This is a genomic window from Bifidobacterium sp. ESL0728, from assembly GCF_029392015.1.
Classification (GTDB): domain Bacteria; phylum Actinomycetota; class Actinomycetes; order Actinomycetales; family Bifidobacteriaceae; genus Bifidobacterium.
In genome coordinates this window covers 922743-1038085 of record NZ_CP113925.1, presented here as the reverse complement: position 1 = coordinate 1038085, position 115343 = coordinate 922743, and the positions used below count along the sequence as shown (strand labels likewise).

The 115343-nt window shown below is 56.7% G+C and carries 97 protein-coding genes, 1 tRNA gene, 1 pseudogene and 1 riboswitch (2 of these 100 cut by a window edge); of the genes and pseudogenes, 38 read left to right on the top strand and 61 right to left on the bottom strand.

Translation table 11 applies throughout. The annotated features are described in order from the left end of the window. From OZX67_RS03845 to OZX67_RS03740, 22 genes are all read left to right on the top strand, one after another. Positions 1-431 carry the 3' end of an HK97 family phage prohead protease gene (locus tag OZX67_RS03845; protein WP_277144357.1) on the top strand. The gene continues 715 nt to the left of window position 1, outside the view, so only the last 431 of its 1146 coding nucleotides appear in the window; the start codon falls outside the window, past its left edge; its stop codon occupies positions 429-431. Next, the gene (locus OZX67_RS03840) at positions 428-1633 is read left to right on the top strand and encodes a phage major capsid protein (RefSeq protein ID WP_277144355.1); all 1206 of its coding nucleotides are present in this window, start codon (positions 428-430) and stop codon (positions 1631-1633) included. Before OZX67_RS03845 ends, OZX67_RS03840 begins: the two co-directional genes overlap by 4 nt. Positions 1634-1635: 2 nt before the next feature. Further along, entirely contained in the window at positions 1636-2019 is a 384-nt protein-coding gene (locus tag OZX67_RS03835; protein ID WP_277144353.1) for a hypothetical protein, read from the top strand. Positions 2020-2030: 11 nt separating this feature from the next. After that, positions 2031-2567 (top strand): hypothetical protein, encoded by a 537-nt coding sequence (locus OZX67_RS03830; RefSeq protein ID WP_277144351.1) that lies wholly within the window; start codon positions 2031-2033, stop codon positions 2565-2567. After that, a complete protein-coding gene (locus OZX67_RS03825; RefSeq protein ID WP_277144349.1) occupies positions 2564-2902 on the top strand; it encodes a hypothetical protein in 339 nt (112 codons plus the stop codon). Before OZX67_RS03830 ends, OZX67_RS03825 begins: the two co-directional genes overlap by 4 nt. Positions 2903-2906: 4 nt before the next feature. Further along, the gene (locus OZX67_RS03820) at positions 2907-3170 is read left to right on the top strand and encodes a hypothetical protein (protein WP_277144347.1); all 264 of its coding nucleotides are present in this window, start codon (positions 2907-2909) and stop codon (positions 3168-3170) included. A gap of 2 nt (positions 3171-3172) precedes the next feature. Then, on the top strand, positions 3173-3583 hold the full coding sequence (locus tag OZX67_RS03815; RefSeq protein WP_277144345.1) for a hypothetical protein: 411 nt from the start codon (positions 3173-3175) through the stop codon (positions 3581-3583). A gap of 12 nt (positions 3584-3595) precedes the next feature. Continuing rightward, positions 3596-4327 (top strand): hypothetical protein, encoded by a 732-nt coding sequence (locus tag OZX67_RS03810; RefSeq protein ID WP_277144343.1) that lies wholly within the window; start codon positions 3596-3598, stop codon positions 4325-4327. Further along, positions 4327-4665: a hypothetical protein gene (locus OZX67_RS03805; RefSeq protein WP_277144341.1), complete on the top strand. Its 339-nt coding sequence runs from the start codon at positions 4327-4329 to the stop codon at positions 4663-4665. The genes OZX67_RS03810 and OZX67_RS03805 overlap by 1 nt, the downstream gene beginning before the upstream one ends. Further along, positions 4587-5009, top strand: a complete 423-nt coding sequence (locus OZX67_RS03800; protein ID WP_277144339.1) for a hypothetical protein — start codon at positions 4587-4589, stop codon at positions 5007-5009. Before OZX67_RS03805 ends, OZX67_RS03800 begins: the two co-directional genes overlap by 79 nt. Before the next feature lie 16 nt (positions 5010-5025). Further along, positions 5026-7263 carry a phage tail tape measure protein gene (locus tag OZX67_RS03795; RefSeq protein ID WP_277144337.1) on the top strand — a complete coding sequence of 746 codons (2238 nt, stop codon included), beginning with the start codon at positions 5026-5028 and terminating at the stop codon, positions 7261-7263. A gap of 2 nt (positions 7264-7265) precedes the next feature. Next, a complete protein-coding gene (locus OZX67_RS03790) occupies positions 7266-8021 on the top strand; it encodes a 3-hydroxy-3-methylglutaryl CoA synthase (protein WP_277144335.1) in 756 nt (251 codons plus the stop codon). Positions 8022-8039: 18 nt separating this feature from the next. Further along, positions 8040-10100, top strand: a complete 2061-nt coding sequence (locus OZX67_RS03785) for a phage tail spike protein (protein WP_277144333.1) — start codon at positions 8040-8042, stop codon at positions 10098-10100. Continuing rightward, positions 10097-10525 (top strand): hypothetical protein, encoded by a 429-nt coding sequence (locus OZX67_RS03780; protein WP_277144330.1) that lies wholly within the window; start codon positions 10097-10099, stop codon positions 10523-10525. The genes OZX67_RS03785 and OZX67_RS03780 overlap by 4 nt, the downstream gene beginning before the upstream one ends. Beyond that, positions 10522-11496, top strand: coding sequence for a hypothetical protein (locus OZX67_RS03775; protein ID WP_277144328.1), 975 nt, complete (start codon positions 10522-10524; stop codon positions 11494-11496). Before OZX67_RS03780 ends, OZX67_RS03775 begins: the two co-directional genes overlap by 4 nt. Then, complete coding sequence (locus OZX67_RS03770; RefSeq protein ID WP_277144327.1) at positions 11493-11942, top strand: hypothetical protein; 450 nt, start codon at positions 11493-11495, stop codon at positions 11940-11942. The genes OZX67_RS03775 and OZX67_RS03770 overlap by 4 nt, the downstream gene beginning before the upstream one ends. A gap of 144 nt (positions 11943-12086) precedes the next feature. Continuing rightward, positions 12087-12299 carry a hypothetical protein gene (locus tag OZX67_RS03765; RefSeq protein ID WP_277144325.1) on the top strand — a complete coding sequence of 71 codons (213 nt, stop codon included), beginning with the start codon at positions 12087-12089 and terminating at the stop codon, positions 12297-12299. A gap of 88 nt (positions 12300-12387) precedes the next feature. Beyond that, entirely contained in the window at positions 12388-12711 is a 324-nt protein-coding gene (locus OZX67_RS03760; RefSeq protein WP_277144322.1) for a hypothetical protein, read from the top strand. Positions 12712-12822: 111 nt separating this feature from the next. After that, complete coding sequence (locus OZX67_RS03755; RefSeq protein ID WP_277144320.1) at positions 12823-13305, top strand: hypothetical protein; 483 nt, start codon at positions 12823-12825, stop codon at positions 13303-13305. Further along, positions 13302-13475, top strand: coding sequence for a hypothetical protein (locus tag OZX67_RS03750; RefSeq protein WP_277144318.1), 174 nt, complete (start codon positions 13302-13304; stop codon positions 13473-13475). The genes OZX67_RS03755 and OZX67_RS03750 overlap by 4 nt, the downstream gene beginning before the upstream one ends. A 209-nt stretch (positions 13476-13684) precedes the next feature. Next, a complete protein-coding gene (locus OZX67_RS03745) occupies positions 13685-14461 on the top strand; it encodes an NlpC/P60 family protein (RefSeq protein WP_277144316.1) in 777 nt (258 codons plus the stop codon). Between the two features lie 10 nt (positions 14462-14471). Continuing rightward, entirely contained in the window at positions 14472-14813 is a 342-nt protein-coding gene (locus OZX67_RS03740) for a holin (protein ID WP_277144314.1), read from the top strand. Positions 14814-15106: 293 nt separating this feature from the next. Here OZX67_RS03740 and OZX67_RS03735 read toward each other — a convergent pair whose 3' ends face one another. The 8 genes from OZX67_RS03735 to OZX67_RS03700 all read right to left on the bottom strand — a co-directional run bounded on the left by OZX67_RS03735 (position 15107) and on the right by OZX67_RS03700 (position 27947). Further along, complete coding sequence (locus OZX67_RS03735) at positions 15107-16120, bottom strand: Ppx/GppA family phosphatase (RefSeq protein WP_277144311.1); 1014 nt, start codon at positions 16118-16120, stop codon at positions 15107-15109. 250 nt (positions 16121-16370) lie between these two features. Beyond that, the gene (locus OZX67_RS03730; protein WP_277144905.1) at positions 16371-16892 is read right to left on the bottom strand and encodes a DUF501 domain-containing protein; all 522 of its coding nucleotides are present in this window, start codon (positions 16890-16892) and stop codon (positions 16371-16373) included. 311 nt (positions 16893-17203) lie between these two features. Next, on the bottom strand, positions 17204-17866 hold the full coding sequence (locus tag OZX67_RS03725) for a septum formation initiator family protein (RefSeq protein WP_277144309.1): 663 nt from the start codon (positions 17864-17866) through the stop codon (positions 17204-17206). A 94-nt stretch (positions 17867-17960) separates the two neighbouring features. Then, complete coding sequence (eno, locus tag OZX67_RS03720) at positions 17961-19256, bottom strand: phosphopyruvate hydratase (protein ID WP_277144307.1); 1296 nt, start codon at positions 19254-19256, stop codon at positions 17961-17963. Positions 19257-19517: 261 nt separating this feature from the next. After that, positions 19518-23042 carry a transcription-repair coupling factor gene (gene mfd / locus OZX67_RS03715; RefSeq protein WP_277144903.1) on the bottom strand — a complete coding sequence of 1175 codons (3525 nt, stop codon included), beginning with the start codon at positions 23040-23042 and terminating at the stop codon, positions 19518-19520. A 133-nt stretch (positions 23043-23175) separates the two neighbouring features. After that, positions 23176-23775, bottom strand: a complete 600-nt coding sequence (pth, locus tag OZX67_RS03710; protein ID WP_277144305.1) for an aminoacyl-tRNA hydrolase — start codon at positions 23773-23775, stop codon at positions 23176-23178. A gap of 193 nt (positions 23776-23968) precedes the next feature. Then, positions 23969-24460, bottom strand: a complete 492-nt coding sequence (locus OZX67_RS03705; RefSeq protein ID WP_277144303.1) for a GNAT family N-acetyltransferase — start codon at positions 24458-24460, stop codon at positions 23969-23971. Positions 24461-24680: 220 nt separating this feature from the next. Beyond that, the gene (locus OZX67_RS03700) at positions 24681-27947 is read right to left on the bottom strand and encodes a UPF0182 family protein (protein WP_277144301.1); all 3267 of its coding nucleotides are present in this window, start codon (positions 27945-27947) and stop codon (positions 24681-24683) included. A 439-nt stretch (positions 27948-28386) separates the two neighbouring features. On the opposite strand from OZX67_RS03700, the gene brnQ reads away from it, so the two are divergent. Beyond that, positions 28387-29736 carry a branched-chain amino acid transport system II carrier protein gene (gene brnQ, locus OZX67_RS03695; RefSeq protein WP_277144900.1) on the top strand — a complete coding sequence of 450 codons (1350 nt, stop codon included), beginning with the start codon at positions 28387-28389 and terminating at the stop codon, positions 29734-29736. 92 nt (positions 29737-29828) lie between these two features. Here the strand turns inward: brnQ and gnd are convergent, their stop codons facing one another. From gnd to OZX67_RS03640, 11 genes are all read right to left on the bottom strand, one after another. Further along, positions 29829-30704: a phosphogluconate dehydrogenase (NAD(+)-dependent, decarboxylating) gene (gene gnd / locus OZX67_RS03690; protein ID WP_277144298.1), complete on the bottom strand. Its 876-nt coding sequence runs from the start codon at positions 30702-30704 to the stop codon at positions 29829-29831. A 243-nt stretch (positions 30705-30947) separates the two neighbouring features. Continuing rightward, positions 30948-31460: a gluconokinase gene (locus tag OZX67_RS03685; protein ID WP_277144296.1), complete on the bottom strand. Its 513-nt coding sequence runs from the start codon at positions 31458-31460 to the stop codon at positions 30948-30950. A gap of 201 nt (positions 31461-31661) precedes the next feature. Continuing rightward, positions 31662-32945 (bottom strand): solute carrier family 23 protein, encoded by a 1284-nt coding sequence (locus OZX67_RS03680; RefSeq protein WP_277144294.1) that lies wholly within the window; start codon positions 32943-32945, stop codon positions 31662-31664. A 377-nt stretch (positions 32946-33322) separates the two neighbouring features. Then, on the bottom strand, positions 33323-34135 hold the full coding sequence (locus OZX67_RS03675) for a histidine phosphatase family protein (RefSeq protein WP_277144291.1): 813 nt from the start codon (positions 34133-34135) through the stop codon (positions 33323-33325). A 496-nt stretch (positions 34136-34631) separates the two neighbouring features. Beyond that, entirely contained in the window at positions 34632-35087 is a 456-nt protein-coding gene (locus OZX67_RS03670) for an Hsp20/alpha crystallin family protein (protein ID WP_277144289.1), read from the bottom strand. Positions 35088-35522: 435 nt separating this feature from the next. Next, on the bottom strand, positions 35523-35948 hold the full coding sequence (locus tag OZX67_RS03665) for a nuclear transport factor 2 family protein (RefSeq protein ID WP_277144288.1): 426 nt from the start codon (positions 35946-35948) through the stop codon (positions 35523-35525). Positions 35949-36105: 157 nt separating this feature from the next. Then, complete coding sequence (locus OZX67_RS03660) at positions 36106-36462, bottom strand: DUF488 domain-containing protein (RefSeq protein WP_277144286.1); 357 nt, start codon at positions 36460-36462, stop codon at positions 36106-36108. A 135-nt stretch (positions 36463-36597) separates the two neighbouring features. Continuing rightward, complete coding sequence (locus OZX67_RS03655; RefSeq protein ID WP_277144284.1) at positions 36598-36807, bottom strand: zinc ribbon domain-containing protein; 210 nt, start codon at positions 36805-36807, stop codon at positions 36598-36600. Positions 36808-37128: 321 nt separating this feature from the next. After that, complete coding sequence (locus OZX67_RS03650; protein ID WP_277144282.1) at positions 37129-37815, bottom strand: SDR family oxidoreductase; 687 nt, start codon at positions 37813-37815, stop codon at positions 37129-37131. A gap of 119 nt (positions 37816-37934) precedes the next feature. Further along, positions 37935-39155, bottom strand: coding sequence for a type II toxin-antitoxin system HipA family toxin (locus tag OZX67_RS03645; RefSeq protein WP_277144280.1), 1221 nt, complete (start codon positions 39153-39155; stop codon positions 37935-37937). A 301-nt stretch (positions 39156-39456) separates the two neighbouring features. Beyond that, positions 39457-39747: a helix-turn-helix transcriptional regulator gene (locus tag OZX67_RS03640; RefSeq protein WP_277144278.1), complete on the bottom strand. Its 291-nt coding sequence runs from the start codon at positions 39745-39747 to the stop codon at positions 39457-39459. Positions 39748-39932: 185 nt separating this feature from the next. Between OZX67_RS03640 and OZX67_RS03635 the strand changes: the two genes are divergently transcribed. Beyond that, positions 39933-40871 (top strand): GIY-YIG nuclease family protein, encoded by a 939-nt coding sequence (locus OZX67_RS03635; RefSeq protein ID WP_277144276.1) that lies wholly within the window; start codon positions 39933-39935, stop codon positions 40869-40871. Positions 40872-40956: 85 nt separating this feature from the next. On the opposite strand, the gene OZX67_RS03630 is transcribed toward OZX67_RS03635, so the two are convergent. Continuing rightward, positions 40957-41265 (bottom strand): DUF2442 domain-containing protein, encoded by a 309-nt coding sequence (locus OZX67_RS03630; RefSeq protein ID WP_277144273.1) that lies wholly within the window; start codon positions 41263-41265, stop codon positions 40957-40959. A gap of 118 nt (positions 41266-41383) precedes the next feature. Further along, the gene (gene ychF, locus OZX67_RS03625; RefSeq protein ID WP_277144271.1) at positions 41384-42472 is read right to left on the bottom strand and encodes a redox-regulated ATPase YchF; all 1089 of its coding nucleotides are present in this window, start codon (positions 42470-42472) and stop codon (positions 41384-41386) included. Between the two features lie 564 nt (positions 42473-43036). On the opposite strand from ychF, the gene OZX67_RS03620 reads away from it, so the two are divergent. Together OZX67_RS03620 and OZX67_RS03615 are read left to right on the top strand one after the other, a co-directional pair. Next, positions 43037-44362, top strand: coding sequence for a serpin family protein (locus OZX67_RS03620; RefSeq protein WP_277144269.1), 1326 nt, complete (start codon positions 43037-43039; stop codon positions 44360-44362). 114 nt (positions 44363-44476) lie between these two features. Continuing rightward, positions 44477-44662, top strand: a riboswitch (Lysine riboswitch). Between the two features lie 104 nt (positions 44663-44766). Continuing rightward, entirely contained in the window at positions 44767-46317 is a 1551-nt protein-coding gene (locus OZX67_RS03615) for an amino acid permease (protein ID WP_277144267.1), read from the top strand. Between the two features lie 280 nt (positions 46318-46597). Here the strand turns inward: OZX67_RS03615 and OZX67_RS03610 are convergent, their stop codons facing one another. The 6 genes from OZX67_RS03610 to OZX67_RS03585 form a co-directional block, all read right to left on the bottom strand. Next, a complete protein-coding gene (locus OZX67_RS03610) occupies positions 46598-47713 on the bottom strand; it encodes a glycerophosphodiester phosphodiesterase family protein (protein ID WP_277144265.1) in 1116 nt (371 codons plus the stop codon). A 163-nt stretch (positions 47714-47876) separates the two neighbouring features. Further along, positions 47877-48530, bottom strand: coding sequence for a Type 1 glutamine amidotransferase-like domain-containing protein (locus OZX67_RS03605; protein WP_277144263.1), 654 nt, complete (start codon positions 48528-48530; stop codon positions 47877-47879). Positions 48531-48809: 279 nt separating this feature from the next. Continuing rightward, on the bottom strand, positions 48810-49613 hold the full coding sequence (gene proC / locus OZX67_RS03600) for a pyrroline-5-carboxylate reductase (protein WP_277144260.1): 804 nt from the start codon (positions 49611-49613) through the stop codon (positions 48810-48812). A gap of 111 nt (positions 49614-49724) precedes the next feature. Further along, positions 49725-50669, bottom strand: coding sequence for a beta-galactosidase small subunit (locus OZX67_RS03595; protein WP_277144258.1), 945 nt, complete (start codon positions 50667-50669; stop codon positions 49725-49727). Then, complete coding sequence (locus OZX67_RS03590) at positions 50659-52602, bottom strand: glycoside hydrolase family 2 TIM barrel-domain containing protein (protein ID WP_277144257.1); 1944 nt, start codon at positions 52600-52602, stop codon at positions 50659-50661. The genes OZX67_RS03595 and OZX67_RS03590 overlap by 11 nt, the downstream gene beginning before the upstream one ends. Positions 52603-52720: 118 nt before the next feature. Next, on the bottom strand, positions 52721-54076 hold the full coding sequence (locus tag OZX67_RS03585; protein ID WP_277144254.1) for an alpha/beta fold hydrolase: 1356 nt from the start codon (positions 54074-54076) through the stop codon (positions 52721-52723). A gap of 309 nt (positions 54077-54385) precedes the next feature. Here OZX67_RS03585 and OZX67_RS03580 point away from each other — a divergent pair, with 309 nt between their 5' ends. Both OZX67_RS03580 and OZX67_RS03575 read left to right on the top strand, forming a co-directional pair. Then, positions 54386-57055, top strand: coding sequence for a histidine kinase (locus tag OZX67_RS03580; RefSeq protein ID WP_277144252.1), 2670 nt, complete (start codon positions 54386-54388; stop codon positions 57053-57055). 317 nt (positions 57056-57372) lie between these two features. Beyond that, entirely contained in the window at positions 57373-58410 is a 1038-nt protein-coding gene (locus OZX67_RS03575; protein WP_277144250.1) for a response regulator transcription factor, read from the top strand. Between the two features lie 345 nt (positions 58411-58755). Here the strand turns inward: OZX67_RS03575 and OZX67_RS03570 are convergent, their stop codons facing one another. The 3 genes from OZX67_RS03570 to OZX67_RS03560 form a co-directional block, all read right to left on the bottom strand. Then, on the bottom strand, positions 58756-61389 hold the full coding sequence (locus OZX67_RS03570; RefSeq protein ID WP_277144248.1) for an FtsX-like permease family protein: 2634 nt from the start codon (positions 61387-61389) through the stop codon (positions 58756-58758). Positions 61390-61587: 198 nt separating this feature from the next. Next, positions 61588-62370 (bottom strand): ABC transporter ATP-binding protein, encoded by a 783-nt coding sequence (locus OZX67_RS03565; protein ID WP_277144898.1) that lies wholly within the window; start codon positions 62368-62370, stop codon positions 61588-61590. 508 nt (positions 62371-62878) lie between these two features. After that, a complete protein-coding gene (locus OZX67_RS03560) occupies positions 62879-64201 on the bottom strand; it encodes an O-acetylhomoserine aminocarboxypropyltransferase/cysteine synthase family protein (protein WP_277144246.1) in 1323 nt (440 codons plus the stop codon). 316 nt (positions 64202-64517) lie between these two features. Between OZX67_RS03560 and OZX67_RS03555 the strand changes: the two genes are divergently transcribed. The 4 genes from OZX67_RS03555 (at position 64518) to OZX67_RS03540 (ending at position 69842) form a co-directional block, all read left to right on the top strand. Next, the gene (locus tag OZX67_RS03555; protein WP_277144244.1) at positions 64518-65393 is read left to right on the top strand and encodes a pyridoxamine kinase; all 876 of its coding nucleotides are present in this window, start codon (positions 64518-64520) and stop codon (positions 65391-65393) included. A 746-nt stretch (positions 65394-66139) separates the two neighbouring features. Continuing rightward, on the top strand, positions 66140-66661 hold the full coding sequence (locus OZX67_RS03550; RefSeq protein WP_277144242.1) for a YraN family protein: 522 nt from the start codon (positions 66140-66142) through the stop codon (positions 66659-66661). Then, complete coding sequence (locus tag OZX67_RS03545) at positions 66661-68196, top strand: YifB family Mg chelatase-like AAA ATPase (protein ID WP_277144239.1); 1536 nt, start codon at positions 66661-66663, stop codon at positions 68194-68196. The genes OZX67_RS03550 and OZX67_RS03545 overlap by 1 nt, the downstream gene beginning before the upstream one ends. Then, positions 68193-69842, top strand: a complete 1650-nt coding sequence (locus OZX67_RS03540; protein WP_277144236.1) for a DNA-processing protein DprA — start codon at positions 68193-68195, stop codon at positions 69840-69842. Before OZX67_RS03545 ends, OZX67_RS03540 begins: the two co-directional genes overlap by 4 nt. Positions 69843-70171: 329 nt before the next feature. Here OZX67_RS03540 and OZX67_RS03535 read toward each other — a convergent pair whose 3' ends face one another. Beyond that, the gene (locus tag OZX67_RS03535) at positions 70172-70516 is read right to left on the bottom strand and encodes an MGMT family protein (RefSeq protein WP_277144233.1); all 345 of its coding nucleotides are present in this window, start codon (positions 70514-70516) and stop codon (positions 70172-70174) included. Positions 70517-70610: 94 nt separating this feature from the next. Here OZX67_RS03535 and OZX67_RS03530 point away from each other — a divergent pair, with 94 nt between their 5' ends. From OZX67_RS03530 to OZX67_RS03520, 3 genes are all read left to right on the top strand, one after another. Beyond that, a complete protein-coding gene (locus OZX67_RS03530) occupies positions 70611-72698 on the top strand; it encodes an FAD-binding protein (protein ID WP_277144231.1) in 2088 nt (695 codons plus the stop codon). Positions 72699-72950: 252 nt separating this feature from the next. After that, a complete protein-coding gene (locus OZX67_RS03525) occupies positions 72951-74117 on the top strand; it encodes a 2Fe-2S iron-sulfur cluster-binding protein (protein WP_277144229.1) in 1167 nt (388 codons plus the stop codon). 217 nt (positions 74118-74334) lie between these two features. After that, positions 74335-74979, top strand: coding sequence for a methyltransferase (locus OZX67_RS03520; protein WP_277144226.1), 645 nt, complete (start codon positions 74335-74337; stop codon positions 74977-74979). A gap of 191 nt (positions 74980-75170) precedes the next feature. On the opposite strand, the gene OZX67_RS03515 is transcribed toward OZX67_RS03520, so the two are convergent. Continuing rightward, the gene (locus OZX67_RS03515; RefSeq protein WP_277144896.1) at positions 75171-75983 is read right to left on the bottom strand and encodes a TIGR00730 family Rossman fold protein; all 813 of its coding nucleotides are present in this window, start codon (positions 75981-75983) and stop codon (positions 75171-75173) included. 347 nt (positions 75984-76330) lie between these two features. On the opposite strand from OZX67_RS03515, the gene OZX67_RS03510 reads away from it, so the two are divergent. Continuing rightward, positions 76331-77806 carry a DUF6287 domain-containing protein gene (locus tag OZX67_RS03510; RefSeq protein ID WP_277144224.1) on the top strand — a complete coding sequence of 492 codons (1476 nt, stop codon included), beginning with the start codon at positions 76331-76333 and terminating at the stop codon, positions 77804-77806. Between the two features lie 287 nt (positions 77807-78093). Here the strand turns inward: OZX67_RS03510 and OZX67_RS03505 are convergent, their stop codons facing one another. From OZX67_RS03505 to OZX67_RS03405, 21 genes and pseudogenes are all read right to left on the bottom strand, one after another. Continuing rightward, a complete protein-coding gene (locus tag OZX67_RS03505) occupies positions 78094-79770 on the bottom strand; it encodes an ABC transporter permease (protein WP_277144222.1) in 1677 nt (558 codons plus the stop codon). Between the two features lie 334 nt (positions 79771-80104). Then, positions 80105-80908: pseudogene (locus tag OZX67_RS03500) on the bottom strand (ABC transporter ATP-binding protein); the annotation flags it as partial. 280 nt (positions 80909-81188) lie between these two features. Then, complete coding sequence (locus OZX67_RS03495) at positions 81189-82427, bottom strand: macrolide family glycosyltransferase (protein ID WP_277144220.1); 1239 nt, start codon at positions 82425-82427, stop codon at positions 81189-81191. 244 nt (positions 82428-82671) lie between these two features. Then, positions 82672-83352 (bottom strand): response regulator transcription factor, encoded by a 681-nt coding sequence (locus OZX67_RS03490; protein ID WP_277144218.1) that lies wholly within the window; start codon positions 83350-83352, stop codon positions 82672-82674. Then, on the bottom strand, positions 83349-85025 hold the full coding sequence (locus OZX67_RS03485) for a histidine kinase (protein WP_277144215.1): 1677 nt from the start codon (positions 85023-85025) through the stop codon (positions 83349-83351). The genes OZX67_RS03490 and OZX67_RS03485 overlap by 4 nt, the downstream gene beginning before the upstream one ends. 113 nt (positions 85026-85138) lie before the next feature. Then, positions 85139-85999, bottom strand: coding sequence for an ABC transporter permease (locus tag OZX67_RS03480; protein ID WP_277144213.1), 861 nt, complete (start codon positions 85997-85999; stop codon positions 85139-85141). Between the two features lie 173 nt (positions 86000-86172). Next, positions 86173-87051, bottom strand: coding sequence for an ABC transporter permease (locus OZX67_RS03475; protein ID WP_277144210.1), 879 nt, complete (start codon positions 87049-87051; stop codon positions 86173-86175). Positions 87052-87145: 94 nt separating this feature from the next. After that, the gene (locus tag OZX67_RS03470; protein WP_277144208.1) at positions 87146-88294 is read right to left on the bottom strand and encodes an ABC transporter ATP-binding protein; all 1149 of its coding nucleotides are present in this window, start codon (positions 88292-88294) and stop codon (positions 87146-87148) included. 372 nt (positions 88295-88666) lie between these two features. After that, a tRNA-Arg gene (locus OZX67_RS03465) sits at positions 88667-88740 on the bottom strand. A gap of 295 nt (positions 88741-89035) precedes the next feature. Continuing rightward, complete coding sequence (clpX, locus tag OZX67_RS03460) at positions 89036-90460, bottom strand: ATP-dependent Clp protease ATP-binding subunit ClpX (protein WP_277144206.1); 1425 nt, start codon at positions 90458-90460, stop codon at positions 89036-89038. Between the two features lie 204 nt (positions 90461-90664). After that, the gene (locus OZX67_RS03455; RefSeq protein WP_277144204.1) at positions 90665-91336 is read right to left on the bottom strand and encodes an ATP-dependent Clp protease proteolytic subunit; all 672 of its coding nucleotides are present in this window, start codon (positions 91334-91336) and stop codon (positions 90665-90667) included. A gap of 2 nt (positions 91337-91338) precedes the next feature. Then, positions 91339-91935 carry an ATP-dependent Clp protease proteolytic subunit gene (locus OZX67_RS03450; protein ID WP_277144894.1) on the bottom strand — a complete coding sequence of 199 codons (597 nt, stop codon included), beginning with the start codon at positions 91933-91935 and terminating at the stop codon, positions 91339-91341. Positions 91936-92016: 81 nt separating this feature from the next. After that, entirely contained in the window at positions 92017-93279 is a 1263-nt protein-coding gene (locus tag OZX67_RS03445) for a chloride channel protein (RefSeq protein ID WP_277144892.1), read from the bottom strand. 363 nt (positions 93280-93642) lie between these two features. After that, the gene (gene tig / locus OZX67_RS03440) at positions 93643-95022 is read right to left on the bottom strand and encodes a trigger factor (RefSeq protein WP_277144202.1); all 1380 of its coding nucleotides are present in this window, start codon (positions 95020-95022) and stop codon (positions 93643-93645) included. A gap of 49 nt (positions 95023-95071) precedes the next feature. Next, positions 95072-96352 (bottom strand): HRDC domain-containing protein, encoded by a 1281-nt coding sequence (locus OZX67_RS03435; protein WP_277144199.1) that lies wholly within the window; start codon positions 96350-96352, stop codon positions 95072-95074. A gap of 184 nt (positions 96353-96536) precedes the next feature. Beyond that, positions 96537-97007, bottom strand: a complete 471-nt coding sequence (locus OZX67_RS03430) for an ASCH domain-containing protein (RefSeq protein ID WP_277144198.1) — start codon at positions 97005-97007, stop codon at positions 96537-96539. 104 nt (positions 97008-97111) lie between these two features. Further along, the gene (locus OZX67_RS03425; RefSeq protein ID WP_277144196.1) at positions 97112-99205 is read right to left on the bottom strand and encodes a RecQ family ATP-dependent DNA helicase; all 2094 of its coding nucleotides are present in this window, start codon (positions 99203-99205) and stop codon (positions 97112-97114) included. Continuing rightward, complete coding sequence (locus OZX67_RS03420) at positions 99205-99828, bottom strand: isochorismatase family protein (protein ID WP_277144194.1); 624 nt, start codon at positions 99826-99828, stop codon at positions 99205-99207. The genes OZX67_RS03425 and OZX67_RS03420 overlap by 1 nt, the downstream gene beginning before the upstream one ends. A gap of 145 nt (positions 99829-99973) precedes the next feature. Next, positions 99974-100468: a PIN domain-containing protein gene (locus tag OZX67_RS03415; protein WP_277144192.1), complete on the bottom strand. Its 495-nt coding sequence runs from the start codon at positions 100466-100468 to the stop codon at positions 99974-99976. Continuing rightward, complete coding sequence (locus tag OZX67_RS03410; RefSeq protein ID WP_277144189.1) at positions 100468-100830, bottom strand: type II toxin-antitoxin system RelB/DinJ family antitoxin; 363 nt, start codon at positions 100828-100830, stop codon at positions 100468-100470. Before OZX67_RS03410 ends, OZX67_RS03415 begins: the two co-directional genes overlap by 1 nt. Before the next feature lie 136 nt (positions 100831-100966). Beyond that, the gene (locus OZX67_RS03405) at positions 100967-102775 is read right to left on the bottom strand and encodes an alpha-glucosidase (protein ID WP_277144187.1); all 1809 of its coding nucleotides are present in this window, start codon (positions 102773-102775) and stop codon (positions 100967-100969) included. 292 nt (positions 102776-103067) lie between these two features. Here OZX67_RS03405 and OZX67_RS03400 point away from each other — a divergent pair, with 292 nt between their 5' ends. Next, positions 103068-104060, top strand: coding sequence for an NAD(P)-dependent oxidoreductase (locus OZX67_RS03400; RefSeq protein WP_277144185.1), 993 nt, complete (start codon positions 103068-103070; stop codon positions 104058-104060). 180 nt (positions 104061-104240) lie between these two features. On the opposite strand, the gene OZX67_RS03395 is transcribed toward OZX67_RS03400, so the two are convergent. From OZX67_RS03395 to OZX67_RS03375, 5 genes are all read right to left on the bottom strand, one after another. Next, entirely contained in the window at positions 104241-105056 is an 816-nt protein-coding gene (locus OZX67_RS03395) for a dipeptide/oligopeptide/nickel ABC transporter ATP-binding protein (RefSeq protein WP_277144889.1), read from the bottom strand. A 93-nt stretch (positions 105057-105149) separates the two neighbouring features. After that, entirely contained in the window at positions 105150-105932 is a 783-nt protein-coding gene (locus OZX67_RS03390) for an ABC transporter ATP-binding protein (RefSeq protein ID WP_277144183.1), read from the bottom strand. Positions 105933-106193: 261 nt separating this feature from the next. After that, complete coding sequence (locus tag OZX67_RS03385) at positions 106194-107195, bottom strand: ABC transporter permease (RefSeq protein WP_277144181.1); 1002 nt, start codon at positions 107193-107195, stop codon at positions 106194-106196. Continuing rightward, a complete protein-coding gene (locus tag OZX67_RS03380) occupies positions 107192-108163 on the bottom strand; it encodes an ABC transporter permease (RefSeq protein WP_277144179.1) in 972 nt (323 codons plus the stop codon). Before OZX67_RS03380 ends, OZX67_RS03385 begins: the two co-directional genes overlap by 4 nt. Positions 108164-108468: 305 nt before the next feature. Beyond that, positions 108469-110484, bottom strand: a complete 2016-nt coding sequence (locus tag OZX67_RS03375; protein WP_348519613.1) for an ABC transporter substrate-binding protein — start codon at positions 110482-110484, stop codon at positions 108469-108471. A gap of 190 nt (positions 110485-110674) precedes the next feature. Between OZX67_RS03375 and OZX67_RS03370 the strand changes: the two genes are divergently transcribed. Continuing rightward, positions 110675-111451 (top strand): type III pantothenate kinase, encoded by a 777-nt coding sequence (locus OZX67_RS03370; protein WP_277144177.1) that lies wholly within the window; start codon positions 110675-110677, stop codon positions 111449-111451. Positions 111452-111497: 46 nt separating this feature from the next. Here OZX67_RS03370 and OZX67_RS03365 read toward each other — a convergent pair whose 3' ends face one another. The 3 genes from OZX67_RS03365 to OZX67_RS03355 form a co-directional block, all read right to left on the bottom strand. Next, positions 111498-112868, bottom strand: coding sequence for a sugar ABC transporter substrate-binding protein (locus OZX67_RS03365; protein WP_277144885.1), 1371 nt, complete (start codon positions 112866-112868; stop codon positions 111498-111500). A gap of 272 nt (positions 112869-113140) precedes the next feature. Then, a complete protein-coding gene (locus OZX67_RS03360; RefSeq protein WP_277144175.1) occupies positions 113141-114493 on the bottom strand; it encodes an extracellular solute-binding protein in 1353 nt (450 codons plus the stop codon). Between the two features lie 294 nt (positions 114494-114787). Then, positions 114788-115343, bottom strand: the end of a protein-coding gene (locus OZX67_RS03355; protein ID WP_277144173.1) for a beta-galactosidase. 1526 nt of this gene lie beyond the right edge of the window; only the last 556 of its 2082 coding nucleotides appear in the window; its start codon lies off the right edge, out of view — the gene reads right to left on this strand; it ends in the stop codon at positions 114788-114790.

Below are 115343 nucleotides of genomic sequence, written 5' to 3'. Positions count from 1 at the left end.
CCTACAGCCTGCTCAGCCAAGGCCGTGTCCATGAGTTTTCAATCGGCGGTTACGAGGATCCGTCGCAGATCGAGACCGACGATGACGGAACCGAGCACGTCAAGCAATTCGAGCTCGCCGAAGTCAGTATGACGCTCAAAGGGGCGAACCCCGATACCAAGCTCATTGATGTCAAGCATGATGACAAACCCGTGGAAAAGGAAGGGCGTGTCCTCGCCTCGAAGCACGTCGAAGCGCTCAAAACGACCAGGGCAAGCCTTGCTGAAGACATCAAGGCACTCGATGACGTGATTGAAGCGGTGTCACCTCCCGGCGGTGACGGGAAATCCAAGAATTTGGCCTCCGAACATTCGGAGGCCTTTTTAATGCGCCAGCGAAAGGCGTTGGCGCGAATCCATCTAGCTGCCCTGACGGGCGAGGAGGAATCATGAACAAAAAGGAACAACTCAAGGCCCTGCTCGCCGAGGCCAAGACGCTCGAGGCCAAGGGTGAAAACCTGACCGCCGAGGATATCGAAAAAGCCGAAAAGCTTGCCACCGATATCGATACTCTCAAAAAGGACATCGCCAAGACCGAGAAGACTACGACACTGCTGAAAGACGCACTCAAGTCCGAACCCACAAGCAAGGGCAACGACGGCACCGAGAAAGAGATGAAAGGCCTGACGCTCGGCCAGCGCTTCGTCAACTCCCCAGCCATGAAGTCATGGCGTAAGGATAATCCTCATGGCGGTGATGGCCGTCCGGTCAGTATCAAAGCGACCAATCTCGGAACTTACCACACCGTTCGTAAAGCTGATCCGAGCCCGCTTTCGACAGCTCTGCCAGGTGCGATTCAAGTCGGCCGCCTACCAGGAATTGATGATCTGACCTATCGGCCGCAGCCGGTTTTCCTTAACCTCATCACTCGCGGAACGACGAATCTAACTCATACCGAATATCGTCAGCTGATTGCTGTCACCAACAATGCAGGCGTTGTCGCCGAAGGCGGGAGGAAGCCGCTCTCCACCCTCCAGTTCTCAAAGAAGACCGCTGACGGGTACAAGTATTCCGATGGTTTCAAGGTAACCGATGAGGAGCTCAAGGATGATGGCATTATCACCACCCTCATCGATACGACTCTGAAAAACAACCTAGACGCGAAGATTGAGGATCTCCTGTTGAATGGCACAGGCGTTGAAGAGCCCGAGGGAATCCTGCACATGTCCGGGACGCTGTCTCAGGCGTTCGCCACGGACATGGTCACCACCATCCGCAAAGGCATCACTACTCTCCAGACCACCAGCAAGGCGAACGTGCAGGCCATCGTTCTCAATCCGGTTGATATCGAATCCATCGATTTGCTTAAGGATAATAACAACCGCTATCAAGGCCAAGGCCCGTTTGGTATGGGCCCGCGCACGCTGTGGGGCGTACCGGTAGTCGCCGCCCAGTCGGTTGCCCAGGGAACGGCAATTATGGGCGACTTCAGCGTCATCCAACTCCTTGACTACGAAGGCCTCAACGTGACTGCGTTCAACCAGAACGAGGACGATGCCCGCAATGGACTGATCTACATCCGTGCAGACCAGCGCAGCCTCATGCTCTGCCGCGAACCTTCCAAGCTGCTCGTAGCGACTGTTAAGGCGGCCTGACGATGGAAGACGAATACGGAATGGTCATCATCGGCGGGAAACGCTACCGCCCCGTAGATGCCAAGAAATTCGGTCTTGACTTCGAAGAATCGGAGAATTCGACTCAGACAGATGCAAAAGATAAATCTTCTGAGACTCCGACCGACAAGGCTCCTGCTAATCAACCCGCAGAAAACCCTAAGGATGAAGCCGCTGCAGCAGATAAGACAGACGAATCTTCGGACAAACCTTCCGACGATAAGGATGTCGACAATACCCGGGAGGCAGCGGCCGCCGACGATAAAGCAACGGACAACCCAAAGAAGGAAGACAAGGAAACGCCTTCTACGAAGGAAGTCCCCGCACCTGAGACCACAAAGGTGAAGTCCCCTAAGAGCACGAAGTAGAAGGTGAGCAAATGGCCGAAACGACCTACTTAGCCGATCCGAATGATCTGAAGACGCTGACCGGCGCTTCGGCCGACAACCCGAAACTCCTGCTTGCGCTCCGTCGGTCGACCGACCGTTTCGTCGGCGGCATCGGCTGGGACCCGCAGCTCAAAGAGCATGACAATATCACGCTCAACGGCAACGGAACCCAGACGCTACTGCTGCCCGCCCTACACATTACTGAAATCGACAAAGTAACGGCCAATGGCACCGATGTCGACGACTGGCAGGCCGATCGCGACGCTGGAATTCTGCGCCGCGAAGCCCGCTGGCCGGACGGCCTCGGCAATGTCACCGTTACATGCACACATGGGTGGGGCACAACTCCGGGAGATATAGCTGACGCTGTTCTCGAGCAGGCCGAAATCCAATACCGTGCGCTCGCCGGCATCCAGACCTATTCGCTTGGATCCAAGAGCATCGGCTTCGGAGCCTCGGCCACGGTCGGAGTCACACAGAAATGGACCGAGACCGTGCAGCGCTACTCGCTGGGAGGCCGCGTATGAACGGGCTCGGCATCTTCGGCGGCACCACCATCGAATACCGCAACCCCACTTACACGCGCGACCATGGCAGCCTCACGCTCACGTGGCCTGAAGAGTGGCAGACGCTCGACGGTTGTGACCTGCAGGATCCCGCCACCGCCGTCGACTCGAAAAATCGTGAAGGCACGTTGAACCAGTACACGCTCTACATGCCCGAAGGTTCCCCAGTCGCCGACAACGCACAGGTCAGGGTCAACAACCAGATGCTGCAGGTGGATGGCATGGTGCTTCGTTTCCCTGACCCTCTGGAGATCCTCGCATATTGCAAGGCGACCCTCAAAGCTTGGAAAGGATAGCGCCATGGCAGGGAAAGTCACCATCAAATTCCACTACGACGCTTTCGACGAAATGCGACGGGACGAGGCGGTCAACAAGGAGCTGAAGGACAAGGCCTACGAGATCGCAGAGCGAGCCAACGAACTCGCCGGCATCGAAAACGGTTACCAGGTGTTCGCAGTCCCCTCGAAATCCCGCTGCAGATACATCGTCTCAGCCGTCACCGAAGAGGCCAGACGGCTGGAAGCCACAAAGCGATGCCTGACCAGGGCTTTGACAGGAGGTTAGAAATGCAGCTTTCTGCCAGCCGAGACATCGAGCAGCAATGTATCGACCAAATAAGCAGTGTCCTGCACGAAATCACTGAAACGCAAACCGTCGAAGTTGGCACCCGCATATCTGTCGATAAAGACGGTAACACACTGCCGGAATTCATCCGTATCTTCGCCAGCAACAGCCAGTCAGAAACCATGAAAACCACATCGTGGAACATCACCGTGGAAGGCTGGGCACAAACCGAAACACGAGCCAGCGAACTCACACGGCTCGCAACCTCGGCATTGCTCGACTCGCATGGCCTGCTGTTCGGCTGCCAGCTCCTCGGCGGCGCAGGCAACGACCCCCACCCCGACTATCCGAAAATGAGCCGCTACGACTCCATCGTCGAAGTGCGCTCGCGAAACATCATCAAAAACATCTAAAAGGAGAAAACTATGAGCGACAAGAGCAACATCGTCGTCGGCTCCGACCTCGTCACTGGAGGCGTTTCACTCGCCCCACTTGGCACCAAGGAACCGAAATCAGCCACTGAAGAACTAGATAAAGCCTTCGGCCATGCGGGCTTCGTATCCTCGGACGGTCTCGACCGCGAGGAAAAGGTCGACACCGACAACATCACCGCCTGGGGCGGGCAGACTGTCCGAATCGTCAAGAAAAGCCAGTCGGTCACCGCAGGTTACACATTCCTCGAATACCTGAATGTCATCGTCCAGCGCGCCATCTATGGCGACGCCAACGTAACCACCACGGAAGCGACCGAGGAACACGGGAATCTAATGGAGATTGCCGGCAAGATTGACCTTGCACCGCACCGCGTCCAGGTCATCGACATGGTCGACGGAGACGTTCGCGGCCGCCTCGTCTTCCACGATTCACAGATTACCGAGCGTGACAAGTACACCGCCAAGGACACCACCAGCATCAACCGCAAAGTCACCTGGACGCTACTGCCGGACGATAAGGGCGAGTACTTCCACGAGTACTGGGACGACGGCAAGAAACGTATCCACGTCGAAGACGAAACCCAGAAGGAAGCAGCAGCCTCCGACGAATCCAGCCAAAATATCGAATCTGCAGCAGAACAGAAGTCCATTGAAAGCTCGAAGGATTCAGAACAACAGCAGGCTTCAGCTAAACAAGCCGGAGACACTGAGGAGAACGCCTGATGGTTTATAAGATTCAGCAATCCGCAGCCAAAAAGCCCGAGAACCAGTTCGAATTCCAGATGCCGGACTCCGACAAAGTCTATTCCGTGCCGCTGCTGCAGTTCATCAGCCCGAAACTGATTCTCAGCCTGGGCGATGTCTCCGACCCATCAAGCCAGATGACGTTCACCCAAAAGCTGCTCGAATACTACAGCACCGATGGCATGCCTCTACTTGACCTCTTCGATGACGGTCAGCAGATGATGGATTGGTTTGAGGCATGGCAGGAGGCCAGCACAATCAGCCTGGGGGAATCGAAAGCCTCGGAAACCTCCTCAAAGAGCACCGAGGCGCAATAAACCGCGATCTGCTCGAACACGGGCTCACGTTGACGATGTTCGGCGATGAGCCCTACACCTGGGCGGAGTTTTACGACTTCGTCAGTTACGAGTCACTTGACTCCGCCTTGGGCACTGAACTGATGGGATTGCCAGACGGGGTGCGGTTCGGCAATCTTCTCCAGTCCCGTATCGTCGACCAATTTTCGGCTTTTGTTGCCGGCCTGTCCGGAAGCAAACCGCATCTGCTCGATCTGGCCCATCTCGGACGACAAAACGAACCCAACAAGTTCAAACTTCGGCACACACCAGACCGACTTCCGGTCAAAGAAATGATGAAAAGAATCGGCTGGGACGAGCCGTAGAACGCAAGGAGACGTCATGGCAACCAAGAAACTCATGACCGCCTACTACGAACTGATAGCGGCCACACCCAACGCGGAAGCACAAATCGCCAGCGCCGTCGTACCGGCAGCGCAGAAAGCCGGAGAACAGGGCGGCTCTACTCTCGGTTCCAGCCTCGTCGCCAACCTCAAGAAGTTCGCCGCACCTGCGGCCGCTGCTCTGAGCGTCGCCGGCGTCGCCAAATTCGTCCAGGACTCAGTCAAGCAGTTCACCAATCTGACCGGCTCCATTGCCAGCCTCCAGCGCATCACCGGCGGCACCACAGCTCAGGTCAGCGCCTTGCAGGGAGCCATGCGACTTTCCGGCATGGACGCCAGCAAGGCCAACACTTCGCTCACCATCTTCGCAAAGAAACTACAGGGCGTGGAAGGCGACAGCAAGAAGACCGCAGCCATGCAGCAGCTGCTCGGCACCAGCATCAACGACGCCAACGGGCATCTCAAACCCATGAGCGAGCTGCTCCCACAGGTTGCCGACAAGTTCAAGAGCATGCCCGACGGCGTGGAGAAAACCGCTCTCGCCACCCAACTGTTCGGCAAAAGCGGCACCGCAATGCTGCCCTTCCTCAATCAAGGATCATCAGGTATCACCGCTTTGGAAGCGAAGGCGAAAAGCCTAGGCATCGTACTCGACGACAATTCCAAGAACAAATGGGCGGCATATCGTAGCGCGGTCCGCAATGTGAACCTCTCCATGGAGGGGATGAAAACCCAGATCGGTGAAGCTCTTATCCCTGTGTTCACGGGCTTCTCGAACTTCATCGCAAATTCCGTCACTCCGACGATTCAAAAGCTTATTCAATGGTTCCAAAGTCCTGCAGTACAGGACTTCGCCAACAAGGCCGGGGTTTCCCTCTCCCAACTGGGAACTGCCATAGGCAATCTCACCTCCCAGGGCATGCAGAAGCTCAAAGGACTGTTCAACTGGGTCAGCCAGAACAAGGACTGGCTCGCACCTATAGCTGTCTCAATAGGAACCGTCGCCACAGCGATAGGCGCGTACAGGACAGCGGTATCCGTCACTAAAACAGTAACAACACTATGGACGAAAGCCACCCAACTCGCCACCACGGCACAGAACCTCTTCAACAACGCCACCAAAGCCAACGTGCTGGGTCTGGTCGCCACGGCGCTCGCGGCCGTCGTGGCAGGCTTGGTCTATTTCTTCACCCAGACTGAGACGGGCCGCAAGGCATGGAAAACGTTCACCGACTGGCTGACCACGACTTCCGAATCGATTAAAGCCAAGTGGAATGAAATTTGGACTAGCATCGGCGATTTCTTCAAAAACGTATGGGAAGGAATGAAGACATACGGCAAGACGGCGGTGGAATTCATCGTCGGATTCATGACCGGCGGGATTGCCGGCGTGCTCGCAGTGTTCTTCACCCAGACCGATACAGGCAAGAGGATATGGGCGGAATTCACTCAGTTCTTCAATGAAAAGGTCACTGATATCAAGAATTGGTTCCACCAAGCTGGGGATTCCGTCACTGGCAAATGGCACGAGGTGACCTCTTACTTCGGAAGCATACCAGGGTCAATCTTGGGCTATTTCGCCGGCATCGGTAACATACTCTCCAACGAGTGGCTCGCGGCCGGCGACTGGGTCACCGGCAAATGGCGGAACCTGATGAACTGGTTCTCGTGGATCCGATCTTCTGTAAACGGCTATTTCGCAGGTATCGGTAACATACTCTCCAATGAGTGGCTCGCAGCCGGCGACTGGATTGACGGCAAATGGAATCCACTCATAAACTGGTTTATGAACATTCCGGGATGGATTGGTGGAGCGTTCAGCAATGTTGCTAACATCATCGCCAACCCCTTCATCAGCGCCTTCCAATCAATCCGAAACTGGTGGAATTCAACTATCGGAGGATTCGGCTTTAATGTTCCAGACTGGCTGCCAGGAGTCGGCGGGAAAAGCTTCCGCGTCCCCATGCTCGCCAACGGCGGAGTCCTTGCTGCGGCAGGAACCGTCATGGTGGGCGAACGAGGTCCCGAGCTGTTGACCCTCCCCGAAGGGGCACAGGTCACACCGCTCAGGCACAACGCCGCAGGATCACTGTCGAAGGCCGACCTTGTCGACGCTTTCGCACAAGCGCTACAGCAGGTGCCGATGGCCCGCCTCTACACGCCGGAACAGGCCGCGAAGGTCATGAGTCCGGCGATGCGACGCGAATTCGCCATCGGCGAGTACATGGGAGTATGAGCATGAGATTGGGACACGTCGACGGCCTGCTCTTCAACGGGCAGACCCTGGAATCGTTGATGCTCGGCCTCGAACAGAGCGGCGTCGAAATCGGAGGCACGACCCCCGTGACCAATCTCGCCACCGTACCCGGAATGTCAGGCGGTCTCGACCTTAGTCTTCACGACTCTATGGACGCCGCCTACACCGGTACGCGCACCATCACCATGCACATCTACACCGAAGGCGACGAGCAGGACGTAATCGCCGCAAAAATCAAGCTCGGTGACTATCAAGGCAAAACAGGCTCACTGACATGGCGCACACTCCCCGGAGAATACCGAGGCACCATCACCGTTGGAATGTGGAACGACAAATTTGACGGCAAGATTCTCGCCGGATCTCTCGTCGATGTGACGCTCACCTGTCAGCCGATGCTTTACGGGCGCAGGAGCGTACAGAAACTCGTCGAGGGAAACAATATGGTGCGTGTGCCGGGCAACCGGGAGACGTGGCCGGTGCTCACGCTCACTCCCGAGCCCGGCGCTCGCGGGCTGCAGGTGGAGTGCGGACAAAGATTTCTGCGTATCCCCGATAACCCTTTACCAATCGGCGGGACGGTGCTGCTTGATTGTGCGAACCGCCGGGCTTCGGCCAACGGAAACCTCATACAGGTGACGTTGGATTCTGACTGGTTCCCGCTGACGCCGAAGGCGACGGAGATTGTCTGCACGAATTGTTCCGGCTCGATTGCGTTCGAGCCGATGACCCTGATCTGATTTTCGGAAGGCGGACTCATGCGTTTCATGCTCTTCGACCGCGAGTCCAGGTACAAGGCGGACTTGTCGCCGATTTCGGCGGTGCGCACGCGCAATGTGGACGGCACCGACAAGCTGGAGCTCACCCTTGCCGACGAGGTGGTGAAGGGCGATCGCATCGTTTTCGAGGATTCGATGGGACGCTGGGTGGAGACGGAAATCCAGTCGGCGGACTGCACACGCGAGGACGGCAAACCGCTGGCAAGGGTCGTGGCCACATCCTCGGTGTCGGAGCTTTCCGACGTGGCCATCGTCGACAGACGCAACCGCGGTGCCAGCGCCTCCGACTGCCTGGCGAAGGCGCTGGAGGGCACGCGCTGGGAGGCGGGCACGGTGCAGGCGGGAGCGAACAACGTACGTGCCGACCTCGCGTTCTATCACACCGACACACTCTCCGCAATACAGTCGATTTGCGACACGTTCGGGCTGGAGATGGCCACCGGCATCATCCTCAACGACGACAAGACGAGCATCGACCGCCGGCGCATCAGCTTGCTCGCCCGACGCGGCCGCGAGTCGACCACTCGCCGTTTCGAATACGGCAAGGACCTGCTTTCCATCCGTCGCACAATCGGCGGGGAGCGGGTCAAGACCCGTCTCTACGGCTATGGTGCCGGCATCGAGGAGACCGACGCTGAGGGCGAGGCCACGGGCGGCTACACGCGCAAGATCAGCTTCGACACCGTCAACAACGGCCTGCCCTACGTGCAGGACGACGAGGCGGTGAAGGTATGGGGCATACCCGGCCCCGATGGTCGGCTCAGGCATACGGAGGGGTTCGTGGAGTTCCCCGACTGCAAGGACCCGACCGAGCTGCTGCGGCTCACCAGGGCGAAGCTCAGGGAGAGCGTCACCCCGCAAATCACCTACGAGGCCAGCGTGCAATCCCTCGCCGCGGCCGGTCTGGACGCGGACGGCATCGACCTCGGCGATTCGGTGCAGATCGTCGACACGAGCTTCCCCTCGCCGCTCCGGCTGGAGGGGCGGGTGCTGGAGCTGAAGGAGGACCTGCTGGGCGGGCCTTCCGGCACCACCATCACGCTGGGCAACATCATCGAATCGATCACCCAGCGTAACGCAAGAGTTGATCAGGCGATCCAGCAGCTCACGGGGCATGCGAGCTCGTGGGACGACGCGGCCACGCTCGGCAGCAACTGGCTCAACAGCGTCATCGCCGGCATGAACGAGGTACTGAACCGAACCGGCGGCTACGCCTACAATGACGTGCCCGGCGAGGGAATCATGATCTACAACAGGCCGAGAAACCAGAACCCCACGCAGGCCCTGCAGCTTTCCGGCGGCTTCTGGCGGTGTGCCGACGGCAAGAACTCGCAGGGCCAGTGGAACTGGCGCACGATGGCGAATGGACACGGGCTCATCGCCGACGCGCTCTACGCGGGCACCATCACGGGCGGCAAGGTGAAATGGGACCTCACCCAGGGCGTCCTGAAGGTTGAGGGGCCGGACGGCGTGGAGGTGAGGCTCGACGCGTCCACCGGCTTCTCGATCTGGCAGAACGGCAAGCGTATCGGCGGCATCGTCATCAAGGACGGGCAGGCCTTCCTACAGGCGGCTCGTGCCGGGACCACGGACGAGCTGTACCTGACCACCGGTCTGACCACGAGGAACAACCCCGGCACTAGCCTCATCAACAAGAACGGCGAGTACGCGGCCATCGAGGCACTCACGGCGGTCGACGGGCCCCAGGACGAGACGAACGGCGTGGGCATGGCCTGTTTCGCCAAACCGTTCCTGCAGGCGAGCACCTATTACCGCCAGGTCTGGCTCTACCCGCCGGAGAAGGAGAACACGTACCTGGAGCAGCCTGATGAGCAGGTATATCTGAACTCCGACACCCATACCGGCTGTATACAGATCAGCAAGGACTGCGGGCTGTTCATGGACCGTGGCCGTTTAGTGCTGCAGCTCGACGCCACGCATTGGGTCGGCGTCGAATCGAACGGCGTGCAGTGCCGGTGCGGGCCGAACGGGTTCGGCTGGGTCAACGGGAAGTTCAGCCCCAACCTCCAGTGGAAATGACAGGAAAGGAAACCATTATGAACAACGACAGCACTCAGTACGAGGCCGCCGGCAACGGGCGTGCGCCCGATACGCCGGCCGGGCACAAGATGCCCGAAGCGGCCACGGAAGGCGACACGCTCGCCGGCATGTTCGACGCCGGGTCGGGAGGCACCGACAGGATGCTCTCCCTGCTGGCGCAGGTCAGCGCGAGCACCTCGCAGGCGGTTGCCGAGACCAGCGTGCAGGTCAGCGCGCTCACCGCGTCCATGGCGGTCATGGAACGCTATCTGATGGCGCGCGACGGCACCGCCCCGCCCGACAATGCCGATGCCGCCGCCGGAACCGAGGGGCCTGCAACAACCCCCGGTACCAACACGGCAGACGGCACGGGCACCCAACCTGATCCGGCGCACGCTGGTGCAAAGGAAGGCGGTGACGCATGAGCCTGGACTCTTACCGCGCGGTCGACATCACGCTCGACCGCGCCAACGATTGGATCCCGCCGGTCCGTCTGAACGCGGGCGACGTTCAGGGGCGCGTGTTGCGGGTGGCGGTGACCGACGGCGGCGTTCCTGTAACCGATACCGGCATCAGCGCAAGAATCCTGTTCAACGCCTCGCCGTCGACGGATTCGGGCGGCTACGTGACGATGGAACGTGACACGGAGGCCGACGGGCTGGTGTTCACCTGCCCGATACCACGCCAGGCGCTCACGCCGCCATCGACCAAGATGGCCATAGAGCTGCAGGACGCGCAGGGCAATGTCACCGATTCGCGCGATTTCACCGCGACCATCGACCCCAGCCTGCTGAAGATGCAGGGCGAGGCACCCGACGCCTTGGCGGAGTGGAAGCAGGCAATCGGCGAGATGGGGCCGGCGACCGACCGCGCCAACCGGGCCGCGCAAAGCGCGGAGGACACGGTGCGCGACGCGTCGGTGGATATAGGCGACGTGGTCACGCTGGCACCGGGCAGCAAGGCCACCGCGACGTTGGAGGGCACCGGTCTGAGACGCACGCTGGATCTGGGCATCCCGCAGGGCCTGCAGGGGCAGAAGGACCCCGAGGCCGTGCAGGCAGCCAAGGAGGCGAAGGCCAGCGCGGACGCGGCCGCGAAGAGCATGGCCGGCGCGCAGGACGCGGTGTCGCAGGCCGCGGGCTCCGCCACCGCCGCCGCGCAGTCGGCGGCGCAGGCGGCGGCCATCGCGATACCGACCTACATCACCGACCAACCCAACGACACGTACACGCCGCCGAGCGTGCCGTGCATCATCCTGAGCACGTACCCCGACCCCGACCGTGGCGGCACGTTCGTCGACGACGGCAAGCCCGACACCACGCCACAGGCCGGGGCCACGCAAACGGGAGGCGCGCCGACGGATGCCGGAGCGGAAGGAAAGGGGCTGGAACCGTGAGCCAAAGACAGGTTTCCAAGGGCGTCATCCCCTCAGGGCAAGACCCCGAAAGCGAGTGGCACGGCACGGCATGTCCGGAGGACGGCACCATGCAATGGGTGCACGACGCCACAATACTGTCAGTCACACAGACCGGAGGCGCGCTCGACACCACGGTCGAAAACGACGCGATCCGCCTGCCGGAGGGGCTGTACATGGTCAGCATACAGGCCGCGTTCGCGGCGATCACAGGCGGTTGGGTGAGCGTATACGCGTCGCTATCGCAAGGCGCTCGCGAGGTATTGCCGGTGTCGGATGAGCTCAACGCGAACGGATACAACGGGCTGACCGCCATGGGCGTCATCCGCTGCGACGGCACCAGGCCGTCCGTGTCGGTGACGATCGGCGGCGGAAGCAGCGGTACCCTGCGCAAACCCATCACCATCGACATCGTCAAAATCGGATAGCAAAAGGAGCAGACATCATGAGCAGAATGCAAGTAAGCAAGGGATTCGCCCCCCCCTCAGCCCGATACCGGGGACCTGATCGACCTCACGGGTGTCGATGACAACCAGATCGACTACGCGCGGGCCACGCAGTTCGGAGGGCTCGTGGCGCTCCAGCTGCAGGTCACAATGCCCGAAAACGGGCACTGGAGCCTCGGCAGGCTCACCAGGTTGCGTCCCGCCGCGAAGACCGGCATCGTCATCGCCAACAACGACAAGGTGTTCCGAGGCATCATCGACACGGACGGCAACATCCAGTCCTTCCAACCGATGACCGCCACCTGCAGCGTCGACGCCGTCTACATCACCAACGAATAAAAAGGAGCAGACATCATGAGCAGAATACAGGTGAGCAAGGGCATCGCCCCCCCCCCCCCGGAAGGTCCTGACCGACCCGAGGGAGTTTTTGGACTACGCGCCCGGGTTCGTTGACTACGAGGGGAGCTTCGCCTACATGATCGTGCGGGGGCTGGCGGTCGTGAACATCACCGTGAAGGGCACCATCCCCAACAGCGCCAGGCCCGTGGTGGCCACGCTCAAGCCCGCATGGCGCAGCGCCCGCCCGGAGGACATGCCGTGCGCCCTGGGCGGCAGCCTTCCCGGCACCGCATGGACCGGCGGCGACCCGGACGGAGTCTCCGACGTCGGTGACGTGATCGTGGCCAACAACACCGGCATCACCGTCGGCTGGGCCGCGGTCACGTTCGTCTACCCCCTGAAAGAGTCGTAAACCGCCCGGTCATGTCAAGCCCATCACCCGAAGGACCACTCCGGTCGTACATATCCTCGACCGGAGGGGACAACAAAGAGTATCGCACAACACGGAAAGAAGGCAGGACCGATGGATTTCCCGGACGGGATGCCCTGGTGGGCGGTGATCGCGGTGGTGGCGGTGCAGGCGGCGGTGTCGGTGGCCGTGGCCGTCATCCAGTCGAACAGGCTCAACCTGCACGCCACGAACACGCTGAAAAGCGCGGACGAGAAGGACCGCGCCGACATCGAGGAGCAGATCAAGAACTCGCCCACCATCAAACGGATGGAGAAGAAGTTCGGCAACGATTACGAGCATTTCACGGAGCTTGACAAAATGGTCCGCGACATCAAGCTCCTGGTGCTGCGCGGCAGCCTGCTGCGCGACCCGCGCAGCCGGGCCGAGCACGAGGACATGCTCGCCAACGGGCGGGAATACATCGGGATGGGCGGCAACGGCGTGGGCCATATCCGCTACCGGATGCTCCAGCAGGAATACCGGTGGCGCGCGGAGCACGACGACTGGGACTATTCGCGCCCGGTGTCCGAGGAAGCCTACAAGGAGGAATCATGACACGGATCAAGGCATTCGCCAGAAAGCACAGGCTCGCCCTGGAGGTAGCGGGCGTCGTCCTGGCGCTGGCCCTGCTGGGCATCGTCATAGGTGTGACCGTGTGCGCGGTCGTGGAGGCCTGCGGGCTGACCATGCTGGCGGTCCTGCTGTGGCTGCTCTCCTGCGTCTGACCGAACGATTTTCCAAACAAAACAAAACCGAGGCCGTCCCAAACCGGGACGGCCTTTTTCATGCCCGGAAACGGGAGAAAGCGAGGCCATCATGGCCGACATCATCCAACCCACCCAACACCAGCCGCAGGGCAGCACCCCGCCGCCAGAAGGCGTGCAGGTGATCAGCGAGGAAGAGGCGCTCCAGGCGCTTGAGGGAGGCGAGTGACATGGGCAACATCAACACGCTGATCGCGCGCATGCGCTACTGGTGCGCCGTCGCCAACCTCGGCTACTCGCAGGGCGACCGGTGGGACTTCCGCAACGGCGGCAACTGCGACTGCAGCTCGCTGGTCATCCACTGCCTGCAGGAGGCCGGCTTCGACACCGGCGGGGCGACCTATACCGGCAACATGAGCGCCAACCTCACCGCGCGCGGCTTCCGCCGCCTGCCCAACAACGGCGACCCCCGGCCCGGCGACATCCTGCTCAACGACGCCGACCACACCGCCGTCTACCTCGGAGGCGGGCTGCTCGCGCAGGCCTCCTGCTCCGAACACCATTCCGTGTACGGCACGGGCGGCGACCAGACCGGCCACGAGACCAACATCAGCCGCTACTACAACTTCCCCTGGAACTGCTACCTGCGCTACGGTGCCGACGCGTCCACCGCCAGCGGCCAGCTCGCCGTCGACGGCGCATGCGGACCCGCCACCGTGGGCAAATGGCAGGCCGTGATGGGCACACCCGTCGACGGCGTCATCAGCGGGCAGGTGCAGCCGGTCGGCAACTGGGGACGCCCCGCACTCAACGCCTACTCCTACGGGCGCGGCGGCAGCATGCTCGTCCGCGCCGTGCAGCGCAGCCTCGGTCTGACGGTCGACGGGCTGCTCGGCCCCGACACCATCCGCGCCATCCAGGCACACCTCGGCGTCGCCCAGGACGGCTACTTCGGCCCCGGCACCGTACGCGCCCTCCAGGCCCGACTCAACCAGAACACCTTCTAAGGAGACGAACATGGCAGAAGAAGAACCACGCCACGCGCTGCCAAAGCGGGACGACATGCGGCAGGGCCTCGAACGCAAGACCGACGACCGGACCGACTACACGTCAGCCACCAAACCAGACGGAAGCAAACCCGCCTGGCAATGGCTCAAAGCCGCAGGCATACGCGCCATCAAGACCGCAGCACAATCCGCGCTCGCCGCGATACCCACCACCGCCGCCACCATCGGCAGCGTCAACTGGACCATCGTCGCCGGCACCGCCGCACTCGCCGCAGTCATCAGCATCATCACCTCGATCGCCGGCATCCCCGAAGTCGACGGCGGCACTAGCCTCCCTCAACTCAACAAATAACCCAAGTGCCCTGCACCGGACTAGACTCTGGTGCAGGGCACTTTTTGCATTTCTGAATCTAATAAACCCCGACATCACTAAGTATCATGACAAGTCATTCTGAGTTCATTTTGAGTTCATATTGGCATTATTTAGGGTGATTTAACGTGATTTACGATGAAGTTGACAGTAAGGTCGAACAAGCTGAAACATCAATTGGGAGTAAGTCTAATCCTACTCCCAATTAACAATTCAGAGAACACAGAAAATCGCACAATGTGGGTTCGAGTCCCACCGGGGGTACTTTTGATACGCTATTTCTTCAGTAACCTCATGCCGTAATCCAGCACGATACCGTCCAAGAGGCCGTGGTCGCTGGAAATGAAGGAGTCGATCGGAGTGCCGTGGTCAAGTTGCGCGGCTTCGGAAACCTTGGTAAGAAGACGGTTCCAGACCAGCGCTCCCCCGCCGACCACGTCGATACGGCCGGGATGGATGGTCTTGTAGGTGGAACGTTCGGCTCGCGTCATATTGAGGAAACGGTTGTCCACTTCGAAAATATCCTTATACGACACCCGTACGCCGTCGACGGCACGATGGTCGTAAACCTTCAAGCCCAGCACCAGCGCGGTCATCGTGGTCACGGTCCCGGAAACACCGATGATGGTGCGGGTCTTGCCGGCCGGCACATGTTCGAACGCTTCATCGATATGGCGGTCAATGTCCTCGCTCGCCTCGGCGATTTCGGCTTGTGTCGGCGGATCGGTGAGCAAATGGCGTTCCGTCATACGAACCGAGCCGATGTTCATCGAAAACGCGGACTGCACGCTCGTAGCCGGCGCGGACTTGCCGTCGCCGCCCATCACCATTTCGGTGGATCCTCCGCCAAGATCGACTACAAGGTACGGGGCTTCAAGACCTTTGCGCGGCACGCTGCCAGTGGCTCCCAGAAAACTCAGCGCGGCCTCTTCGGTTCCGGGAATCACTTCAGGGCGAATCCCCAGAATCGAGAAGATGCCATCTTCGAATTCCTTGCGGTTCTCGGCGTCCCTGGTTGCCGAAGTGGCGACGAAACGCAACCCGTCGGCTGGATGTTCCTTCAAAATCTCGGCAAAATCCCTGGCAGCGGCATAGGCTCGTTGAAGCGCGTCATCGGCGAACCGATGGGTCTTGTCCACATCCTGACCAAGCCTGATGACCTGCAGTACGCGAGGGACGACATCCTCGACGCTGCCGTCGGCAAACACCTTGGAGACCTTGAGCCGTATGGAATTGGTGCCGCAATCGATTCCGGCAACGGTCACAAAATCCTTGGTTTCGTCTTTCATGCTCCACCATCCATTTTTCGTCTCGTTCGTTTTCTTTGTCTTCGACATTATCCGTCAGACGCAACATTGTGGACGCTTCGGGGCGAGCCAAACCCGACGCTATGCCGCGACACGCGCGAATCCGTCGGTTCGGGCGGAATCTTCGAGGTGAAAAATCGCCTCTCGATTCAACCGGCCAGCCGAGAATACCAAAGACATATCCGATTTGCCATCGAAAAATCATCGTCAGAACGGGCCACCTGGCGACCCATCAATCGAGCCGCGTGGTGCAACGGCAAACGTTCGGGTCGAACTCGTCGGCGATACGCTCCAGCACCATGTCGCCGATGGGATTGGCGCCTTTGCCCATCACCAACGTCTGCGCCACCAAGGCGTGCAGGCATTTGACACGTACGGGCATCCCACCGGCGCTTGTACCCACGATGTGTTCCTCGCTGTCTCCAAGACGCGTCGCAAGCTCGTGGCGGAAGGCAAGGTAGAGCAGATGCGCACGCTCGTATTGTCCGTGAATCGTCTCATCGTGCTGGACCAGATCGGTATAGTGCTGCATCGAACCGTCGGCTTCCACACGCGAAACAGCCTTTGTCGCCTCCGGACTGGTCAGATAACAGGTCGTGGGGAACGGCGTGCCGTCGGGCAGCACGGGGCGAGTCACCACGGCCAGAGGCCTGCCGCACACGCAACGCGCGCCTACGACGACCATACCGCGCGGAAAACGCCCAAGTTGCTTCTTTACCAGAGCGACATCTTCATCGCTGGCATTGTCGGCCATCGCACGATCTACCAGATCTTTGGCCCGGGCCTTGAGGCTGGTTTCGTCAATCCCGCTGGACGGGGTGTCAACTTTATCGCCGGCTACAGATTGCCGTTGCGTGTCCTGTAAGTTCAGATTCGCGGAATTCGCGGTTTTCGATTGTTTTTCTTGCACACTGTTCCTTGTTCGTTACGAGTTTTTTTGAGTTGCTCTTGCGCATCTCTATTATGCGAAAATTCATTATTTTCGAATTTGGATATCCAAATCGGCAATTGCCAGGAAGAAACCATCAGGAATACTCGACTGGATTATTCCACATTCACAACCGGTTATTGGTTGCCTGTATTCGCCCCGGTTTTGGCGTTGCCACCGCTCTGGTTGCCCGCACCGGTCTTCTGTCCGGCCTTGTTCTGGGTGTTCGTGACATTCTTGTTATCGTTTTTGTTATCCGTTTGATTGGATTTGTCATCCGAATTCGAGCCATTATCGATTTGCCCGCCCACGGCTTTGGGAGTCGTGACCTCACTGGTCTTGCTCTTTTTCAACGGCTCATCGGCTTTTTTGAAACCGTAGGCAAGTTCGCGATACCACGGCAAGGCTGGTTTGTCCGAATCGACGTCATTCTGATTCGTACTGTCGGATTTCGGCTTTTCGCCGGTGACCGCTTCAGGGTGTTCGACATGGATGGCCTGCTCGCCAGGGAATACAAATCCGAGCCGTTCGCGTGCCTGCGCGGTGACATAGGCATTGTCGTTCCAGCGGGAGATATCGTTCTCCAAATTCTGTTTTTTGGCCACCAACGCGGCTTCCTGACGCTTCAGTCCGTTGAGTTCGGCGAGGTTCAACGCATAGCTGTGGAACGTCGCAGCCAGCTGGATAGCACCAAGGACCACGATGAAAAACGCAACGAAGAACGCAATCGGTCCGGAACCGCGACGCTTGTTCTGCTTCTTGTCGCTCTCCGTTTTGTCTTTGTTCTTCGTATTGCCCATAAAACATAAAATACCCGTCACATTCGACTCAGCAGAGCGAATGTGACGGGCAAAGCTCACAGCGCAACCGCGCTGCGAATGGCCTTAGACGAAGTTACTTGACGTACTTCTTGCAGGCCTTGAAGGCGGAATAGCCGGCGTACTCAGCGGTGGAGCCAAGCTCCTCCTCGATCTCGAGCAGGCGGTTGTACTTCGCGATGCGCTCGCCACGGGCAGGAGCACCGGTCTTGATCTGACGGGTGTTCTTGGCGACGGCGAGGTCGGCGATGGTGGTGTCCGGGGTCTCGCCGGAACGGTGGGAGACCATGGAGGTGAAGCCGTTGGCCGTGGCGAGCTCGATGGCATCGAGCGTCTCGGTGACGGTGCCGATCTGGTTGAGCTTGACGAGCAGGCTGTTGGCAGCGTGCAGGTCGATGCCCTTCTGCAGGCGCTTCGGGTTGGTCACGAGCAGATCGTCGCCGACGAACTGGAGCTTGTCGCCCATTTCGGCGGTGATCTTCTGCCATGCAGGCCAATCCTCTTCGGCGAACGGATCCTCGATGGAGACCAGCGGATACTTGGAGACGAGCTCCTTGTAGTAATCGAGCATGTAGTCGGCATCGCGATCGGCGCCGTCGAAGTGGTACTTGTTGGTGTCCTTGTTGTAGAACTCGGAGGAAGCCACATCGAGGCACAGGCCGATCTGACGGCCGGGCTCGTAACCCGCGGCCTCAATGGCCTTCATGATGTACTTGAGGGAGTCCTCGTTGTCCTTCATCTTCGGAGCGAAACCGCCTTCGTCGCCGAGACCGGTGTCGTGGCCGTCCTTCTTGAGGATGCCCTTGAGGGTGTGATAGACCTCGACGCCTGCACGCAGAGCGTCGCTGTAGGTCTCGAAGCCGTACGGGGAAATCATGTATTCCTGGATGTCGGTGGCGAAATCAGCGTGCGCACCGCCGTTCATGATGTTCATGTTCGGAACCGGCAGGATGTGGCCGTTGGTGCCGCCGATGTAGCGGTAGAGCGGCAGTTCGGCGGATTCCGCAGCGGCGTAAAGAGCCGCGAGCGAGACGCCGAGGATGGCGTTGGCGCCGAGCTTGCCCTTGTTGGGGGTGCCGTCGAGCTCGATCATGGTCTCGTCGAGGGCGCGCTGGTCGGTGGCATCCATGCCGATGACCTTGGGCGCGATGGTCTCGTTGACGGCCTTGACCGCTTCGAGAACACCCTTGCCGTTGTAACGGGACTTGTCGCCGTCGCGACGCTCCCATGCCTCGGCCTCGCCGGTCGAAGCGCCGGAGGGAACCAGGCCGATGCCTTCGGCACCATCAACGGTGTCGAGAACTACCTTGACGGTTGGGTTTCCACGGGAATCGAGAATTTCGCTGGCATAAACGCTTTCAATTGCTGCCACAATTACTCCTTAAGTATGGACTTGCACTAACAGTTCCAAGGTTAATGCGTTTGATGGACGTAAACAGACGAAATCGGGCAATATTTGTGAGCGTTCACATGTGTAATTTTCATAGAATTTCTGGACCCAAGAATCCTGTTGCCTGTTGCTTCTGCAACTTGGAGACGCAGGCACCGAAACCGACGCGACAAATTCAACCACTCAAAAACGGGGTCCGAGCCTTTCCGGTTTCAAACCCCATTGTGAATCTCCATACCTCGCTCAGCTCTGCTTGGGTTTGCCTGTCCACGCGAGGTCTTCGAGCAGCTGGTCGGCCCAGCCCATCACCTCGGGGCTGGTCATGGGTTTGCTGCCCATCGAGCCACCGAACGGCGCGGGAATCAAGAGCGTATGAGCCACCGGACGGTATTGTGTACCCTTATAAATCCGAGAAAGTCGCATTTGCAGGGATTCAGGCGGGTCAATCTTGGCGATGCGCACGCGGTTGCCTTGCGTCACGATCTCGGAAATGCCAAGTGCACGGGCCTTACTACGCAGTCTGGCGACGTCAAAGAGCGTGTCAAATTCCTCGGGCAGCGAGCCGTAACGATCGGTCAATTCCTCTCGCAGTTCTGTGAGATCCTGCTCGGTGCGCGCACTGGCCAGCTTTCGATAGGCCTCAAGACGCAGCTTGTCCGAATCGATGTAATCGACCGGAATTGAAGCCTCGATGGGCAGGTCGATGGTGACGGCGACGGATTCCTTGCGCTCGGGCTCCTTGTACTTTTCGACGGCATCGGAGACCATACGCACGTACAGGTCGAAGCCGACGCCCTCGATGTGACCGCTCTGCTCGCCGCCCAGGAGGTTGCCGGTGCCGCGCAGTTCGAGATCCTTCATCGCCACGTCGAATCCGCTTCCCAGCGCCGTGTTCTGGGCGATGGTGGCCAAACGGTCGTGCGACTGCTGGGTCATGGGCTTGCTTGGGTCGTAAAGGAAGTAGGCGTAAGCGCGTTCGCGGCCGCGGCCCACACGGCCACGTAGCTGGTGGAGCTGGCTCAAGCCGAAACGGTCGGCATGGTCGACGATCAGCGTGTTGGCATTGGTGATATCGAGGCCAGTTTCGATGATTGTAGTACAAACAAGCACATCGATGTCACGGTGCCAGAAGTCCTGGATGATGTTGTCGAGCTGCTTCTCCCCCATCTTGCCGTGCGCGATGCCGATTTTCGCCTCGGGCACCAATTCGTGGATTTTCGCGGCTGTCTTGTCAATGTCATTGACGCGGTTATGCACGTAGAAGACCTGGCCTCCGCGCAGAAGCTCACGTCGGATCGCGGCGGTGACCTGCGCATCCTCGTAGGCACCAACGTAGGTGAGCACTGGAAGACGGTCTTCAGGAGGGGTCGCGAGCGTCGACATCTCACGAATGCCGGTGACGGCCATTTCCAGCGTTCTGGGAATCGGTGTAGCAGAAAGCGAAAGCACATCGATGTTGGTGCGCAGCGCCTTCAGCGTCTCCTTATGTTCGACACCGAAACGCTGTTCCTCGTCGATGATGAGAAGCCCCAGATCCTTGAATTTGATTTTCGGGTTCAGCAGCTTATGGGTGCCGATGACGACATCAACAAACCCGGATTCCAAGCCCTTGAGCGTCTCGTCAATCTCTTTTTTGGTCTGGAACCGGCTCATTGCAGCCACATGGACAGGGAACCCTTCATAACGTTCGGTGAACGTCTCGTAATGCTGCTGCACCAGAAGCGTGGTCGGGGCGAGGATGGCGACTTGCTTGCCGTCCTGCACGGCCTTGAACGCGGCACGCACCGCGATTTCGGTTTTGCCGAAGCCGACGTCGCCGCAGATCAAGCGGTCCATCGGCACAGGCTTTTCCATGTCGGCCTTGACCTCGTCGATGGTGGTGAGCTGGTCGGCCGTCTCCTGATACGGGAAGGCGTCCTCGAGTTCCTTTTGCCACGGGGTGTCGGGGCTGAACGCGAAGCCTTTGGCCTGCTGGCGGGCGGAATAGAGCTTGACCAAGTCGTCGGCAATCTCGTGGACGTGTTTGCGGGCCTTGGCCTTGGTCTGGGCCCAGTCGGAACCGCCGAGTTTGTTGAGCTTGGGCTTGTCGGCACCGATGTATTTGGAGACCTGATCGAGCTGGTCGGTGGGGATGAAAAGCTTGTCCGGCGGCGCGTTGCGCTTGGACGGGGCGTATTCGATAACCAGATATTCGCGGGTGGCACGGTTGGCGCCGACACCGGTGGTGCGCTGGCGCATCTCAACGAATTGGCCGATACCGTGCTGCTCGTGGACGATGTAATCTCCGGCCTTCAGCTCCATCAGGTCGATGGCCTTGTGACGGCGGTGTGAGGTCTTCTGTTGGGCGACAGCGCTGGTCTTGCCAGTCAGGTCGCGTTCGGTGAGGAGGGCGAATTTGGCGGCGGCATCGATGAAACCATCCATGGCCTGCGAACGCACGGTGTCGAAACGCGTCACGCCGGTCTGGCCGAGCGCACGCTTGAGCCTTGACAGCGTGCCATTGGCAGCGGCCGTGATGGTCACTTCAAAGCCGTCGTCTATCAGCCCTTCAACACCTGTGGTGGCTCGCTTTTCGTCGCCACGATATTCCTCGGGAACCTTCGCATCAAGCTGGACATGACCAGACATCGTCTTGTCGACGCCGAAACTCGTGAGCCTCCACACGTCATGGTTGGAGAATTCCAGCGAACGAATGGTCTCATCGAAATCAAGGAAGCTCGCCTGATCAAAGCTGATGGGCGCACCGGCACCGTGGCCGCTGGCAGCCACGTGCCAGCTCGCAGCGAGGAACTCATTGGCGGTTTTGGCAAGGTCGGCGGCGGCGCGACGCAACTTCTCGGGGTCGGAAAGCATGATGACCGCGTCGCGGGGCAGCATCGTGGCCACCGGCTGCATATCGTCAATCAGCGCGGGAATCAGCGATTCCATGCCCTCCACGGGAATGGAGTCAGCGATGGATTGCAGCATATCGTCGGCGTTGGGAATCCGGCCAATCAACGATTTGGCGCGGGCGCGCACTTTGTCGGTCAGCTGCAGCTCACGGCAGGGCGTGGCCCAAATGGTCTCAATATTGTCACCGTAGGTGCGCTGATCGGAAGCATGGAATTCCTTGATGGTGTCGATCTCGTCGCCGAAGAATTCGATACGCACCGGGTGCGGCAAAGTCGGTGGAAAGACATCGACAATGCCACCACGCACAGCGAACTCGCCGCGATTGACCACTAGATCGACGCGCGTATAAGCATTCTCGACCAATCGTGCAGAAACCTCGTCCAGCGGAATCTCGCTGCCAACCTTGAACACCAACGGTTCCACGTCGCCCAAACCGGCCACCACCGGCTGAATCAGCGAACGCACCGGCATCACGAGAATGCGAATCGGGCCGAACATCTCGCTGTGCTCTTGAGGATGGCAAAGCCTGCGGAAGACGGCCATGCGGCTGGCCACCGTGTCGGCACGTGGCGAAAGCCGTTCGTGTGGCAGGGTCTCCCAAGCCTCAAGCTGGCTAACTTCGCCCGGGTCTCCCCCGTACCACGAGCGTATCGAGTTGACGGTTTCCTCGGCTTCGCGGCTAGAAGACACCACCATCACCACGGAAGAATACTGCGCACGTGCGGCGGCTAGCGCCGGCCGGATGCCTTCGGGCGTACCAACGGTCAACGCCTGATCGGCGGCACCTTCCGGCGCTTCGATCTCGCCGGCCAATAGGTCGCGAAACGCTCCGTCATCGTCAAGACGTGGCAGAAACCCGGCAAGCGAACCGGACATATCCTGCAATTGCGGCTCTTGCTTCGAGTCTTGGCCCGATTCCTTTACCGGTTTGGTTTCTGGTTTTGATGTAGACGTTTCTGTTTTATCCTTCTTTGCCTGCTTTGATGCCTTGGCGGAACGACCCCTCGCTTCAGCGGCCATTGAAACGCTCCTGCGCCTCGCTCAGACCTTCGAACATGATGGTTTCCACCGCATCGGCACCGTCGGCGAGAAATTCGGGAAGTTCCTTGCGCTGGGCTGCGGAGAACCCGCCCAACACCCAGTTGACCGTGTTCTCGTGGGCGTGCGGGCCGCGTGCGGCGTGGCCGGTGCCCATGCGGACGCGCGAATACTTGTTGGTACCCAACGATTTGTCGATGGAGCGGATCCCGTTGTGTCCGCCTGCGGAACCGCCGGCCTTGACCTTGATCCGTCCGAAATCCAGATCCATATCGTCGTGGATGGCAATGACGCGACTCGGGTCGATGTCGTAATACTCCGAGATCGACGAGACGGCGTCGCCGGAATCATTCATATAGGTCAACGGCTTGGCCAAAAAGAACTTCATGCTCTTGCCGCTGAGATTCATCACGCCCTTGCCCAGATCGGCCAATCCCTTGTGGTCGCTGAAGCTCACCGACCAACGCTCCGCCAGCACATCGGCGACCATGAAGCCCATATTGTGGCGGGTGCCCTCGTACTTCTTGCCGGGGTTACCGAGTCCTGCGATCAGCCAGAATTGTGATGCCATCTCTCGCTTCATTCCTTCTTGTCGGCGATATACAAGCTATATATCAGGTCTGTTCAATGTAAACCGCCCGCGTCCAGGCATGGCAAAACACCCCGAAATGCGGTTATCTGATACCCATCATACCGATTCCAACCGACGCTTGACTACGCCTTACGACGAACCCGGCAAGTGACAATTCATCGATCCGCAGATATCACAAATTGAGGTACCAGTAAGACATATCGAGATAGCCGTGGCCGTTCCAGCAAGCCTGCGGCAGGAAACCGTAACGGGTGAAACCGAAATGATGCATCAGGGCGATGGAACCGGCGTTGCTGGCGAAAATCAGTCCGATGGCCTTACGATTGCCGAGTTCCCGCGCTTTGTTGAGTAACCAAGAGACCATCTGGGTGCCGTAGCCTTGATGCTGCGCGGCAGAAGCGATGTAATAGCTCAGTTCCACCACGCCGTCGTAGCCGGCCCGCGGGTGGAACCGCGACAGGGAACCGAAACCGACCACTTTCCCACTTTCATCTTCCATGACAACCACGGGAAAATCATGACGCGGCTCATGCTCGGCAACCCATTCGCGGCGCTGTTCGAGGGTACGCGGGGTCAGGTCGGCCGTGGACCCGCCGGCGACGACAGCCTCGTTGTAGATGTCGGTGATTGCTTGCAAATCACTGTCCAACGCCACTCGAATCATGGCTTCCTCTCTCTAAATCCGTTTACCGTTATCAAAAATATGCAATCCAGACCTGTCCGGGAACACACCGTTCAGATTTATCTGAAAACGGTATCATTCAGAATCGTCCGAAACGTTCAAACGCAGCCGAAAACCATATCATCTGAATATGGTAACGGCGTTATATGAACAATACATGAAATGCCATCGTTCGTATAACGCCGTTATCGTCGACTGCCGATTACTGTTGTTGGCCTTCCAACTGCAGGGCGCGGTTCAGCTGGTCGTTGAGCTCCTGCTGGGCCTTGCCATAGGCCGTCCAGTCGCCCTTCTTCATGGCGGCGTCGGAGTTCTTCATAGCTTGGCCCGCCTTGCTCAAGGCATCCTTCAGGTCAGGATTGCTCGCAGCCGCTCCAGAAGATCCCGAGGTGCCGGCATTGCCGTTCTTGCCATTGGTCTTGTCGGAATTGTCGCCTTGAGCAGCGGAATTGTCGGTTGAAGACGAACCACTGGCTGCGGCCCCGCCCTTGTTCTCGGCATCGCCCGCCGAAGCGCCGGAATCGCCGCCGAAGACCTGATCGAGCGCTTCATCCAAGGTGTCGGCGAAACCGACCTGATCGCCGAAGGCCACCAAGACCTTCTTCAAGAGCGGGAAGCTGGTAGCGCCGCTGGACTGGACGTAAACGGGCTCGACATACACCAGCCCGCCGCCCAAAGGCAGCGTCAGGAGGTTGCCACGCACCACCTTGGTGGAGCCGGTTCCCAAAAGGTTGAGTTCCTTGGAGACATCGGCGTTCGAATTGAAGTTGTTCTGTGCCTGGCCGGGACCGGGCACGTTGGCATCCTTCGGCAACTCCTGCAATCGTATGGTGCCGTAATTCGGCCCTATCTTGCCCTTGGTATCTCCTGCGTCGGAATCGACGGAGAGGAATCCGGTCAAAATCTCACGTGTAGAGCTGCCCGCCGGAATATAGGTGGAAGTCAACGAGAAGAGCGGCCGCTTGGAACCGCCTGTCTTCAGAGTCAGATAGTACGGCGGCTGCAGTACGTCGCGTTGCTGTGCATCCTTGGCCTCGGTTGGGTCGACAGGGGTCTGCCAGAAGTCCTCGCCCGAGAAGAACTGGCCGGGGCTGGTGACATGGTACTTGCTTAAGAGCTGGCGCTGGACCTTGAAGAGGCTTTCGGGGTAGCGCAGATGGCTCATCAGCTGGCCGGAGATATCCGAAATCGGATGGTATTGACCCGGGAAGATCTTCTGCCACGCCTTGATGACCGGATCCTTAGTGTCCCAAGTATAGAGATCGACCGAACCGTCGTAGGCGTCGACCGTGGCCTTCACCGAGTTGCGGATGTAGTTGGCAGGCTGCGAATTGAGCCCCTGCACCGTCTTGGAAGTGATTGTGGTCGAATCCTGCGTGGCCACGCCGAGATCGGTCATCTGCGAATACGGATAGGCAGCCGAAGTCGTATAGCCGTCGACGATCCATTTCACACGTCCATTGACCACAGCCGGATAAACACGTCCGTCGAGCGTCAGATATGGCGCAACCTTGGCCACACGGTCACGCGGGCTGCGATCGTAAAGAATCTGCGAGTCCGGTGTGACGCGGTCTGAGAAGAAGATCTGGTCACTGCCGAATCGGATGGCATAGAGCAGACGGGTCAGCATATTGTCGACCTTCGGCCCGCCGTTGCCTTCAAAGGTGTTGGAGGCACCGGTGGAACCCTTCGGGTAATCGAACTCCCACGGCGCGGTGCCCTTCGGCGAACCAACGATGGAGTATTCCGGCGAGTTCGGCGAGAAGTAGATGCGCGGCTCATAGTGCTGCGACTTCGTCAGCTTGCCCTGGGTGGGAATGCCGGATTCGAAGAACTCGGGATTGCCATCGCTGGTCACCTTGTTGCCGTAAGCGGCGACAACGCCATAGCCATGTGTGAAGACCGTGTGGTCGTTGACCCAGTTGCGGTTGTCGTTGCCATTGACATTGAGCTCGCGGGCTGCGATAACGGTGTCCTGGCTCTTGCCATCGATATCGTACTTATCGACCGCCAACGAATCGGCGAACATGTAATACTGTTTGGACTGCTGCAGCTGCTTGAACGTCGGCGAGATGACCTCCGGGTCGAGCAAGCGAATCTGCGCGGTGGTCTCGGGGTCGCTGGCCAAAGCACCGGACTGGCCGTGGGTGGTGGCGTTGTAGCCGCCGACCTTGACCTTGTCGAGACCATAAGCCTGCTGCGTAGCCTTGATATTGCGGGCGATATAGGACGATTCCATCTCCTGCTCGTTCGGGCTGACCTTGAAACGCTGCAGAAGCATCGGCCAGAGCATGCCGAGCACGATGGCCACGACCACAACGGCGGCGATGGCGATCATCGGCACACGCCAAGCCTTCACGGCAGCCACCACACGGACATCAGGCGAAGCAGGTCCGTCGAAGGAATGCGAACGCATGAGCCAAATACCAAGCAAAAGGCCAAGAATCGCCGTCAGACCGGCAAGAATGAACGTCACCGGAACGTTGGCATGCACTGTGGTGTAGTTGGCGCCGGTGAAGCGGTTGCCTACCTGGGTCAGCGTATTGAAAACGCCGATGACCTGACGAACGGACCAAGCGAGCATGTTGAGGATGAACCAGACGCTGATCTGGCGACGCGCGTATTTGGTCATCGTCATGATGCCATGGCCGTTGACCGGCATGGTGATGCGGATGCCACCCATGGCGAAATGCGTGACTATCGAGAAGAGCAGGCCGAAGAAGAGCAGCATTCTCAGCGCTGAAAGCATGAGGTTCACGCCGGGAAGAATAAAGACATAGAAGCCGTTGTCGATGCCGAACTGCGGGTCGGTGACGCCGAACGGCTGTGCGTGGAACATCAAAAGGACTTCGGACCAGTTCGAGTTGAACTGCGCACCAAAAATCAGACCGACAATCAACGAGACAACGACAGCCACGCGCCTGGCCGTCTTGGAGCTCACCGACTTGCCGATCTCGACGACATCGCCTTTGACACGGATAGTGGAGCCATCGGCGAAATCCGGACGCTTGCGTATGGCCATGGTAGCGGCAAAGTAGCTGACCAGCGCCATCAAAACCGCGAACGCGACCCACAGCCCGACCTTCGTCCAAAGCTGCGTCCACACCACCGACTGGAAGCCGAGCTGCCCGAACCACATCAGATCGGTGACGAAATGGTCAAGCCCGAACAGCAGGGCCAGAATCAGCACCACGACCACGACCACGCCGATGAAGACCTTCGTCCCCTTGGACGTGCCCTGGCCTTTCGGCTCGTTGTTCGGACGTCGCGTCAGACGCGGATTGCCTCCCCGCGGCGGCCAGAAATCACTCGCCGAGAAATTTGGATGCTTGTTGCCGGTGTGCGCATCGTCGTCCCCGTCGGTGTGAATATGCAGAATCGTAGGGTCGCCGTCATCGTCTTGCTGACGGTTACGGTTGGAACCATTGCGCGGGTCCGGGAACCCGCCGAAAAAGTCAAAGAAGGACATGCCCCAATCGTACCGAAAGGTGTCGCCCGTCACCTTTGAGCGAAGTATACATCTATACAATAATATTTATCATCTAAATACAATACGCAACGCCGTGTCTGCGCAATCAAACCAAAACCAATAGTGCCAATACCACATACAAGGCGGCCCCGCGAAAAATCGAATTGAACGTATCCTGTTTTCAACGATGCAGCACGATAACGTAGACGACTCAGACGTATTACGCAAATAAACCGAGAATATTCGGCAATCATCTCAAGAACACCATATAACATACTCAGCCGGTCCTTGTTATATAGTGAGCGTCATCAGCGTACATCATGCGATGATTTTTTGCAATATAAAATACTCAGGAGTCAGCATGTCCCAAACAACGAGCGAACCCGTCGAGCCAAAAGCCAGCGACAGTTCTCAGCAAAAGTCCAAAGAACCAAAATCGATGAAACTTTCCGGCAAACACCGGCTGGTCATAGCGTTTACCTTCTTCTCCATGTTCTTTGGCGCCGGCAACCTTATTTTCCCGCCGCTGATGGGCGCACAAGCGCAATCCGCAACACTGCCTGCCACCATCGGCTTCATCGTTTCGGCTGTGGGATTGCCGATTCTCGGCGTGCTGGCCGTCGCCTCCGCAGGCGGCTTCGAACATCTGGCCTCACGAGTCTCTCCTAAATTCGCCGCAGTTTTGGCCTTTGTGATCATCATGGCCATCGGCCCCTGCTTCGCCATCCCCCGCACGGCCACGACCTCCTACGAAATGGCCATCACCCCGTTCGCCGGCGAAAACAACCGCGTGGCATTGCTGATTTATTCGCTGGTCTTCTTCACGTTGTCATTCATCCTGAGCCAACACCCCGAAAAGCTTTCGAAATCGCTGGGACGTTTCATGGGCCCGCTGCTGCTCGTGCTTATCGCGGTCATGTTCGTCGCCTGCATCTTCATCAGCCACGCACCGCTCGGCAAGCCGTTCGGAGAGTATGCGCACGGTTCGCTGGTCTACGGGTTCATCAACGGCTATCAGACCATGGATCTTCTGGCCGCGCTGTACTTCGGCATCGTCATTTCCGCCAACATTTCGGAGTTCGGCGTCACCGATACCAAAGCGAACCGGCGCGAAACCGGCATCGCAGGTACCGGCGCAGGCATTCTGCTTATCATCATCTATGCCGCACTCTCCTTCATCGGCGCGGTGAGCGGGTCCATCAAAACCGCCAATGGTAAGAACGACACTGGTGCCACCGTGCTCACCAACCTCACCACCTCGGCCTTCGGCTCCATCGGCACCGCCTTCGTCGGCCTCATCTTCGTGCTCGCCTGCTTCAACGTCTGCACCGGTCTCATCTCGACCTGCGCGACCTATTTCGAAAACACCTTCCCCACTGTTTTCGGCCATCCCGTGAAGTATCGTGCCTGGAGCGTCTTCTTCGCCGTCTTCAGCTTCATCGTTTCGAACGCCGGCCTAAGCGCCATCATCACCGTCTCGCTGCCGGTGCTCGGCGCACTTTACCCCATCGCCATCGTACTGGTGCTGCTCAATCTTGTTCAAAAGCCGTTCTCGTCCAAGTTCCCGCGCGTTTATTTCTGGACGGTGCTGCTGGTCGCGGTTTACACGATTTTCGACTGCATCGTCAAATTGCTCGCCGTTTTCGGCCTTTCCCTGACAACGGTAAGCAACGCATTGGCTCAATTGCCGCTCTATAGCACGCAGCTGACATGGCTTATCCCCGCAGCCGCAGGCATTGTTATCGGCGTCATCGATAGTTTGATTCGCCGCTCCCACCAAACCGCCTGAGACCGATTACATTTGTGGGGCTTTGCCCTCAACGGACAGAGCCCCACAATATTAATGACGTTTTGCGCTTAGCCTGCGCTCAAACATTCTGCTCAGGCTTTGGTGATATGCCCACCAAACTGGTTGCGCATCGCGGTGACCACACGCAGGATGTCATCGGCGCCGCCACGCGAAGCCTGACGAGTGTAAAGGCCGGCACTGATTGCCGGGGTCGGCACGCCGAGTTCGGCCGCGGCCTCGATCGTCCATTTCGCTTCGCCGGTCTCATCGGCCACCGGCGGCATGGCTTTGAGATCCGGGTCGTTTTTCATGGCACGCACCAACAAATCAAGCAACCACGAATCGACGACACTGCCTGCACGCCAGGAAGCCATGACATTGGCAGGATCGTCAATGTATTCGCTGCGTTCCATCGTCGCGAAACCTTCTCCGAATGCTTGCATCATGCCGTATTCGATGCCATTGTGCACCATCTTGGCGAAATGACCACCGCCCACGGGCCCGGCATGCACCAAGCCATCCTTGCCTTCCGGCTTCAGCGCCTCGAAAATCGGCAACGCACGCTGATATTCCTCGTCAGTGCCACCGACCATCAGTGCATATCCGCGTTCTTCACCCCAGACGCCGCCGGAAACGCCGCAATCGATATATTCGATGCCGTTCTTCGCCAGCTTTTCGGCGTTGGTCTTATCGTCGGTATATTTGCAATTGCCGCCGTTGATCACCATATCGCCGGAATCGAGCAGACCCATCAACTCGTCGAGCGTACTGTCTGTAGCCTTGCCGGCAGGCACCATGATCCAAATGGTACGCGGCGTGTCAAGCTTCGAAACGAGCTCTTTGAGACTCGCGACGTCGCGACCTGATTCGGGGCTCAGGTCATAGCCCACCACCTCGTGCCCGGCCTCGCGTATCCTTTTGGCCATATTGCCACCCATACGTCCAAGACCAATCATGCCAAGTTGCATTGTCTTCTCCTTATCAAACATATTGAACAATAAACCCTATTTATAATTCCGACGGCTTGGACATTTCTGATAAAACATCAGATAAAAAACGGACTTATCCAATCCGATATAATCCAAGCCGCGACGCGAAACCACTAGAACAGAGAACAAAAACTCCGATACCCTGCAAAGGACTTCAACACTTCATCTACGAGAACGGCATCGGCTCGTTGTGTGATGTTACACACAAAGGAATAAGCCTTATCAATGAGTACCGATATATTTTTTGGCCACTTCCAGTGCACGTCCCTCGACCTGCTGTGGGCTTCCTGAAATATCAATGTCGTATCCCGTTTCATCGCTCTGCAAAGGCTCAAGATCGGCGAACTGGCTCGGAAGCAACGAAACCGGCATGTAATGGCCCTTGCGTTGCTTCATCCTTGAACCGATCAGTTCCTCGGAACCAACCAAATGAATGAACAGCACATCAAGATTTTGACGCAACACGTCACGGTAGGCACGTTTCAAAGCGGAACAGGAAACGACAGTGGACACACCCCTTGCGTCCTTGTCGCGCATCCACTGGTTGATGGTCTTAAGCCACGGCCAGCGATCATCATCATTGAGCGGTATACCATGGCTCATCTTGTCGACGTTGGCCTTAGGGTGAAAATCGTCTCCCTCGGCCATTTCGAAACCGAATTCGTCCGCGAGGGCTTGGGCCACGGTGGTTTTCCCGCATCCTGAAACGCCCATGACGATAATGTGTGTGCTCACGACGAACCTCCTTTTGACACCTTGCTCTTACTCTAAAACATATAGTTGAGCAATCAACTGGATGTCATTATTTGCCGTGTCAGGCACCGCATGACATTCTTGATTGAATAATGCCGGATGACAGAATGTCCGTCAACCCGGCATTATCGTTGCCTTACGAGGGCAAGCCAATCATTTGGCGTGCCAACGATTACCGCCGCATCACTCGGTGCCGTCCTTGGCGATGGCTCCGGTGGCGCGGCCTATGGCGCGCAGGCCGTGGTACATGACGAGCACCGCGACGGTGCCGATGGCGATACCGTTGAACTTGACCCCACTGATGGCGAAGCCGAAGTCAGCGATGCCGATAATCATCGTGACTGCGGCGGTCATGTTGTTCAGAGGCTTGCCGAAGTCGACGTGGTTGTCGACCCAGATGCGCACACCGACCATGCCAATCATGCCGTAGAGCAGGGTGGTCACGCCGCCCAAGACGCCGGCGGGAATCGTGTTGATGATGGCGCCGAACTTCGGGCAGAGGCTCAGGATCAGGGCGAAGGCGGCGGCGCACCAGTAGGCGGCGGTGGAATAGACGCGGGTAGCGGCCATCACGCCGATGTTCTCGCCGTAGGTGGTGGTGCCGGAGCCGCCGCCGAAGCCGGCGATGGTGGTTCCCAGGCCGTCGGCGAAGAGGGCGGTGCCGATGTGGTCGTCGTAGTCGCGGCCGGTCATCTGTGCCACGGACTTGACGTGGCCGACGTTTTCGGCAATCAAGACCATGACCACCGGGATGAACATCGGCAGCACGGAAAAATCGACCTGCGGCAGGTGGAAGTGCGGGAAGCCGATCCACGCGGCCTTGCCGACCGCAGCGAAGTCGACCTGTCCACGGAAACAGGCGTAGGCATAGCCGACCAGGACGCCAAGCAGAATGTTCAGGCGGCCGAGCAGGCCCTTGAAGAGGACAGCGATGAGCAGGACGGCGACCAAGGTGACCGCAGCGGTGTCAGGGGCTTTCTGGAAGTTGTTCCAGACCGATGGGGCGAGGTTGAAGCCGATGATGGCGACGATGGCGCCGTTGACCACCGGCGGCATGATGATGTCGATCCATTTCGCGCCGGCGAAATGCACCAGGATACCGATCAGCGCCAAGAGCATGCCGGTGACCATGATGCCGAAGCTGGCCACGGCGATACCTTTGTGCGCGGTGGTGACCGCGACGATCGGGGCTATAAAACCAAATGAGCTACCCAAATAACTGGGTAGCTCATTTTTATTGATCAACAGGAACAACGCCGTCGACATCGCCGTGAAGAACAACGTCGTGGACGGATCGAAGCCCGTCAGAATCGGAACGAGGAACGTCGCGCCGAACATCGCGATGACGTGCTGGGCACCAATGCCGGCCGTGCGGCCCCACGTCATTCTCTCGTCGGGGTCGACCACCTCTCCAGGATTCAACGTCTTGCCGTCACCATGCAGTTTCCAGGTGAACATGTTGCTCATCCTTGACTCTCCTTTTGGGCATACTTCCGCCACTAATTGAAAATAGGGGATTCACCGCGCGGCTTTGATTTCGTCGCGCGCCTTGAGACATTATAGCGGCCCTCTTGACGTCGGTGTGTCGGGCCTCCCACAAGTATAACAACCTGTTCTATAAAGTAGCGACTGACGTGCTGGAGGCTGGGATATACAATGCTCAGGCACCCTCACTGGCTGAGCCGTTAAGTGGACAACACTGTGTGTTGTCCATAGGCGAAGTGAGCGCGATGTATCGAGCGCGAAGCTCAAATCTTCGATTTGAGTTAGGCCAAGCTTTACGCCTGAGCATCGCATATCCCAGCCTCCAGCACTCAACGGATTCTTGCCGTTGAAAAAACGACTTATAGGTGTGGGGTTACCGATTGGACGACGTCTACGAGGTCACCGTTAGATAGGAGGGGACGCTGGAACTCGCGCCACGGGTCCACCTTGATCGTCCAACGACCGGTGTCCTTGTCATAAACCGGTCGGGCTGTCTGCTCGTAGCGGATACGTTCGTCGGTGCGGCCGGTATGGGGGTCGCGGCGCGAATAGTGCAGGCAGGTGCAGTTGGTAATCTTCCAGTTGTCGCTGTCGGCGCGGCGCAGGAACTCTTCGTCGGAAAGGTCTTCGAGGGTCAGCATCAGTGAAAGCATGAAATCACCGTGGGTGACCGCGATGACGGATTGTGCCTCGGCTCGGCGGTTCAGTGACGTGAGCAGATTATGCGCACGGTTCTCGGCCACGTCGGCGATGGACTCGCCGGCCGGCGGACGCCAGTAGAGCGGGTCGGTCTTCTTGAACATCCAGTTGCGCTCGTAATTGTTCTTGAACACGTCCTGGGTCACGGTGCTGATCTCACCCCACGAACGTTCACGCAGCACGCGGGTCTCCTCCCACTTGGCCTTCGGCAGTGCCATGGTCGCCGCAGTCTCACGCGTGCGAACGTAAGGAGACACCAGATAGCGGTCAAAAAGCTGCTGCTGCTCGACCAGCCAACGGCCGATGCAATAGGCCTGCTTGCGTCCCGTCGCCGTCAGCCTCCACGAGCGGTCGGGAACGGTGACATTGTCCTGCGTAAAAAGCGAATTGTCGCCACGCTCGCCCGCCTTGACGATGACGTTCGCCTCCGACTCCCCGTGTCGAATCACATACAAATCCAAAGGCATACCCATATGCCAGACCTCGTTTTCGATTTTCTATCCATCAATCTTCTTTATTTACCTCAAACATTATCTCACAACGAAAAAAATCATGCCAATATTTTGACAAAACGAGCCCATTCCGGAATCATCCACCGGCCTCATGAAACCAGATGTGAGGTAAACGCGACACTGAGGAGAGAGTCACCATCACCTTTACCAGATCTCGGACATCATATAGCCAAACGCGACGATAAAGAAAAGCCAGCGACGTCTTTATCGCACCCCGGACACCACATGCGCCAAACGCGATGCTGAGATACTGCCATCGTCGCCTTTATCGCATTTCCATGAACCCATCGAAGAATCGATGGAAAGAAAGACTGATCCACGGGACAAAACACACAAACAGAAGACGCCCCTTTCCATGTTCTGCAACTTCCCCCGACGCAGAACATGAAAAGGGGCGCGAAATGAACTTTTCAGTCCATTAAAGCATTACCGCTAAAAAAATCAGCAGACCGACAGATCAGCCTTCAATGGCGATCTGGTGCTTGGCCTCGACCTTCGGTTGCGGCTGCACCTTGGCGATTTCGAGGCTCAGCGTGCCGTCCTTGTAGCTGGCGTGGATGTCGGATTCCTTGACCTCGTCGCCGACGTAGAAGCTACGGGAGCAGGTGCCGGCGTAACGTTCGCGGCGCAGCCACTTGCCTTCGTCATTCTTTTCGTCATGGTTCTCATCGCGCTTGGCGGAGACGGTCAGATAGCCGTCGTGCAGTTCAAGGCCGATATCGTCCTTGTTGAAGCCGGGCATATCGATGGAGACGTCGTATGCCTTGTCGGTCTCGCGAACATCGGTCTTCATCATGTTGGCCGAAGAAATCGGGTTGCCCATGCGGGAGCTGGAGTCTCCCCAACCGGCGAAGAACGGATCGTCGAACATATCAGAGAACGCATCATGCATCAAAGCCGGAAACATAGCCATAATCAATACTCCTAAGTATTGGAGGCAAGCCGTGACGCCCGCGGCCGGAAGCCGAACCAGCCGGTGACGAGAGGCTCCGGAACCTTGCGGCTCCAAGTCTTTATCTTGTCACTATGCTCAACCGATATTCCCGGTCCGGCTTCCCGAATTTAACCTGCAGTGAACAAAACTTGAGTCTCTTCGACTCAACTTTTGAAAATCCGTTTTTCCAAGACTAACAAAATCCGGTCAGATACGCTATAAAGTTGATCTTTCGGCAAGTAACCAAACTGCCATCGGACACAAAGAAACGGGACCCGATTGAAATTTGCCGACTCCTGCAAATCGGAACTCTCCTGTAGATTCAACCGTTCCAGACACAAAAAACGAGCCATCGCTATTCACGATGACCCGTTCTTAAAGCATCCAAGACGTTGAAGCTATTTGTGCAACCGCTTATTCACCCCTATAAGGGTAATCACGGCGCCGCTTGGCCGTGAAATCACGGACACGCTTGATTTTGTTCTGTCTGTTGAACTCGAAGACCGAAACACCGTCAAAATCGTAGGACTCGCCCTCATGCTCCTGCCCGGCAAGCGTCCAGAACACGGTAATCGAAGGCTGGCCCTCGCGACCGCGCGCATGGGTGAAATAGCCGGCCTCCCAAGTAAGCACGGTCTGACGGTCCAGCGCATCCTCAATCCAATGATGAATCTGGTTTCGGTTCTCGTAGATGTGCCCGTTGGCTTCCTCATAGACACAATCCGGAGCGAAAATCGCGTCAAGCTTGTCGAAATCTCGCGTCACCCACATGTGGAAGTAGTCGGAAATGGCACGCTCACGCTTTCGTGCCCTCGGTATTGATAACGTCACTGTCGCCATAACTATTATCATACGCTATACAAACCGTGTTATACGGCCTAAATACAGAATTTTTCCGTGAAATTTATGACACCGAAACATTTAAAGCGCAATTCGCGCTTATATACGCCCGATTATCTTTCATTATCTGACGATAACAACATCGACAATGAATCTATCACGAAAGACGACCTCCGAGATAGCCTTTCAACACCACCGCTTGGTTGCGCTCCGGGTCTTTGGCCCCGTATAGCAAAGTCACCTTTGGCTGTTTGCGGCATATCGAAAGCAGCTTGTCAACTGTCTCTGTATTACCATCCAGTTCCCTGCGATATTTAGCCGCAAACTCATCGAATTTCGCCGGGTCATGGCCGAACCATTTGCGCAGCTCGGTGGTCGGGCCTATCTCTTTAAGCCACAGATCAAGCTTCGCGTTCACCTTCGAAATACCACGCGGCCAAAGCCTGTCGACCAACACACGATAGCCGTCGCTGTCCTCGGCCGCCTCATATACCCGCTTCAATGCTATTGCCATGTTCCGCTCCTTCGACTTTTATATCCCCAGACTAGCGTAGATAGGAGCGGAAAGATAGAGAAAACAGATGCCGGCGAAAAACTCAAGATTTCTTGACGCAAGGCATCAAAACGTTCAAAGTAAAAGCCGAAACCGTCAGTTCATCAGGAAATCAAGAACGTTCATGCCGGCGTCGGTTTCGGCACGATAGAGCTCGGTATAGCCGCATTGCGTGCAGCTGACGGTGATGAACTTCTTGTTCTGCACATTGAACAGCTTGGCGAATTCCCCGCCCGTCGCCTGGAATTGGTCGGAAGTGTAGGTCCGGCAACCGCATTTCTCACATACGTACTGTTTCTGCTCCATCGGTGGGCCTTCCTTCTCTTGGGTGAGACAATGACTGTCCACTCAATTTAACCATAATCCCGAGGCAGAAAATACGACTATATATAAGGAAATATATATTTTTATTAAAACGGCCCTGTTCCGGAGATGTTGTGGTGAAAGGTATTGCACTCTAAAACGATCCAAGTTATACCGTCTATAACGGTTATCGACGAATGACGAATGATTCTTTTGAACGCATTTTAGAAGTGAGAAGCGCCACCACGAACATGGTGTTGCGGCGCTTCTCACTGAATCCCAATATCCGGAACACTTCAGTTTCGGATTGCTTTTGGAGAGGCTTCAGATCAAAACCTCGTCAATCGGCTTGTCGCCGTCATAGAAGTCGATGGTCTTGCGCTTGGCGACGTCGGCACTGAGGACGCGGGCGATGACTGCCGCGACGTTGCCACGCGAGGTCTTGCGCTGATCGTTGGTCGCAGGCTTGCCGTCGATCATCGTATGGTCGTCGGTCAGGACGATCTTGTCGGTTTCCGGCTCAAGCGTCAACATGCCCGGACCCAAAATCGTGTATTCGAGGGAAGAGTCACGCAAATGGGCGTCAGCATCGTGCTTGGACTGCGCATACGTGATGAACGACTCGGGCCAGCCCATCTCCTGCGGGTCGCGGTCGGCCGTATCATAGGAAACCATCACGAAACGACGTACGCCAGCCTTCTCGGCGGCATCAATGGCGTTGACCGCGGCCTGATAATCCACGGCATGGGTGCGATCGTCATCCCCACCGCCGGCACCAGCCGAGAATACGACGGCTACGGCGCCTTCGAACAAACCCACAAAGCTGTCGACATTGGCATGTTCCATATCGAAGACCACCGGATTCGCGCCGGCCTTGCGCACGTCATCGGACTGTGCCGGGTTGCGGATGACCGCGTCAATCGCGAAACCCGCTTCCTTCAGTTTCGGCTCGGCGAGCAGCGCCACCTTGCCATGCCCACCCAAAATCACCACTCGTCGCTGATCAGCCATATCGATTCCTTTCGAAAAGTTTAACGTCCATCGTTATTGATGAACCATCACCTTCATTATCATGCCACAAAACCGATTTACGCGGACAGAGCGAATAATTGACTGCGAAATTTCAGAATTTAAAGCTCCGCCAGCTGCTCTTGGGCGTGTTCGAACCTTGATTCCATAACCGAAACGGAACGACTATCGATGTGTCGCAATCTGGCTCTCGGAATGGCCTGCTTCATAACAGAACCCAGAGTTCCCGCGTAATCCCGCGATTCCTGCCGCGAAATGCCAAACAGATCCAATGCCTCATCGCTCGTCAATGCCGTGCCGTTCACATGCTCATCGCCAAAAAGCGCAAGCTGATGCCGGTCATCCGCCTCACCCTGATAAGGTTCGGGATTCAAATCGAACGCGGGCGAAAGCTGCCAATCCTTCGGTGAACGCAGAAAACCGTGGTTGCGCAAATGATCGTCAAGATTACCGATGACCGCGCCGAACATGGCACGTTGCCAAAGCTGGCGGGTATCGACACCGATCTGACGCGCGAACTCGACCAAGTCCAGCCAATCGCCGCCTTCCCCGTCTTTCGCCTCTAGAGCCGTCATGGCGGAAATATAGGGAATCCGCTGTAACTTCTCAGGCTGAGTGCCCTCGCCACGATCAAAACGTTTGGTCAGAAGAACCGTCCGCTGCTGATTGTTCGAATCCTTGATGTTCGCGACACGATGCTCTGGCACATCAATTCCGGCCTGCTCGGCAAGTTCCAACGTCACCGCTTCCCAACCGATGACGTCCCAATCGTCACCGTCAGGCTTCGGGAATTTGGCCAGCCACAGGGCGTTACGATCGAACACCGATGCCTTCGGGCGGGCACCACCCAGTGAACCCGTTGCGCGATAGAGCCTACGCAAGGCGGTATCGTCGACTTCCCGATTCTCCTCGACCGCATCGGCTGTGTCCAGCAATCCCGACAAATCCGTGAGCACCGGAACACCTTCATTGCCCGCGAGCGCTTTTCCGTCCGAAAAAAATCTGACCGCACCCTGACGGGTCACGTCATTGACGCCCAATAGATATTCGGACTCCGGCAGATTGCGGCGCTTACGGTTGCGCTCAAGCAGTTTTCTTCCCCACCGATCGGGAGCCGCATCAGAAAACGGGCCCAAACCAGCGAAAACGAATGGTGAAAGTGAACGAGGAAGGCTGGGAGCAAGGTCGAATGAGTCTGGATTGTCAACATAATCAGAGCTGTATCTGAAGGTGGAGCTGGGGCCGTTGAAATACAGCGTCCCGGCAGTCAGCTCTTTGCCGTTCCCAACTGTGGTAAGGACTTCAACTTGTTGCTGACTCATAGCTTCCACCTCCGTTCTCTTCGCGTATTGACCGATTTATTCAACTGCTATTGCACGTTGCTACAACAAGACAACTACCAGTCTAATGGGCCTTCGTCTATATTCGGAAATAAATCCTGATTCCTGCATCTGCCTTGCAAAATTCTAAACCTCCCCATTAAAACAATTGTGTCCTGATTACTTCTACGGCTAGGGAAATATAAATTCTTTAATTCTTTTATTTGGAATATTTCCTATGCATATCTCACAGACTTGGTCGAAACGTGGTTTCTTATTATTGCCATTTAAAAACTTATTCCAGTTAGCGCACTCGTTTTGGCAGAATCTGGGTGGCGCGAACCATGCCCAAGTCATGCGAATACGGGTCAGCGGCCTTGACCATGTAATCGGCCAGCTGAAGTATGCGGGCAACGGTAATCAGCGCATCAGAGCGTACCGGCCTCCCATGCTCAAGATTGGTCACAGTAGTTTCGCTAATCCCCGCACGCTTGGCCACATCACTGACCCGCAGCCCCAGCAGCTTACGCTGCGTCGCAAAATGTTCCCCGATAATCCGCAAGTCTCGTTTCGTGGTAGTAGGCGTATATTTCATTGTTCATCAACCAATTTAAGCATTAGCATTCTATAGTTTAAGTTGATTATACTACAGAAAAATAATGATTAAGTATAAAGAAAATTTACACATTCTCTTCCTGTGTTTTTGAAGTTTTTGACCGTCATTTAGATTACAATTTTAACCATAATACGAAGATGATTAGAAAAACGCAAAGGAGCAATATGGAAAATTACGATCCAATCCACGTCTTTGATTTGTTGAATATATCAGATGAAGAATTGAAAGAATATGAAGTTCGTCTTAATCAAACAGGATCTTGGTTCAATGTAGTCGACCAATATTATTTTGATAAAGAATATCTTCTTGACTGGGCTTTTACGAGGAAATGGCCCAACAAGAAAGCAGTCGGCCAGTTGCACGCACACAAAGTCCTTCAATTCATTCAACTGGATCCAGACAATCGTGAAAAATGGCTTTTCATTGGAGCCTTTGAAGTTGGAGAAATCAAAAATCACAAAGCCGGTGACACAGAAATTTATAACAGGAATGAGATAGAAAGGCTTAAACCGTATGATGCGCGTCTCGTAGTTAAATACAAGAAAAGGCCAGGGGATACTCAATTCATCAATAATCTCGCCAAAGATAATATTCGGCAACGCTTTATAGACACTATGACCGTAGAAAAGATCAGCGAATCTCCCGTTTCCGCAAAGCCATTCCCCGGATTTCATAATGTCAGACTGTCGTTCGAAGAGCTGAAAGCCGCAATAAATAATGAAGAATGGCAAGGAGCGTTAAAAGGCATTAAAGCAGTCTATTTACAAACAGACAAGCGGACTGGATATCACTATGTCGGCTCCGCCTATGCTGAAAACAGCGCAGATAAGGGGCTATTGCATCGCTGGGAAGAATATGTAGATGGCGATCATACAGGAGGAAACAAGCAGCTAAAAAAGCTCGTCGCCAATCAGCCAGAAGGTAAAAAATACATAGAAGATAACTTCCAATATTCAATACTTGACATTTTTGACTCAAAAACAAGTGACCAACAAGTCATTGACCGTGAACATTGGTGGATGGAAACATTGAGTTCAATCTATAACGAAAATGACGAATGCCCTCATGGCTATAACACCGGAAGTGACGATAACGAAATATAAACAACTCTCATTCTTGTGATAGTTATTTGGTCAAGTTGGTGGCATTGGTTTGTGAACCCAGTACCACCAACTCAATAAAACAAAGTCAAGCAGAGACTAACTCACCTTGAGAGTCATATTTGTAAGAATGCTCGTATAAGTAAGTCGGAGAAATATTGACGCTGCCGTTTTGCCACATCGGGATGCCATGCACGACCTTGACGTTTTCAAACACTTTATCATCGCGCAACGGTTCGAAAGCGGGAATCTTGTCGAACAGCTCTGTGAAATCGCATAGCCGCGTTTCCCCAGTAGAGAACGTAATCAGCATGATATGGTCGTCAGTCACGCGCATGGACTTAATCATTAACTCTTCAATGGAGGTATCCGCATATATAATGCCATTTTTCTTCATGCATAAGATATCTCCTGCAGTTAATTGTACAATTGAACCGATTAGTTTCAGAATAACAAGAGTGTTTCGACACTTATAAAAATACCGAACCACTCTTAAAAATCAGACTATTGTCAGCTCACACGTTGAACTTGAAGTCTACGATGTCGCCGTCTTGCATCACGTAGTCGCGGCCCTCCTGACGGAGCTTGCCTTCCTCCTTGATCTCGTTCATGCTGCCGTTGGCGGCGACGAAATCGTCGTAGGAGACGATGTCGGCCTTGATGAAGCCACGCTCGAAATCGCTGTGGATGACGCCGGCGGCCTGCGGGGCGGTCCAACCTTGATGAATCTGCCAGGCGCGCACCTCCTTGACACCGGCGGTGAGGAAAGTCTGCAGGCCAAGCACGTCAAAACCGACACGAGCCAGCTGGTCGAGGCCGGATTCCTTCAAGCCGGCATCGGTGAGCATCTCGCGAGCATCGGCCTCGTCAAGGTCGGTGAGATCGGACTCGAACTGGGCATTGAGGAAAATCGACTGCGCAGGAGCTACGGAATCGGCAAGCTGCTTCTGGAAATCCTTGTCATTGAGCTCATTGTCATCGACGTTAAAAACGTAGATGAACGGCTTGGCGGTCATCAGATGCAGGTCGTAGATGTCGGCCTTGTCGATCTTGCCGGCGGAAGCGGCGTGGTCGATGGTCTCTCCCTCGCTCAGAATGGACTGCGCCTTCTTGACCGCGTCCATGTATTCCTGGGTGACCTTCTTGCCACGCAGCTCCTTCTCGAGCTTCGGCAGCGCGTTCTCGATGGTCTGCAGGTCGGCGAGCATCAACTCGGTGTTGATGGTGTCGATATCATCGGACGGGTCGACCTTGCCGTTGACGTGAACGATATCGTCGTCCTTGAAAGCGCGCACGACCTCGCAGATCGCGTCGGCCTCGCGGATGTTGGCCAGGAACTTGTTGCCCAATCCCTCGCCCTCGGAGGCGCCCTTGACAATGCCGGCGATGTCGACGAAGGTGACGGTGGCCGGCACGATCTTCTCGGTACCAACCAGCTTGGCGAGCATGGGAAGACGCTTGTCGGGCAACGGCACGATGCCGGTGTTCGGCTCGATGGTGGCGAACGGGTAGTTTTCCGCAAGCACGTTGTTGCGGGTCAGGGCATTGAACATGGTGGACTTGCCGACATTCGGCAGACCGACGATTCCGATAGTTAAAGACATACTTCAAGTCTAGCGGCAAAGCGGACGAAAGCGATTCGCTCCACACAGTACGCGAACGCCCAGTTTGCCAAAAGATAGCTCCACGCTTCAAGGGCAGGAACCGCAACGCTATCCGATTCCTGACGGTTCTAATGAACAATCTCACCGAGTGAATCAGAGCAGTCAACGGCCATCGGAGTTGCGAACCATCCAATCGTATCAGGTAAACAATCGAATCGACTCATGCCGTGAACGGCTCAATGTACGATTGAGCCGAACATATAAATAAGCCCGACGACAACGAGCATCACAAATTATTCGTTTTCGATTGTAATGGAACATTGACAACGCCGACCGCCGCCGACATGCTGATTAAAGCAAGCTGAGTCGATTGAGACAAGACAGCTTCCAAGCCATTCATTCGAAGATTCGGCAACAAGAACCGGGCCATCAGTCTCTATCGGAATCGAAGTGATAGCTTATTAGAATAGAAATCAATCGTTATCGACGAGCAACGGCAGCATCACCGACGACAGAAGAACACAGACGAAGAAATATGCCACTTTCAGCAGGCGGGAACGCATCATGAAACATCACGACAAGAAAGGCTCCAACGCGCAACGCCTTCACAAACCAACAGCATCTTCCTCAACACCACACGATCCAGAGATCGTAGTTCCACAACGCCGACACCGATTTTCACGTATCCCCACCCGAATAGTCAGCGTGTGCGTCATCGTGGCTCTCCTCATCGCAGCATCATACGGGACATGGGCGCTAATCCTCCACCCCAAAGCAACGCCACCGAGTAAAACCGCCAAAGCCAGCGTCCAACAATTTGCGTACAGCAGCTCCTCACTTTTTCTTACCGGCCAAGACTTGTCTGACGACAAAGGCAATACCAACTATTCCCCCGCCTCGATGTGGACGGCACTTTCCATGGCCGAACAGGGAGCTGCCGGCACTACGAAAAACGAAATGCAGGCTGCCCTCAACGACGATAAACAGCCCAACACAGACGATTATCATTCACTCATGCTCTCCATCAACGGCAGACGTCATGGCAAATCAAAGATGCAGACCGACAATTCGATATGGATTCAGAAAGGACATTCCCTCGACAAGGATTTCAAGAAGGATATGAAACATGGCTTCGACGCTGAGATGAAAACGGTCTCAGGCGATGCCTCTGGGCAAATGAGCTCATGGGTGGATAGGAAAACTCACGGGATTCTCAAGCCTAATTTCACTCCTGACGACGCAATCCTGACGCTCCTCAACACCGTGTATGCAAACGGGAAATGGCAAGACCCATTCGACGCGGACAACACATCCGACCAACCGTTCCATGGAGAGAAAGGAGACTCGAAGGTCTCCATGATGGGCCAGAGCGGAACGATGGATATGGCCAGAGGCAAAGGGTTCAGGCGCCTCGACAAAGCATTCGACGACGGATCAAAACTGAAAATCGTGCTACCCGACCAAAAAACAGCGGCAAACGACCTGGCAGGAAAAACCGACTCGCTACGCGCCATGTTCAACGCGAAAAGCGAACCAACCGAAGTCGATCTCAGTCTTCCGAAGTTCAAGATAGCCAATACGTTCGAGGATTCAATATCAATTTTAAAAAAGCTCGGCATTCGTTCCGCTTTCAACCCATCACGCGCGAATTTTTCCAAAATGACCAACAACCAAGAGCCCCTCTACATCGGTCAAATCATCCAAGGCACCAGCATTGACGTGAGCGAAACCGGCGTCAAAGCTGCCGCATACACCAAAATCGATAAGACCACCGCGCCAAATCCAGGAATAGACAAATCTGAACCATTCATTGTTGACCATCCGTTCCTCTATGAATACGACACGCCTGACGGAGTCCCACTGTTCATCGGAATCGTACGAAATCTGTAACCAGCCGATCAACGAGGAAACAAATCAATGAACCGAATACGGCATCATGGTGGCTATCGGTGGACAATACTCATCATTTGTCCTGAAAATCTCCTATAGTTTCACCTATTCATTAATCGTAGAAGAGGTCGCTGAATCCATCAGTAACCGGCATAAGACGATACCGCGTCCATGAGTGCCGGCAAAAGGGGATTCAGCCGAAACAGCTGGCGATGGTATACGCCAGAGGTTGGGTCCGGATCGAACAAATCCGGGACTGTCACGGTCCGGAAGTCAGGGCCGTGGAGAGCTGTCGATGAATTGCATTGGTGGTATCTCGCGATGATGCGTAGCCGATCACATGGAACCGCATTGTTACGTAGAGTCCACTTCATCGGACTTCTTCCTCAATAGAGAGAGGAAATATGTCGGCGAAAACCGGGCATAGCAATACGGGTACCGCGCCTTCGGACCGGCCCGCAGGAATCAAAGAAGCATCCATCCACCCCATCCCCACCAAATCCAACGGGGTGCAGCGCAACTTGAAGACGCGTCACGTCTCGATGATCGCCCTTGGCGGATGCATCGGCACAGGTCTGTTCATGACCTCGGGCTCCACCATCTCCAAGGCCGGCCCCGGCGGCGGGCTCGTCGCTTACATCGCCATGGGCATCATGGTCTACTTTTTGATGACAAGCCTCGGCGAGCTGGCCACCAACCAGCCGGTTTCGGGCTCCTTCGCCACCTACAACGCCAAATACGTCGATCCGGCGCTCGGCTTCGCGATGGGCTGGAACTATTGGTTCAATTGGGCCATCACCGTCGCCGTCGACATCTCCACCGCCGCGCTGCTCATCCAATACTGGCTGCCGCATACCCCCGGCTGGGTCTGGAGCATGCTGGTGCTGGCGGTCATCTTCCTGATCAACGCACTGACGGTCTCGGCATTCGGCGAGACGGAATACTGGCTTTCGCTGATCAAAGTGGTCACCGTCATCATCTTCCTGATCCTCGGCTTCTGCATGATCTTCGGCATCATGTTCCATCCGGCGGTCGGCTTCAGCAATTTCACCTATAAGGACGCCCCGTTCGTCGGCGGCTTCCCTGCGATCCTGAGTGTCTTCCTCATCGCAGGCTTCTCCTTCCAAGGCACCGAGCTCATCGGCGTGACCGCCGGTGAATCCGAGGATCCGGAACACGCGGTACCGAAGGCCATCCGCAGCGTCTTCTGGCGCCTGCTGATCTTCTACATGCTCTCCATCTTCGTCATCGCGGCGATCATCCCCTACACCAGCCCGAACCTGCTTTCGGCGGCCAACGGCGATATCGCCATGTCCCCGTTCACGCTGGTGTTCAAGAGGGCCGGTCTCGCGGCCGCGGCCAGCGTCATGAACGTCATCGTGCTCACAGCGGTGCTGTCTTCGGCCAACTCCGGCATGTACGCCTCCACCCGCATGCTCTACTCGCTGGCGGAGGAAGGCTACGCCCCGAAGATTTTCGGACGGACCACCAAACATGGCATTCCGATGGCCTCGCTGATCGTGACCACCATCATCTCCCTGGCCACATTCGGTTCCTCCATTTTCGGCGAGAAAATCTACATGTGGCTGGTCGCCGCTTCCGGCCTGACCGGTTTCATCGCCTGGGTCGGCATCGCCATCAGCCACTTCCGCTTCCGCCGCGCCTTCATCCGTCAGGGCCACAAGGTCTCGGAACTCAAGTACCATGCCAAGCTCTTCCCGCTGGGCCCAATCCTCGCGCTTATCCTGTGCATCATCGTCATCGGCGGGCAGAACATTGACGCGTTCATCCATTGGGATTGGCAGCAGATCGGTATCACCTACATCGGCCTGCCGCTGGTGCTCATCCTCTATTTCGGTTACAAGATCAAGAACCACACCCACATCATTCCGCTGGACGAAGTGGACGTCTCCCCTTCCGACCTGTCCAAGGAGCACCAAGGAGCAGAGGCCTAAGCCAAGGCTTCTAGGCGTTCCATCTAGCAGATAGGGCATCCGACGAATCAAAACGTCGGATGCCCTATTGTTTTCCAATGTTGCCAATTTTGTCAGACATAGGCAACATTTGTCACAATAACGAAGCGGACGGTTTCCGTTATCGTCGATACCGTAACTTGACGCACTGGCAAGCCAACAAAAATCAGCACGTCAACAAGGCAGCATTCCGATACTCTGATGCTTTAGCACTTTGATACTTGTGCCTGGCACTTTGGAATATCAACACACCTGAAAACCCTCAGCCTTCACTCGGCACAAACGCTTCGAAGATGAAACGGTCGAAATCCTTGCGGCATCGGGCAAGTTCCTCGGCACTGCGCGGGGTCCAAGCCACCGGTATGGCACCCAATCCACGCGCGGCGCGGACTTGCGGCGAATGCCCGCCATGCCAGTCATAAGCCACGAAATCAGGCCGTGAAATCCAGTTGAAACCGAGTTTGCCGGCAATCCAGGCCACGAAGCCGTCAAGCGACTTTCCCGAGAAGGGCGCCGAAACGGCAAGCTGCCCGCGCAACACTTCCGGACGATTGTTGCGATACCAGCGCATCGCCAGCGGATTGAACGACTCCACCACATATAGGCCGTCGTAGGCACGCAGCAGTTTGTCCCCGCTTTCCATCAACAGCCGCTCGCGCGGGCCCCACGTATGGCCCTCGAACTTGTATTCGACGATGATCGGCACGCGCCCGGCGACGACTTTCAGCACGTCGGAAAACAGCGGGACATGCTGGTACTGGCTTTGCTGAGGCAGCGGCATGATTTTCTCCGCTTCCAGCTCCACCTCTGAAAGCGCTTCGGCCTCGGCGTCGCCGTATACGCTGGGGTTCGGGAACAGCGGGATATGGCGCAATTGGTCGTACGTGAGGTCGGCAATCCGCTGCGGGCAACCGGCCACGCGCAGCAAATCCGGGTCATGGACCACCACAACCTTGTTGTCGGCGGTGAGCTGGAGATCAAGTTCGATGCCATAGCCGGCCTCGCAGGCGGCGGCGAAAGCGGCAAGCGAATTTTCGGGAGCGATGGGCCGTTCATCGTTTTCCGGGCCCGTGCCATAGCCGGCTTTGCGGGCCATGCGACGCGCGAGTTCGATATAATCGCCGTCGGTTCCCCGGTATTGTTTCGTCAGTCCCGAACCTGCGTCGTGCAGGCCGCGATGGGCATAGAAAACGTCGGGCATCTTCTTAACGTTCTTCCGTTCACGTTCCACACGCGAATGCGGGGCCAAAGCCCATGCCCCCGCACAGGCCAGCGCAGCGCCGGCCAGCAGGACACGCGGAACCAACGACTTGGGTTTTGCAGCTGATTTTCCCTGTCGATTTGCGGCAACCTGTCGTTTAGATAATTTTCCTGTCATTTTCGTTTCCCGCCATTCCCTCGGATCTGTCGACATACCGTATCCATCGTATAAGGGCAAAGCGAAATCGGGCAATCACCGCAATCGGTGAAGGATACATAGCCGAATGAAACCGGAAAACGATGACAGCAATTGCCGACAGCCAGTCCGATCATTTATCCACTTATAGAGAATGATGACCATGGGGACGAGGGAAATGAGTATGGACCCTTTCGCCTTCGACCACCAATGTCCAAGCATCGGCCAATGCGTGGATGAGACGCCCTTCTTCCCGCTCAGCAGCGACAATGGCCCGGGAAGCACGGCCCATGCCGGGGTTGTCGAGATGCGGAACCACTCGGAAATCGATCAAGTGCATGCCGGTGACGTCCTGAAGCGAGGGAGCCGCACCACGCTCATCCATTTTGCCGATGTAACCGATATCGGGCCCGGCCACCACGGCACCGGCGGAGACCCCGACATAAGTCTTGCCTGCAGCGACCTGTTCGACGATGAGATCGGCAGCGCCCGAACGCCTCAGCGCATGCAGCAGGAAGAAAGTGTTGCCGCCACCCACCCAGATGATGTCACAAGTTGATAGGATATAACGAATTTCCTCAATACTCGCCTGCGCAACGTCAAGCTGGTGCACACGGAATCCCGCAGCTCGCAACGTCCGCCGGACCACCGGCCGAATGTAGCGGGCGACTTCCTTTTTATCTGCCGTAGGAATAAAGGCAATGCGCAAGTCGGAACGGAGCGCGTGGCGTTTGGGCAGCGTGCCAAGCAGTGAACGCAGGGCCGGAAACGGACTTGACGCCAGAATCACCTTGCCCATCGTTTCACTCTCGATTCCCGTTATATTCCACGCGATCTCTCGACGCAATCATTATGTCGACAACTTTTATCATATCGCCTGAAACCGGCGATATTCGCTCAGATTAATCAGAACGCACCAACCATGATTCTGGTTTCCACCGACCACGATTCATATTGACTGCGGCTATCGCCGGCCATGGTTCGTATCGTCTGTGGCTCACACCTTCTCACTGCGGCATTACGCAACTGTATTACCAATACCGTATTGCGCGGCCATATAACAGCGATTCCCGCTTGTTCAGCCGTTTTGGATGGCATCGACCCCGGAAATCACCGCTCCGCGGAAGCCTTGCTTTTCCAGCTCGGTCACGCCTTTGATGGTGGTGCCGCCCGGCGAGCAGACCGCATCCTTCATCGCGCCGGGATTGGTGCCGGTGGCCATGTAGAGCGCTCCGACGCCCTCGGTCATCTTGGCTGCGAGACGGTAGGCGGTTTCGCGCTTGAGACCATACTTCACGCCGGCATCCGCAAGCGCCTCGATATACATCGCGGTGAACGCAGGGGCGCAGCCGGCCACGGACGAGCCGATGTCCATCAGCGGGGTGTCCACGCGCTCGATCAAAGCAATCGGAGAGAACAGCGCTTCAAAGCTTTCACGCTGGGAATCGGTCAGAGTATTGACGTTTTCGGTGACGAGAATGCCCTGATCCACCTCGATAGGCGTGTTGGGGATGACGCATTGCACATGAGCCCCGTCGCCTAGCAATTCCTGGTAATAATCAAGATTGCGACCTGCCGCGATGGAGACGACGAACTTGCTGTCGGTTTTGAGGTCATCCAACACGTCGGCGAGCGCCGTTTCGATCTGGTTCGGCTTGACGGCGACGACAATGACATCGGCCGCCGCAACCGTTTCCACGGCGCTGTGCGTCGCTTTGGCGCCGATGGCTGCCGTGGCGGCTTGCACCCTGTCGAAATGACCGGAGTTGGCCACGATCTGAGAGCCGTCTATCACTCCTCCATTGACCAGCCCTTTGGCGATGCCTTGAGCCATGTTGCCGAAACCGATGAATCCGACGGTTATGTCTTTTACATTCTGCATATTCGAACCTTTCGATAATGATGCCGTCATTATATGCCTAGGCCAACGAAAGACGCAGGCTTACGGCGCCGCCGAAAAACAAGAGAAGACGACAGAAAGCCACAACGCCGCCTATGAGCGAACGACAAACGAAAAATCGATGTCTTTCTCGCCGCTTATCGAGCACCCTTCAGATACCGGCGCGCCCCAGCTGTCGATGCCGCCGACGCCACGCACGGCACCGTATATTGTCAGGACCGTCCGCCTTGCCGGAGGCAGCTCCTCCTGATGCGTGGCGTTCTCGAGTTCCAGCGGGGTATATGGCAGGCAGCTGAACGCGAAAGACCCACTGTTGCCGGCAAACGTCAGGCTGAACGGCGCAATGGCGGCGTCGGCGTTGTTGAGCGTCGTCTCGCGGGTGACGCGCACCCAGTCGGTATCCATGTGCATGCCGCATTCCTGAGGGACCAGATACGGGGTGACGGGCAGGCCTTCAACCGCTACAAGCTGCTTCTTGCCTGAGCCGAGACGGTCGGGGTAGGTCTCGCCTGGCAAACCGAAGTAGGTGAAACCGGTCGCGGGTGTGGGCATGACCATGCGCAATCCGAAAGCCGGAAGCTCCGGCAATCCTGCCTTGCCATAATAGTGAACGTTGACTGTGAGGCTTCCTGTGGTGTCAAGCGTGTAGCAAACATCCACCTTGGTGGACGGAACGGTCGGTGTCGTGAACGTATAGCACAACGAGGCCTCAGACGCATGGAGCTGGCCTCCAGTGCTGCCGTCCGACGGGGTGTAAGGAATGGCAACCGGCTTGCCTCCAACCATGAGACTTGGCCGCCCAGGGATACTGAACAGATCGGCACCCACCCATTGCGCCGAACGGCGAGAGAAACCATTGCCCCGGTCGTTGTCGGTCGTCGCCCTCCAGAATGCCGGTTGCGGCGCATTGTAGAGCCATTCCTTGCCCGCGATTTTCAACGAAACCAAACCAGTGCGGTAATCGAACAGGTAATCGTGTCCGCAGGCGTGCAGCCCGATCATCTCTTCATCGATGACGATGCGTATGTTATCGCTCATATCTGCCGTACTCCTCGCTGACTTCCCGCATTGCGGGTTTTTCGATTCCATCGGCGAAGAACAGCCCATCGCCGGAGAATTGACGTTCGGTGGGCCTGTCGTCGAAATCACCGCCATAGCGCATCACCTTGCGTCCGGTGACGGTATCGGTGACTTGCAACGCCTGGTCCTTGAAATCCCATATGAAACCACCGACATATTGCGGATACCGGTCAAACAAATCCATATATTCACGCAAACCGCCTACGGAATTTCCCATGCTGTGCATATATTCGCAAAGGACGAACGGCTTTTTCGGATTGTTTTCGAGATATTTGGCCACATCGGTCGGCGAGGCGTACATCCTGCTTTCGAAATCGGAGATGCGCTCCTCGTAACGGCGGTTGTGCACGACCCCCTCATAGTGGATCGGACGAGTGGGATCGGCCTTCTTGTAATACTCATTCATAGCCACGATGTTCTCTCCGGCGAAGGATTCGTTGCCGAGTGACCAGAAAAGAATGGAGGGATGGTTTTTGAGCGTCTCATACTGGGTTCTGGCGCGGTCAATCACCATCTCACGCCACTGGGGGAAGCTGCCCGGCACGTTGTAGGATCCGTCGTCGCCACCGAGCTTTTGCCAGGTGCCGTGCGACTCCATGTTGGTTTCGGCCATGACATAGATCCCGGCCTCGTCGCACATCCGATACCATGCAAGTTGGTCGGGGTAATGGCAGGTGCGCACGGCGTTGATGTGGTTTGACATGATGGCCTCCATATCGGCGTCCATATCGGCCTGTGTGATCGCACGACCTCTCGTGGCGCTCCATTCGTGACGGTTGACGCCAAGAATCCGCAGTCGTTCGCCATTGAGACGAACGACCTTGTCCGCGCCGATTTCGACGCGTCGGAACCCCACAGCCTGCGGCACGACCTCGACAACCCCGCCTTGCGCGTCGGTGACGGTAAGCGTAAGACGGTACAGATACGGATCGCCGTGCGACCACAGATGCGGGTCCTTCAACCTATAGATCGGCCAACCGGTTTGCCTTTGGGCCTCGACCGTACTTCGGACCAGCACGTTCCCCTCGCGGTCGGCCAATTCCATCGTCGCTTTCGAGCCATCCTGAACCGGCGAAAAACGGGCAGAAACGTTGAGGACGCCGGTGTGGTCGTCGTCTTCCAAGGTCGGTTTGGCGTCCAGATCGTCGACGTGCGTTTCGGGAAGCGAAAGCAGGCTTACCGAGCGGAAAATACCGAAGAAGCGGAAGAAATCCTGGTCCTCGATCCAGCTTGCCGTGCAATGCCGGAACACCGCTACCGCGATGAGGTTCTCCCCCGAATGCGCGTACGGGCTCAGATCGAAAGTGCTCGGTGTGAACGAATCCTCGGCGTACCCTACGAACTCGCCGTTGCACCAGAGGTAGAACGCGCGTTCCACACCTTCGAAACGGATATGCAACGGGCGGGTAGCCCAGCTTCCGTCAAGAACAAATGTATTACGATATAGTCCGACCGGATTGTCAGGCGCTTCGGAGAAGCTGACGGCCTGAGGGTCGTCCGGCGGTGTGGTATAGGCAGGACGTCGGAATACGGAGCCTTCCCAAGGATAGGCGGTATTGGTATATTGCACTTGCGCATGACCGGAAAGCTCGATATGCCCCGGCACCTCGATGAGGCCGAACCGATCCGCAGGAACATCCGGCGAATAGAATCGCTCCGGGATCAGTCCGGGCTGATCGACATACAAGAACTGCCATTGGCCATCCAGTGGGCGAACGAGGCTCGAACACCGTTCGTTCGCCTCCTGGGCATCCGCATAGCAACAGTGGTCGGAATGCGCAGGCAATTCGTTGACCCTGAAAGTCTGCGGGTCGTCAAGCCATGTCAATGATGGTTCCATGTATTCCTCCTGTGGGGCGGCATCGGCATCTTTCCCTGCTGCCGTCGCCATCAAGTCCACCATCATATACGAGTGCGAAAACCGCTTGCAAAACAGCAATGCCGAACTGCGGTTTCCGGGTGTTCACCGCTCGAAAGCCCGCAGCAAGCACGCAACAAGCCCGCCGAATCTAGAACAGCGCTTCCAAATCCCCGCGATCGAGCGCTTCACGGTAAAGATGGTCGAAAACGGCCCCGCCATGGTGAATGCCGTCATGCTGGTACTCGTTGGTGACCCAGGCGTGCGAGTTGCCGACGCGAGAAAGCGTGTCGAGCTGCATGCCGGAGTCGACGTACATATCGTCGAAATAGACCGCGGCTTCAAGCGGGACTTCGTTGCGCTTGAGCTGATTGGTGTCGTAGATCTTGCTGAATTTGGTATCGCCCATAAGCTCTTCGACGGCCGGCTTGAACGGCCGCAAGGCGCGTTCCTGATCGAACATCCACGGGAACATCGCCTCGCCGGTGAACAGCAGGGGACGATGGTGGACATCGAATTCGGGGTGTTCCTCGCGCACCTGCTGCGCGGCCCAGCCAATGGGTTCGTCAAGCTCGCCGTCCGCATAGATGAACTCCTGCAGCGGCCAGTATAGCGGCGTGGAGGATGTCGCTTCCATCACCGAAAAGAGGAACTGGTCGGAAAGCGGCGCCCGCCTGTTTTCGGAGCCGTCCCCTTTGGCAAAAGCGATATCCATCAGCCAGTGCAGGCGCTCCGGGCTGGGTTGCATACCGAAATCGCTGCCCAAGGTCTGCAAGCGCTCGACACTCAGCGGGTCACCATTGGGCAAGTCAATGGCGGATTTCTTTTTATGCGCCGCGATGTGGTCGGCCACAGCCGCCACACGCTCGATATCCTGCGGATAACGATTGTAATAGAGATGTGTTTTCTGCACCATTCTCGGGAAGGTATGTTCATACACTTCGCGGGCGTTGGCCGGAACATGCGGAATACCACCCATGGTAAAACTTGCGATTGCGCCTTCGGGATACATGGAAAGATAGGCGAGCGTGAGGAATCCCCCATAACTCTGCCCCAGCGTCACCCATTTTCTGCCCCCGAATTCTGTGCGGCGCAGATGCTCGAAATCACGGACGATGGAACAGGCCAGGAAACACTTGAGGTAATCGGCTTGGGCACGCGCTCCCTCGATACGTTGCATTGTGTTCGAATCGACGCACGAGGACCGACCGGTGCCCCTCTGGTCGGGCAGAATGACGCGGAAATGCTTGATGGCCTCGGCAATCCAGCCGTCACTCGATGGATTCAACGGACGCGGACCGGCACCACCTGGGCCACCCTGCAGGAAAACCAGCAGCGGCAGATCGTCGTGGACATGCTCGGGAGCGGTGACCACGCGATAAAACAGGCTCAGCGACTCGCCGGCAAACCCTTGTCCGGGCTTGTTGCCACGCCAGTCGAGCGGCACTTTGATGGAATGGTCTTCCACGGCCAATCCAGGTACATAATATTTTGCCAGTAAAGTCATACTTCCCCCTTGATAACTTCGGCAATCCAATGGATTTACTGTATAACGACCATTGCGAACACTCCGGTCAAATATCCATTATTCGACTAAAAAGTTTCACAGTGAAATACATATTGATGTCATTATACATAATGCAATTCAACAAAATGGGGTATCGCCGTGAAGACGGAAAACTACTTTCGTTGATTTTTCGCGGTTTTTACGTTCAAAATAAGCAAAATGCACCAATCACGAAATTTTGCATGCCTAAGCCGAGCGTCATTCCTCAGTACGATACCGCAGGCGTCCGTCCTGCGATAGGCTGGAGCCATGAGCAAGATACGGCGGTTCGGCAAGTGGCTGGCACGCAACCCGTTGGTCGGGGACGTGCTGCTGGCACTGGTGGCGCTGTTCTTCGCCTGCATCAGCACGACCACCAATGAAGGTGGGCTATGGGTCGGTTACAACGAGGGCTGGCAAATTCTGTGGTCGTGCGCGCTTATTGTTCCCGTCGTTTTCCGTCGTACGCATCCGCAGGGAGCGGCGCTGGTTTTCGCAACCCTGGCCGTCCTGCAACTTCTCGCCGGACCAAGTTACGTGTTCGGTGACCTGCTCGCGGTGGTGATGCTCTATTCCGTTATCGTTTACGGCAATCCCGCACGCAGCAAGGCGTTTATCACTTTGGCGTTTGTTGTCGGCATCGCCGCAGCGCCGATCATCACCTGGGGCTCGGAGGTAGGGCCCCTGCATAATCCCGGCCAGGCGGGCGACTCTGCAAGCTCGGTCTACTATTCCTGCCATACCGTTTACGCTTCCGGACTGAGCGGATCTTGCGGCAAGAACCTCGCCGGAACCGCTCTCTTCCTGATTGTCTGTATCGTTACAGCACTCGCTGCAGCATGTTTCATGGGCTACCGTTCTCGTACACGGTTGGCGACCGCGTCCCTGCTGCGTGAACGCAACGAAGCGCTGGCCGCGCGAGAACAGGAGGACCTTGACATCGCGCGCACCGCCGAACGCGCCCGCATCGCCCGCGATATGCACGACGTGGTGGCCCACACGCTTTCCACCATCATCGTCCAATCCGACGGCGGACGGTACGCAGGTGCCAAGAACCCCGCAAAAGCGCGGGAAATCATGGAGACCATTCGGCACGAGTCGCTTCGTGCGCAACACGATATGGACGGGCTTTTAAGCACCTTCGGCGGGAGTTCGCACGCTGGGTATGGCGACATTGCAGGGCTCGTTCAGCAAGCCGATACCACTGCCCGCACCACAAACGGAACGGTGATACGAACGGTTGGAGGAAACGCTAAGCCTCGGCCCGACCATTTAAGCGACAAAGCCCAATCCGCGCTGTACCACGCGGTGCAGGAGGCGCTGACCAACGCCCGCAAATATGCCGGCAAAGACGTTACCGTCGAGATTGCAGAAATCTGGGATGACAACGGTCTGCATTTGATTGTACGCGACAACGGCAACGGAGCCTCCGCCTCGCTCGACGGGCATCGTCCCGGTTACGGAATCACCGGCATGCGCGAACGCATCGAGGCCGTGGACGGAAGGGTTGCCGCTGGACCTCGGGCCGGTGGCGGTTTCGAGGTCGACGTGACGTTGCCGTTCGACGGGACTTCAGAAGCATCCCCCGAAACGTTGCCGTTTGATGCAACCACGAAAATATCGCACGATGCAGCGGCATCGGCTCTGGCAATATCTTCGCCTCATACAGAGGCTTCATTGCAGGCCACCGGTAAACCAACCGATGACCAACCGGCAAATCGAAAGCCTGTCAATACGCCAACAGCCGATTATGAACCCAACAATACGGAATCCGGCAATCATCATGCCAAATCCGTTGAGATCTCAGCAACGGACGCCAGCGAGCGCGACGAATCAAATGGCCTAACGACACATCGCCGTTCCCTCTTTACAAATCTCATGGCAAACGCGAACCGCTCAACAACGCAACCAGCAACCGGGCAGGCATCGGTCGACCTGAACTGGGCGGAACGGATATCCCGCTTCTTTGCTCAGCACTACATATTGGCCGATACCGTCATTGCGCTGGTTCTAATGGGTCTGATTTTCCCCTGGACCGTGCTGACGTTCCGCTATAACGACGGCACCCATATCATGCTGTTCGGCTCTTCGGCACGCGCCTCGACGGCCACACTAAAGCTCGCAGACTTCTTCGTCAGTCTCATCGTATTCACCACCCTGGTGCTTCGCCGACGTTTCCCGCAAACGGCCGCAGCCGTCATGTTCGCGGCGGCAACCTTCTCTCTGTGCTTCCTCGAGGAGATACCGTCGGCCGTGATCTACGCGCCATTGTCGCTGTATTCGGTATGTCTTTACGGCAAAGACCACTCGCGGCGCTGGGCGAGCGCTGCCGCGATTGTGGATTCGGTACTGTTCGGCCTCCGTTTCGCCGGATCGTTTGTCGGCTATCCGACGCTGGTGGATTGGGTGTTGGACCGGCAGCAATACTCGGGGGTTTACGGAACGCGGGGCAGCTACCCTCACGAAATCATCGGGCTCATATTCCTCGCATTGGCCGTGTGCGCGGTAGCCATCGGAGCCGCGCTTTGGGTGCGCGCCAGCGGAACGAACGCGATGGTACTTGAGGACCGGCACGAAGCGCTGGAGGCGGAATCAGCCAAAAAGCAGGTACTGGCGGCCAACAGCGAGCGCGAACGGATTGGCGCGCAGATTCGCGGCGAGGTCAGCGAGACGCTGGCCGGTGTTATCTCCAAAGCGGATGCGGGACTGGCCATGCTCGATACCGATGCGGCCGCCGGCGTAACCGCTTCCCCACAGACCATTACCGAAGCCTTCCGAGCCATCGGAGAGCAGGGCCGCGAGGCACTGGCCCACATGCGCGAACTGCTACGCGTGCTGCGCGAGACCGGCGGTAGCGACGATAATCCGGCCACGTCCCAACCGCTGCTGCATCCTGTGACCGGAATGGAAGGTAGCGGCGACAACAGGGTCTCAAGCTGAACGGCAGCGGACTAGTGGGAATCTTGTCATGAGTGCAAAGCCGGACTACCTGTTCAGCATCGGTGCACTTATCCGACAACGGCGTCAAAAACATGCACCTCACAACCCACAAAACGCACTTTCCCGACAGTAACGTCAAAAACATTCATCCAAGACTCCGCAACTCGCACTTTTCTGACAGCAGCGTCGAAAAAGTGCACTTATCAGGCCACAATTTGCACTTATTTGACGCTGACGTCATAAAAGTGCGTATTCGCCAAACAGACGCGGACGTTTCTTCCACAGCCTTTGCCGTCGCGTCTTGCTACCCTTGAAGCATGAGTGAAACACAGCCTATCCGAGTCCTTATCGCCGATGATCAGGAGCTGGTGAGGGCGGGTTTCGCCATGGTCATCGATTCGCAGGACGATATGGAAGTGGTCGGTCAGGCCTCCAACGGCGCCGAAGCGGTGACGCTCAGCCTCGATCTGAAGCCGGATGTGGTGTTGATGGACGTGCGTATGCCCGGCACCGACGGCATCGAGGCCACGAAACTGATTATCGATGCGGAACGCAAGACGGATTCCATAGACGCCACAACAAAAGTGTCGGACAGTAATACAAAAAATGGCGAGAATCGGGCCAACAACATCACAACATCGGCATCAGACTCGCTAGCAGAAACCGCTATCCCCTCCAGAAAAACCCACGTCATTATTCTGACCACGTTCGATCTGGACGAATACGTGATGAGCGCCATCGATGCAGGCGCTTCAGGATTCCTATTGAAGGACACCGAGCCGGAAACACTGTTGTCTTCGATTCGCACGGTCTATCAGGGCAACGCCATCATCGCGCCAAGCGCCACCAAACGGCTTATCGAAAAGATGGTCGACGGCGAGCTCGGGGCGACGCGGGCCGCAGCAAAGGGTTCCGAGAATACCGTCAATGGTGGAAATGCTCAAAATACCGGCAATCTCAACAATGCCAGTATTCATCACAACGGAAGTTTAGGTAATACAAATAATGCCGATTACTCCAACACAATAAATAACAGCAATACCGCCAGTAGTACCGACTACGACAATTCCAACGTTCAAGTTCCACGGCAAGCCGCCAACAATGCGCAGATTCCTCAGCCAAATAATGGCAACGCACCACTTCCCTACCACGATCCGGCTGTCGATACACTGACCGACCGCGAGCGCGAAGTGCTGGTCGAAATCGCGCATGGCCTGTCCAACCAGGAAATCGCCGACAAGCTGTGCATCAGCCTGCCGACCGTCAAAACCCACGTTGCCCACATCCTGCAGAAGACCTATTCGCGCGACCGCGTGCAGGCCGTCGTCTTCGCCTACGACAATAAGCTCGTCTGACTGCTCCGTAGCACAGAAGACTTTATTCCACGAAATCAGGTTTCCCTGCTGCTGAAATCAACGACTCCGGATTCAAGAATCCTCGAATTCCGCTATTCCTTCCAGACGCACAAAACGAAACCACAGCACGGAACACTTTTTAGACGCGGAATTCGTTTCCATCCTGCAAGGGCACAGCACTTACACACAATCTATCGATGATTGCCGTTCCGTGCTTCCGCCAGCATTTTGCGTTATCGTTCACGAGCCCTTCCCACGAAAAAACGGTCCGCCCGAGACCGGAATACCAGTATCGGACGGACCGCGACTGTTACGGGGCGGATGTCTGCCGGACCCGCCAGACGTCTACGCTTCGGCGAGCGCGGCCACCGGCGGAGTCTTGACCGCACGACGGGCCGGGAAGATGCTTGAGACCAGGGCGGCGAGCGCGGCGATCAAGAGCACCGCACCGTTGAACTTCCAGTCGAAGAGGTAGGCCGTCTTGCCGTAGAGGCTGAAGACCATGTAGGAGCCGAGCCAGCCGAACGCCGTGCCGAGGATGACGCCGACCACACCGGAGACCAGCGAGATCAGGAGCGCCTCGCAGGCCAGGGAGCGCTTGAGCTGGCCGCGCGTCATGCCGATGGCGCGTAGGGTGGCGGATTCGCGGGTGCGTTCGATCACCGACAGGCTCAGCGTGTTGGCCACGCCGATCAGCGCGATGAGCACGGCGACGGCGAGCAGGGCGATCAGCACCTTCATGATGGTGTCGATCTGCGTGTCCCACGTGACACGGTCGGCGATCGGGCCGGAGACGTTGATGCCGTCGGTGGAACCCAGGGCACTCTGCACGGCGTCGAACGTATCGGTGACACTTGCCGCATTCGTATCGAACTTGGTCAGGAGCATATGGCCGTCGGTTTTGACGTTGCTATTGGCGAGTGTCGACTGGTCGACGAAGACGACCATGGAATACATGCTGGCGAGCTTGCGGTAATCGACCTGCGTGACCTTCATTTCAGGCAGATTGACATGATTCTTGGAACCGTTCTTGCCGACATTGGTGAATTCGACGGTATTGTTCGCAAAACTCAGCTTCTCGCCGGTCTGGGCGTTATCGAGTGGCGCAAGCACAGTACCAGGTGCGATGGTGCCGGAGGAAATATCCGTGTGCATCACTTTTTGCAGAGCCTGCTTGTCGCTGACGCCGACCAAAAGAACGCTGAGATTCTTGCCTTTGACATTCGCTGTGGCGGTGGGCAGGTAGAGGGTATCCGAGATGCCCTTGACCTTGGCAACCTTATCCGCTGTGTGCTTGGTCAGGCCGTTGCCTTCGGCAACCATATCGACACTGTAATGCGAGTCGAGCGTGGAATCCATGGTCTGCTTGCCACAGGCGGCGCCGGTGGCAATGGTGGAGACCAAAGTGACACCGATCAGCAGGGCGACGCCTGTTGCAGCGACGCGACGCGGGTTCTTCTGGATGTTCGCGTTGGCGATGTTGGCGGACGGACCGATGTGAGCGACCAACGCGCCGATGCCGCGCATCAGAACAGGCAGCCAGAATGTGGCGGTGATGGCCAAGCCGATGAAGAGCAGTGCGCAGCCGCCCATGGCAGAGAACAGCGCATATTCGTAAGTGGTGTCACTGCCGTCGCCCGGTGATGGGGTGTTGATGATGGAAGGCATGCGGCTCGCGCCGAGCGCGCAGCAGACCACACCGAGCACGATCATCAGAGCGCCGAGCACACCGCGCACCCTACCTGCCTTGCGAGTATCGGTGACTTCGATCGGACGCAGCGCCTCAAGCGGGGTAACAGCAGTAGCGGAACGCGCAGAGCCAATGGAGGCGAGCACCGTCATGACGATGCCGAAAGCCAGCGGCACCACGATGACCGGCCAGGTGACGATAATGCGCATCGCCTGACCGTTGATACTTCCGGCCTTCGTGACGCCCAGCAGCGCCATGAGCCCGATGGCCACGAGAATGCCGAGAACGGAAGCGATAAGGCCCAGTACACCAGCTTCAAAAAGCACGGAACGGTAAAGCTGGCCTTTCTTGGCACCGATGGTGCGCAGCAAAGCAAGGGTGCGACGGCGCTGGGCAATCATGACCTGGAAGGTGTTGGCGATGACCAAAGCCGCCACGAACATCGCTAAGATGCCGAAGACCATAAGGAAGATCTTCACGGGCGAACTGCCATTGGCGCTCAGGGACTTCATCTCCTCGTCACCGATATGCTGACGGGTGTCGACGCTCATCTTCTTGCCGAGGATCTGCTTGACCTGCGGTATGGCAGTTCCGGTTTTGGCCGGGTCGACGTTGATAAGCAAACCGTTGGAAGGAACGTCGTTGAAGGAATTCACATCATAGAGTTTCGTCAGCACCTGCGGCGAGACCAAGGTGACGCCGCCATAGACGGTATAGCTGCCGTTCTGGTCGCGGGTCAGCCCCACCAATGTCGCGTTGGCGGTAGGAGCATTGCTGGAACCACCCTCGGAAAGGGTGAGTTTGAACGTATCGCCGACCTTCAGATGCATCTTGTCGGCCATCTTCTCGGGGATGGCGGCTTCATTGGTTTTGAGCGGGCTGTGACCTTTGACCACTTCGACGGGCTGAAGCCTGCTGCTGCTGGAACCCAGGCCATACATGGTGGTCGAGGAATCGTCACCCTTCTTGACATGGCCGTCGCCGTAGACCACAGACTGCGTGGCGGTGACACCATCGACCTTGGCGATTTCGCCGGCTTTGAAAGTACCGACTGTCGGCGGGGCATCATCGCTGTATGTGCTACTATCGCTGCCGTTCGAGCCTTTCAGCGTCGCGACGTAGTCGGCCTGCATGAACCGCGAGGTCAGCTGTGTGCGCAGCGAGTCGTCCATCGAGTTGCCGAACAGGAAGGTCGCGGCAATGAACGCGGTGCCGATGAGGATGGCGATGCCGGCGGGAATGAGCATCTTCCCGCTCTTTTTCATAAGTTTGAGTGTTACTGAGAACATTGTTGGTTCCTTTTGCTTTTCGTCTGCAAGTTCGTTTGCCGGGTGATTGATGGAGATTGTTCGCTAGGTTTCGCTTCGGCTTTTGATTATCGGCTGAATTGTTTGCAGCTACAATCGCTACGATTTGGCGATTTTCATCATTGTGTCAATGCGAATCCAACTACCAAACCCAAACGAAACCGTTACGATTCCATCGATTCATTGCGCGACTTGTGCATGCCGGGGCTTGCCGTTCATCAGCTGATCCATCGTGGGTGCCGCGCTCTGGCGGGCGGCGCGTTCGCTTTCCTCCATCAAGAGGTCACTCATGTGCTCGGCGGTGGGATGTTGTTCATCGGCCACAATACGGCCGTCAGCGAAGACGATGGCGCGGTCGGCGTAGGAGGCGGCCACCGCATCGTGCGTGACCATGACCACGGTCTGGCCGAACTCGCGTACGGAACGTTTAAGGAAACTCAACACCTCAGCGCTGGAAACGGAGTCGAGGTTGCCGGTCGGTTCGTCGGCGAAGACCACCTGCGGCTTGGAAATCAAGGCGCGGGCGATGGCGACGCGCTGCTGCTGGCCGCCGGAAAGCTCGTTCGGGCGGTGCTTCAGGCGCTGGGTGAGGCCAAGGGTTTCGACCAGCGTGTTGAACCATTTCCTGTCGACCTTGGCACCGGCGAGCGTCAGGGGCATGAGGATGTTCTGCTCGGCGGTGAACATCGGCAGGAGGTTGAAGCTCTGGAAGATGAAGCCGATCTCGTTGCGGCGCAGCATCGTCAGCTGGTTGTCGTTCATCTTGGTGATGTCCTGCCCGCCGAGGATGACCTTGCCGCTCGTGACGGAATCGAGGCCGGCGAGCGTATGCATCATCGTGGATTTGCCGGAACCGGAAGGGCCCATGATGGCGGTGAACTTGCCCTTTTCAAAGCCGACGTTGACATTGCGCAACGCGTGCACGACGTTCTCGCCCTTGCCATAGTCCTTGACCAGATCGATGGCCTCGACCGCAAACTCCTTGCGCTGTTGCGGTTGGGCTTGTGTCTGCGCTTGAGTCTGGAAGCTAGACTGCTGCACCGGCTGCTGAGACTGGACTTGGGTGAATTGTTGCGGCTGCACCGGCTGCGGCGGGCACTGCTGCGTTTGCGGAGGGATGAAGGAAGGTGTGGGAACGTCAGCATTCGGCGCGGTTGCAGGATTGTCTTGGTTTGCACTGCCGCCCAAATTCGGGTTGATGATGTTCAGGAACTCGCTGCCGGCGTTGTTGCCGTAAAAGTTGTTGGGGTTCATGTGGACTCCTTTGTTGAGGTCACTACTTATCTGGTACCTCAAATTCTAAGGGAATCCGCCCGTCTTCCCCATCGTGCGCAAGAATGAATTTTCGGCATTTATCGGTCGATATCAAATTTCATAGCCATCATCCGAAAGGATGAGAACATAACAAAAGGCAGACACCGGAATAATCCGATATCTGCCTTTTTGGTATTTATCTATTTGTACTACGAAATTACTTGGCGAGGCCGGAGGCGCGAACGGCCTCGAAACCACCCTTCAGGTCGTCAAGAATGTCATCGATGTATTCGGTGCCGATCGACAGGCGGATGGTGCCCTGGTGGATGCCCTGGCTTTCCAGTTCCTCGCGAGTTTCCTGGGCGTGGGTGGTGGAGGCCGGGTGAACGACGAGGCTCTTCACGTCCGCGACGTTGGCGAGCAGGCTAAAGAGGTGCAGGTTGTTGATGAAGACGCGTGCCGCATCCTTGCCACCCTTGATGTCGAAGGTGAAGATCGAGCCGGCGCCGTTCGGGAAGTACTTCTCGTAAAGCTCATGGTCGACGCGGCCGGGAATCGAGGGATGCGAGACGGACTCGACCTCGGGGACGGTCTGCAGGTATTCGACCACCTTGAGCGCGTTCTGGACATGGCGTTCGACACGCAACGACAGCGTTTCGGTGCCCTGCAGCAAGAGCCACGCGGCGAACGGGCTGATGCAGGCGCCGGTGTCACGCAGGAAGATGGCGCGGGCACGGGTGACGAACGTGGTCTCGCCCAACGCCTCATAGAAGTTCATGCCGTGATAAGACGGATCCGGCTCGGTCAGGGTCGGGAATTTGCCCGGCACCGCGGCCCAGTTGAAGTGGCCACCCTCAACAATAACGCCGCCGAGCGTCGTGCCGTGGCCGCCGATGAACTTGGTGGCTGATTCCACGACGATGTCCGCACCGTTCTCCAGCGGGCGGAAGAGGTACGGGGTGGCAAAGGTGTTGTCGACGAAGACCGGCAGGTTGTGCTTGTGGGCAATCTTGGAGATGGCCTCGAAATCGGGCAGGTCGGCGTTCGGGTTGCCGAAAGTCTCGAAGTAGACGAGCTTGGTGTTCTCCTGGATGGCGTCCTCGAAGTTCTGCGGATCGGCCGGGTCGACGAAGGTAGTGGTGATGCCGTCGCGCGGCAGGGTGTGGCGCATCAGGTTGAAGGTGCCGCCGTAGATGTGCGAGGAGGAGACGATGTGGTCGCCGGTCTGCGTGATGTTGCGCAACGCGGCCTCGACCGCCGCCGCACCACTGGCCAAAGCGAGTGCCGCGGTGCCACCTTCGAGCGCGGCCATGCGCTTTTCGAAGACGTCCTCGGTGGAGTTGGTCAGGCGTCCGTAGATGTTGCCCGGATCCTGCAGGGCGAAACGCGCCTCGGCGTGGTCGAAGTCGTGGAAGACGTAGCTGGTGGTGGCGTAGATAGGTACGGCGCGGGCGTCGGTGGCCGGGTCGGCCTCCTCCTGGCCCACGTGCAGCTGGAGGGTCTCGAAATGGTACTTTTTCGGTGTGGTCTCGTCGGTCATGTCCGGCTCCTTATTACATATACGAATTTCTGATGTGGTACTTCCCGAGTTCGAGCGTAAACCGGCGGAACGTGCGCGGCAAGCGCGACGCTATCCCGGTAATCTATAACGGCTTGAAAACCCTTGGAATTTAGGCATTAATCAAACAAACACAACGCAACAAATTTGGCAGAAACCCCAGTACCTCGTCATCTTGCGGACGAAACAGGGCGTGTTAGTCGCCATGAGGTCTACAGTCGTTACCAGCGACGCACCGGACATTCCCGCCCGGCGACGGACGCCAATATTATTCATAGACTTTCTGAAAGGTCATGAAATGCAAGAAGATACGACGCTCTATGAGCGCGACCCCAAATATATCCCCCGCGTTGCGGCAGTGCACGACATGTGCGGCTACGGCAAATGCTCGCTGACCGCTGCGATCCCGATTCTTTCGGCGTGCGGCTGCGACGTGTGCCCGGTGCCGACGGCCCTGTTTTCGGCGCACACCAAGTTCCCGGTCTATACCTTCCACGACACCACGGATATGCTTTCCGGCTATCTGGACGCGTGGCAGAAGGTGGGCGTCGAGCTTGACGGCATCTATTCCGGATTCCTCGGTTCGGCCGAGCAGGTGGACATCATCAAGCGTATGTACCGCGAATACCCCAAGGCGCTGCGGCTGGTCGACCCCGTGATGGGCGACGGCGGGCAGATGTACCCCACGTATTCCAAGGAAATGTGTGACGCGGTCAAGACGCTTGTGGACGGCGCGGACGTGCTGATGCCAAACCTCACCGAGGCCAGCATTTTGACCGGACGCGACTACCCGGGACAGAATCTGAGCGAAGACGAGGCGACCGACTGGGTCGGCGCGTTGCTTGACATGGGCGCGAAGAACGTCGTATTGAAGGGCATCGATCGCAATGACGGAAAGCTGCGCAACTTCGTGGGCAGTGCAAAGGCCGGGGCTTCCTCGCGCATCGAGCTAGCGCACGACAAGCTCCCCTACATGATCCACGGCACCGGCGACGCCTTCGCTTCGGCGCTGTGCGGCGCGGTGATGGCCGGCAAGACGCTCGGAGAATCGGCACAGGTGGCCGGCGAATTCGTACGTCACGCCATGGAATCCACGCGCAACCAGCCCGATTTCGAAGAGCGCGGCGTGAGCTTCGAACTCAACCTCGGCGAGCTGACCGGGTTGGTCGGCTGAGATTTTCGGTTTTGCATTAATCGCCGGTCAAACCGCTGCGTTTCCGTTTTAATTTCGAAATTCGCGGCTTGACCGGATTGGAATCGGCATAGTCCCCGTATTTCGGCAATTTCCCATTATTTCACCGGGATACAGGGACGATTTTTATATATACCGTTTTAATTCGGAATTCATGCTGCACACCGGCTTCAAATCGATTCATCGTCCCTATATTTTGGCAGTTTCTGCTATTTGTCAGGATATGGGAACGATTTTATATAGCTTGATTACGCCACTATGACACCGCTAAAAAGAACCCGGATATCACTCCATTTACCTAACGGATTCCTATCATTATCAACATTTTCAAATAGTTCTTAGTATTTTAGTCATTCTTTGCAAAACGCTCGACTACCATGACGATTCCCTATCGGGCTTATCTTCTCGAATCATTTTCAACGGCACGCTTCAACGAGTCGGCTCGATAAGGAATACTCGGCAATTTCAGGATGTGGATGAATTTGTGCACGTTTTCGGTTTTGTTCACCGGCTTCTCCACAGCTCACGCAAGATCAACGAAATTTTCCACCAATCACACCATGACTTACACACATGCCGCAGAATTCATCCACAATGTTAATCACAATTGCATTACATGAAAGCGAAGTTATCCCGAGAAACGCCGTGAAAATCGAAAAGGGCAATCATTCGACCACAGCACCCGTTTTTGACACGGTAAACGCACTAAGCATGCAACACTGAAATACATGGACACACAAATTTCAACAACGCAACGGCGTCGGGCCGCCACCTGCTTTGGCGGCGACACCCATGTAGACGACGGCATCGCCTTGAATGACACCGACCTCAACGACACGGCCTCGGTCGGTCTGCTGGCCGAGCTTGAAGAGGAACTGGTCATTCCCGATATCTCGGCCAAACAACTTGGGAAAGTCGGCGAACAATACGCTGCGGCATGGCTGGCTGAGCTCGGCTGGCACGTTTTGAGCAGAAACTGGAGCACCCGGTTCGGTGAGCTCGACATCATCATGATGACCCCGGAGTACATCGTGGTATTCGTCGAGGTGAAGACACGGCGGACGCAACGCTATGGAACACCTCAGGAAGCCATAACCCCGCATAAGCAAGCCAATCTGCATCATGCGGCCGCACTTTGGCTGGCGGGTCCAGGCAAATCGATACGGCGAACCGGCATTCGTTTCGACGCCATGTCCATCCTGCTGGAAGGCAACAGGCCCAGAGTCCAGCATATTCCGGGGGCGTTCTGATGGCCATCGGGACGGCGATGTCGGTGGGCTTGGTGGGGCTTAAGGCCAACGCCATTCAGATGCAGGCCTTCATTTCGCCGGGACTGCCCTATTTCTCGATCATCGGCCTGCCGGACACCTCGTTGAGCGAGGCGCGTGAACGGGTGAAATCCGCGTGCCAGGCCAGCGGTTTCAGCTGGCCGGAGACAAGGGTGACGGTCAATCTCTCCCCTGCTTCCCTACCGAAACGCGGCTCCTCGCACGACCTCGCCATCGCCGTTTCCGTGCTCAGCGCTGCGGGCGTGATCCCCCATGATTGTCTGGCCGACACCGTCGTACTTGGCGAACTCAATCTCGACGGTTCGGTGCTTCCGGTCACCGGCGTTCTGCCGATTGCACTGTATGCTCGCGAACACGGCATCGACCAGATCATCGTGCCCGAGCGTAATCTCGATGAGGCTGAACTCGTTGAGGGGCTCAACGTCATCGGCATACGCCACTTGGGCGAACTCATCGAGCTGATGGGCGGCGAAGCCAAATACCACATCAACGAAACTCACATCCCTGCCGATCAAACAACCAACGACGACGAGGCAAACCTCGCTCCACCGGTCGGCGACATGGCTGAAGTCATCGGGCAGGAACGCACCAAATGGGCGCTCCAAGTGGCTGCTGCAGGCGGTCATCATCTTCTGATGACCGGCCCTCCCGGCTCCGGCAAGACCATGCTCGCCTCACGCGTGCCCGGCATCATGTGTCCGTTGAACGAACAAGAACAACTTGAGGTCGCCTCGATCCGTTCGCTGTGCGGAACCTTGCCGAACTACGGCATCAGCGACGTGCCGCCGTTCGAAGCCCCGCACCACACGGCCTCAACGGCATCACTGGTCGGCGGCGGATCAGGCATCGCCACTCCGGGAGCCATCACGCGCGCCCATCGCGGGGTGCTTTTCATGGACGAGGCACCCGAGTTCTCGCCACGCGCGCTACAGACCTTGCGCGAACCGTTGGAATCCGGGTATGTGGCTCTTTCACGTTCCAAAGGCACGACCTACTATCCGGCCAATTTCCAGCTCATCATGGCGGCGAACCCATGCCCATGCGGCTACGGATACGGCGACGGTTCACGATGCACCTGCAAGGAAAAGGACCGGATCCGTTATTTCTCAAGGCTTTCCGGCCCGATTCTCGACCGCATCGACATACAGGTGGAAGTACCACCCGTGGAACATCTGATGACGCAGAACTCACGGCCACAGACCACCAGCGAGCAGATGAGACTCAAGGTCACCGACGCCAGACATGCCGCCCAAGAACGTTTCGTCGCCTACCACTGGACCTGCAACGCGCAAGCCTCAGGCACATGGCTGAGAGCAAACACCTCGAAGGCCGCGCTCAGCCTCATCGACGAAGCCTTGGAGAACGAACGGCTGAGTCTGCGCGGAGCCGACCGTGCGTTGCGTCTGGCATGGACGCTAGCGGATCTCGTTGGCAAATCCTCGCCGGGCCATGAGGAAATGATGCAGGGCATCGCCCTGCGAACGAAGGAGTCATGATGAGCGACAGCACAACCGGTTCCTCTACAATTCGGCCTGCAACCATCGATGACGACACATTGGCACGGGCCATCCTGACCTTCTGTATCGACAGCGCCGACGCCCTGCTCTTCGCCACCATCAAAGGTGCCGGCGATGCCGTCACCGCCTTGCGTCTTATCGCCGACGAAAAAAGTGGTACCCGCAACCGCAACAAGCTGGATGAAGTATTTGCCACCGGCACGGCCAAATGGGGACGAAAAGTCAACACACGTGGAATGGGCTCGTTCCGTCACGGGTTGGAACGCTGGCGCGAACGGCTGCACCAGCTGCCCTCAAACGACAAAAAAGAGCTTGAAGACTTTTTCACCGTCAACGGCTCGCAATGGATCATCGGACCGACCAGCCCCTACTGGCCTGCCCAGCTCGACGATCTTTCCATCAGAAAAGACTGGGCATCCCCACTATGCCTTTGGGGCATCGGCGATCCCGGGGCTTTGGCAAGTTGTCCACAGCCGTTGGCTGTCGTAGGTTCCCGCGGAGCGGACGATTACGGACGGTACGTGGCCAAGACCATCGCCGGAAAAGCCGCGGAACAAGGGCATCTGGTGGTCTCCGGCGGCGCCTTCGGCATCGATGCCGCAGCACACTGGGGAGCGTTGAATGCCATGAGCGACCTCGGCGAAAACGAAAGCGGACGAACCGTAGCCGTCTTCGCCGGAGGCCTCAACCATATCGGTCCCGAACGCAACCAGCCATTATTCGACCGAATCAAAGCCAACGGCGGAGCCCTCATCAGCGAACTGTGCCCGAACACGATTCCCGAAGCAAGACGGTTCCTTCTGCGCAACCGCATCATCGCGGCTCTGGCCTCCACCGTCGTCGTGGCGCAGGCAAGAAGCCGCTCAGGAGCCCTCAATACGGCCAATTGGGCGGCAGAGCTGGGACGCGAAGTCTACGCCGCTCCCGGCAATATCAATATCCCCGGCAACACCGGCTGCAACTGGCTGATCCGCGACCATCGCGCCATCATCCTCACCTCGGTCAACGCCATCGACGAGATCTGCCATAAAGGCCATGCACCAAAATTAATACACACCGATGGCAATAAATCATCAACATTGAATGACAAAACGATACGAAATCAAACGGAAATGCCGACATCTCCCCCACCCGCCATCGCCGGAAAGGATAACCATGAATGTATTGACCCATCACAACGGCAATCCAATGCTTCAGATACCAACCAGGGGCACCCAACTTTGCAAGTCCCCTTGCCAAGCGGTGCCGAGACTTCGCGGTCTGAGCAAGAAAACGTTGCGGCAAGACATGACGCGCCCAAACAATCCACATCACAACCCTCGGTGTCCAAGGCCGAACCCACCGCCGCACAACATGAGGTGCTGACCGCCATCCGCCGTTGCCGAAGGCAGGGCGACGCGGCCACACACGAGGCCGTTCTTTCGATGCTCAACACTCCGCGTTCTACCGGCAAACATCAATCGGGGATGAAAAACCCTGCCGGCTCCGCGCAAGAAAAGCCCGTCTCATGGGATATCGGCAGATTGGAAAGCGAACTCGGGGAAATGGAACTGCTTGGACTGATACGTCTGGAAGCGGGAACGATACGCATCGTTACCACAAAAGCCATGAAACCGAGCGACTAGACGCCAACCATGTGACCATATCCTCCCAGACGGATAAGCATTGGGAAACACTCAGTCCGTCTCCGTTCACATGTGACCTCGTTCGCCCCGCAAGGATGGGCATTGAGAAACGCTGAATCCGTTCCCGTTCGCATGCGACCATGCTCGCCCAAAGGAATGAGCGTGCACGACGATGTTCTTTGACAACAATCAAGGAATCCCCTCAATTACCTCTAACAATTACCTTCAGCAGCAATCGCGATTACGAACCCGGCAATCAACAGACAGGTCAGATCAACCAGAATCGGAAGGAGGACCTATGACAACGAACCACAATCATCAGGGCAACCTCAGCACTGCCACTGGCAACGCTTCAAATCAACCACCCAACCGTCTTCCCCGGCGTTCTCGTGTTTGGGCGCAGGAGGCAGAAACGTCACGCCTTCGTCCTCAAGCAACTCACGTTGACGATCGGGTCCGCCGAAAGCAAATCCCGGAGCAAGCGAGCCGTCGCGGAACACCACGCGATGGCACGGGATCACGCCCGGCTCAGGATTGGAATGCAGGGCGTAACCCACGAACCTCGCGTTGCGTGGATTGCCCGCGAGCGCCGCCACCTGGCCGTACGTGGCCACTTTGCCCTCCGGTATCTTCCGGACGACATCGTAGACACGTGCGTTGAATGTTGTGCTCATACCCCTATGGTACGAGTGCCCACCCATAAGGGAAGAGCTCACCTACCACGTTCCTGCAAAATGCTCTTGCTGGCCTTGTGCCATAATCGGGGGTATGAGTCCAGAGCAAATCGAAGACATGTATGATGCGGTGATTATCGGCGCGGGGGCGGCCGGATTGTCGGCGGCACTGGGAATCCTGCGAAGCGATGAAATCACGGAAATGAGGGCGGAAGGCCGCAATCCCAAGCTCTTGGTCATTTCGAAACTGCAGGCGTTGCGCTCGCACACCGGCTCGGCGGAAGGCGGCATCGCGGCGAGCCTCGGCAACGTCGAGCGCGACGATTGGCGCTGGCATTATTACGACACCGTCAAGGGCGGCGATTGGCTGGCCGACCAGGACGCTGTCAAAATACTGGCACAATACGCCCCGCAGACCGTGGTCAACCTTGAGCGTAGCGGCGTAGCCTTCTCGCGAACCGAAGACGGTCACATCGCCCAACGCAAGTTCGGCGGGCATACCAAGGACTATGGCAAGGCTCCAGTGCGACGTGCGGCCTATGCGGCCGACCGTATCGGCCATCAGATTCTCTATGCGCTGTGGCAACAATGCGTCGGCGCGGGAGTGCAGTTCGCCGAGGAATGGTACGTCACCGATCTGGTCTTGAACAACGACAAAGACAAGGCTTGCGGCGTGGTCGCGTTCGACACCCACACCGGCAAAACTCACGCCATCGCCTCCCGCAACGTCTTGATGGCCACGGGCGGCGCCGGGCGGCTGTTCCACACAACCTCGAATTCTTGGGATTTGACCGGTGACGGCATGGCGTTGGCACTGAAGGCCGGCTTGCAGCTTGAGGATTCGGAATTCGTGCAGTTCCACCCCACCGGGCTTGCACACACCGGAATCCTTCTTTCCGAGGCCTCACGCGGCGAAGGCGGTATCCTGCGCAATGCCGACGGCGAAGCGTTCATGGCCCGCTATGCCCCGGAACACAAGGATCTGGCGGCACGCGACGTGGTCAGCCGTTCCATCATGGCCGAAGTCGATGCCGGTCGAGGCGTTGCCGACCCGAAGGAGCCGGATGGCCCCGAAGACTGCGTCTGGCTGGACATGACGGGAATCGACAAGAAGCATATGCAGGAAGTGCTGCCTCAAGTGGTCGAAACCATCCGAGATTACGCAGGTCTTGACCCCAGCAAGGATTGGGTGGCCGTGAAGCCTACGGCCCATTACACGATGGGCGGCATCCCCATCACCACCAGCGGTGAGGTCTACCGTTGGGAAGATGGCAAACGCAATATCGTCGAGGGCCTGTACGCAGCCGGCGAATGCTCTTGCGTGAGTGTTCACGGCGCGAACCGTCTGGGCGGCAACAGCCTGCTCGACGCCTGCCTGTTCGGCACGCGTGCCGGTGAATCCATCGCCACAAAGCTCGTTGCGAACAGTAGTATGAACAAAGTAAATTCATCAATAATCGATAACAAAAACAATGGTCGCAGCGTGCTTGAAGATACCACCGAAGCCATTGCAACATCGGGACAAACAGAATCAAACGCCGCAAGCGGACAGGAGCGGTGCCACAATCTGGTCGAGAAAGCAGCGAGAAAACGGGAACAATACATACAAAACCTGCTGCAATCCTCCCAATCCGGCGATTCGGCCACAAAGGCAGGGATTGGCGGTAAAAATACCGATAACCAGCCAGACGCAGATGTAACGGCTCCGGCGTCAGTCGCAGACACGGACTCCGCAGAAAAAACGGCTTCGTCCGGTGAAGGCATGTCGGCAGTAGCCAATCAAGCCAACGACAACCCTTATCGACTGCTGGCCGACCTTGGCACAACGATGGAACACGCGGTGGCGGTGCGCTGCGATGCGCAAAGCATCAGCGAAGCACAACGAACAATCGCCAACGAACTGATCCCCCGCGCAGAAGCGCTGCGCTCACATTCGGAAAGCTCCACCTTCAACCAGGAGCTGACGGCCATCTTCGAGATTAACAATCTCATGACGCTGGCACAGGCGATGCTCGATGCCTCGTCGGCAAGGCACGAGTCGCGTGGGGCGTTCGCCCGCACCGATTTCCCGAAACGCGATGACGAGCATTTCCTGACCCATTCGATGGCTGACACAAACGGCAAGATCACCTGGCAACCGGTTCATATCGTCGATATGCCGCCGAAGGCACGCGAATATTAGAGCCGATTCGGCAAGCCACGGTTTAGAGCCAGATAATTGACGCAAAGGGAGTAGACCCGCTGGGAAAGAACAACACAAGTTCACGGCCATACCAACCGGCGAGACGTCGGAGTAGGCCCGCAGCGAAGGAAAGCACGGCCAGAACTCCTTGATTCCGATGATTTGAATACGCGGTTAAAGCCAAGGGACAACGCAACGGGCCACGGTTTGTGGCAGACTGGCAGACGAAAGAACACAACGAAGGCAGCGGCAATGAGTGAAGATGCAATGCATGATATGAATGTGACCATCCGGGTCCATCGGTTCGCCCCGAAAGCGGAACCCGACCGCGCCCGCCGCCGTTCCTCCAGCCCGTTCGCCGGCAAGGCCCGAGGCGGCAGCCCATTCGGCTCCTCACCGTCACGCCGCCGGATACGCGGCAAACATTTCACTCAGGATTACATCGTGGTTTCACAACCCGGGCAGACCGTGCTCGACTGCCTGCTCGACATCAAACGCAACATCGACCCGACACTGGCGTTCCGCTATTCCTGCGGTCACGGTATCTGCGGTTCCGATGCGGTGTCGATCAATGGCACGCCGGCGCTGCTGTGCACCGCCAAGGTCGAGAACTTCGCAAAGCCGCCGGTCTCGAACCAGAACAATGACGCGAATCCCTCGGCTAACGAAGGATTCCGCTCGACAGCCGACACAGACACCCAGGACTTGGCAGACAAGAACGCAACCGACGCAAAACCCGGCAAGTCTCTGGGCAACAACGCCGATTCACACACAAGATTCGACACCGGCAGTTGCGAAAATGCCAACAACTCCAATGACGCCAGCAACCGCAGTGACTCCAGCGATTCCGACAATCCCAACAATTCCAATAACCACAACAATCCCGACAATCCCAACGGCATGCGTGATTCCATGGCGAATCAGGGCAGCACATCAAGCATTGGCATCATCGAAATCGCTCCGCTCCCCGGTTTCCCCGTACTGCGCGACCTCATCGTCGACATCGACCAGATGATGAACCAGATCAAAAAGCTCGAACCGTACCTGAAAGCAGACGGCAAGCTGGCCACCACCGAGGACGGCAAAATCGACATGTTCGAATACCTGCAAAAGCCCGAAGAACTCAAACGTTACGAGCTTTTGAGCAACTGCATCTCGTGCGGGGTTTGCGAAGGCAGCTGCCCGGTCTATGCCGGCGGCGAGGCGTTCGTCGGCCCGGCCGCGCTGATTGCCGAGTCCCGTTTCATCAATGATTCCAGAGACAAAGCGACCGACGAACGGCTCGATGCCATCGCCACCGCCGACGGCATCACCGCCTGCCAGTCCGTTCGCGCCTGCAGCCGCGAATGCCCCCGCGGCATCGATGTCGGCGAGGAAATGTGGCAACTCACCGAACGAGTCAAGAACAGGCAAGGCTAGTTTTATCCATCGCCATTTCGTTGCGATAAAAACCATAATCACAAAATATCAATGACGAAATCCATAGCAAAATTCATCCACCGCAATAATACAAAATATTAGATTCCGACATTCCATAAACCCTATGTCAGAGCTTTGGCGATTGCTAGCCGTATCATAACAATCAGTAATCGGTAACCGCTATACGCGGCAAAACAGCAGAACTGTAGGGTGGAAGATGAATAAGACGACATACACGAATATGGCCAAGGTTTGGGAAATGGCCGAAACCCACGCGCTGAGCCTCGAAAATGACGTATTGCGCAAGGCCCGTTCGGACGCGGAAAAAGCCAAGCTGCCCCAAGGCTCTGCGGCTCAGGCCAATCTGCTGCGTTTTATCACACGCACACTCAACGCGACCTCCATCATCAGCGTCGGCACCGGCTCGATCGTCGAAGCCCTGCAACTGGTGGAGGGCCTGGGTGGTGCCGGACAGCTGACGGCCGTGGATTCCTCCGCCCGCGGCATCACCATGATCCGCAGTCTTTTCGCCGATATCTCCGATTCTGTGGAAAACCGAACCACTTTGCGTGCGGTCAACACCTCCCCGACTGTTTTCCTGCCGCGCCTCAACGCCGGAACCTACGACCTCATCGTCGTTTCCGGCGTCGCCTCGAATTATGCACCATCCTTCACGGAAGCGGCAAATCTTCTGAAAGTCGGCGGACGCATCGTTTTCACGGATATGTCAGGCCTCGCCTACCCGGGTGACGGCAAACCGGACGCCATGCGCGCGCTGCTCGCCACCGTCGAGGACGACAAGCGCTTCGAACAGGCGTTGACCCCGACGGGCACCGGCATGCTGGTCGCCGTCAAACGCTGATAGCCACTGCCGTTATAGTTTCATTGCTTTGCCCCCACGAATCCGAAAACTTTAACACAATAAACGAACGAGAAGGATGCGCCACCCAACCGGTGATGCATCCTTCTCGTTCGTTTATGGCATTGCTTCTGCGACCTTGCCTTACGACGTTGCGTTTAAGGCATCGCCTGCCGCACGCCTCGGCAATCCCATTATTTCGTCATTCCTCCGATTGCCAGCCGCACCGCTTCATCGGGATCATCGGTGAACTGAACTTTCTTGAGATCATCCTTCGAAATCAGCCCGCGGTCGAGCATCGGCCCCTGAACCCAATCAAAAAGCCCCTTCCAATACTGCGTATCGAACAGCACCACCGGCTTGGGCGAGGTCTTGCCGGTCTGCACGAGCGTCAGAATCTCGAACATTTCGTCCAAGGTGCCGAAGCCGCCGGGGCAGACGATCAGCGCCGAGGAATATTTGACGAACATCATCTTGCGCACGAAAAAGTAGCGGAAGTTCATCCCGAGGTTCACCCACTGGTTGAGCCCTTCCTCATGCGGCAGCTCGATGCCGAGCCCCACCGAAACGCCTCCGGCCTCGGCGGCCCCACGGTTCGCGGCCTCCATGATGCCCGGCCCGCCGCCGGTGATGACCGTAATCCCGCTTTGCGCCGCCATTTCGCCCATGCGCATGGCCTGCCGATACTCCGGCTCGCTCTCTTTGACTCGCGCGGAACCGAACACACACAGCGCACGGCCCAGATCCGCGAGCGCGTCGAATCCTTCCACGAATTCCGATTGGATACGCAGCACACGCCAGGGGTCACCGTGCCGCCAATCCTTGCCGCCATGCACTTTTGACGTACGCGCAGCAGCTCCAGAGATGCTCGCTTTCGGTACCTGAGCCGCAGAAGTGTTTCCGCGCACAACGTTGTTTTCATCCGTGTCGGCATTGTCGTCATCCTCACCGGGGAATGCAAGCAGCGCTTGATCCGGGGTCTGCTCGGGAATCATTGACCCGCGCATCAGTACCGATCCGCTACGATGCGTCTCCCATGAGCGCACGTCATCTGCCAAATCCGCCGTACCACGCGTACCATCGGCTCCAATCAAACCATTCCCATTGCCATTACTGTTACGGTCGCTATTGCTATTGCCATTGCCATTGCCATCACTATTCGCGGTTTTCCGTCCATCATTCAAGCCAATAGTGTCATCCGTTTCTTCCGCTGTCATACTGCCTCCCTATTTCCTATATCTAATCCCTGCTCTCGTATCTGCCGGACGCAAGACAAATATGATTCCGACCATATGCTATTGTCCTAAGCAGGAGAAGCCTTCAATACTGTCATTGAAGCAGGAAGGGACGCCAAATGAGCGGCAATCAGCCTTGGAACCAACCGGATGCGAACGCAGCATATCCGGGTCCGACCAACAACACGGCATACAACGCACCTACCAGCAGCATCCCGCCCCTTCCCACCAACGTTCCCCTGCCCGGCGGTGCGCAACCCCCTCAGAACGGCGGCGCAACGCCAGCCAAACCCCGCAAGAGCAAAACCAGGATGATTGTCATCATCGCAGCCATAGTGGTTGTGCTGGCGGCCATCGCCGCAGGCGGTTTCTATTATTACTCCTCGAATTCCCACGATGCCGCGGTCTCGCAGTATGGCAAGGCGGTCAATCATCTGGCCGACGTCAAATCAGACTTGAAGGCGGCCATCAAACAGGCGAACAGCGATACCGAGGATATCCACAAAGGTCAGGTCAAGAATCCCGACTTGTTTGGCGATTATCAGAAGGCACTGAAAACCGCCAAGAAGCTTTCCGATGCCAAATCTCCTGACACGATTGCAGACACTTCCAACGCCTCCGCCAAAGACCTGAAGCAGGCGACACAATCCCTGAACGATTTGGCCGGCAAAGTCAGCGGCAGCGCCAACGACATGAGCAATATAGCCAAAAAACTGGTCGACTCCAAAAGCGATGCCGACGACGTGCTCAAACCGATCGAACGCGAAGTGGCCGCCGCGGAAAAGCAAAAGAAGGCCAACGACGAAGAGGCGGCCAACAGCGGCATCGACCTTGCACAAATCAGGCACGGAGACTATTCAAGCCTTGACGGCACCTGGACCAACCCGGGCGGGGCCTGGATGAAAATCACCAACGGCCAGCTCTCACCACAAAACGCATTTTCCGGCACCACGCCGCCATACACCCTGAGGGAATGCGGGGGCTATGAGAGCCAATGCATGGAGGAAGAGGACATTCCTTCAACCGAGGCCCAACTCGTGCAGGGCGGCGCCTACCAATACAATGAGGATTCGCCGAGTGTGCAGGAAATACTCATCATCGCCGAAAAGAATTCCTCGCTCAATGATGTTGCGCCTTTCAACTATGCGTCCATGCCCGATCCCACCAATCAATCAAAGGACCGCATCATCCCGATTTGGACGGGAACCAGCCAAGGCCAGGAACCGTTCTGCGGCAATTCCGGCTGCGCCTATTACCGTAACGGTGGCGGTGAAGCCTCGGATGCCTCGAAACAGAAGCTCAAAAGCAAGGTCAATACAGCCAACGATGACATCGCCAAAATGGACGAGCAGTGGGAGGACGAGGCCAAGGCCAACTTCCAATGCCGCGTCGACGTGGTCAACGGGGCCCAGAAAACCTGCCCGGCCATCGGCGAGGGCGACAAGGGCAGAGACGACTCCGGCAATTCCGGCGACGCCAAGACCAGCGCCTACGTCGAGCCAAATTCAGACAGCGGCCTCACCTCGACACCCGTGAGTGTGAACAACCCGGAAAACCGAGGTTCGAACCATCAGGTTGTCGGCTTTTCACGTTGATTTACCGATTTGCCAATTTGCCGATTCGCCGGCTTGAGCGACACAGAACTGGCTTGAGCGACACAAAGCTGATTTGAGCGTTACAGGGCTGATTTAAACTCTACAGGGCTGATTCTAAATGCCATCACCTATTACAAGCCGTAAGCCGTTCTTTCCAACTCAAAAGCGGAAAGAGCGGCTTTTCGGTTTCTTGAGAAAACAAGCTGGAAGAGAATGGCCCTTACCATCAGCGAATCCTTGAACAGTAATACATTATGTCTCCGTCGCTTTTCGATTGACAGATATTGCTACTGCTGGAGCTCAGCCATGGAATCAAGCACCGCCAATATCTTGAGCTCACGTTTGTCAAGCAACTTGCCACCTATCCATGTGCCGAGAACCAATACGACGATACCGTTGACGATACCGCCCAGTCCGATGAACCCTGACGACCAATGATTGAGCGCTACCAGCATTGTCACCAAGCCCAAGGGCAACACCAATACAAACATCAGCGCGAAATAGGCCAAGGGCAATACCGCTTGGGCCAGCCCACGTCCTTGTGGCGTGGCGAACGGCTTGTCGATTGACGGCACCGGATAGATGGCCACACACGACATAGACTCGGCAATCCCCAATCCGACGAGATCGAACGCGACGGCGGCGCCAAAGAAAGCGAACGCGTGCATCCAGTGGGATTCGTTTCCCCAGCCGGAAGTGAACGCCATCACCACCAAGGCCATGACAGCCAAATACGCCAACGAGAACACGGCATAGACACGAACCCGCCCGATCCTGTCATCACGGCCACGAAGCCCTGCAAGTACCTGCATCGTGAATCCTCGCCCATCGTAGGCAAGACCGTTACTCTCGACGAGGTTCATGAACAGCGCGCCCAAAATCAGGGAGGAGAAGGCGAAATCAGCCTCGCCTCGAGCGCCGACCAACTCGATGACCACGAACAGCAGCGGCATCAGCAGCATGAAGAACTGGCGAGGGTCGTGCCGCAGGTAAGTGACCAGGCGGGCCGACACAGCCCCCGACGGCGAATCCGGCATCCAACCGAAAGCTCCGATGCCTTTGACCTTCGCGGAGCGGTTTTCCTCGCTGCCGGTCATCAGCCGCTCGCGTTTGAGGCACCAAAGACCGATTGCGAAACAGAGGGCCCATGTCGCAGCCAACACCACCAAACGAATAAGCAACGCTCCCCACGTCCCGCCCGCGACGTCAAAAGGCAAGGCGAAAGCCGCAGCCAGTGGCGTGAAGGAAAGCACCGTCACCACTGCGGACATCGAACGTATTACACCGGAAACTTGCACGTCGGAGGCTGAAATTTCAGCACGTCCGCTATCCGCCATGCTTCCGCCGATCGCACCGCCCAACACGGCCGGTATTTCGAGGACGGCCAGGAAAATCAGGAACATGACGATGTAAAGCACGGTCTGTCCGTGCTTGGTGCGCACCAGCGTGTCAAGCAGCGAGGTGACCATTCGCCCGAGCATGCAGATGGTGAAAACGGCCAGAGGAGCTGCGATGACTTCAGCGACAACGACTCCAGCTCCGAGATTGCGGTAGGCCATCGCCCATTCGATAAGCGAGACCGTACCGATAATGGCCGGGATTCCGGCCATACTTGCGGCGATAAGGCCCGCTTGCAGCGTTTTGTCTTCGATGCCGAAGAGCGCGAAACGCTTGGCGCTCATCGACGTGCCGCCGCCGACCAGCATCATTTGGATGATGACCACCATCAGTGTCAGGACGGTTCCCAAAAGCACCATGGCAAGGCGCATTCCGTCGATGGGATTGATACCGTTGGGCATGTGTGGGTCTGGGCCGAATTTCCAAGCGAACACGCCGATGCCAGCAACGAGTGCCAAACCGATCAGACCGGTCAGGACGAAATTCACCGTCTGCCAGACCGATTTGCGCATCGTCGCCCACATCAGCGCCCATTTCAGGCGCACAATGGTTGCAATCTCAGCCATCTCACGCCTCCGAGTTGGGGTTGAAAAAGTCGGTACGACCGGCCAGATTGGCTGGGTTGACGGAATTAGCGGGGTTGGCGCGATTAACCGGGTTGACGGGATTGGGATTAGTCAGATTCACCGAATTGCCTGAATCAACCGGGTTGATCTGATTGATTCCATCAGCAGGATTAGCCGGAATACCCCGATTAATCGGAATAGCAGGATTGACCTGGCCAACAGGATTAGGTGGAATAACAGCATTGACCGAATTAACGGGATTTCTCACAGGAGCATTGAAACCATTGCCAGCCGCACTTTGCGAAGTGCCGATATTGGCCTGGGCACCATTGCCGCCGCCATTGAGCCAATCCAAATGTGCGGCACTGTGACGCCCGCCGACCAGATCGAGGAACCGGTCTTCCAAGTCCTCCCCTGCCGCGACCTGCGCGATAGTGCCGGCCGCGCGAACCTGCCCGTGGTCGATGACCGCGACGTGCGTGCACATCTTCTCGACCAACGCCATGACGTGCGAGGAAATGATGACCGTACCGCCCGTGGACGCATATTCCGCCAAAACGTCTTTCAGATTCGCGCTGGAAACCGGGTCAACAGATTCGAACGGCTCATCGAGCACGAGAATGCGCGGGCTGGCGATCATCGCCGTCCCGAGGCAAATCTTCTTGGTCATGCCCGCCGAATAATCCGAGACCATCTTGTCGCCGGCTTCGGCCAAATCGAAAGCCTTCAGCAAGTCGTCAGCGCGTTTGGCGACTTCGGCACGTTTCATGCCCCGCAGCATTCCCGAATAAAGCAACAGCTGCCGGCCGGTGAGACGGTTGAAGATCTGGTCGGCCTGCGGCATCACGCCGATGGAACGCTTGGCACGGTTGACATCGCTCCATACGTCAGCCCCGAGAACGCTGATCGCGCCGCCGTCGGGCACCAAAAGCCCGGTGACCATGTTAAGCGTCGTGGTCTTGCCCGCCCCGTTGGGCCCAACCAGCCCGTAGAACGAGCCGACAGGAATATCCAGCGAAAGGTTGTCGACAGCGGTCTTGTCGCCGAAGCGTTTCACAAGCCCCCGTATCGATACCGCCACTGGTTCCATATTGTTGAAAGCTTCAGCGTAAGCCGTAGCCGGTGCAGCCTCACTCATTTCTCTTACCCTTCTCGGTTCGCAGCTTCATCGTTCTTCAAGGATACAGGAGGCTCTGCAGATTAGATAGTCATAATCAATGCAGCAAACAATAACCATTCGGTCGTTATTCGTAAACGACCGGCAATTGCAAATTCCGAGGCCTCGAAGCATAAAATCACCAATCGATTAGTCCGGTGAAACTCAAATCATTCCGCGGGAGCCCACAAGTGGTTTGTACTCTTAAATTCCAACATTCTGATATACGACGGCATCAACCAAACCGCGTTTCTTCATCCGATCATCCCGCCAACAGTCCGTCGAGATCCTTGACAATTTGCGCATTGCCGCCAGCCTCATGCATATCACGGCTCATCGCGTTGACGTGTTCGCCAATTCCTTTGTCGAACATGACTTTCGTCGCGGCTTTATCGAAGGATTGAGCGGAAATCGACCGCTTATCAAGGCGGATGCCAAGACCGAGCTCCTCCAGTCTCGCAGCGACCGTCGGCTGGTCGTCCGCCATCGGCACCGCGACCAACGGCACTCCGTAATACAAAGCTTCATTGACGCTGTTCATGCCGCCGTGGGTCAGGAACACCGAGGCCTTGCGCAGCACGGAAAGCTGATCCACCGATTCGTAGATATGAATATTGTCCGGAATATCCCCCAACTTGCCACGCTCGAAATTGTGCCCGACGGAAAGGATGACCGTAACATCCATGCCACCGAACGCGTCGACAACCGCTCGGTAGAACGGCAGAAACGTATTGAAAATGGTGCCGAGCGAGGCATAGATAATCGGCTTGCCGACGCTCGTCTCCAGCACCGATGCCAAATCGGCACTTGGCTTCTGGTCCTTTCTGCCGTCCAGCGAAGGGCCGATGAACCGGTACTGCTTCTGCGGGAAGGAATCGCCGTCGATCTGGAAGGAACGCGACGTGTACGTATAAGTCAGCGTCGGCGGGTTGTCGACCATCTCACTGACGAAATCCTCGGTCTCCATCAATCCCCTGCGCCGAGTGCTCGACGACATCAGACGCAGGAACTTCTGGCTGCGCAACACCGACGTCAGGTGGAATCCTTTGCTGGCACCGGCAAGCCGGCCCAGAATATCGCGGTTGTAGCAGAACGTCGAATAGAGACGAATTGACGGAAGTCCCAGTTTATCCGCCAAAGCCTTGCCCGAAACCAGCAGACCTTCATAGAGGAATGCGTCGAAATGTGACTCGCGGCCGACCCGCAACACGGTATTGTCGGCTTTTTCAGGCGCCTGAATCGTGCGTTCGAATTTGCCGGGATTGCTGGAATAATCGTCATACGGCACGAACGTCGCTCCTGACGCTTGAACCTGTTGCCTCCACCGCGGGTCACAGATATACGTGACGTCCCAGCCGTCGACGACCAGCGCGCGAACCGTTGCCAACGTCGGGTTGATATGCCCCTGATACGGCATGCACGCCATTAGCAGTCTGCCGCGGGCGCACCGCTTCGATTCCACTTCCCTGTCTTTTTCGACAGGTTTTACCGATGCGTCCATGCGTATTTTCTTTCTCTAATGACCCACTCATCGTCAGTAATAACTTTTCCATCGTAGCATTGCTGGGTTGAACAGATGTCACAATTGCGAATCTAGAACAATGAATTTTCCGCCGACAAACCTCTTGATATTTGTTATGAATTTCGTCGACAAAATGGCGGTAATTAACCGTTTTAGCTATGCCAAACCCACATTAAAACATCGAACAATCAAAATTTCCTGATATAAATTCCGCTGATTTCATTCATTGCAGACCATCCATGCCGGCCTTGTACCAAAGGACGGCTATGTTGACGCGCTCTCGGGCGTCGAGCTTGGCAAGGATGCGGCTCACCGTCTTTTTGACGGAATCGGGCTGGATGCCCAGACGTTCGGCAATCTCGGCGTTGGTCTGGCCCTCGCTTACCAGCGAAGCAACTTCAAGTTCACGCCTGCCAAGCGTTGCGAATCGTTCACGCAGTTCGGACTGTTCAACTTTGGCGTTGGCCTTCAGAATCCCGCGTTTGATTACTTCACCGGTGATGCGCGGCGTCAGAATCGCATCGCCCTCGTAGACCGAATGAATCGCACGGCACAAATCCGCCGTATGCACATCCTTCAGCAGAAAACCGGAAGCTCCCGCACCTAGCGCACCAAAAGCGTAGTCATCCTGATCGTAAGTAGTCAGCATAAGAATCTTGATGTTCGGATAACGCTGTTTGATGGCGACGGTCGCGTCGATGCCATCCATAACAGGCATCCGCACATCCATAAGCAATACATCCGGTAGTGGCTTATTTGTGACACTCAATGAAGCAAGCATATCCAGCGCCACCTGCCCATTTTCCGCCTGCCCGACCACCTGAAGGTTGCGGTCTTTAGCAACCATCAACGCGAACCCCATTCTGGCTGGCCGCTGGTCGTCAACGATCATGACGTGAATCATCTCTGCCCACCGCCTTGCGATTGCTTACTGGCGAAACCCATCAACGAAGGAATGTAGGCCTTCACCGTCCAGCCATCGGCATCCGGGCCAGCGGCAAACGTGCCGCCTCCCCTTTTGACGCTTTTCTTAAGTCGCGTCAATCCCGTTCCGTCACTATATTCGCCGAACTTTGGCCTGTTTTTGCCGCTTTGGCGAGATTCCACCTCACCGATATTTTCATCATTGAATTGCGCAGGCACATGCTTGTCGCTCTGATCGAATTCTACAGAGCCGTCTCCGTCACCAAGTTCGGAATGAACTGTTTCCGCTTTGCCATTTTGCATGACAGATGCGACGGAATCCTTTCCGTCCTCGATATCAGAACGTGACTTGTCAGTTGATTTCCCGTTGTCACGCACGGTAACGGCAATGCCGCCTTGCCCGTCGTGATCCCAAGAAACAACGATTCTATCGACTTCCTGCCCATGCCGAATCGCATTGGTAATACACTCACGGGTGACGGCGAAGCTTAAGTCCGCCTGCTGCGGATCTTGCGGCCGACGTCCGGTTTCCGTCAAAGCCGTGGTGATACCGATTTGTCTGGAATGGTCGAGAATGGGATTGATATCGTCCCAGTCATGAAGTCTGCCCAACGAAAATGCCACATGAGTTCCATCTTTCTGGCTAAAATCGTCGTTCCTCTTATTGTCGTTCCTCTTATTGCCGTTATCTTGGTCCCTATTTTCGTTTCGTTTATCATCGGACTTTTCAATAGTTTTACCTATATTGGAATTGCGAAACCGACTATCCCCAGCGATTCCAATATCTTGTTCAACGTCCTGCCGATTCCCTGCAAACACGCCTTTATCGCCATCGCCACGATTATCCGGCTGCAACGCCTTCACCGCGGTTCTCGTATCCGCAAGTCCCTGCCGAGCCAAATCGTTAATCATACCGATGGCATCGTTCATTTCGGGCTTGTCGCTCACACCATCTAAGCCTTCGGAAAGGGCGATGATGGCGGTCAGATCGTGGCCGACACTGTCGTGAAGTTCCGCTGCTATACGCGACTGCCTCATGGCCCTATCACGCTCCAAAGCCAATTTTTCGCCACGTTCCTGCGCGTTTTGCAACGCGTGCTCGGATTGCCTGCGTTCTCGAAAGTTCCGCACTATCAGCCCGGTTGCGACGAACACGACATAAAGCAAAATGAATGGATACAAAAAGTTGGTCAATCCGGCATCCTGGTGCCATACGGTCGCCAAAACTACGCCGCCCAACCCAAGTAGGCCGGCAGCAACGAGCCCGCATATCCGCAATGGCAGGCTTTCGATTCCCGCCGCCACAAAATACAAGGCAATCGCCCAAGGCAGTGACAGATAGCTGAACGCCGAACCATACAAGGCCGAAACCGACAGGAACAAAGCGGTTTCCAGCAGCAATATCCACAGCGGCCAGTGACGGCAGAACCATATCCCGATCACCGCCACGACGACGATAAGGACAAATACTGGCATCGCCCATGCACTGGCTGTCATCGCCAACCGCAATGTCGGATTCGCAATGCCGGGAACCAAGAGCAGACGAGTCACAATCACGGTCTCGTAGAGGGCGCAGAGCACGGCAAGGACGTGGGCACCATTCATCCGGGAACAAGCCGAGCGTATTTGATCCGTCAGTTTCACCGTGCTCATAACGTTGCCTCCCACCGACTGCCATTTCATTCCATCTGTTTTGTTCGTTCCGCCTGTCCTATCCATGCCATCCATTCCATTATGACGGATTCGGCGTATAACTTCGGATTCCATCAAACGGCCTTGCGAGTCAGCCTGCGGAAAATCAGCCCTCCGACGATGACCCAGAACGCGGTCATCAGCGTTGCCGTCGCCATGGAGCTTCCGGACGCGATATTGTCCAAATCACGGGCGGCCGAAGCGCCGGTGATCAGCGAGAAAGGATAAGCCAACGTCAACGACGGAACGATAAGCGAAAGCACGCATCCAGCCAGCGTCAGTACCAAAACCATGCTCATGGTGCCGGCAAATGATTCGAATTTCGCCGAAATCGCCTGGGTCAAGGTCATAATCGCCCAGAGCGCCAAGGCCATCGGAACGCCACGAAGCAGGAATGGCCCTACGTCACGCAAGCTGAAGCCGAGTATCACCTTGCCGACCACAAGAAATTCGGCTTCGAAAACCGCGACGGTCAAAAGCGAGGCCAACAAGCCATGCAGCATCTTGCCAGCAATCGCTGTCGACGCCGTGCCACTGGCGTTGAGACGCTGCCAGTTGCGGCCGACATGCTCGTTGGATTCAATCTGTGAGGCGAACGCCGCGACCAGAATCGGCATGAACACCATGCTTGGCAGCAGGATGGCCTGGCCCCAGACCGCCGCCCACGTCACGCCTTGGGCTTCAAAATCCTTGCGATAGTCGACATACTGACTCCACCCGTTGAACATTCCGATGAGATCAAACAACACTGTCGCGATCCAGTACCACAAGTTTCCCGCCTTGCGTATCTCCCAGCGAAACGCCGCCGCCACCGAAGGTTTGGATAGACGCTTTGTCGCTTTTCTGTTGCCATCAGCGAATCTTGGAGAGACCACATTGGGCGTATTCTGAGTGTTGCCTACCGGCCCGTTCATTGCCACTTGACTGTTCATCATCGTATTTCCGTTCATCGTTGTCCGCCGTTGCGCCGTTGCTAATCCGTTTGCCTTTGACGGATTGTCGAAAGCAACCTGTTCGTTCGCTTTCAAGGTTCCATTCATAATCGCTCGATTATCCGGTATTGTGTTGTTGCCTGTCACGACGAAGCCATCTGCCATTCCGTTGCCGGTCATCGTCTTGACTCCTTTACCTTGATAATTAACACTGAAACGACCGCCCAAACCACACAAGCAACAAAACTAGCCACCACACGAATCCACGGGTTGCCGACCATCGTCACACTGGCGTATCCGTTAGACAGAGCCTTGCTGACGAAGGGATCGGCGGCCGAACTGATACCCGCGGGAAACAGCCAACCGAACTGCGGCTTGCCCAACGCAATCAGGCCAGAACCAATCAAGCCGGCGATGACACCGATACCAAGCCCTACGGCCTGCTTGTCCATAACCATGGAAATCAGCAATTGAACGGCCACGACCGCCAACGACGAGAACAACGCGATCAGCGATGTCACCACCAACGGTCTTGCAAAACTTCCGGTAAAACCGAAACCTTTCGCCTTCGCGGCCACGGGAATCCAGACCAAAGGAATGATGAAGCTCATCGCGAGCGTCAACCCCGCAACCACAAACTTGGCGAGGAACCTCATCACCTCTGATTGCCCCAGCGACAGCCATTTGAGGCTCATCCGCCCTCCCGTTTCCATCACCGCCAAACGACTGGTCAGCAACGCGGCCAGAATCGGAGCCATCAGGCTGATAAACGTATAAGGTTCGTTGTCGGCAAGCAAAACGGTACGAAGCGCAGGGTTGCCTCCGGCACGTTTCATGAACGCCGCCCCCGACCACGCAGAGGTCAACAACGCCATGCCCGCTGCCATCCACCAGAACGATGAGCCTTTGAGCTTGCGCAGTTCCATATGAATCGCCGTGAACAGGCCAGCTTCCCTGCGGATTGCGTTACCGGTTCCACTTCTTCGAGAATTCCGAATCTGCATATTGTAATACGGATTGTCGAAAGAACCGCAACTCATTTCCTTCTCGCTCATCGCGCACCTCCAAGCATCCGTACGTTGCTTGCCGAATGCGACAGAAAAATCAGAATAGGTTGATTGCAATACCAATTGTTGCGAGTATTGAAATTCATCGCGCACCTCCCAGAACCGGCATCCCGGAATTGTCCAAAGATGACCGGGGTCCAACAACATCACGATTCGCCACGGTTTGCACATTGCCGCTATACGCCGGCGAATTTTCATATTTCGTCGCCATCGCACCTTGGCCCAGGCGATCGACGCGATTGCTCTGGCTACTTTGCGATTGCTGACCCTGCGGGCTTTCCACCAATTCAAGGAACGCCTCCTCAAGGCTTTTTCGTTCAGAGGCGACGCGATAAACCGCGATGTTCCCATCGACCATCTGCGAGACCAAACCGGCAATCCGGCCATCCGCACACTCCGAAATCTGCAGCTCGCCTGTCTGCGGGATGAACCGATAGGCCATACCACTTTGGCTGAGCAAATCCGCAGCACTTTTTGGGTCGGAGACACGGATATCAATATGACCCTGCTCACGCAGATTGTCCAAAGAACCCTGATATAGCAGACGGCCTGAGGCAATGATGCCGACCACCGGTGCCATCTTCTCGATTTCGGAAAGGATATGGCTGCTGATGATGACGGTGACTCCTTCGGAGGTTGCCAGATTCATAATCATCTCGCGAACCTCGACCACCGCCTCGGCATCGAGGCCGTTCGTGGGCTCGTCAAGCAGCAACAGCTCCGGCCTTGAAATCAAGGCCATGGCGATACCCAGGCGCTGCTTCATGCCCAGCGAATAGTCCTTGGCCTTCTTGTCCTCGTGGCCCTCCAGACCGACCTGAGCCAGCACCTGCGTCGCCACGGAAGTCGGCAAATCGAGATAGTCCGCCACCATGCGGCAATTGTCCAAACCGGACAAGCCGGGATAGAAACTCGGCCCTTCGATCATCGAGCCGACGCGACCCGGCTGGATACGATGGCTTGCGCCACGTTTGCCGTCAACTTGCCGCCCCAGCATCCACATCTGCCCGGAGGTCGGCGAGGTGAGCCCCAACAGCAGTTTCATCGTAGTGGATTTACCGGCACCATTAGGGCCAAGCAGGCCGTATACGCCTCCCATCGGCACCTTGAGATTCAGCCCATCCACCGCTTTGAAATCCCCGTATACCTTCACGAGGTTCTGGGTAGCCACAGCCAGTTTCGGCTGCGTTCCAGATTGCCTCTGATTCCCGTAACCATCGACGTTCATCATTCCGCCTTTCTAGGTAAGTACTTCGTGTACTTCCTATACAAGGCGCAACAACTCGCACCGGCAACGCAAGACGGAAAACTGTACCCCTAGGTAGACATGAAATCAGTGAGAAAAGCACTTTTTAGACCGTAATTGAGTGCTTTTCCCACTGATTATGGCCTCACTGCGGCGAAAAGCACCATTTTGGGCACAATTGAATGCTTTTCCCACTGATTTGCAATTCCGCTGAGGCGAAAAACATCCCGTGCTCGATAAGCCGGCACAGCACCGTCCGCTGAGCGCAAAAGTGAGTTCGGAACGCATTACAACAGCTGAGCACAAGGCACGAGAATTGAAAATCCGCAGAACCATACAATCCTGCGGATTAATCTGTGCGCACGGCAGGATTCGAACCTGTAACCTGCTGATCCGTAGTCAGCTGCTCTAATCCATTGGGCTACGTGCGCAGTGTCAAGAACCTTGTTTTTGACAACTCATCTAATATAGCGTTTTGGGTCGATTCACGCAAGCATAGGCGTGTCGCGAAAGCACATTAACGCATTACATACTGGGCTGAAATGGTATTCGGCAACATTCGCTGAAAACCATTCACCGATAGTGATCCAAATCCCTACAAACAAACTCCGCCAGTAAGTATGCAAGTATGAATATCAGGAAAGCAACAATGCCAAAACAGATGCTTCAAGCCTCATCATTCAAGGAATGCGACGAAACATAACCCCTAAATGAATAGCGTTCCGCTTATCCGAACGCGTGTATCTTGCTGCGGCGCGGGGAACGACCGGACGAAGCCGAAGAAACCACCATCTTCGGCACTCCCGCACCGCTGACGGCGGAAGCGTCGACGATGACCTGTTCAACGTCGTCCATCTCCGGCAGCTGGAACATGGTCTCTTCCAGCGTCTTTTCGATGATGGAACGCAGCCCACGAGCGCCGGTGCCCTCTCGAATGGCCTTGGCGGCGATGGCGGCAATAGCCTCATCGGTGAATGAGAGCTTGACCCCGTCGACGGCGAAGAGCTTGCGATACTGCTTGACCAGCGCGTTGGCCGGACGTACGAGGATATCGCGCAAATCCTGCTCGGTAAGTTCATCGAGCACGCTGACCACCGGCAAACGGCCGATGAACTCGGGCAGCAAGCCGAAATCGCCCAAATCATCGGCATCGACTTGACGCAGCAAATCAGCCTTGCTCTCGTCGTGCTCGTGCAGGGTCGCGGTGAAGCCGCTTTCCTGCGCTCCGAGCCGCTTGCGGACGATGCTGTCGAGGCCGACGAAAGCGCCGCCACAGATGAAGAGAATGTCGCGCGTGTCCATTTTGACGGTGTTCTGGTCGCGGTGTTTGCGCGTGCCTTCTCCCTCCAGCGGCACCGAGGCGATGGTGCCTTCGAGAATCTTCAGCAGCGCCTGTTGCACACCTTCCCCGCTGACGTCGCGGGTCAACGAAGTGCTTTCTCCACTTTTACGCGCAATCTTGTCAATCTCGTCGATATAAACAATGCCATGCTGGGCACGGTCTACGTCACCGTCAGCGGCCTGCAGGAGCCGTTGCAGCACGCTTTCGACGTCATCGCCAATGTATCCGGCCTCGGTCAACGTAGTGGCGTCGACGATGACAAACGGCACGTTCATCACGCGGGCGAGCGTCTGGGCCAGGTAGGTCTTACCTACGCCGGTTGGGCCGAGCAAGAGAATATTGGATTTGGCCACCTGCACATCCGCGAGTGGATCAGCTCCGCCCTTGCCGGAACGCTTGGCGGAAGTCGCCTTAGTATTCCCTGAAGTTCCAGATTTCCTTGCCGAGCCGGAAGTCGCAGCCGCTGCTTTGCCCATACCAGCGCCGGAAGTACGGCCACCTTCACTCATCTCCATGTTGACACGCTTGTAATGGTTGTAGACGGCCACGGAAAGGGTGCGCTTGGCCTGTGGCTGGCCGACGACATACTGGTCGAGATAAGCGTAAATTTCGGAAGGTTTGGGCAGGTTTAGCGCGTTGATCTTGACGTCCTGGTCGTTGTCATCGTTGATGAGGTCGACGCATTGGGCAATGCATTCGTCGCAGATTGCCGCCCCTTGGCCGGTGACCAGCTTGCGCACCTGACGCTCGCTTTTGCCGCAGAATCCGCAGCGCGGGACGGAGTCGTTATAATCCACCACGTCGCCCATACCTTCTCCTTACCGCGTTGTGCGCTTTCTTTTGGACTGGCCTTGTATTTGGCCGTTCGATCGTCGCCCTCTTCCGCGGCAACCCCCGGTTACGACGATACCCCTCACGCGCGAACGCAAAGGGTATCGAATCGTTTTGGTTATAAACCTACACGGCTTTTCGCGGCGCAATGACTACCGCCACCATTGCCGTTACCGCTATCGCTACTTGCGATTGGCGAGCACCTCGTCGACCATGCCGTAATCCTTGGCCTCCTCGGCCGTAAGGAAGGTGTCGACCTCGATGTCCTTGCGGACGCGTTCGACCGACTGGCCGGTGTGCTTGGCGAGGGTCTCCTCGAGCCATTCGCGCATGCGCAGCATTTCCTTGGCCTGAATCTCGATCTCCGTGGCCTTGCCGAAGCCCTGGTCGATGGCCGGCTGGTGGATAAGCACACGGGCGTTCGGGAGCATCAAGCGCTTGCCCTTGGTGCCAGCAGCAAGAATCACCGCAGCGGCCGAAGCGGCCTGTCCGAGGCAGACGGTCTGCACGTCGGGCTTGATGTATTGCATTGTGTCGTAGATGGCCGTCATGGCCGTCATCGAGCCGCCGGGAGAATTGATATACATCATCACGTCGCGGTTGGGATCCTGGCTTTCCAGAACGAGCAGCTGGGCCATGATGTCGTCGGCGGAGGTGTCGTCCACCTGCACGCCCATGAAGATGATGCGGTCTTCAAAAAGCCGCGAATACGCGTCCTGCGTCTTCATGCCGTATGGTGTCTTCTCACTGAACTGCGGCATCACGTAACGGTTCTGGGGCGCAAAGCCGGCCACGCCACGCGGGCCTGCGAGACGCTCGGCACGAGCTACAAACTTCGCTTCTTCACTTGCCATGTTCACTCCCCGTCCTTCTTGGTGCTCATCGTGCCCGGCGTGGTCACGATACGATCGAAGAAACCGTATTCCAGCGCCTGCTGCGCGGTGAACCAATGGTCGTACTCGTTGTCGCGGTAAATCTCCTCAAGTGTGTGACCGGTCTGTTCGGCCGTAAGCTTCGAGAGGGTCTGCTTCATATCCATGATCAGCTCGGCGTTGATGCGCACGTCGGTCGCGGTGCCGCCGATGCCGCCGGAAGGCTGGTGCATCAGGATACGCGCGTGGGAAGTGGCGAAACGCTTGCCCTTGGTACCGCTGGAAAGCAGGAACTGGCCCATGGAAGCCGCCATGCCGACTGCGACCGTGGCCACGTCGGGCTCAATGAGCTGCATGGTGTCGTAAATGGCCATACCTGCGGTGATGGAGCCGCCGGGCGAGTTGATGTAAAGCCAGATGTCCTTCTTCGGGTCTTCGGCCGCGAGCATCAGCATCTGGGCGCAGATGACGTTGGCGTTCTGATCCTTGACCTCGTCGCCAAGCCAGATGATGCGTTCCTTGAGCAACCTATTGAAAATCGGATCCGTGATGGTGGGGGCGGAATCCTCCCCCTCGTCCATCAACGGCGTAGATGTCAGCAATCCTGCCACCATATCTCCTTGATATTCACGTTTTATTACCGTTATGAATAGTACCGCGACTTATACGACAGCCCTCGGTTTTTTGCGCTGAGAACGAGAAACAAAGCCATTGAAACCGCGCGAAACCAGAGCCGACACGGCCACACCGATGCCGACCGGCACGAAGAAGGCCATTGGGGCTCCCGTCAGTTCCATCACCAGGCACATCGCCATGAGCGGTGCCTGCTGCGAGGCTGCGAGCAGAGCCGAAGCACCCACCAGTGCACACGCGGTGACGGTGTCGCCGGGACTGACGATAACCCACGTGAAACCAAGCAACGCACCGACCGTCGCGCCTATCGAAATGCCGGGCTGAAGCACACCGCCGGAAGCGCCGGAACGAATCGTACCAAGCGTCAGCACCACTTTGGCTACCAACAAAGCCAGCAGAATCGGAATGAGCGCGTTGGCTTCGCGGGCGGTGGCGGAAAAGGCGTATTGTGCCACGGAACGGCCGTTGCCCATAATCTGCGGCAACCATATCGCCACGATGCCGGTCGCCAGGGCTACCAATGGCATCATCCAAAGAATGCCCGCGCCTTTTGGTTTGTTGCCTTCGGCCCATTGCGAACCTTTGCGGAACAGCGCACCGGCGATACCACAGACGATGCCGGCAATGACGGCGAACAGGGTCAGGCTCAAAGTAGGAATCGTTGACTTGCCCATCGCAGCCATACCGTAGAACGTGCCACGCCCACGAATCATCGAAGCAATATAGGCGGATACCGCCGAGGTTCCGAGCGCCATGGTGACGGTTTCCATAGTGATATCGGAAAGCAGAATTTCGAGCGCGAAAAAAGTGCCGGCAAGCGGGGCGTTGTAGACACCGGCGAGACCAGCGGCGGCAGCTACGGCCACAACGGTTCTCCGGTCTTTTTCGTCGTTTAAATGGACAAACTGTGAGAAGCGCTGGCCCAGCATCGCTCCGAACTCGCGCGGCGCCACCTCACGGCCGATGGACGAACCAGAACCGACGATGAAAATCTGGAGCAGTACGTGAACGGTGGTTTGCCAAATCGGCATCCGCTCCCCCGCAACAGCCTTCTTGACCGATGGCACTTTAGTGGTTTTGGTGCGCAGCAACCACCAGACCACTGCTGCGAAAATCGATCCGCCAACGATTGAAGCGATGCGTCGCCACGCCGCCACTTGATAGGGGCTGGGATCCTGTGGATTCTCAATATAGCCCAACATGAGCCCTTCAACACCGCTCAACATGAGGCCAAGCAGACCGGAACTCACGCCGACGACGCCGCCGAGCAGGAATATGACGGCGGCAATCATGCCCAACCGCTTTAATCTGCTACCGCTACCGTTACCGTTCCCTTGTTCCACCAGCGCTTCCGACTTTCCATGACAGTTTGCAGAGGTGCGTTCCGGCACCTCAGCTTTATTATCCTCAAACCAATATAATCGCGTCCAGGAAAATGAACACGTTCCGATGCCAAATCTGTCCTATCCCGATTACATATATCTTAAATTGATAAATATTCAGATAAGCGGAAATCCGTTCGCAGCAAAGCACAACGGGAATCAGATAGACCCATAACCCCATAACTACGAATTCATCCTCGACAAACGAAAAGGGAGCCGGGGCAAACCCCGAACTCCCTTTAGAGATTTAATCAGAAATTAATTACTCCGAAATCACTCGGCCTGATCCTTGTCGGAAAGCTCGTCGGCGACGGCGGCAGCGGCGGACGCGGCCTCGACGCTTTCGTTCTCTTCGGCGTCTTCGACGGCCTCGTCTTCACCGAGGAACGGGGTCAAGTCAAGATCCTTGCCGTCGCAGGTGAACTTGACGGCGCGCATGCCGGCAAGCAAGCCCTTGGAACGGCCGACTTCCTGAACGGCAGAGCCAAGCTGGCCGTTCTGGACGATGGCGTTGATGAAGGCGCTCGGGTCCATGCCGTACTGCTGGGCGATGGAGGCGAGGAAGTTGGTGACATCGACCTGGGAGACCTTGACATCGAGCTGCTCGGCCAGGGTGTCGAGCACGATCTGATCCTTGAGTTCCTTGTCGGTGGCCTCTTCGGCTTCCTTCTTCTGTTCGTCGGTGGCCTTCTCGGGATCGCCGGTGACCTGCTTCAAGCGGTCTTCGATCATATCCTTGCGAACACCTTCGGGCAGCGGAATCTCCACGTCCTTCTTCAGGGCGTCGAGGAACGCATCGCGCGCCTCGTTGGCCTGGCGACCTTCGCTGTCACGCTCGCACTGCTTGCGAATGTCGGCCTTGAGCTCGTCAAGTGTATCGAACTCGGAGGCTTCCTGAGCGAAATCGTCATCGAGTTTCGGCAGCTCTTCGGCCTTGACGGAATTGACCTTGACCTTGATCTGGGCCTTCTCGCCTTCGTGGTCGCCGCTTTCCAGCTTGCCTTCGAAAGTGGTCTCTTCACCGGCGGACAGGCCGTCGAGAGCTTCATCGATGCCGTCGAGCAGCTTGCCGCTGCCGAGCTCATAGCTCACGCCTTCCTGGGAATCGACGGACTCGCCGTCAATCTGGGCGTCAAGATCAATGTTGACGTAATCGCCCTTCTTGGCAGGACGGTCGACACCAACGAGGGTGCCGAAACGCTGGCGCAGGTTGTCGAGACGCTTGTCGACATCCTCATCGGTGACCTCGGTCTTTGCAACATCAAGGGTCATGCCGTCGAGCTTCGGCAGCTCGATTTCAGGGCGGCGCTCGACGGTGGCGATGAACTTCACCTTGGTGTCGTCCTTTTCGCTGGTCGGCAGTTCCTTGACGTCCAGCTCAGGCTGGGCCATCGGGCGAATCTTCTTCTCCTCGAGGGCCTTGGAATAAAGCTCCGGAACGGCGCTGTTGACGGCCTCTCCCGCGACGGCACCAAAACCGACGCGCTGGTCGATGATCTTGTCGGGCACGTGGCCCTTACGGAAGCCCGGGACGCTGATTTGCTTGGCGATTTCCTTGCGGGCCTGATCAAGATAGGGGTCGAACTCTTCCGGGTCGACGGTGACGGTGAGCTTCACCTTGGTGGGCTCGAGATTCCTCACGCTGATTTTCACGCTAGTGCTCCTGACGATATTTCCAACTACTTCTGCCTTTAGGCAACCCTCATATGATAACGCGACTTACGGACTCAGAGACAAGCGCAACCTGCCATTTCCGGGCCCCTTGCTCGCGCAGAAATTCGGGGATATCAAGCTCTGCTGCATTATCCTGCCAGCAAAGGTTGCGGATGATCTGCGGCTTGATAACCACATCCGGCGGGGTCCTGGTATCCTGCGCAATCTGGGCGATAACGGCACGCACCTTCTTGAGGCGGGCGAACCGATCCGGGTGATGGACGGACCAGTATTTCATGGAACGCGGCGCATTGGCCTGCGGCTCCTGGGGCGGCGCCGGCGGTTCCGGCCAGTCCTTTGGCTTCAGTTTCAGCGCTTCCTGAATGGTGTCTTTCCACACGCTTGGCTTGATGGAACGCTGGATCGGAGCGTAACGCTCGAACATCTTGTCCTGCTCGTTGCCCATGTGGATGCGCACCCGCTCGTTCAGACTACGGATGGCGCGGAACTGACGGGCGTTGTGCGGCTTTTTCTGCGAGGCTTCGATGATGGCGACGTCACTCAAGAGCAGCGTCGGAGCGATGTCGTGTTCGCGGGCGAGTTCGTCTCGTTTCTCCCATAACGCCTTGGCCACGGCCTGGCCACGCCTGTCGTGACCGAGTGCGGTGAAATGGGAAATGCGCATCCACGGCACTGGATGAGGAGTCTGCGGGCCTGTGCCCTCGGCGAGCGCATGGCTGAATTCCTCGTTGGCCCATTCGATTTTTCCGGCTTTGTTGAGGTCGGCGCGCATTTTCTGTTCAAGTTCGATAAGCAGTTCGACGTCAAGCGCCGCGTAATTACGCCAATCGCGCGGCAGAGGACGGTATGACCAGTCGGCGGCGGAATGTTCCTTGGCCAATGTAATACCAAGATAGTGTGCGGTGACCGCAGCAAGACCAAAACGCTTCAGCCCCAACAATCTTGCGGCGATTTCGGTATCGAAAAGATTGTGGACTTTCATACCCAAATCGGTGAATCCCGGCAAATCCTGGAGGGAATCATGAATAATCCATGTGGCATCGCCGACGGCACGGTTGAATTCGTTCCAGTCCGCACCCGCTTTGTTGAGGGCTATCGGGTCGAGAAGAACGATGCCGGAACCGGTGCGTTTGAACTGCACCAGCCAGTCCTCGTGGCCGTAACGATAGCCGGAAGCACGTTCGGCATCGGCGGCCAGCGAACCATTGCCTGCAGCCAACCTATCGCAGGCCTCGCGGAATCCGTCGAGCGTATCGGTCACCTCAGGTACGCCTTCACGCGGCTCTTCCTGCAATCGTGGCTCGCTCAACCGAACTCCTACTCCGCCCACTGCAGAGCTCTATCACGACGCTTGCGAAAAGCGCTGCAGGGCTCGATTCCAGCGGACACTGCTATACATTAAATCCGGCGTCCACCATATCGCGAGCCTTGGGCAGCGCTTCCTACGTCAATTTAAACTCGGCTATGCCACCTCTTGGCCGGCCACTATCGACTCAAAGCCGCTTCACCACGTTGAAGTGCTCACAGACGACCTCGGTATCGTCATTGACCTTGAAGTTCTTATCGCCCAACTCCTCCCGGAATTCGTCACTTTCCCAAAACTGCTCATGCGCCTTGCGCCACCCTGCCACATCGTCGTACCCTTCGCCTTCGCCACGGGCATGTTCATCAGTGATGTCGCTTATTTTGCAGACCGTGACTTCCATCAGCCGAGTCACGCACACCGGCCTGTCATCGGAATCAATCACCATAGCCAGCTTTCCGACCTGCGGCAACGGCTCATGGTCGTGCTGGTATTCGGCAAGCAACGAGGTGGTTCTCGTTTTACGCTCCTCAAGGATCGCCTCGACCAATTTATCCCGCAAAGGGCCGGGAAAGCCGTACTCGTCACGTTCGAGGGTTGCCAAGTCGATTGCTTCGTTTGGCATGCTTTCGGTGTCGTCTGGTTCAGAATGGTTGGTCATTATTTCTCATATCTTTGGCTCGACAGGTTCGGTATCCCCTATTAATCCTTAATAGGCGGGTTCATATTTACCGATTTTGTTTGTTCGTTAGTTTGTTTCCATTTTCACTGAGCACGCACCACATCCATGAAACGGGGGCCGTAGAGATGCAGCTTGTTCTCCCCTACGCCGTTGACCGCGAGGAACTGGGCGTCGGTGGTTGGCTTGATACGGGCCATGTCACGCAGGGTCTTGTCGGAGAAGACGATGTAGGGAGGTTTGCCGATTTCCTGGGCGATGGTACGCCGCAGCTCGCGGAACTTCTGGAAAAGTGCTTCGTCCTCGTCGGTCGGCTCGTAATCGCCATAAGTTCCGCCACCAGCATGCGAACCGGCACTGGCATTCGAAGCATCGGCATCATAGGAGCCGAAAACAGCACCGGACGAAACAACAGGCTTCCTACGCTGGATACGTTTGATTTCATAGTGGAAATCGGGTTTGACCGTCTCCCCCGCACGAATCCCAAAACGAACGATTGGCAAGCGGCCTTCCGAAACAAAAAGATACCCGTCTGTCGCCATCTGATTGATGACATCGCGAATCCTCGCATCGGGCACATCGTGAAGCGCTCCATAGCTCGGTACACGGTCAAGATGGCGATTGATAAGGTCTTGTGCCTTCGAACCTCGCAGCACGGAGACGATCTTGCCCATGCCGAAACTCTGGTTGATATCATGAACGCAACGGCTGATGGCACGTGCCACATCAGAAACATCGATGGTCTCGAACGTGCTTTCGCAATTGGCGCAGTTGCCGCATTTGAACGTTTTGCGGTTGTCTTTTCCAACCTGTTTCGAATCGTTTCCTGAAGTATCGCCATCATTGGCAGACGCATCCGAATCAGAGCGGTTGACGTGAGAATCGGGCCTCTTTTCACTCTCATTCCCGGCACCGCCCGTAGCGTCAACGCTGCTCGGATCGGCAAAATACCGCATGATGTAGCGGTGCAGACACTCGGTGGTGCGACAATAGCCAATCATCGCGTTGAGCAAACGTCGATGACTTTGACGAACAATCTCTTGCTCTTCGGGACTCATACGGTCGTTGTCGGAATCCATGTCCAGAAGCCGGCGGCGGGTGACGATGTCCGAATCGTTCCAGAGCAATGTGCAACGTCCAGGCTCTCCATCTCGCCCAGCTCGACCGGCCTCCTGATAGTAGGCTTCGATGCTTTCCGGCATATTGTGATGGATGACATAACGCACGTTTGATTTGTCAATGCCCATGCCGAAAGCGTTGGTGGCCACCACCACCGGCACCTGGTCGGTGACGAAATCACGTTGTGCCTTGTCGCGCGCTTCGGCGGACATACCGCCGTGATAGGCGGCGGCACCGATGCCGTGTCGGTTCAGTTCGTCGGCGAGCGCTTCGGTTTCCTTGCGTGTGGCACAGTAGACGATGCCGGATTCATCGGCGTGCTTGGCTGCATACTCGGTAATCCACATATTCTTGCGTTTGGTCGGCATGTTGATGATGTCGAAGTATAGATTCGGCCGGTCGAAACCCGTTACGGTGACTTTGGGGGTCTTCAGCCTCAGCAGACGCACGATATCACGACGCACTTTTTCGGTGGCCGTCGCTGTGAACGCGGCGACGGTTGGGCGCACTGACAGACTGTCGATGAACTCGCCGATTCCCAGATATGACGAGCGGAAATCCTGCCCCCATTGCGAGACGCAGTGTGCTTCGTCAACGGTAATCAGTGAAATCTTGACTTGTGAGGCAAAGCTGCGGAACCGTTCGGTTTCCAAGCGTTCGGGAGCGACGTAAAGCATTTTCACATCGCCACGTCGTGCTTGGGCGAACACCATGGATTGCTCGTCACTTTCCTGCGTGGTGTTGATGAACGCGGCCTTGATGCCCGAGTCGTCCAGGGCATCAACCTGATCACGCATCAACGAAATAAGCGGAGAAATGACGATGGTCAGTCCCGACAGCATGGTGGCCGGCACCTGATAGCAGATGGATTTGCCGGCACCTGTCGGCATCACTCCCAACACGTCATGACCGGCGAGAATGGCATCGACCAAGTCCTCTTGCCCTTCGCGGAACGAATCGTAGCCAAAATACTGCTTCAGGGCTGCGAGTGCACCGCTCGAAGGCCCGGACGATACAGACTCAGTCTGGGCCAATGACGAGGAAGAGGATAATGCCGACATCAGTCACCCAACCCGTTCTTCAGTTCAATGCCTGCACCGCTCATTTCCCTACGGGCGCTCACACTCTGGTCCTCGCTGACAGGTTCGGTCATGTCTTCAAAGACCGTGACAGAATATCCCAGCTTCTTGGCATCGAGAGCGGTTTCCTTGACGCAGTGCGATTCGGCCAGACCGACCACATCGACATGGTTGACACCGGCATCTTTCAAGCCTTGTGCCAAGGTTTTGCCGTCTTTCTGCATCTGGGCGAATTCGTCGCGGGTCTGCACACGATCGGTATTGTCTTCGATTCCTTCGAATCCGGAATACGCCGAGGCGTACTGGCCCTTCTTGAAATGATGCTTGAGGTTAAGAGCCGCAATTTGCGGCATCAGTTCGGCGTTCGGCGTGCCCGCAACTCCGTGTTTCGGCCACGAATCCACAAAATCTGGATGGTCGGAGAAATGAGAACCCGGCTCGATATGCCAGTCCTGCGTGGTGGCGATATAGGTGTAATCATTACCATGCGCCTTCATGTACTCGGCGATGCGGTCGGCTACAGCCGTGCCTCCTTCGACCCCAAGTTCCCCGCCTTCGCAGAACGTGGGTTGCACGTCCACAATAATCAATGCCTTGCCTGCCATATCGACTCCTATCGCCGCTCGAATCCGAATGATTTCCGAATTCCAAAACCAACTCTACAAAGATTGCGCCACCGAATCACCAAGCGCGAACCCACTCGGCCAGAACCCACTCAGCTCGAGCCCGCTCAACTCAATTCCCAGATGCTCAGTTCTCTTCGATCTGCTTCAACGCGTCCTCGACGCTGACGCACAGATCCGGGAAATGCTTGATCAGATCCTGGTCGCCCGTCACCACCATATCAGCATCGGCCTGACGCGACGCGGCGATAATGAGGTCATCCTCATAGTCGGGATGTGCAGACCGCAATTTCAGCGCATTTTTGCAAACCTCACCGTCAACAGCAGCGACCTGACAAACCTCCATGATTGATTCGACACTGTTCCAACCGATCTGAGCGACAAGCTGCTGCACCGTGGCCTGCTCAACGCCTGCCATGGCATCTTTGAACTCCCGCTTGGTGTTCACTTTCACAATATAATCGACATCTTTGAGCGATAATGAAACGCACATAGGATTCAAATTCAAATCGGCGCATGCGTCCATAAGCTTCAACGCCGCAGATTCCCGCAGTGAACGATGCATAACGATATCGATAAGAATATTGGTATCAAATACGATATTGCGCTTGGTTTTCTTCATCAGACCGCCACGCTTTCTTGAGCGTAATCCTCATATCGTTGTTCGTCCGCATAATCATGAAGCTCTTTGGCGGACATCGACTTGAACGGATCATCGCCACGCCCGATAAGCCCCATATCGTTCAAGGTCCGCGGGACTATTCCGCTCATATTGTCAATCTTCTCAAGTTTCTTCCGCTTTTCGAGCTCCTGATCCTCTTTCTCACGAGCCGTGTCCAAATCGGGAATATCGCCGGAATCCTGAATGAAGTCCCATAGCTCACGAATGACAGAGCTCGGAGTCTTGCCGAGACGCTTCAGTATCACGTCGACTTCGTCTTTCAAGTCAGCATCGATACGGACATTCATCTGCACCATCGACATAGCCTCTCCTTGTCTTGAATCCACAACCTTATCTGCTATACAGCATAGCTTACTATATAACGCAATAAAAGTCAAACTGGACAAGAAGCATTGTATTTATTAAATTTCAAAACGTTTAATAATGAGCAAAATCCTGCTATACGAGGTATACAAAACCTTCCCATGGCCCAAGCTGACCATTCGCAGGCAGTGAACCGGTGACGGAAATCAGCAACCGGGCATCGTCAGGTTTCCCGCTCGCCGCCAGCAACTTGGCCGCCTGACGCGGAATCGGCACGGTCTCACCAGAACAGTTCACCGCGACCAGCAGCTTCTCGCTGCCAAGCGAACGCGTGAAGGCGTAAACATGCTCGTCATGGGCATCGATCAGCTTCCAATCGCCGGCAGCGACCACCGCGTTGGTGTGCCGCAGTCCGATAAGCTTCTTGTAGAAGGAATACACCGAATCGGGGTCGTCCACTTCCGCCTCGGCGTTGATGACGTCATGGTTCGGATTGACGGCGATCCATGGTTCGGCCGAAGCATCCGACGCCATGAAACCGGCGTATTTGCTGCCATCCCACTGCATCGGCGTACGCGCGTTGTCGCGGCTGCGTTTGGCCAGTACGTCCAGCATCTGCGCGGGCGAGACCTGATGCTGCTCGTCGACGCGCTCGTGGTAAATGTTGCGCGATTGAATGTCGCGGTACTGCTCGAGCCGGGTGAAGTGGGCGTTGGTCATTCCCAGCTCCTCACCCTCATAGATATACGGCGTGCCGCGGTGCATGTGCAGCAAGAGCCCCAGCGCCTTCGCGCTTTTCACGCGCATCGCCTCGCTGTCATCGCCCCAACGCGAAAGGGCGCGCGGCTGGTCGTGGTTGCTGAAATACAGGCTCGCCCAGCCGGCTTTGCTCACCACCTTCTGCTCTTTGGCCATGACCTTGCGCAGATCTTCGACCTTGAACGGGACCGGCGTCCACGTGTCATAGTTCTTGCAATCGAACAGCACGTGGTTGAAAAGGAACATCATGTCGAGCTCGCCATGGGCCGGATCGGTGATATAACCGTCCCGCTTCAGGCGAATCCCCGGAGCCTCGCCGACGGTCATATAGCCTTCGCGCCCGTCGAAAACCGCATGGCGCATCTCGCGCAGGAACTCGTCGAGCCGCGGCCCGTCGGTGCAGGCCAGGAACGGCGTGGAATAACCGTTGTTCGCCGGCAAGTCAGGAATGTGCCCACCCTGCTCGCCCGGCAATTTGCCGTTGGAATCGACACGCTTGGAAATCTCGGCGATGACGTCCATGCGGAAGCCGTCGATGCCGCGATCCATCCACCAGTTCATCATCTTGTAGACGGCCTTGCGCACCTCGGGGTTCTCCCAGTTGAGGTCGGGCTGTTTGGCGGAATACTGGTGGAGATAGTATTCGCCGCGTTTCGGGTCGTAGGTCCAAGCCGAACCGCCGAAATAGCTGCCCCATTTGTTCGGTTCCGCACCCGGCGTGCCCGGTTCGTGTCCCTTGCGTGCCGGCCTCCACCAATACCAGTCGGCATGTTCGTCGTTCTTGTCGCGGCTGGCTTGAAACCATGCGTGCTCGTCGGAAGTGTGGTTGACCACGAGGTCCATCACCACCTTGAGCCCGCGTTTGTGGGCTTCGCTCAGGAGCTCGTCCATATCGTCCATCGTGCCGAATCTGGGGTCGATGTTCTGGTAATCGGCGATATCGTAGCCGTTGTCGACCTGCGGCGAAACGTAGACAGGACTCAGCCACAGCACGTCCACGCCGAGACCGGCCAGATAATCGAGCCGCGAGATAATCCCCTGAATATCGCCGAAACCATCACCATTGCTGTCCTGAAAACTGCGTGGGTAGATCTGATAGACCACCGCGTTGGCCCACCAAGGATTCGGCGTCGCCCCGTTGGTCCGAACGCGCTGTGCAATCGTCATTCTTTGCCCGTCAACCATTTCAACGTTTCCTTCCGCTGCTGCATCTTCGCACTTTACGTCGTAAATCCTAACGTTCATCATATTCGGTGTTACGTAAATGCGGAATCCTTCTATCGTATTGCTTTATTAACGAATAATTGTCATTTCTTATTTCAAAACCTGACCAAAAGTCATTGTCAAAACAGTTTCCGTTTGAGGGACAAATACACCGACGAACACACCCAAGACACAGAGATGTCAATTTATGACATCCCCGAGATAGAACCAGCTGCCCTTCATATAGGCCAGAGGCGGAATTATCCTTGGGGGTATGGAGTATATCGAAACGCAATCCGAACACACCGAACTGCCGCTGGTGGTCATTCCATCCATGTTCCCGGCCATGTACCAGCCCATCGCCACGAGTATGCGGATGCTGCACAATGTCGCGCGCGTACGGATGTACAAGGATTTCAACATCGATCCCGACACTATCCTCGAGCGCTGCAAGGATGCCGATATCGTGGTGGTCATCTGCTTCCACGTCACCGGCAGGCTGCTTGAGGAGCTGGGCAGCCACGTCCGTTGCTTCGTTTTCGGCGGCACCGGCGTCGCCAATTTCATTGACCTGAACCGCACACGAAAAATGGGAATCCGCGTGTGCAACACCGTGCATTACGCGGACGAAACCGTTGCCGAATATACATTCGCGCTGATTTTCGAGCTCGCACGCGGCGTCGGCGCCATGGACCGCAGCATTCGCGAAGGCAACTGGAGTGGATTGGAGGGCACATCGCTGAGGGACAAGACCATCGGACTTATCGGTTTCGGCGGTATCGGCCAGACCGTCGCCCGCATCGCCGACGGCTTCGGCATGCATACGTTGGTCTGGAATTCGCACGTCAACGCCGCCACCGCGCGTTCGCTCGGCGCAACACAAGTCGATAAAATCGGTGACCTTATATCCCATTCGGATATCGTAAGTCTGCATTTGCCTCTGAACGAGGAAACGCAGGGAATCGTGACGGCTGATGACCTCAACCAGCTCAGGCCTGGCAGCTATTTCATCAACACGGCACGGGCGGAGCTCATTCAGCCCGGAGCACTGGTCAGCCGACTCAAGAAGGGCGACATCAAAGCCGCCATCGACGTCTACGACAAGGAGCCGTTGCCCGCCAACGACCCGTTGCGTTCGATTCCCGGCACCATCCTCACCCCGCACGTCGCCTGGCGTGCCGACGACGCCTACCGCGATCTTTCACGCCAGCTCGCACGCTCGATTCACGCCTTCTGCAACGGCGAGCGTTTCAACGTCGTCGAATAGTCGCATATCGTTTCACCTCTGAGTTTCAACCTCCGCTCCAAGAGCAGATAAGCACAATCGCTGCGAAGGAAAGCCCGTTTCCCATGCTTTCTGTCGCGTTAGCCAAAACCGATGCGACCAAAAGAACCTTTCAACATGCTTTTGGTCGCATGCAATGGATACGAAAGTAATCACGCACAACTACAGCGACGCAGCGGCAACCAGTTCGCGGGTATAGGCCGCTTTCGGACGGTTCAGCACGTCATCGGTGCTGCCGCTTTCCACTAACTTTCCATCATGAAGAACGACGATACGATCCGCGATGTGCTGCACCACGCCCAAATCATGCGAAATCATGATGATGGCCGTCTCCGGGCGCGACTTGCGAATGGCGGCGAACGCCTCAAGTATCTGCAGACGTGCAGCCACATCGATGGCGCTCATCGGCTCGTCTGCTGCTATAAGCTTGGGGTCGGTAACCAGCGCACGGGCGATGGCGACGCGCTGCGCCTGCCCGCCGGAAAGGTCGACAGGATAACGATTCAGGAATTCATCGGGGTCAAGACCGACCAGAGACAATGACTCACACACTTTCTGGTTGATATCCAGATTGCCGGTTTTCGAACGGTTGCCACGCTGAATTTTCAGCGGTTCCGCCACGGACTTTGCCACCGTCCATCGAGGGTCGAGTGAAGTGAACGGACTTTGGAAAACGAGACTTGATTCACGTCGCAAAGCCTCGTATCCAGTGGATTTGCGACCTTCAACTGGCTTTCCCGCAAACGTCACTGTGCCCGAAGTCGGCTTGTCAAGCCCGAGCAGAATCCGCGTCAGCGTGGATTTCCCCGACCCGGAACCACCAATCAACGCAAGGCACTCCCCCGAACACACTTCGACATTGACATCCTCCAAAGCGGTCTGCCGGTCTTTTCCGTGACCGAATACCTTGCCGACATGTTGGCCCCGCAGTAATACGGAATCACCGTCGCCAACCTTCTCAGAACGTTCCTCAACCATCATGCCCTCATTTTCATTTTGTCCGCTCACACTAACCTTTGGTTACCAAAAGATACTGTACCTATTTCCAAGGTTTCTTTTGGTAACTATGGGTTAGTGTGAGTCTGCACCAGCAAGAGTCAGCTCTCGCGCGGCCTCGACCAGCTTTTTCGTCTGTCCGTTTTGAGGATTATTCAACAAATCGGAGGTCTTTCCCGATTCAATAATCCTGCCGTTATCGAGTACATAGCATCGCGTCGTGGCTCGGCCGAGCACCGAAAAATCATGGGTAATGAACAGCATCGAGGCGCCGGCCTTGTCGACCAACGAAACCAGCAGATCAACAATCTGACGCTGAGTGATGGAGTCGAGTGCCGTCGTAGGTTCGTCGGCGATAATCAGCCGCGGCGAGGTAATCAAGGCCGTAGCGATGCCCACGCGCTGCTGCTGACCGCCGGAAAGCTCGCTTGGATATTTCATTGCGGTAGTCTCGTCAAGTCCAACTTTTCCAAGCATCGCGGCGACTCGCGTCTGACGGTCGGCCTTGTCCAAGTCGTAATGAAGTTTCAGCGGCAGTTCGATCTGTTTGCCGACGGTGAGCACCGGATTCAACGACGACGCAGGATTCTGGAACACCGCGCCGACGTAACGTCCGCGCAAGCTTGCCAGAACGCTTTCGTCCGCCCCGATAACCTGCGTGCCACCGAGCATCATGGAACCTTCCGTCTTTGCATTCGTCGGTAATAATCCAAGCATGGCCTTGGAAATCATGGATTTTCCGGAACCGGACGAGCCGATGAGCCCGACCCGTTCGCCGTCGCCGATATGCAGATTCACGCCGTGCACAATCGGCTGGCTTCCAATGGAAATATCAAGTTTGTTGACATCAACGCTCATGACCAGCTCCAACCTTGCAAAACCCTAGGAAAACCGAACATCGACATTAAAGGCCAAGAAACATGCTGCCACATCTCGACCTTGCAAAATGACCATACCGTCCGATGAACACGCATATTGCAATCGCTTGTCCCAGACGATCTCAACAAGACCTCACTGCACAATTTGTCCGGCGCATATCCAGCTGCATAATCCTCACGACGGCTTGCCTTGCCGGAACAGGCCAAAACCGGACACACGCCCAATACCGAGACCATCATCTTATGACCTCCGCAATTCCGGATTGGTCACCGAATCGACGGCATCGCGCAGCACGTCGCCGAAGACGTTCAACGCCACCACCACGATGGTGACGATAAGGCCGGACCAGAGCACGGTCAGTGGATAGACATTGATGAACTTGACCGACGTAGCCAGTGAATGACCCCAGCTCGGCACGCCGCTGGGCACGCCGACACCGAGGTAGGTCAGGCTGGATTCGGCGAGCACCGCAGTTCCTGCGGAAAGTGAAAGCTGAACCATGATGGTCGGCATCGCATTAGGCAGAATATGATCCAGCATCACCGAGAATCCCGAAGCACCGTAGGAAAGCGCCGAGGCAACATAGTCGGAATTGGCCGCGAGCAAGGCCTGAGGCCGTGCTATGCGCGCCAGATTGAGGCCGTAGCCGATACCGCAGGCAATGACGATGACGGCCACCGAGGCGCCCATCGGAACCGCCAGAATCAAGGCAATCAGCACGGTCGGGATGGAAATCAACGCGTCCACCGCCACCACCGAAACATTGGACAATGCCGAGTTTCGCGAAACCATCGCGCTCATCAGCAATATGCCCAACGCTCCGGCAAAGACGACGGCCAAGATCGCGATGAAAAGATTCGTGCGAGCACCTGCCATCAGCCAGCTGAACACATCCGCGCCGGTGCCATCGGTACCCAGCCAGTGCGAAGCAGACGGCTTGGCCCAGACATGATAGCCGTCGGTCGCCCACAGTGATTGCGGCGTCCAGACGAGCGAAACCAGCGAAACCGCAACCCACAGCGCCAATACGATCAGCGCGAACTTGCCTTCGCTGCGAATCCAGATAGAACGTAAAACAACGGTGAACTTACTTGAAGTTTTGGCTTTCGCGCTCTTAGCGGCTTTTCCTGAAGGCTGGATTACATTGTTTTCAACCGAAGTGCCAACATCTTGTCTCGTATTTGTAGCTTCGTTGCCGGTTCGATTTGCTTCGAGGGTGGCGTATTCATTATTTCCGGTCATTGCGCACCTCCTTGAACGGCGTGCTTCAGGCGTGGGTCGAGGAAGCGGTGAAGCAAGTCGACAAGGAAGCCAACCAACAGGAAGAAGGCAGCCAGCATGAAGAGTTCGCTTTGCACAGCAACGAGGTCGCGGTTGCCAAGGTCAGTGACCAAGCCCGCTCCGATGCCAGGTAGCGCGAAGAGGTTTTCGATGACCATGACGCCGGTGATCATGCCGGCGAACATCAGACCGACCACGCTCACCAACTGCGGCGTCGCCAGTCTCAGCCCGACTTTGAGAGCGGCCTGACGGCGCGTATAGCCGCAGGCCATCGCCTGATCCATATAGCCGCTGTTCATCACGTCACCCAACGCCGAGCGTGTATAGCGCATAAGACTTGCACCGTCGATGATGCCGACCGTCAACGCCGGCAGCACCAGCGAGGCCAACGCCGAACCGAAACTGCTCCAACCAGCCTCAGGAAATCCCTGCGAGGGCAGTATCCCCAACAACCCTGTGCCACGTCCAAAGAGCAGAATCAGCAGCAACCCTCCCCACAACGCGGGAATGGCACCCCCAACGATGGCGACGAAATGGAACGCGGAACGCACTGCCGGACGCGTAGCCAAAGTAGCCACAACCCCAAGCGTCAGGCCGATGGCGAGCGCCACGACAAGCCCCAACACAATCAGCGGAAAAGTAACGGAAGCGCGCATGGCGACCGTCGAGCTGATCGAACGGCCGGTCAGAAGTGAGGTGCCAAAGTTTCCTCGCAACAAACCGCCCAACCAACTGAAGTACTGCACAATCAGCGGCCGGTCGAGCCCCATCTGCGAGCGCAGCTGAGCCACGCGCTCCGGGGGTGCGTTGAGCCCAGCCATCACGCTGGCCACGTCGCCCGGCAGAATGCGCAGCGCCGCGAAAATCACCACCGAAATGGCGAGCAGCGCCGCCACAAATAGCAGGAAACGCCGAATGACGAATCGCACGATTCACCTATTCCTTTCCAAGCCGATCCTCTGCGGCCAGAAGTCTGAGTTCAATTGCCTCAATTTCGTGATTTATTCTGCATCAATCCCGAAATCGCGGCGCAAATCACGTTTATTGACCACATTGCGTAATTTATCCTGCACAAAACCCAAAGTTGCAGAGAAAATCACGTTTTCGGGGCATATCTCGTGATTTCCCTGCGTGTATGCTGATCGTGCAGAGATAACCACGATTCCGCACGCCATTCCTGATTCCCATCGCATCCTCATCATGAGCCCAAGTCACATCACACTCACGCAACCAGCTACTTGGTCGGCGTCATATATCTCACGTTGTAGAGCGGCAACAGCGTCTGGTTCAAGTTGAGCGGGAAGCCCGATACGCCCCTCTTCATCGCCGTGGTGATGCGGTAGTTGAACAGCCAATCGGCCGGGGCGTCGACGCTTACCACACGGGCAGCCTTGGCCAGCAACGCATCGCGCTGGGAATCGCTGGAAGCGGCCATCGCCTGGTTGTAGTAGTCCTTGACTTTCTGGTTGCTGTAGTTGTAATAGTAGGCGTCTTGGGTCCACTGCGAGAAGTCGTGACTTTCGTTGTGGTCGACCAGCGACAAATCGTAATCCTTGTTCTTGAGCACGTCCTGCAGCCACGTGGAGAATTCGACCACGTTGACCTTCAAATCGATGCCGATGGGCTTGAGCTGGCTGCGCAGCTGGTCGCCAAGCTCGGTGCCGTAGGTGTTGGCGTAGGTCAGCCGCAGCTCAAGCGGATGGTCGGGCGCATAACCGGCTTCCTTCATCAGCGCCTTGGCCTTGTCGACGTTGTGCGGATAAAGACCGGTCAAGTCTTGATAACCCGGATCAAGCGAAGGAATCGGTCCGCCCAACGGTTTGTCGGCCCCGCCGCGAGAGGCGATGAGCTGCTTGTGGTCGATGGCATAGCGAATTGCCTGACGCACGTGCACGTCCGAGGTCTTGGAACCCTTGGAATTCATGGCAAGCACGTACTTGTCGGTGTCATCGCCGTCCGCAACGCGATAGTGCGCGTCATCTTTCACAAAAGGTTCCGCAAGATTTTCGGTCACGGGCGCAAGCACCTGAACATCCCCGGATTTCAGGGCGTTGACGGCCGCATTGTCATCGCCGAAATAGCGCAACACGATGGTCGGGGTGACGGCCTTGTGCGCACCCCAATAGTTCGGATTGGCCTTCAATGTGATGGAATCGTTCGGCACGAACTTGGCGACGGTATATGGCCCGGAGCCCACCGCCTGCGTTTTCATGTCGTAGTTGGCGTTCTTATCGAACACCAGTCCCGGCCGGCAGGCAAGCTCCCACAAGAGATTGGCGTAGGGGGCGGTCAAATCGAGTTTGACGGTATCGGCGTCGGTGGCAGTGACGGACTTGAAGTTCATCAGCGATTCGGAATCGTGGTAATGCTTGGTCACCAATTCGTTGATGGACCAAGCCACGTCATTGGCGTCGAGCTTGTCGCCGTTGGAGAAGTTCATGCCTCGGTTCAGATGGAACGTATAGCTCGTGCCGTCGGCGTTCTTCTCCCAGCTTTTGGCCAGCCCCGGCACGACCTTGTTATTGGAATCGCGAGCGACAAGCCCTTCGTAAACGTTGCCGACAAGCACCTGGTCGAGTGAGGAACCCGACTGATTGCGAATGTCAAGGTTCGTGGGCGCGAGCTTGAGCCCGATGGTCACGGAATCGGCAGTATGCATCTTGGCAGGTTCAGTATCGGCCTTTTGATTGCGGATTACCACGAAAGCAGCGATAAGCGCCACCACGACCACAGCCGCGATAATGGCCCAGATCCAGCCTTTTTTCTTGGCTTTTCCGGCTTTGCCGTTGCCACTACCGCCGAAACCATAACCGGCGTTGCCGCCTTTGACATGCGCATTGAGCGTCTCATCGGTGCTGCCCGCGCTGTTTGCGTCGGCTTTGACATCGCAGTTACTACCAGCGTCCCCGTTTGCGACGGCATTCTCTGAATTCGAAGGCTGGCCGGCAACATTGGCGTGAGCGTCATTTGCGTTCACGGAGTGACCGGTAACGTTGTCATCTCCGGCTTTTAGCGAATCACCGGCAACGCTCGCCTCACTACTGCCTGTGTTCACCGAGTTACCGGTATCGTTGGCGTCCCCGTCACTCGCTGTGTCACCGACAACGTCGGCACGCCCAGCATTCTGCGAACCGCCGCCACGGTTCGCCAAATTTCCAGCGTCGCTGGCCTCCATTCCGTTTTTGTTGTTGCCTGTTGCTTGGTTATCGGTTGCGTCGTTTTCACCGTACGCACCTGAATTGGTAGGCATACATTCCTCTTTGATAGAAATTATTACATTCGCTAGCCGCCCTTACGGGTCGTCTGCGATTCCCAATCATACGAATACCGATAGATTTACGACGCTGGCAGCGTATGATGGAACATAAGCTTAAAGGGAATACGGCACCTTTACACGGAAACCGGGTATACGTCAGTAAAGCCTTAGGAAGGCGGGCAATATGCTACTCGCAATTGATATCGGCAACACAAACATCGAAATCGGCGTGGTGGATGACAGCTCCCCTGACGCCTCCATCATCGACACTTGGCGTATCACCACCAAAACCTTTAGAACCAGCGACGAATACGGTCTACTTCTGCTTCAATTCCTCGAGTCCGGCGGATATGCCTCCGATGACGTCGATGATGTCATTGTCGCCTCGGTCGTTCCTCAGATCATGCATTCCTTCCGTTCCAGCATCGTCAAATTCCTTGATATCGACCCGATTATCGTCGGCCCCGGTGTCAAATCCGGACTTTCCATCCGTATGGACGATCCGAAATCGCTAGGCGCGGACTGTCTCGCGGATTGCGTAGGCGCGTACGCAACGTACGGCGGCCCCGTGCTGGTGGCGGATTTCGGCACGGCCACCACCTTCAATTACGTCGACGGCAACAAAGCCATCACCGCAGGGCTGATCAGTCCTGGTCTGCAAACCTCGATTAGCTCTCTGGTATCCGGCACTGCCCAGCTGCCTGAAGTCGAAATCACGCGCCCAGATTCGATTCTGGCCAAGGGCACGAAAACGGCCATGCAAGCCGGCCTATATTACAATTTCCTCGGTGGCATCGAACGCACCATCAAGCAATTTCACCGGGAGATAGAGGAAGATTTCAAGGTGGTTGCCACCGGTGGCCTCGGCTCGATTTTCAAAGATGACACCGATACCATCGACGTCTACGATCCGGAACTCATTTTCAAAGGGATGTCGATCATCTACCGCCTCAACGTATAAGGTTTGATCCTCGCATTGGCAACGGCAATGTATTTATCGCAACATGTTATTGCACTGCAAAGCCCTGGTTGTTGCCGTATTCCTTGATGTCTTTCTGCCATAGCCCGATCCCTTGCATCAGGCTGATCTTGGGGCCGGGATCCTGGGGCAATGTCAATGCGCTGCCATCCGGGTTGGTCTGCCCGGCATTGATCCGATCCTGTGTCTTTTGCACCGCACGCATGGCATTCGCCCATTTATACGACTGCCCCACCGTCGCTTTGAAATCACCTCGGGCATAGACCTCGAAGGGCAGATACTGGTAGCCGACCGACACGTTCTCCGCGGCACTCGAAAGCACACGGTTGAATTGCTGCCCGCCGAAATAAGGTACATCGATGCCGCGCGAATCCCGAATCGTCGTTTTCGTCAGGAACGCATGGCTGTTCAGTGTCGCCTTGTCCGCAGGGAACGCGCCGCCGTCCACACGTTTGGCAATGCCGGACCGGTCGAGGCAGACGTAACGGATGAAACGCATTGCGGCTTCCGGCTTGCGTGTCAGGTTCAACACGGCAAGGGCCGAACCACCGTTCTCAGAATTGGTTTGTGCTCCATCCGCCGTCGGCATCGGGGCGACGCGCCACAGCCCTGCACTGCCCGGAACGTCGGAAAGCAGCAGAGACGGCATCCACGCCCCGGTAAACACGGAAGCGACATTTCCCACCGCAAGCGCGCTTTTCCATCCGTCGGACCAGGTGTTCAGCTGAGTATTGATCAGCCCCTCGTCGATCATTTTCTGCCAGAACTCGCTGAAATTCTGCGTTCCTGCATCATCGGTGAGATTGACAGTAACGGTTTTGCCATCACCGGTGGTATGGAACGGCCGGCCTCCATTAAGCCAGATCATCGCATTGTAGAAGCTTGCGTCCCCGGAATCTGCGGCGATATAGACGCCTATCGCCTTGAGCTTTTTAGCCGCTTCATAGTAATCGTTCCATGTATGGATCTGCGAGGCGTCGACACCCGCCTGACGGAAGACGTCATCGTTGTAGAAAAAGGCCATCGGCCCCGAATCCATCGGCACCCCATAAACCCGGCCATTGGTGTGCACACTCGACCACGTGCCTGGCGTGTAGTTGTCGCCGTAGTCCTGCGTCTGGTCAGTGATGTCACGCAGCTGGCCACTTACCGCATACTGAGGGAGGGCAAAATACTCGAGCTGCACCACGTCGGGCATGTTGTAGCCGTCCTGAATGGCGGAATTGAGATTGTCATAGCCACTGGTGGACTTGATGTCGACGCGAATGTCGGGATTGGCCTTTTCAAAATCCCGGGCCTCGGTCTGCATGCTTGGTTCCCACGACCAGACGGTGATAACGGTCCGGTTGTCTTGCCCCCCGCAGCCGGTTGTGGAAGCGAGCAGCAGACAAGCGCACATCTGCGCAAACAGCCGTCGGACCTTGCTCATTCTATTCCTGTCGTCGTTCCACCGTTTTATTCAATGACAAGTCTATCCTCACCTTGCGAAGCCCCTAAAAAGACACGAAATCTCGTCGGTCGTCACGGCTTGCGACACAGTCTTTTTGTCAGAAAACTGCCGACGATTCGTCACCACAACGTAAAAAATGATGTTTCGTGAATCCAAACAAACTATCATCCGGATTCACGAAACATCATTATTGATTAGAGGCAGTTACCAGCCAGTGCCGATTATTGCTTAACGGTGTAGCCCTGCTGCTTGGCGTAGTCGGTCATATTCTTCTGCCAGGCCTCGATACCCTTGTCGAGGGTGATTTTCTTGTCGGTGAAGGCGCCGCCGGCGTCATCGGCGAAGACACCGCGGGCATAGACCTCGAACGGAAGGAACTTGTAGCCAGGAAGCACGTTCTTGGCGGCCTTGGCAAGCTCCTCGTTAAACTTCTGTCCGCCGAAGTACTCGTTGGGCTGACCCTTGGCGTCGGTCATCGAAGTCATGTTCAGGAAGTCGCTGGAGGAAAGCGTGTTGTTGTCGGCCGGGAAAGCGCCGCCGTCAACACGGGTCTTGATGCCTTCCTTGTTGTGGCAGGCATATTCCATGAACTTGTACGCGGCCTTGGCCTTGGCGCTGTCCTTGGTCTTCATCAGAGCGAGCGAGGAACCTCCGTTCTCGGAGTTCTCGGTGCCGCCCTTCTCCCAGGTCGGCATCTGCGCCACGCGCCACTTGCCGGATGCCTGCGGAGCGCCGGAAAGCAGGTTGTAGGGCATCCATGCACCGGTGAGCAGCGAGGCGATGGAGCCGTCGCCCAGGCCCTTGTTCCAGTCATCGGACCAGCCCGGCGTCTTGGTGTCGATCAGGTCCTCGTCGATGAGCTTCTGCTCGAAATCGGTCCACTTCTTGACCTTGTCGTTGCCGGTCAGGTTGATGGTGACGGTCTTGCCGTCCTTGCTGGTATCGAACGGCTTCGCGCCGGCCTGCCAGGTCATCGAATCGAAGAAGCCCGCATCGCCGGAATCGGAGGTGATGTAGTTACCGGTGGCGCGGATTTTCTTGGCCGCATCATAGAACTCGTCCCAGGTCGTCGGCACTTGGGTGACTCCGGCCTTGTCGAAGACCTCCTTGTTGTAGAAGAAGGCCATGGGGCCGGAATCCATCGGCAGCGCATAGACTCCGCCATTGATGTTGACCGAATTCCATGTGCCCGGGGTGTAGAAGCTCTTGTATCCCGAAGCTCCCATATCCGAAAGGTTGGTCACATTGTTGCGGATGACATATTCAGGCAACGCATAATATTCGATCTGGGCCACGTCAGGCGCGCCCTTGCCTGCGGACATTGCGTTGTTGAGCGCGGTGTATTCCTTCTTGTTCGTTCCTGCGTTGGTCACCTTCACGGTGATATCCGGGTTGGCTTTCTCAAAGCCTTTCACGGTACGAGGCAGCGTCGAATCCCAGGACCATACGAGAATCGAGGTCTTGCCGCCTTTCGACGAATCCGCAGAGGAACTGTTCGAACCGCCGCATGCAGCCAACGGCACCAACATGGCAGCCGCCCCGACCATTGCGATCACTTGCTTAGTGAACTTCATCGTTCTTTCTCCTTCCCCAAATGCTTTGAGCAAATGGAAACTTTGTCTAACGTAACCAACTTTTAGAATCTTGGTATCCCTTCTGACTTCTAGAAGCAAGAAACAGATATCAGACAATCGGTTCGTAAAATGATTGCGATAACATTTTTAAGTATACGTTACTTTGCTTGATTTGCAAAATCCCATCAGAGCTTTTCACGTTTTATTTTTCCCGCCGGCGTTTTAAGGAAATCAATATGGCTGATTATTTCTTGTTTCAAACCGGCGAGGAACATCTTTCATCTACAGATTTTTTCATTGTCCTTTCACTATGAGGACGCCGTTGGGTGAAATCGAAGCCGTATTTCGTGTCTCGCTTTGTACCAATGAAGACACCACGATTTCTCCCTCGAACTCGACTTTCACATCATCGTCGCCACGGTTGAAATAGAACAGGAATGTACGCCGGCCGTCTTCGCTCTTTCGTTCCACGCGAAGCACATGACCGGCATCCGCCTCACGCGGATATCCAACGCCCATCTCGTCAAGCGCCTGCGGCAAAGAAAGTCGCAAACCATCACGTCCCAATTTACAACCGACGTAAACGCACTTGCCCGTTCCGAACGGATTGACCACAATGGCCGGAACATCGTTCATGCCGGTGCGTTCTTCGGCCTGGTAGGCTGCGAGCACCGTTGCATCCGGCGACGTTGAGGTGATCCAATCCGCCAGATCGTGGGCCACTGCCCCATTGCTCAGGTTCAGATGATCGAGGGCGCCAGGGAAATCATCACCCATCGGCGTGAATTCCTCGCTCCTGACCCCTACGACATCTCGAATCGAACCTGGATAGCCGCCAAGCCAGACGTGA

Bases quoted from the DNA above. Each gene is read 5' to 3' on its own strand.
- OZX67_RS03840 (WP_277144355.1), top strand. From the start codon at position 428: ATGAACAAAAAGGAACAACTCAAGGCCCTGCTCGCCGAGGCCAAGACG.
- OZX67_RS03835 (WP_277144353.1), top strand. From the start codon at position 1,636: ATGGAAGACGAATACGGAATGGTCATCATCGGCGGGAAACGCTACCGC.
- OZX67_RS03830 (WP_277144351.1), top strand. From the start codon at position 2,031: ATGGCCGAAACGACCTACTTAGCCGATCCGAATGATCTGAAGACGCTG.
- OZX67_RS03825 (WP_277144349.1), top strand. From the start codon at position 2,564: ATGAACGGGCTCGGCATCTTCGGCGGCACCACCATCGAATACCGCAAC.
- OZX67_RS03820 (WP_277144347.1), top strand. From the start codon at position 2,907: ATGGCAGGGAAAGTCACCATCAAATTCCACTACGACGCTTTCGACGAA.
- OZX67_RS03815 (WP_277144345.1), top strand. From the start codon at position 3,173: ATGCAGCTTTCTGCCAGCCGAGACATCGAGCAGCAATGTATCGACCAA.
- OZX67_RS03810 (WP_277144343.1), top strand. From the start codon at position 3,596: ATGAGCGACAAGAGCAACATCGTCGTCGGCTCCGACCTCGTCACTGGA.
- OZX67_RS03805 (WP_277144341.1), top strand. From the start codon at position 4,327: ATGGTTTATAAGATTCAGCAATCCGCAGCCAAAAAGCCCGAGAACCAG.
- OZX67_RS03800 (WP_277144339.1), top strand. From the start codon at position 4,587: ATGGCAGGAGGCCAGCACAATCAGCCTGGGGGAATCGAAAGCCTCGGA.
- OZX67_RS03795 (WP_277144337.1), top strand. From the start codon at position 5,026: ATGGCAACCAAGAAACTCATGACCGCCTACTACGAACTGATAGCGGCC.
- OZX67_RS03790 (WP_277144335.1), top strand. From the start codon at position 7,266: ATGAGATTGGGACACGTCGACGGCCTGCTCTTCAACGGGCAGACCCTG.
- OZX67_RS03785 (WP_277144333.1), top strand. From the start codon at position 8,040: ATGCGTTTCATGCTCTTCGACCGCGAGTCCAGGTACAAGGCGGACTTG.
- OZX67_RS03780 (WP_277144330.1), top strand. From the start codon at position 10,097: ATGACAGGAAAGGAAACCATTATGAACAACGACAGCACTCAGTACGAG.
- OZX67_RS03775 (WP_277144328.1), top strand. From the start codon at position 10,522: ATGAGCCTGGACTCTTACCGCGCGGTCGACATCACGCTCGACCGCGCC.
- OZX67_RS03755 (WP_277144320.1), top strand. From the start codon at position 12,823: ATGGATTTCCCGGACGGGATGCCCTGGTGGGCGGTGATCGCGGTGGTG.
- OZX67_RS03750 (WP_277144318.1), top strand. From the start codon at position 13,302: ATGACACGGATCAAGGCATTCGCCAGAAAGCACAGGCTCGCCCTGGAG.
- OZX67_RS03745 (WP_277144316.1), top strand. From the start codon at position 13,685: ATGGGCAACATCAACACGCTGATCGCGCGCATGCGCTACTGGTGCGCC.
- OZX67_RS03740 (WP_277144314.1), top strand. From the start codon at position 14,472: ATGGCAGAAGAAGAACCACGCCACGCGCTGCCAAAGCGGGACGACATG.
- OZX67_RS03735 (WP_277144311.1), bottom strand. From the start codon at position 16,120: ATGAAAGACGAAACCAAGGATTTTGTGACCGTTGCCGGAATCGATTGC.
- OZX67_RS03730 (WP_277144905.1), bottom strand. From the start codon at position 16,892: ATGGCCGACAATGCCAGCGATGAAGATGTCGCTCTGGTAAAGAAGCAA.
- OZX67_RS03725 (WP_277144309.1), bottom strand. From the start codon at position 17,866: ATGGGCAATACGAAGAACAAAGACAAAACGGAGAGCGACAAGAAGCAG.
- mfd (WP_277144903.1), bottom strand. From the start codon at position 23,042: ATGTCCGGTTCGCTTGCCGGGTTTCTGCCACGTCTTGACGATGACGGA.
- pth (WP_277144305.1), bottom strand. From the start codon at position 23,775: ATGGCATCACAATTCTGGCTGATCGCAGGACTCGGTAACCCCGGCAAG.
- OZX67_RS03705 (WP_277144303.1), bottom strand. From the start codon at position 24,460: ATGATTCGAGTGGCGTTGGACAGTGATTTGCAAGCAATCACCGACATC.
- OZX67_RS03700 (WP_277144301.1), bottom strand. From the start codon at position 27,947: ATGTCCTTCTTTGACTTTTTCGGCGGGTTCCCGGACCCGCGCAATGGT.
- brnQ (WP_277144900.1), top strand. From the start codon at position 28,387: ATGAAACTTTCCGGCAAACACCGGCTGGTCATAGCGTTTACCTTCTTC.
- gnd (WP_277144298.1), bottom strand. From the start codon at position 30,704: ATGCAACTTGGCATGATTGGTCTTGGACGTATGGGTGGCAATATGGCC.
- OZX67_RS03680 (WP_277144294.1), bottom strand. From the start codon at position 32,945: ATGAGCAACATGTTCACCTGGAAACTGCATGGTGACGGCAAGACGTTG.
- OZX67_RS03675 (WP_277144291.1), bottom strand. From the start codon at position 34,135: ATGGGTATGCCTTTGGATTTGTATGTGATTCGACACGGGGAGTCGGAG.
- OZX67_RS03670 (WP_277144289.1), bottom strand. From the start codon at position 35,087: ATGGCTATGTTTCCGGCTTTGATGCATGATGCGTTCTCTGATATGTTC.
- OZX67_RS03665 (WP_277144288.1), bottom strand. From the start codon at position 35,948: ATGGCGACAGTGACGTTATCAATACCGAGGGCACGAAAGCGTGAGCGT.
- OZX67_RS03660 (WP_277144286.1), bottom strand. From the start codon at position 36,462: ATGGCAATAGCATTGAAGCGGGTATATGAGGCGGCCGAGGACAGCGAC.
- OZX67_RS03655 (WP_277144284.1), bottom strand. From the start codon at position 36,807: ATGGAGCAGAAACAGTACGTATGTGAGAAATGCGGTTGCCGGACCTAC.
- OZX67_RS03650 (WP_277144282.1), bottom strand. From the start codon at position 37,815: ATGGCTGATCAGCGACGAGTGGTGATTTTGGGTGGGCATGGCAAGGTG.
- OZX67_RS03645 (WP_277144280.1), bottom strand. From the start codon at position 39,155: ATGAGTCAGCAACAAGTTGAAGTCCTTACCACAGTTGGGAACGGCAAA.
- OZX67_RS03640 (WP_277144278.1), bottom strand. From the start codon at position 39,747: ATGAAATATACGCCTACTACCACGAAACGAGACTTGCGGATTATCGGG.
- OZX67_RS03635 (WP_277144276.1), top strand. From the start codon at position 39,933: ATGGAAAATTACGATCCAATCCACGTCTTTGATTTGTTGAATATATCA.
- OZX67_RS03630 (WP_277144273.1), bottom strand. From the start codon at position 41,265: ATGAAGAAAAATGGCATTATATATGCGGATACCTCCATTGAAGAGTTA.
- ychF (WP_277144271.1), bottom strand. From the start codon at position 42,472: ATGTCTTTAACTATCGGAATCGTCGGTCTGCCGAATGTCGGCAAGTCC.
- OZX67_RS03620 (WP_277144269.1), top strand. From the start codon at position 43,037: ATGAAACATCACGACAAGAAAGGCTCCAACGCGCAACGCCTTCACAAA.
- OZX67_RS03615 (WP_277144267.1), top strand. From the start codon at position 44,767: ATGTCGGCGAAAACCGGGCATAGCAATACGGGTACCGCGCCTTCGGAC.
- OZX67_RS03610 (WP_277144265.1), bottom strand. From the start codon at position 47,713: ATGACAGGAAAATTATCTAAACGACAGGTTGCCGCAAATCGACAGGGA.
- OZX67_RS03605 (WP_277144263.1), bottom strand. From the start codon at position 48,530: ATGGGCAAGGTGATTCTGGCGTCAAGTCCGTTTCCGGCCCTGCGTTCA.
- proC (WP_277144260.1), bottom strand. From the start codon at position 49,613: ATGCAGAATGTAAAAGACATAACCGTCGGATTCATCGGTTTCGGCAAC.
- OZX67_RS03595 (WP_277144258.1), bottom strand. From the start codon at position 50,669: ATGAGCGATAACATACGCATCGTCATCGATGAAGAGATGATCGGGCTG.
- OZX67_RS03590 (WP_277144257.1), bottom strand. From the start codon at position 52,602: ATGGCGACGGCAGCAGGGAAAGATGCCGATGCCGCCCCACAGGAGGAA.
- OZX67_RS03585 (WP_277144254.1), bottom strand. From the start codon at position 54,076: ATGACTTTACTGGCAAAATATTATGTACCTGGATTGGCCGTGGAAGAC.
- OZX67_RS03580 (WP_277144252.1), top strand. From the start codon at position 54,386: ATGAGCAAGATACGGCGGTTCGGCAAGTGGCTGGCACGCAACCCGTTG.
- OZX67_RS03575 (WP_277144250.1), top strand. From the start codon at position 57,373: ATGAGTGAAACACAGCCTATCCGAGTCCTTATCGCCGATGATCAGGAG.
- OZX67_RS03570 (WP_277144248.1), bottom strand. From the start codon at position 61,389: ATGTTCTCAGTAACACTCAAACTTATGAAAAAGAGCGGGAAGATGCTC.
- OZX67_RS03560 (WP_277144246.1), bottom strand. From the start codon at position 64,201: ATGACCGACGAGACCACACCGAAAAAGTACCATTTCGAGACCCTCCAG.
- OZX67_RS03555 (WP_277144244.1), top strand. From the start codon at position 64,518: ATGCAAGAAGATACGACGCTCTATGAGCGCGACCCCAAATATATCCCC.
- OZX67_RS03550 (WP_277144242.1), top strand. From the start codon at position 66,140: ATGGACACACAAATTTCAACAACGCAACGGCGTCGGGCCGCCACCTGC.
- OZX67_RS03545 (WP_277144239.1), top strand. From the start codon at position 66,661: ATGGCCATCGGGACGGCGATGTCGGTGGGCTTGGTGGGGCTTAAGGCC.
- OZX67_RS03540 (WP_277144236.1), top strand. From the start codon at position 68,193: ATGATGAGCGACAGCACAACCGGTTCCTCTACAATTCGGCCTGCAACC.
- OZX67_RS03535 (WP_277144233.1), bottom strand. From the start codon at position 70,516: ATGAGCACAACATTCAACGCACGTGTCTACGATGTCGTCCGGAAGATA.
- OZX67_RS03530 (WP_277144231.1), top strand. From the start codon at position 70,611: ATGAGTCCAGAGCAAATCGAAGACATGTATGATGCGGTGATTATCGGC.
- OZX67_RS03525 (WP_277144229.1), top strand. From the start codon at position 72,951: ATGAGTGAAGATGCAATGCATGATATGAATGTGACCATCCGGGTCCAT.
- OZX67_RS03520 (WP_277144226.1), top strand. From the start codon at position 74,335: ATGAATAAGACGACATACACGAATATGGCCAAGGTTTGGGAAATGGCC.
- OZX67_RS03515 (WP_277144896.1), bottom strand. From the start codon at position 75,983: ATGCGCGGGTCAATGATTCCCGAGCAGACCCCGGATCAAGCGCTGCTT.
- OZX67_RS03510 (WP_277144224.1), top strand. From the start codon at position 76,331: ATGAGCGGCAATCAGCCTTGGAACCAACCGGATGCGAACGCAGCATAT.
- OZX67_RS03505 (WP_277144222.1), bottom strand. From the start codon at position 79,770: ATGGCTGAGATTGCAACCATTGTGCGCCTGAAATGGGCGCTGATGTGG.
- OZX67_RS03495 (WP_277144220.1), bottom strand. From the start codon at position 82,427: ATGGACGCATCGGTAAAACCTGTCGAAAAAGACAGGGAAGTGGAATCG.
- OZX67_RS03490 (WP_277144218.1), bottom strand. From the start codon at position 83,352: ATGATTCACGTCATGATCGTTGACGACCAGCGGCCAGCCAGAATGGGG.
- OZX67_RS03485 (WP_277144215.1), bottom strand. From the start codon at position 85,025: ATGAGCACGGTGAAACTGACGGATCAAATACGCTCGGCTTGTTCCCGG.
- OZX67_RS03480 (WP_277144213.1), bottom strand. From the start codon at position 85,999: ATGATGAACAGTCAAGTGGCAATGAACGGGCCGGTAGGCAACACTCAG.
- OZX67_RS03475 (WP_277144210.1), bottom strand. From the start codon at position 87,051: ATGAGCGAGAAGGAAATGAGTTGCGGTTCTTTCGACAATCCGTATTAC.
- OZX67_RS03470 (WP_277144208.1), bottom strand. From the start codon at position 88,294: ATGATGAACGTCGATGGTTACGGGAATCAGAGGCAATCTGGAACGCAG.
- clpX (WP_277144206.1), bottom strand. From the start codon at position 90,460: ATGGGCGACGTGGTGGATTATAACGACTCCGTCCCGCGCTGCGGATTC.
- OZX67_RS03455 (WP_277144204.1), bottom strand. From the start codon at position 91,336: ATGGCAAGTGAAGAAGCGAAGTTTGTAGCTCGTGCCGAGCGTCTCGCA.
- OZX67_RS03450 (WP_277144894.1), bottom strand. From the start codon at position 91,935: ATGGACGAGGGGGAGGATTCCGCCCCCACCATCACGGATCCGATTTTC.
- OZX67_RS03445 (WP_277144892.1), bottom strand. From the start codon at position 93,279: ATGATTGCCGCCGTCATATTCCTGCTCGGCGGCGTCGTCGGCGTGAGT.
- OZX67_RS03430 (WP_277144198.1), bottom strand. From the start codon at position 97,007: ATGACCAACCATTCTGAACCAGACGACACCGAAAGCATGCCAAACGAA.
- OZX67_RS03425 (WP_277144196.1), bottom strand. From the start codon at position 99,205: ATGTCGGCATTATCCTCTTCCTCGTCATTGGCCCAGACTGAGTCTGTA.
- OZX67_RS03420 (WP_277144194.1), bottom strand. From the start codon at position 99,828: ATGGCAGGCAAGGCATTGATTATTGTGGACGTGCAACCCACGTTCTGC.
- OZX67_RS03415 (WP_277144192.1), bottom strand. From the start codon at position 100,468: ATGAAGAAAACCAAGCGCAATATCGTATTTGATACCAATATTCTTATC.
- OZX67_RS03410 (WP_277144189.1), bottom strand. From the start codon at position 100,830: ATGTCGATGGTGCAGATGAATGTCCGTATCGATGCTGACTTGAAAGAC.
- OZX67_RS03405 (WP_277144187.1), bottom strand. From the start codon at position 102,775: ATGGTTGACGGGCAAAGAATGACGATTGCACAGCGCGTTCGGACCAAC.
- OZX67_RS03400 (WP_277144185.1), top strand. From the start codon at position 103,068: ATGGAGTATATCGAAACGCAATCCGAACACACCGAACTGCCGCTGGTG.
- OZX67_RS03395 (WP_277144889.1), bottom strand. From the start codon at position 105,056: ATGGTTGAGGAACGTTCTGAGAAGGTTGGCGACGGTGATTCCGTATTA.
- OZX67_RS03390 (WP_277144183.1), bottom strand. From the start codon at position 105,932: ATGAGCGTTGATGTCAACAAACTTGATATTTCCATTGGAAGCCAGCCG.
- OZX67_RS03385 (WP_277144181.1), bottom strand. From the start codon at position 107,195: ATGACCGGAAATAATGAATACGCCACCCTCGAAGCAAATCGAACCGGC.
- OZX67_RS03375 (WP_348519613.1), bottom strand. From the start codon at position 110,484: ATGCCTACCAATTCAGGTGCGTACGGTGAAAACGACGCAACCGATAAC.
- OZX67_RS03370 (WP_277144177.1), top strand. From the start codon at position 110,675: ATGCTACTCGCAATTGATATCGGCAACACAAACATCGAAATCGGCGTG.
- OZX67_RS03365 (WP_277144885.1), bottom strand. From the start codon at position 112,868: ATGTGCGCTTGTCTGCTGCTCGCTTCCACAACCGGCTGCGGGGGGCAA.
- OZX67_RS03360 (WP_277144175.1), bottom strand. From the start codon at position 114,493: ATGAAGTTCACTAAGCAAGTGATCGCAATGGTCGGGGCGGCTGCCATG.